The following is a 108,444-nucleotide window of genomic DNA, read 5'->3' as shown; positions in this document are numbered from 1 at the left end:
TGCTCTCACCGCTGTACATGACGCAGATCTACGATCGCGTCCTGAGTTCCCGCAGCGTGCCCACGTTAATGGCTTTGACCCTTGGCGTCAGCCTTTGCTATGGCCTGTACACGCTGCTGGAGGCGCTGCGCTCTCGCATTTTGGTGCAAGCGGGATTGGCGCTGGATCGGCTGCTGACGGAGCCCGTGCTGAAAGAGAGCTTTGCAGGCGCAGCGCGGCTGGGTGGGGCGCGTCATGCGGGCCATGTGCGCGACGTCGCCACCGTTCGGCAGTACCTGACCGGCAACGGCTTGTTTGCGTTCTTCGATGCGCCGTGGGGCCTTCTTTTCTTAGTCATCATTTTCATCGTCCACTGGGCGCTGGGCTTGGTGGCGCTGGCGGGCATGGCGCTGCTCGTCGGGCTGGCGGTCTGGGACCACGTTCGTACCCGGCCGCTGCTGATGCAGTCGGCCGAGCAGGCACGCGAGAGCGGGCGGCGGCTTGACGCCGCGCTGCGCAACGCAGAAGTCGTTCGTGCGCTGGGCATGGCCGACGCCATTGCAACGCGCTGGCACAGGGGCCACCAGGGATCGCTTGTGGCGCAGGCTCAGGCGAGCAACAGCGGTGGCACGGCCTTGGCGCTGACCAAGGGCGCTCGGCAGTTGCTTCAATCCTTGATGCTGGCCGTAGGCGCCTATCTGGTGATTGCCGACAACCTGAGCCCCGGTGTCATGCTGGCGGCCACCATCCTCTTGGGTAAGGCCACGGCGCCCGTTGAATTGGCAATCGGTGGGTGGAAACAATTGGTCGAAGCCAAGGCTGCATACGGTCGCCTGGACAAGCTGCTGAAGGACAGCCATGCCCGCGCAGAACCCATGCCGATGCCCGAACCACAGGGCGCGCTGCAAGTCTCGAGTCTGGTATTTGCGGCGGGGACAGAGCGGCCTCCCATCCTGTCCGGAATCAGTTTCGAGCTGGAGCCGGGCGAGTGCATGGCTGTGATCGGTCCGAGCGGCTCCGGCAAGTCGAGCTTGCTCCGACTCTTGCTGGGCATCTGGGCACCAAGCTCAGGCATGGTCCGCCTGGACGGCTTTGACGTGGCCCAGTGGCCATCGGAGCGTTTGGGGCCCTGGCTTGGCTACCTGCCTCAAGATGTCGAATTGTTTGAAGGGACGGTGGCTGAAAACATCGCACGGCTGGGAGTTGCGGCCGGCTGTGCTGACGCAGTGATCGCTGCTGCGCGTGCGGCAGGTGTCCACGAACGCGTTCAGCAAATGCCTCAGGGCTACGACACCCAAATCGGGCCTGCGGGCCAATCGCTTTCGGGTGGGCAGCGGCAATTGCTCGGCTTGGCCCGGGCGCTGTTCGGAAAGCCGCGACTGCTGATGCTCGACGAGCCCAATTCGAATCTGGATGCGCAGGGCGAAGCGGCCTTGGTGGAGGCCCTCGCTCAAGCCAAACAGCAAGGCACGACCGTCATCTACGTGACGCACAAGCCGTCCTTGCTGTCTGCGGCGGACAAGGTCCTGGTTCTGGATACCGGCCGTGTCAAGGCCTTCGGTCCGCGCGACACCGTGCTGAACCCCGGCGCCTTGGCAAAGATGACCCGGCCGCTGCAGGCCGTTCAGGGTGCTTGAGTTCGGGAGATTTGGAAACATGAGCTTGGATATCGCTGCACAGGATCCCTTTGCGATGGGCGCGCAGATTGGGCGCTGGGGCGCCTGGGCGGTCTGCGGCTTGCTCAGCGTGGCTGCGGTTTGGCTTGCTGTCGCTCCGCTCAATGCGGCAGCGATCGTGGCGGCCCAGGTAAAGGTTGAAACCTACCGCAAGTCCGTTCAGCACCTTGAAGGCGGGCAGGTGCAGGCGGTGCTGGTCAAGGCTGGGGATCAAGTGGTCGAAGGGCAGCCCCTGCTGAGGCTTAGCGCCGTGGCGGCCGATTCTTCGGTGCAGGCATTAGTGGATCAGCTGAATGCCGAGCGCGCGCGTCATGCCCGGGCGCTGGCTGAGCGAGCTGGGCGCGAGCAACTGGTGTTTCCTGCGGATTCGATTGGTGCGAGCAAGGCTAGCGCGTCGTTGGCTGCGCAACTGGACGCCGAGCGTCAGGTTTTCCAGGCACGCCAGCGCCAACTCAATGGGCAAGTGGCGTCCTTGCGCAGGCAGGCTGACCAGGTTCGCGCTGAGCTTGGCGCTTTGCAGGATCAACTCAAGTCTGGGCAGTTCAGTCGCAAGCTGATTGCCGACGAGTTGGACATTCATCGGGATTTGCTCAAGCGCGAGTTCATCCAGCAGACGCGGGTCATGGAAACAGAGCGCTCGCTGGCTGAGCGAGACGAGCGTCTCGCCTCAGGCAGAGCCGAAGAGGCCAAGGCCGGCCAGAAACTCAGCGATCTGGACCTGAAGATCGCCGGGGTGCGCGATGACTATTTGCGCCGCGCTAGTGACGAAGCATCCGATGCGAGTCGTCGCATCACCGAGTTGGAAGAGCGGTTGCGGCCTTTGCAAGATGCCTTGGCCCGACAGATCGTTCGGGCGCCAGCGGCTGGCGAGGTTGTCGACTTGCGTGTGCATGGGACAGGGGCTGTGGTGGCGCCGCGCGAAACCCTGATGGAAATCGTGCCATCGGCCACGTCCCTGGTACTTGAGGGCAAGCTGCGTCCGGAGGATGTCGCCGACGTCGAAGTCGGGCAGCCAGTGAACATCCAGTTGACGGCGTTTCGTCAGCGCAGCAGCAGGATGGTGACTGGCACGGTGCGGTATGTGTCGGCGGATGCGACGACGGACCCGAGCGCCAATGGCTCGATACCGTATTTCCTTATCCGAGTGGTCGCGGACGCGCAGGATGCGCAGCGGCTGCCCCGAGCGCTGACGGCGGGAATGCCCGCTGTGTTGTATGTGCAGACCAAGGCCAGAACAGCCTTGGAATACTTGTTGCAGCCGTTTACCGATGCGATGAATGCAGCGATGCGAGAGCGGTGAGGGCAATTCTGATCGCAGGGGACAAAATTCCCTGCCGTAAGTGTGCCGGTTCGAGTCCGGCCCCGGGACCTTTTGAATCGGGGCTTGGCTGCAGTGTCCAAGCGAGGGCCAGGCCAATTCGCTGCTATTCCCTGATCCGTTCATCAGGGAATAGGCATGGCGGAGTGAGCGCTGGCTCGAAATTCGCTTGGAAAGACAATGCCGCTGCCCGCTGAATTTCCTAAATACCCAGAAAATTGCGTGTTATCAGGGGCATGGTGGCTGAGACGGGTTCGCAGTGGACTCGTTCCGCCGCCAACAGTATGCAAACCCCCGTGGCGCAAGCCACGGGGGTTTTGTTGTTTCAGGGGCTCAGACCCAAGCGCTGCCATTGCGCTTGCAGCGCCAGCCCTTCTGCATCGCGCAAAGCCGCCTCGCGCAGCAAGGCCAGCGTGGCCGCGGCATCGGTACGGCCATGGACCTGAGCGGCCGCCTGCATCAGCCTGTCGAAGCGGCTGTTGCCCCGCGCTTGCGTGTCGCCATAGCCCTTGACCAGGCGCTGGCAGCGCAGCAGTTCCACTGCCAGGTCTGGATGCGCCGGCAGGGCCTGCTCCACACTTGCCAGCCAGCCTTGCAGATGAGCCTGGACCTCGGCGTGGCGGCGCAGGCCGCGCCGCCAGCGGCGCAGGCTGGCCAGCAGGCGCAACTGCAGATGACCCGCGAGTTCCTGGCTCTGGATACGCCGGCCGCGGTCCAGGCGGCGCGCCAGCCAGGCCCTGAGCCGGGGCCTGCGGTCCAGCCAGTCGGCCAAGCCGCGCGGCAGCGTGGCCAATGCTTCCTCCAGACGTGGATGGAAATACTCCTGCGCGCCCACGATGGCATCGGCGGCACCACCGATCTCGCGGCGTAGCCTGGCGCTGCGCTCGCCGCGACATTTGAGCTCGGCCACGCGTATGACGTCGTCGTAACTCATCGCCACGGCAATCCAGCGTGCCGCTTCGATGCTCAGCATGCAGGCGGGGTCGCTGCGGTCCCGCGCGCTCAGCCGCCCGACGCGGTCCAGGTACTCCTGGCCATAGGCGATGTCCTGCCAGTCGACCACGCGCGCCAGCCCCTCGCCCAACCAGGGCCAGGCGGGCGCCGGAAACTCGCGGCGGATGCGCTCCAGCAGCGGCTGCAGCGCCGGCGCGGCCGCCTGCTGCGGCAATGGGCGTGGCGCGGTTTGCATAGTCTCGGCAGCTGGCATGGTGGCCGGGTCGGCCTCGCGTGCCAGCGCGGCGGCGGCACGCAATGCCGCCAGACTGGGTTGCACGCCCACGCCACTGCGCTGCACCACGGCCTCGAAGTCGTCCTGCGTGAATGGCAGCCTGCCGGAGCCCGCCAATGCGCCGAACAGGCTGGCCGAGATCATGCTGCCCTGCTGCTGGGCCAGGGCCTGCATATCGGCAATGATGCTGCGGCAGGCCTGGCCCCGCACCTGGGCCAGCACCGCGGCGCCGTCGGCCATGCCGTTGCCCGGCACCATTTTTTCCTGCACCGCATAGACGCGATGGCTGCTGGCAATCAAGGTGGTGCGATCGGGTGTCACCAGGCCGCGCTCGACGGCACGGCCAGCCTCCATCAGCTCGGCGGCGATGAGCACGTCCACCTCGCCGGGCACCGGCATCAGTGCCAGCACCGGCTGCCGGCCCGGCGTGGGCGAAACCAGCTCGATGTAGTAGATGGTGGCACCGGTACGCTGGGCCACGCCCGCCACGGACGTGGCCTGCGCGGTCCAGCCGGCATGCTCGGCCAGCTCGACGATCCAGTCCACCAGCACCGCACCACCCTGGCCGCCCAGGGCCAGCACGGCAAGCTGGATGCGTTGAGGTTTTGCTGTGCTCATGCCTCCAGCTCCTCCAGCGGGTAGAGCGCGCGCGCGGCGCGGGCACGCCACTGGCGCGCCTGCAGCCAGCGCAGCAGGCGCCGCACTACACGGGCGCGCCATTGCTCGATGACCCCGGGGTTCTGCACCTGATGCAGCTTGTAGAAAGAGGGGCAGAGCACCGCAGCATCGGCCACCTCGCCGCAATGGCCGCAGGCCACGCAATGCTCGTCGACATGGGCCACGGGGTCGGGCTTGAGCGCGTCGCCGCTGGGCGCGAGCGTCAGGCTGGGGCAGCCGGAGATGCGCATGCAGGCATGGTCACCCGTGCACACGGCGGCGTCCACGCCGAAGCGCTCCTTCAGCATCCGCTGCCCGGCCTGCAGGGCGGCCTTGCGGCGGGGCTTCTCGCGGCGCTGGCGATTCAGCATGCACTCGCTTTGCGCAATGATGACCTTGGGTCCCTTGAACGAGGTGGTGAGCGCATCCCGCAGGGCGGCACGCATAGTGCTGACGTCGTAGGTGTGCGTCAGCGTGCGCACCCATTCAACGCCCACACCGCGCACCGCTTGCTCGATCGGGTGCAGTGTGGAGCGTTGAGGATGCGGGCTGCGCGACGAGGGCAGGTCCTGCCCGCCGGTGGCCGAGGTGTAGTTGTTGTCGACCAGCACAAAAACGTTGTCGTGCCGGTTGAAGACCGCGTGCGCAATGCCTGAGGTGAGGCCGTTGTGCCAGAAACCGCCGTCGCCCATGAAGGCGATGGCGCGCCGCTTGGCGCCCAGCTGTGGTCCGGCGGCAAAGGCCGAGGCGCTGGCCGCACCCAGGCCATAGCCCATGGTGGTGGCGCCCAGATTGAAGGGCGGCAGGATGGAGAACAGATGGCAGCCGATGTCGGCCGACACATGGTGCGCACCGATCTGCTGCTCCAGCAGCTTGAGCGAGGAGAAGATGGGCCGCTCCGGGCAGCCCACGCACAGGCCGGGCGGGCGCGGCGGCAGGCTTGGCGCGGGCAGGGCGGAGGCGGGCCTGGGCAGAGCCACGGGCTGAGGCTTGGCAAGCGCGGCCGCATGGTACTGCTGCACAAAGCCGCGCAGGCCCTGGCGCAAGGCGGCAACGGTGTAGTCGCCGCCCTTGGGCAGCAGGTCCTTGCCGTGCACCGCGCAGGCCAGGCCGCCGCGGCGCAGGATGGTGTGGATGTGTTGCTCGTGATAGTCGGGCTGGCCTTCCTCCACCACCAGCACCGCGCGCTTGCCGCTGCAAAAGCGCAGCACCTCGTCCTCCAGCAGCGGGTAGGCCACATTCAGGATGTACAGCGGTACGCGGCTGGTGCCGAACAGCTCCGCCAGATCCAGCAGTTCGAGCGCACGCAGCGTGTTGTTGTAGAGCCCGCCCAGCATGATGATGCCCATATGTTCCAGCTCGCCGGGCACGAACTCGTTGAGCTCATGCTCGCGGATGTACTGCAGCGCCGCGGGCCAGCGTTGCTCCAGTTTTTCTCGCTCATGCAGGAAGGACGCGGGCGGCAGCACGATGCGGTCCAGCTCCCGGCGTGGCTGCTCCAGGGCCTGCTTCAGGCTGAAGGCCGGGCGACGGTTCTCGCGCGTGGTGAAGTGGCCGCGCAGATGGCAGGAGCGTATGCGCAGCTCCAGCATCACCGGCGTGTGGCTGGCCTCCGAGAGCGCGAAGCCGTCGTGCACCGCCTTGACGATGGCCGGCAGATGCGGGCGCGGGTCCAGCAGCCAGAGCTGCGACTTCATCGCGAAGGCATGGCTGCGCTCCTGCATGATGGAGCTGCCCTCGCCATAGTCCTCGCCGACGATGATCAGCGCGCCACCGGTGACGCCGCCCGAGGCCAGATTGGCCAGCGCGTCGCTGGCCACATTGGTACCCACGGTGGACTTCCAGGTGACGGCGCCGCGCACGGGGTAGTTCACCGAGGCGGCCAGGGCCGCTGCGGCCGTCGCCTCGCTGGCGGCGGGCTCGAAATACACGCCCAGCTCCTGCAGGATGGGCTGGGCGTCGGCCAGCACATCCATCAGGTGCGAGATCGGCGAGCCCTGGTAGCCGGTCACATAGCCCACGCCGGCCTCCAGCAGCGCCTTGGTGACGGCCAGGATGCCTTCACCATAGAACTCGCTGCCGGCCGGCACCCGCAGCTGCTGGACTTCGCGCGCAAAGGAACGTTCTGCCATGGGATCCGCTCAGAACGGCAGGCTGGCCTTGACGAACAGCTGCCTGCCCTCGGGGCGGTTGCGCACGCTGAATTCCTGTTGCAGCTTGAGCGTCAGCAGCGTGCCCTTGCCGTCGAAGTAGCGCAGCGAGGGGCCGATGGCGACGGCGCGGGCCTTGCCCGGCGCGGCGGCCGCGCCGCTGTCGGCGCTGGTTTGCAGGAACACATGGCCGCCCACGCCCGCAGCCCAGCCATTGCCAAAGCCCCAGCCCAGGGCGTAGTCGGCATGCAGGGCGCGGCCCGAGGTGGTCTGGGTGGCCTTGTTCTTGAGGTTGATGTCCAGCATGAGCTTGGCGTCGGCATTGAAGCCGGCCGGGTCGATCTGGCTGATGGCCAGGATGGGCTGGATGGCCCAGTAGTTCCGGCCCAGGCTGGACGGGTCGCTGCTGCTGTAGCGGCCGGTGGGCGCCACGATATCGACGGCCGCCACATAGTGCAGGCTGGGCGAGGCATGAAAGCCCAGCGCCGGACCAAAGCTGATGTCGCCCAGGCCCGTGCTGCTCCAGCTCGCGCCGGCGGCCTTGAACTTCACGTTCAGCAGGGGCAACACGGCGTGCCAGGCCAGATCGCCACCGAGCAGCTTTTCCTTGGTGACCCAGATGAGGCGCGGCGCCAGCACCGCCACGTCCACCCCGAAGTCGGGAATCGCGATCTGATGGCCCGCGTTGTCGCGCACCTTGTCGTACTTCAGCAGGCCGCCGTAGAGCAGGGCGTGGACGCCCGGAGGCGGCAGTGCGCCGGAGAGATAGTTTTCCAGGCCGTCCGGGTAGACGCCCAGGCCACCGCCCTCGGTGGCATCGGCGCTGGCGCACAGCAGGGCCAGGCTCAGGGCACTGATCAGTCGGGAATAGCGGTTCATGCGGGTCTCCAGGAAGAATGCGTCAGGGCAGCAGCGCCAGTACGCGCAGCGGCGAGCCGGAGCCGTTCTTGATCTTGAGCGGCGCGGCAATCACCAGCGCGCCGGTCGGCGGCAAGCGGTTGAGATTGGTGAGGCACTGCAGGCCGAAGCGGTTCGCCCCGTGCATCAGCGCGTGGCAGGGGTAGGGCATGGGCCAGGCATAGGACTGGCCGGCATCGGTGTTGATGGTCTCCACGCCAAAGCCGCGCACGCCGCGCGCCACCAGCCACTCCACGGCCGCCTGGGTAGGGCCGGGCGTGTGGGCGCCGTCCTCGCGCAGGTTCACGAAGGCGGCCGGGTCGCTGATGCGCTTGCTCCAGTCGCTGCGCAGCAGCAGCCAGGCGCCGGCCGGGATGCGGCCGTATTGCGACTCCCAGGTTTCAAGGTAATCCACCGTCAGCAGCCAGTCGGGGTTGGCCGCCACCTCGCGGCTGGCATCCACCACGCAGGCCGGGCCGATGAACTGGCGCACGTCAATCGTGTCCACGCTGTTGTTCGGCTGATCCTTGCCGGTGATCCAGTGCACCGGCGCATCGAAATGCGTGCCGGTGTGCTCGCCGCAGGAGAAGTTGTTCCAGTACCAGCCGGGGCCTTGCTCGTCGTACTGGCAGATGCGTTCCTGCTTGAAGGCCCAGACCTGACCGAATTGCGGCGGCAGCACCAGGGCAGGGAAGTCGCTTGAAAGTGTCTGGGTCAGATCGACGATGCGCAGCGCGCCGCTGGCGAGGTCTTGTGCGAACTGAGTGAGTGAGTGGCTCATGCTTGTCTCCTTGCTGGTTCGTTTTGATCAGACGGCGCCGAGGCTCTGGGCGACATGGAAGCCCGAGCCGCCGCCTAGACCGGGGCCGGGGTGGGTGGAGGCGCCGATATGCCAGAGGTGCTTGACGGGCGTGGCGTGGTTGCGCGTGGCGCGCAGCGGCCGCCACAGAAAGCTCTGGTCCAGGCTGCAGTCGCCGCCATAGGGATCGCCGCCGACCAGGTTCATGTTCAGTCGTTCCAGATCGGCCGGCGAGAGCACGGCGCGGCCGATGATGCTGGCGCGCAGATTCGGCACATGGCGGGCGATCCGGGCGATGGCGCGATCGGCGTAGGCCTCGCGCAGCGCTGGCGTCCAGCCCTGGCCGGCCTGCAGCGCGATCTCACCAGCGGCGTCGCCCAGCGGTTCGCGCGGGCATTCGGGCAACTGCACCCAGAGGATGTGCCGGCCCGCCGGCGCGCGGCTGGGATCCAATGCGGTGGGCTGGGCCACGCAGATGGTGGGTTCGGCCGGCAGCAGGCCGCGTTCGGCCTCGTTGACCGCGCGCGACACCGCCGCCGCGCCGCCACTCAGATGCAGGTAGGCCACGCGGCCCAGCGCCGCGTCTGGCCATTGCGGGGCTTCGGAGAGCGCCAGATGGATCTGCATATTGCCCTTGCCATAGCGCCACTGCTGGGCCTGGCGACCCAGCGCAGCTGGCAGCAGCGCTGGGTCGAGCAGGCGGCCGTAGAGCTGGGTGGGCGTGACATTGCAGATCACCTCGCCGGCGTGCAGTTCGCGCCCATCGGCCAGACGCACGCCCACGGCGCGGCCGCGCTGCACCAGCACGCGCTCGACGTCGGCACAGGTTTCCAGCGCGCCGCCGGCCTCGCGGATCAGGCGCTCGAAGGCCAGCACGGTGTTGGCATTGCCGCCTTGCACCATGGGCATGCCCACGGCTTCCAGCGTGAAGGCCACCACCTGCGCCATCAGCGCCGAGAGCGGCGCGTCCGGCCCCAGGCCGCAGTGCAGCACCCAGGGTGCGAGCAGGGCGGCCGCCAGCTCGGAGCCGAACTGCTGCGCCAGCCAGGGGCGCGCCGGCACCAGGGCCTGGCCGAAAAATTCGCTCAGCGCCCGGCTGCCCTGCTTCCAGGCGATGCCGGCCAGCGTCTTGCCGGTGGCGTAACGCCAAAGTTCATTGCCCAGCAGCGAGAACAGCAGCGGTGCCTGCGCGCCGATCTCGCCCATGGCGGCGGCGAAGGCCGCGCCGTCGCCGGGGCAGGCCGCATCCAGGCGCGCCAGATTGGTAGCGCGCGAGGTCGATAGCACCAGGCTGCGACCATCCGGCAGGAGCACGCCGGTGGGGCTGTCGGTGTTGCAGTACTGCATGCCGGCGGCGTGCAGGGCCTGGCCCAGCCGGGCATAGGCCGGGCCGACCATGAAGAGCGGATGGGCGGTGGACAGGGTGTCGTGACTAAAGCCCGGCAGGGTCAGCGCGTCGGTGCGTATGCAGCCGCCCAGCACCGCTTCGCGTTCCAGCACCAACACCTTGCGTCCGCTGCGCGCCAGCAGCGCGGCGCAGACCAGCGAGTTGATGCCGCTGCCGACGATCAGCGCGTCCACGCTGGCAGCCTTGCTGCTCATGCCTGCTCCAGTCGCGCAAAGGCGCCGGCGTGGAACACCAGCGGCGTGTCCTGCCGGGCCGCGTGCTGCACGACGCGGCCGATGAACAGGGTGTGGTCGCCGGTCTCGATGGCGTCGCGGCCGGCACACACGAACCAGGCCAGGCTGCCCCTGATCAACGGCGCCAGCGCGGCCGCGGCGTCTTCGTGCAGCGCCACGCCCTCGAACTTGTCGGGCAGCGCCGGGTTGGCGAAGCGCATGGCCAGCTCGTGCTGGCCATGCGCCAGCACATTGATGGCGAAGTGCGAGGCGCTGCGGAAGGCACGCAGATTGGGCGAGCGGTTCGCCAGGCTCCACAGCAGCAGCGGCGGCTCCAGTGACAGCGAGGCAAAGGAGTTCACCGTCAGGCCGACCGGCCGCCCGTCCGGCGCGCGGGTGGTGACCACGGTGACGCCGGTCGGGTAGCAGCCCAGCGTGCGGCGCAGCTGGCGTGCCGCATCGTCGAGCATGGGCTTGGCGGCCGGTGGCGCTGCCACCGCCGTCACGCTGCCGCTCCGGCCATGCTGCTCTCCATGTGCCGGGCGATCAGCGCCTGGCACGCGCCGGCGTCGGTCCACCAGGGGAAATAGTTGGGCGGGTGGTTGAAGTTGTTGGCGATCTCGCTGGCCAGGCTGGGGCATTGGCCGGCTGCGCCCAGCAGGGTCAGAATGTGCTCGGGCGGCGGCGTCAGCAAGCTATTGGTCCAGCGCACCACATGCTGGGCGTAGTCCCAGAAGCGCTCGAAGCTGGCGTTCATCCAGGCCTCGTCGAAGGCGCCGTCGCCGCGCGCCACGATGCTGCTGTGCGCGACCTTGAAGGCCTTGGTCGCGTTGTTGGAGCCCTGCCCGGTGATGGGGTCGTTGACGCAGACCGCGTCGCCCAGGCCCATCACGATGCGGCCGGAGGGCAGGCGCCCGACCGGGCGGCGTATGGTGGGCGCGAAGCGGCCGGCCAGGATGCCCATCTCGTCCGTCAGTTCCACATGGCGACAGCGCTCGGCTTCCCAGGGTAGAAAGGTCTCCAGGATGGAGACGCTTTGCTGCAGATGCTGCTCGGGAGTCCTGACCCCGGCCCAGCAATCCATGGCGCCGCCGGGCACCCCTTCGAACACCATGATCTCGCAGGGGCCGCTGGTGCTGAGCGCCGGAAAGACGAAGTACTCGCCCACGCCGGGGATGAGGTTGAAGCACACGCGCGAGAACGGCGTGCGCGGCGTCATGCCCTTCACATAAGTCAGGGCCAGCGCGCGCATCGGCTGGTCGAAGGCGCTGCGCACCGGGTCGCGTTCGAACAGCCGGACGATCTCGCCCTTGCCGGCCGAGACCACCGTGAGCTCGTTGCGCTCGGCCAACTCTTCCAGATCAGCGATGCCGGCGTCCTTGAGCAGCAGCTTGCCGCCACGCTGCACGAACAGGTCCATCCAGCCCGGCATCTTGACGCGCTGGTCCACCGCCTGCGCATAGCGCGTCAAAGGCGCGGCCCAGTCGATCAGCTTGGCGCCGGGCTGCCCAGGGTGGGGCACGGTCAGGCCTATGCCCTGCACCGGCGGGCACAGATGCTCCCATTGGTTGAGACCGAAGTCGCGTTCGATCTGCAGTGCGGCATCGAACATGCACTGGCTGGACATCACCCGGCCCTTGCGTATGTCGTCGGGGCTGCGGTTGCTCAGCAAGGTGACCTCGTCGCCGCGGGCTTGCAGGGCCAGGGCGAGGGGCAGGCCGGACTGGCCGGCGCCCACGATGGCGATCTTTCTAGCGCTCATGCTGCTTGTCTCCTGTGGTTGTCGTTTCGGCGGCCTGGCATCAGTCCATCAGCTTGGGAATGGCCGGCAGGTTCTGCTCCGGGCCCATGGCCGAATAGCCGCCGTCCACCGCGTAGTCGGCGCCGGTGACGAAGCTGGCGTGCTCGGAGCACAGAAAGGCCACCACCTCGGCCACCTCGGCCGGGTCGGCGACGCGGCCCAGCAGGTGGTAGGGCGCGGCCACGCGGTCGGTCTTGGCGCGGTCACCGCCGCTCAGCTCGTTCATCAGGCGGCACCAGGTCCAGCCCGGCGAGACCGAGTTCACGCGGATGCGATCGGCCGCCAGGTCCATCGCCATATTGCGGGTCAGCTGCACCAGCGCGGCCTTGCTGACCGGGTAGAGCCAGCGGCCGGTCTGCGCCACCTTGGATGAGATGCTGGTGAAATTGACGACGGCGCCGCCGCCACGCTGTTTCATGGAGGCGTGCACCGCACGTGTGGCCATCACCGCGCTGATGAGGTTGACATCCAGTGCGGCCTGCCATTCGGCGCGTGGTGACGCGATGCCGTTATCCAGATAGCTGCACGCCAGATTCACCAGCAGGTCCACGCCGCCGAACCTTTGCTGCACGGCGGCAACGCACTCGGCCAGCTGGCTGTCGTTCGTGATGTCGCAGGCCAGCGCCAGGCGCTGCTCGGGGGCTTGCGCCGCAACGCGCTCGGCGCCCGCGGCGTCGATGTCAAGCACGGCCACCTTGGCGCCATAGGCGCTCAGCCGTTCGACCACGGCGGCACCCATCAAGGTGGCGCCGCCGGTGACAAGGGCCACTTTTCCAGACAATCCCTGCATCTGTCTCTCCTGTTGAGCGATGCATGCATGGTCCGGTGCGGGGCGTGCCGCGCACTATCCGGGCGGCGCAGGCTTTATCCGTTCAGCGCAAGAAAGCGCAGCGGCACTGAGGTTGCTCATCTGGCGCGGCCGCGGCCGACTCATTACATTGAGCTGCGTCATGAACCCATTCACACCCCCCGCCACAAGCCCCGCCTGCGCGCCGACCGGATCGGCCGCGCAGGCCTTGGCACAGGCCTGGCAGGGGGCACAGCGGCGCCGCACCCTGTTCGCCACCAGCGACCGCGATTGCGCGCAGGCCACGGTGGCGCGGGTGTTTCGTCCTCACCGGCTGGAGCCCGAGCGCGGTGCCAGGCTGGCGGCGCAGATGCAGCACCTGGATGCCGGTTTGCTGGGCATCAGCCAGCTCAGCTACGGCGCCGAGGTGGACATCCAACCGGGGCCGCTGGAGCGCTTCTATCTGCTGCAGCTGCCCATCGTTGGCTCGGCCCGCATCGCCACCGCGGGCCAGGAATTCCGCTCCGACCCGGGCTGTGCCAGCCTGGTGTCGCCGGGCGCCGACCTGCGCATGCACTGGGACGCGCGCAATGTCCAGCTCTGCGTGCGCATCGAGGCCGAGGTGTTGCGCCGCTTTGTTGCGGCCTGGACGGGGCAGGCCGTGCAGCAGCTGCCGCAGTTCCTGCCGCAGCTGCATCTGGACGAACAGCCGCTGCTGCAGGACCTCTTGCTGACGCTGATTCAGGTGGCCGATCACGGCGCCGTGGCCGAGCTGCCATCGGCGCAGCTGCAGTACCGGCTGCTGGCCCTGCTGCTGGGCAAGCTGCCGCACGATGCCAGCGAGTTGCTGGGGGGCAGCTGCCCGCCGGTGGCGCCGCGCAGCGTGCGCCTGGTGGAGGAGTATCTGCTGGCGCATTGCGCCGAGCCGCTGACGCCCGAGCAGCTGGCGGCGCTGGCGGGGGTGAGCGTGCGCAGCCTGTTCCTGGGCTTCCAGCGCTACCGTGGCGTCAGCCCCATGCGCATGCTGCGCGAGGTGCGGCTGCGCAAGGTGCGTGCCGAGCTGCTCAATGCCGCGTCGGGTACGCGCGTCACCGATCTGGCCCTGCGCTGGGGCTTCTGCCACCTGGGCCGCTTCGGCCAGGACTATCAGCGCGCCTTCGGCGAATCGCCCAGCCAGACGCTGCGCGCGACCGCCGCCTGAACCTCGCTACAGTGGGGCACCACTGATGAAGGAGCAGGGCCGCGATGTACAACCCGCCACAATTTCGTATGCAGGACCTGGCGCTGGCGCGCCAGCTCATTGACGAACACCCGCTGGCCTTGCTGATAGGCCCGGATGCCGACGGACGCAGCTTTGCCTCGCATCTGCCGCTGAGCTGGGGCGAAGATGCCGCGGGCGGCTGGTGGCTGGAGGGCCATATGGCGCGCGCCAATCCACAGCATGCCTGGCTGGCGGCGCAGCCGGAGCTGCTAGTGGTATTCAGCGGGCCCGGCGGCTATGTGTCGCCGCGCCATTACGACGGCGCGCTCAATGTGCCCACCTGGAACTACCTGGCCCTGCATGTGCGCGGCCGGCTGGAGCTGGTGGATGAGGCGCTCGCCAAGGATCGCTTGCTCAAGCGCCTGATCGCCCAGCACGAACCCGGCTACGCGGCGCAGTGGATGGGCCTGCCCGAGGACTTCCAGCACAAGCTGCTGGGCGCCATCGTGGGCTTTCGCATCCATGTGCAGGGCTGGGAGGCCAAGGCCAAGCTGAGCCAGAACCGCAGCGTGGCGGAGCGCGCCCGGCTGCGCGAGAGCTATACGCAGCAGGGGCACGAGGGTGCCCAGCTGCTGCGCTGGATGGACCGGCTGGGCCTCTGAGGCCTACATGCCGGCGTAGTTCGGCCCGCCGCCGCCCTCGGGCGTGACCCAGACGATGTTCTGGGTCGGGTCCTTGATGTCGCATGTCTTGCAATGCACACAGTTCTGCGCATTGATCTGCAGGCGGTCGCTGCCGTCGTCGTTCTTGACGAACTCGTACACCCCGGCCGGGCAGTAGCGGCTCTCGGGGCCGGCGTACTTGGCGAGGTTGATGGCCACCGGCACCGAGGCGTCCTTGAGCGTCAGGTGCGCCGGCTGGTTCTCCTCATGGTTGGTGTTGGAGATGAACACCGACGAGAGGCGGTCGAAGCTCAGCTTGCCGTCCGGCTTCGGATAGTCGATCTTGGGACACTCGGCCGCCGGGCGCAGCGCCAGGTGGTCGGGTTTGCTGTTGTGCAGGGTCCAGGGCGGCACTTTCACGCCCAGCTTGGGCAGCAGCCATTGCTCGATGCCGGTCATCAGATTGCCGACCAGCTTGCCGTACTTGAACCAGAGCTTGAAGTTCTTGGTCGCTTGCAGCTCGGTGTGCAGCCAGCTCTTTTCAAAGGCCGCGGGGTAGGCGCTGAGCTCGTCCTGGGCTCGACCGGCCTGCAGCGCATCGAAGGCGGCCTCGGCGGCGAGCATGCCGGTCTTGATGGCGGCATGGCTGCCCTTGATGCGCGAGGCGTTCAGATAGCCGGCGTCGCAGCCCACCAGGGCGCCGCCCGGGAACACCTGCTTGGGCAGGGCCTGCAGGCCGCCGTTGTTGATGGCGCGGGCGCCGTAGCCGATGCGCTTGCCGCCTTCGATGTGGCGGCGCACGTCGGGGTGGGTCTTCCAGCGCTGCATTTCCTCGAAGGGGCTCATCCAGGGGTTCTCGTAGTTGAGCCCCAGCACAAAGCCCAGCGTGACCTTGTTGCCTTCCAGGTGGTAGAGGAAGCCGCCGCCGAAGCTCTCGTCCACGATTGGCCAGCCGGCGGTGTGCAGCACATGGCCGGGCCTGGCCTTGTCGGCCGGGATTTCCCAGAGTTCCTTGATGCCGATGGCCCAGCTCTGGGCATCGCGCCCGGCGTCGAGCTGGTACTTGGCGATCAGCTGCTTGCCCAGGTGGCCGCGCGCACCTTCGGCAAACACGGTGTACTTGCCCAGCAGCTCCATGCCCAGCTGGAAGCTGTCGTTGGGCTTGCCATCCTTGCCAACGCCCAGATTGCCGGTGGCCACACCGCGCACCGCGCCCTTGTCGTCGTACAGCACTTCCGCCGCGGTGAAGCCGGGGAAGATCTCCACGCCCAGGGCTTCGGCCTGCTCGCCCAGCCATTTGGTCAGCGCACCCAGCGAGATGACGTAATTGCCCTCGTTGTGGAAGCACTCGGGGATCAGCCATTGCGGCGTGCTGCGCGAGCCGGTCTCGCTGAGGAAGAGGATGTCGTCGCCGGTCACTGCCTGCTTCAGCGGCGCGCCCAGCTCCTGCCAGTTCGGGAACAGCTCCGTCAGCGCGATCGGGTCCATCACCGCGCCCGAGAGGATGTGGGCGCCGGGTTCCGAGCCCTTTTCCAGCACCACCACCGAGACTTCCTTGGAGCGCTCGGCGGCCAGCTGCTTCAGGCGTATCGCCGTGGCCAGCCCGGCGGGGCCGGCGCCGACGATCACCACGTCGTATTCCATGCTTTCGCGTGGGCCGTATTCGGCGAGCAGATCGGAAGAGCTCATGGGAAATCCTTGGATTTTTTTGAGGGAGAACGCGGTGCCGGCATTTACCGGTTTGCGGCGGATTCTACGGGGCTGTATTTCAAATAGAACGATCGTGCTATTTTTGCCTAGAGTTCGCGGTCTAGGCTGTCTGCTTGGAGACGCCTTGCGGGGGGGCGATTGCGCCGCCCGCGCGGCGGTGTGCCGGGGGGCTTGCGTGCTATCGTTCCCAGCAAAGCATCAAAGGAAAAGACATGAGCTACAGCATCGATCTCGCGGGCCGCGTGGCCCTGGTGACGGGCGCTTCCAGCGGCCTGGGCGCGCAGTTTGCCAAGACGCTGGCCCAGGCGGGTGCGGGCGTGGTGCTGGCGGGCCGGCGCGTCGAGCGTCTCAAGACCTTGCGCGCCGAGATCGAGGCGGGTGGCGGCGACGCCCATGTGGTGGCGCTGGACGTCACCGATCTGGACAGCATCAAGTCCGCCGTGGCGCATGCCGAGACCGAGATGGGCACGATAGACATCCTGGTCAACAACTCCGGGGTTAGCACCACGCAGAAGCTCACCGACGTGAGTCCCAACGACTACGACTTCGTGATGGACACGAATGTGCGCGGCGCCTTCTTCGTGGCGCAGGAGGTCGGCAAGCGCATGCTGGCGCGCGCGCGCGGCGCGGCGCCGGGCACCTTCACCGGCGGGCGCATCGTCAATATCGCGTCGATGGCGGGCCTGCGCGTGCTCAGCCAGATCGGCGTGTACTCGATGAGCAAGGCCGCGGTGATCCACATGACGCGCGCGATGGCGCTGGAATGGGGCAAGTACGGCATCAATGTGAATGCGATCTGCCCGGGCTATATCGATACCGAGATCAACCACCATCATTGGGGCAGCGAGCAGGGCAAGAAGCTGGTGGAACTGCTGCCGCGCAAGCGTGTCGGCCATCCGCGCGACCTCGACACCACCCTGATGATGCTGTGCGCCAACGAGAGCCATTTCATCAACGGCGCCGTCATTCAGGCCGACGACGGCTTCGGAGTCTGAGCGCATGTCCTTGCGAATCTTGAGCGCGCTGGAAGCGCGCGTGCTGGCCGTGCTGGTGGAGAAGCAGCACACCGTGCCGGACAGCTATCCGCTCTCGCTCAACGCGCTGACCCTGGGCTGCAACCAGAAGACCGCGCGCGAGCCGGTCATGAACGCCGCGGAATCGGAGGTGCTGCAGGCGCTGGACGAGCTGCGCGGCATGAGCCTGGTGAACAATGTGAGCGGCAGCCGCGTGCTGCGCTACGAGCACAATCTGCGCCGCGTGCTGGGCGTGCCCGGCCAGGCCGAGGCGCTGCTGACGCTGCTGATGCTGCGCGGCCCGCAGACCTCGGCCGAGCTGCGCGCCAACACCGAACGCCTGCACCGCTTTGCCGATATCTCCTCGGTCGATGGTTTTCTGGAGGAGCTGGCGGAACGCCAGCCGCCGCTGGTGTGCAAGCTGGCGCGTGCGCCGGGGGCGCGCGAGCAGCGCTGGGCCCATCTGCTGTGCGGCGAGCCGGCCCAGGTCGAACCGGGCACCGGCGTGGCGCCGCGGCGCGGAGACGATGACGAGCTGCAGCAGCTGCGTGAAGAGCAGAAGGCCTTGCGCGCCGAGCTCGACGGACTCAAGGCCCTGGTGGCGCGCATGGCGGGCGAGCTGGGCATAGCGACCTGAGGCTGCCGGCGCCGGCACTGAGGCCGGCGCGCTCTCTCAGACCATCAGCGCAGGCTGTAGCTCAGGCTCACGAAGGCACTGCGCCCCTTGGGATCCGTGTAGGTCGGGTCGTAAGTGGCCAGGAAGTAGTAGGCCTGGTTGGAGAAGGGCGGGGCGGTGTTGAGCAGGTTCAGCACGCCGGCCCGCAGCTTCAGCTGCTTGTTCACGTTCCAGCTGCCGGTCAGGTCCCATAGCGAGTAGGCAGCTACCTTGCGCGAGGGCAGCAGCGTGTCGCTGGAGGGATCGTAGGTGGTGTTCTGGTCGGTGTAGCCGGAGGAGTACTGGTTGCTCAGGGTCAGGCCGAAGGGGCCGAGGTCCCAGCCCAGGTTCAAGCGGTGGCGCCATTTCTGCACCACCTGGTCGTTCAGGAACAGGCCCAGATTGCTGCGGTAGGGCTCCTTGGGGCCGAACTGGCGGTCGTAGTGCAGGACCAGCGTGCCCGAGAGGCCGGCGCTGAAGCGGCCGAATTCACCCTTGGCGCTGCGCCAGTCGACGCCCAGGTCCAGGCCGTCGGTCTTGAGCACACCCTGGTTTTCCTTTTGCAGCAGGATGTTGCTGATGAAGCCATCGGCGTCGCGCTGGATATAGCTGCCGTTGTACTTCTCGGGGCTGTCCACGATGATCTGCTCGCCCAGCGTGCTGATCACGTCGGTCTTGCGGATATTCCAGTAGTCGACGCTGAAGCTCAGCTCGCGCGCCGGCTCGAAGATCAGGCCCAGGCTGAACTGGCGCGACTTCTCGGGCTTCAGCTTCGGGTTGGAGCGGCGTTCGACGGCCCATTGGTCGGTACACAGATCGATCGAACCTTCCTGCTTCACGCATTGCGGGTCGGTCAGGAAGCTCGATGCCGAGCCGAAGGTGGTGGGGCGCTTCAGGTCGGCCAGCGAGGGCGCGCGAAAGCCCGTGCCCACCGAGCCGCGCAGCAGCAGCGTCTTCTCGGGCTGCCAGCGCAGGCCCAGCTTGGGATTGGTGGTCGAGCCTACCTCGCTGTAGCGGTCGTAGCGCAGCGCGGCCTGCAGCTCCAGCTCCTTGCTGAACGGGGCGTTCAGCTCGGTGAAGGCCGAGGCCACCTTGCGGCTGTCGTCGGTGGCCTTGAGATCGGCCGCGCCGGTGGCGCCGCGGTCGCCCGCGATATTGTTGGACAGCAGCAGCGCCGAGGGCGTGAAGCTGGTGTTCTCCTTGCGGAACTCGGCGCCCACGGCGATCGCCAGATCGCCACCCGCCAGCGCCATCAGGCTGCGCGAGGCCTTGGCGTCGACCGAGGTGCTCACGCCCCTGGCCTTGCGCGCCTCGTCGTTGATCTTGATGCTGCTGATCAGATCCTTGCCGGCCTGGCCGGACGGGGCCCAGGGATTGATGGTGCCGGCGCGCACGCCGGCGTCGAACTTGTCGAACAGCACATAACCGTCCACATACTTGTCAACGGCGTCGTTCTGGGCACGCGCGATGCCGAAGTCAAGATCCCAGCCGGCAAGGCTGGCGCTGCCACCCAGCACGATGCGCTGCGCATCGCTGCTGACCTCGTTGCTGCGGTTGCCGGCCTCGCTCATGCGATAGCGTATGCCGCTGAACGTGGCGGGCAGGCCAGCCTTGTTCAGCACCGCGCGGTAGGGTTCCGGCAGCAGGGCCACCGGCAGGCTGCGGATGCGCTGCGGGTTGGGGCTGAGCACATAGCGGCTCTCGGCATGCGATTGCACCAGCTCGGCGAACAGCTGCAGGTCTTCGGCTGCCTGGAAGGTGGCGCGGCCGATGAAGCCGATCTTCTGCGCCTCCGGATAGATCTCCGTGTCCTTCATATAGTCGTAGCTGCAAGCCACCGGGCCGCCGGGGCCCGACGGCGCGAACACGGTGGCATCGGTGAGCGTGTTGCAGCCCGGGTTGGCCGGGTTGATGCGGTTGCGCGTGGTGCCGGCGGGCAGCAGGCCGGCGGCGATCAGCGCGTTGCGCTGCGACGAGCTGATGTCGATATTGGCCGGGAAGGTGTTGCTGGACATCAGCGCCGGCAGGGTGCTGGCCAGCGGGCGTTCCTGGATGAATTTGCGCTGGCTGGAGCGCAGCGCGTCGAGCTGCTGCACATCCAGCACGCCGAAGACGTTGAAGCGATCCTGGCTCAGATCGCCAGCGCCGGCGCTGATGCTGGCGGTGCGCTTGCCCGCGCCGCCCTCCTGCGTGCCGCTGGCATAGGCGCCCAGCTCCACGCCCTGGTAGTCCTTGCGGGTGATGAAGTTGATGACGCCGCCGATCGCGTCGGTGCCATAGATCGCGGAGGCACCGTCCTTGAGAACCTCGACGCGCTGGATAGCCCCCGCCGGGATGTTGTTCAGGTCCACGCCGGCGTTGTCGCCGGGCGAGGCGAAGTTGGCCAGGCGGCGCCCGTTCAGCAGCACCAGGGTGCTGGAGACGCCGATGCCGCGCAGATTGGCGCCGTTGAAGCCGCGCTGGCCCGAGGTGCCGTCGGTGATGCTGGCGCCGTCGGACAGCGGCGCGGTGTTGGCGCTAATGCTCTTGAGCAGCTCGGCCGCGGTGGTCACGCCGCTCTTGTCGATGTCCTCGCGCTTGATCAGCTGCACCGGCAGCGAGCCTTCGCCCTCGATGCGCTTGATGCTGGAGCCGGTGATCTCCACGCGTTGCAGTTGTGCCTCCTGCGCATGCAGGGCCTGGCTGGCAATCAGCATCAGGCTGGCTTGCGCGAGGTGCTGAAGTTTGAATCGGGACATGTGAGCCTCGGTGGTCGTGATGGGTAGGGGAGTAGCTGGGGGCGACTCTAGAAGTGGCTGCGCGCACTTGCCTATGGGGTTTGGGTGGGGCGGTCGCTTCGGCATAAATCGAGGTCGCATGCGTGTAAACCGCCCGGCAGGCCTGGTGAGCGGGCTTGCATGGATGCGACATGCATTTGCCGAAAGCACTGCAGATGCACCCTGCCGCGGCCAAACCCGCTGGGCAGGGCCTGCGCCAACTGCCAAGATCCGGGCCATGACGACGAACACCAAGACCTATTTGCGCCAGGCGCTGCACGCCGCCGCCGCGCTGCTGTGCGCCGCCACGCTGGGCGCCGCGCAGGCCCAGACCGCCATCGTGATTGGCGGCGCACTCAAGTTCGACAACGACGCGGTGTGGAAGCGCATCGTCGACGAAGCCGGTGGCCCGGGTGCGCGCTTTGCGGTGCTGGCCACCGCGTCGGGCAATCCCGCGCGCGCCGCCGAGCAGATCATCACGGCGCTGCAGCGCCATGGGGCGCTCGCCGAAGCGATTCCGGTGGCGCCCAAGCTCAAGGGTGTGGACCTGCACAAGCAGCTGCATGATCCGGCGCTGATCGAACGCGTGGCCACGGCCCAGGGCATCTTCTTCTCGGGCGGTGCCCAGGAGCTGATCGTCGACACCTTGCAGCCGCGAGGTCAGCCCACCGAGATGCTGAAGGCGATCTGGCGTGTCTACCGAGCCGGCGGCGTGGTGGCGGGCACCAGCGCCGGTGCGGCCATCATGAGCGAGCAGATGTTCCGCGACGCGCAGGACAATCTGCAGGTGCTCAAGGGCGCGCTGCGCGAGGGCAAGGAGACCGACCGCGGACTCGGCTTCGTCGGCCCCAAGCTCTTCATCGACCAGCACTTCCTCAAGCGTGGCCGCATCGGCCGCATGCTGCCGATGATGCTGGCCAAGGGCTACAAGCTGGGTCTGGGCGTCGACGAGGACAGCGCCGCGGTGCTGCGCGGCAACGCCTTCGAGGTGATAGGCAGCAAGGGGGTGCTGCTGGTGGATCTGAGCGAAGCCAGCAGCGATGCCGGGCTGGGCGCCTTCAATCTGCGCGGGGCGCGCCTGAGCTATCTGGACCGCGGTGATCGCCATGAGCTGAATACCGGGCTCAGCACGCCCGCGCCGCAAAAGCTGCGCGAAGCGCGCATCGACCCGGCCGCGCCCGACTTCAAGCCCTACTACGACGACGAACCCTTCTACATGGACATGCTGGGCGACAGCACCATCGTGCACGCGATGGCGCATCTGATCGACAGCCCCCATGCCGAGCTGCGCGGGCTGGCGGCGGATAGTCGCGAGCGCGCCGGCAATGCGCGGCCCGAGCTGGGCTTCGAGTTCCGCCTCTACAAGGGCGCGGGCAGCGTGGGATGGGCCACCGGCGCCTTTGGCGGCGAGGACTACACGGTGCTGAACCTGCGCCTGGATGTGACGCCGGTGCGCCTGGCGCCAACGCTCTACGGCCCGCTGCGCGAAGCCGCGCGCTGAACCACCCCTGAGCTCTGAGCCGCCGCGCGCTTGCGGCGTGGCGGAGCCTGCCCTCAAAACGACTGGATTGCAGCGATGAAATCCGTGCTCCACGCACTCCCGGCCTTCAGCGCCGGAACCACCCGCAGCCTGCGCAGCCTGCATTTCGGCCCGGCCGGCGGCGGCGTCGGGAAAAAGAAGGCCTATCTGCAAGCCTCGCTGCATGCCGACGAGGTGCCGGCGATGCTGGTGGCCCAGCATCTGCGGCGTCAGCTGCAGGCTCTGGAGGAGGCCGGCCAGTTGCGCGGCGAGATCGTGCTGGTGCCGATGGCCAACCCGATCGGCCTGGCGCAGGACCTGCAGGGCACGGCCCTGGGCCGCTTCGACCTCAGCACCGGCATCAACTTCAACCGGCACTACAAGTCGCTGACGGCCGCGCTGATCCCCATGCTGGAGACGCAGCTGGGCGCCGATGCGGCCGCCAACACCCTGCTGATACGCCGCGCGGCGCTGCAGCTGCTGCAGGCCTGGGAGCCGGCCACCGAGACCGAGGCGCTCAAGCAGCGTCTGCAATGCCTGGCCATGGATGCCGACATCGTGCTGGACCTGCATTGCGACAACCAGGCCGTGCTGCACCTCTACACCGGCACGCCGCTGGCCGCGCAGGCCACGCCGCTGGCGCGTTATCTGGGTGCCCAGGCCTTGCTGACCAGTGCCAGCTCCGGCGACGATCCCTTTGACGAGACCGTCGCGCGCATCTGGTGGGAGCTGGGCGCCCATTTCGCCGGGCGCTTCCCGGTGCCGCAGGCCTGCTTCGCGGCCACGCTGGAGCTGCGCGGCGAGGCCGAGGTCGAGCATGGGCTGGCGGCGCGCGACGCCAGCGCGCTGATCGAATGGCTGCGCCACGAGGGCCTGGTCGAGGGCACAGCCGCGCCGCAGCCGCCGGCGCTCTGCGCGGCCACGCCGCTGGAGGGGGTGGAGCCGGTCACCGCGCCGCACAGCGGCCTGCTGGTGTTCCTGAAGGCGCCGGGCGAGACGGTGCAGGCGGGCGAGACCATCGCCGAGCTGCTGGACCCGCTCAGCGACCAGAGCACGCCGCTGCGGGCCAGCGTCAGCGGCACGCTGTTCGCCCGCGTGGCCAGGCGCTATGCCACGCGCGGCATGCGCGTGGCCAAGATCGCCGGCAGCCAGGCCTACCGCAGCGGCAAGCTGCTTTCGCTCTGAATCCTCACCCTCGTCATCATCATGAAGCTCAAATTACCGAACACCTTTGCACTGCTGTTCAGCCTGCTGGTGCTGATCGCGCTGGCCACCTGGCTGGTGCCCGGCGGCCAGTTCGACACCCAGCTGGTGGATGGCAAGAAGCTCATCGTGCCGGGCTCCTTCCATGCCGTCGAGGGCCGGCCGCAGGGGCCGGTGGCGCTGATGATGGCGCCGATCAAGGGCTTTGTGGAAGCGGCGCTGATCATCGGCTTCGTGCTCATCGTCGGTGGCGCCTTCGCGGTGTTGCAGAAGACCGAGGCGATCGACGCCATGATCAAGTCGGTGGCCCAGGCCCATACCCGCTCGGCGCTGGTGCGCGCCGCCCTGATCCCGGTGTTCGTCACCCTGTTCTCGCTGGGCGGCGCCACCTTCGGCATGGCCGAGGAGGCGATCCCCTTTGTGCTGATCTTCATTCCGCTGGCGCTGGCGCTCAGGTACGACAGCATCGTCGGCATCGCCATCCCCTTCATCGGTTCGCAGATCGGCTTTGCCTCGGCCTTCCTCAACCCCTTCAACGTCGGTGTGGCGCAGGGCATCGCCGGTGTGCCGCTGTTCTCGGGCATAGGCTATCGCCTGCTGGTCTGGGCGGTGGCCACCACGCTCACCATCGCCTTCCTGATGTGGTACGCCGCACGCGTGCGGCGCCAGCCCGAGCTGAGCCCCTGCTATGAACAGGACCAGCAGCGCCGGCGCGAGCTTGATCTGGCAGGCTTCGAGAACTTCGCCGGCATGCGCGCCCCGCACCGGCTGGTGCTGCTGATCTTCGTGGCCACGCTGGGCTGCATGATCTTCGGCGTGATCCGCTTCAACTGGTACATCGAGGAGATTGCGGCGCTGTTCCTGGTGATGGCCCTGCTGGTCGGGCTGGTGGGCCGCCTGAAGGCGGACGCATGGGTGGCCGCCTTCATGCATGGTGCGCGCGACCTGGTCGGCACCGCGCTGGTGATCGCGCTGGCCAAGGGCACGGTGATCCTGATGCGCGAGGGCCAGATCATCGACACCCTGCTGCACGCGCTGACGCCCTATGTGGCCTCGGCCAGCCCCATCATCGCGGCGCAGAAGATGTTCCTGATCCAGTCGGTGATCAACTTCTTCATCCACTCGGGCACCGGCCAGGCCGCGCTCACCATGCCCATCATGGCGCCGCTGGCCGATCTGGTGGGCGTGAGCCGGCAGACCGCCATCCTGGCCTTCCAGCTCGGCGAACTCACCACGCCGGTGATCCCGACCTCGGGCATCACCGTCGGCGTGCTGGCGCTCGCCGGCGTGCCATGGAGCAAATGGGCGCGCTGGATGCTGCCCCTGCAGCTGGGCTATCTGCTGATGGCGCTGGGACTGCTGGCCGTGCCCTCGCTGATTGGCTGGCATTGAGTACAGTGCGCGCGTGAGCCTGCCGACCCGTCCCTGCGCCGTCCTGCTGCTGCCCGGCTTTTCGATGCTGGCCGCCAGCGGCGTGCTGGATGCCTTGCAGTTCGCCAACGAGCTGCAGAACGAGGTGGCCTATCGGGTCCACCTGGTCTCGCCGGCCGGCGGGCTGGTGGCGGCCGGCAACGGCGGCCTGCTGCAGACCGAGCCGCTGGATGAGCAGCTGCCCTGGCATGCGCTCTTCGTGGTGGCGGGCGAAGGTGCGGCGTTGCCTGCCGGACAGGCGCTGGCCTGGCGCCAGCTCGGCGACGCCGGCTGCGCGCTCGCCGGGGTGGACGGCGGGGCCGCGCTGCTGGCCGCCGCCGGCTTGCTGGACGGCGCGCGCGCCACCGTCGACTGGACCCTGGCCGAGGCGCTGATCAGCGCCCATCCCGGCGTGGTCTGGACCCGCCATGTCTGGGAGATCAGCGGCGCCGAGCCGGCGCTGCGCCTGAGTTGTGCCGGCGGCACGGCCAGCCTGGACCTGATGCTGGCCTGGCTGACGCGGCTGCATGGCGAGCGCCTGGCACAGGAGCTCACGCCCTTGCTAGGGCTGGAGCGCGCGCGCGGGCGCGACGAGCGCCAGCGCGTCTCGGTCTCCGAGCGGCTGGGCGGCGGCAGCCCCAAGCTGGGCGAGGCCCTGGCCTTGATGGAGGCCAACCTCGCCGAACCCCTGCCTACCGAGGAGGTGGCGCGGCTGGTGGGCGTGTCGCGCCGCCAGCTGGAGCGGCTCTTCAAGCAATACCTGGACGCGCTGCCCTCGCGCTACTACGTCGAACTGCGCCTGCAGCGGGCGCGCCGGCTGCTGCAACAATCCAGCCAATCGATTCTGCAGATTGGACTGTCCTGCGGCTTCTCCTCGGGGCCGCATTTTTCCAATGCCTACAAGTCCCTGTTCGGCAATACGCCGCGCGACGAACGCAGCCAAAGGGCGGCGGCCTGGCGCGAGTTGAGCGCCGCGCCCAAGGACAGCACACCATGAACAGCCCAATCGACTTTCTGCTCAGGCCGGTGGCGATGAGCGACCTGCCGGCCCTGGAACGCATTGCCGCGGCCAGCGAGCATGGCATCAGCTCGCTGCCGCACGACCGCGACAAGCTGGCCGAGCGCATCGCGCGCTCGCTGCAGTCCTTTGCCAGCCGCGATGCGGCCAGTGGCGAGGAAACCTATCTGTTCGTGCTCGAGGACTGCCGGCAAGGCCGCGTGGTCGGCACCAGCGGCATCGCCGCCAGCGCCGGCTTTCACGACCGCTTTTACAGCTACCGCAACGAGTTCGTGGTGCATACCTCGGCGGCGCTGGGCGTGAGCCAGCGCGTACATACCCTGCATCTGTGCCACGATCTCACCGGCTACACCTTGCTGACCTCCTTCTACCTGGAGCCGGCCTATGAGCAGGGGCCGGCCGCGCAGCTGCTCTCTCGCGCGCGCCTGCTCTTCATCCAGGCCTGCGCCGAGCGCTTCAACGATCGCATCGCGGCGGAAAGCCCGGGCCTGTCCAACGCGGCCGGCCATTGCCCGTTCTGGGATGCGGTGGGGCGGCGCTTCTTCAATATGGACTACCCGCAGGCCGAGGCCGTGACCGGCGGGCGCAGCAAGGCCTTCATCGCCGACCTGATGCCGCATTCGCCTATCTATGTGCCCTTGCTGCCCGAAGCCGCGCAATGGGCGATCGGGCAGCTGCATCCGGTGGGCGAGCTGCCGTTCTCCATCCTGCTGGACGAGGGTTTCGACGCCGACACCTATGTGGACATCTTCGACGGCGGCCCGACCGTGGAGGCCAGCCTGGCCCTGCTGCGCAGCGTGCGCCATGCGCGCGAGCTGCGCGTGCGCGAGGGCGGCCCGAGCCAAGGCGCGGAGAGCGAGGGGGGAGTCTGGCATCTGCTGGCGACGCGGCAGCGCGAGCGGTTCACCGCGGTGCTGGCGCAGCTGCCTTCGGCCGCGCAAGACCTGGCCCCGGGGCACGAGGCGGCCTTGCGCCTCGGCGCGCTGGCCGGCGCCAGGCTCAGCGCCACGCCGCTGTGGCCGGACGCCGGGAGGGCGGCATGAGCGCGCTGCGGCTGCGCCCCTGGCGCCCGGACAGCGACGCCGCGGTGCTGGTGCAGTGGCGCAACCAGACCGGTGCCAGGGTGGAGCCGGCGCTGGCCGAGGGCGAACAGTGGCTGCTGCTGGCCGACGCCGACGACAGGCCGCAGGCCTGCCTACGCCTGCGTGCACGCCTTGGCCTGAACCTGCCGCGCTACAGCTACCACCTGGGCCGCGCCGTGCATGCGGCGCAGGAGCTGGGCCTGTTTCAATGCCAGGCCACCCTGCTGCTGGGCAACGACCATACCGGCGAGAGTGAGCTGGCCGATCTGGCCTGCGCGCCCGAGCTGCGCGAGCCCGCGGCCGCGCTGGGTCAGCTGATCGAGGCGGCGCTGGCATTGATCGCCGGCCAGCGCGAGGCCTATGGCGAACGGCTGCTGGTGGAACTGGCCGGCCAGCGCGATGCGCAAGGCACATCGCCCTTCTGGCGCGGCCTGGGCGCCTTCTTCTATCCGGGCGATGCCGCCGAGGCCGAGGCGCGCCTGGGCGAGGCCTGGCGCAGCCACCTGGCGGCGCTGCTGCCGCGCCAGACCCTCTATCTGTCCTTCCTGGACGAGGCGGCGCAGGCCGCGGCCGGGCAGGTGGGCAGCGCAGGCCAGGCGGCGCTGGCCGCGCTGCGCGCCCAGGGCTTTGCCGCCAGCAGCCATCTGCGCATCGACGACGGTGGGCCGATCTGGGAGTTGCCGCTGCCTTAGCCGAGCGCCCGCGCGATCTTGTGGCGCGGCACGGTGGTGCGCGGTACCTTGGTGGGGAACCAGCTGCGCACATCCTCGTCCACGCCGATGCCGTGCATGAAGTTGTAGATGGCCTTCTTCAGGCCCTTGCCGAGCAGATCGTGGTCCACGCCAGTCGGGTCGATGAAGCCGACATCGTTCTTCGCAAAGGCGCCCGGCGGCAGCGGGCGCAGCTGCACGCCAAAGGCCGCCGGGTCCATGCCCACCGGTGAGTGCACGGTGCAGGCGAAGCGGTGAAAGAAACCGCTGTGGATGCAGCCGTTCTCGAACAGCTGGCGCACATATTCGAGCGCGTCCACCGTGTCCTGCACCGTCTGCGTCGGGAAGCCGTACATCAGATAGGCATGCACCAGGATGCCGGCGTCGGCAAAGCCCTTGGTGACGCGCGCCACCTGCTCGACCGACACGCCTTTCTTCATCAGCTGCAGCAGCCGGTCCGAGGCCACCTCCAGGCCGCCCGAGATCGCGATGCAGCCGCTCTCGGCGAGCTGCTGGCAGAGCTCGGGCGTGAAGGTTTTTTCGAAGCGGATATTGCCCCACCAGGAGATGCTGGTGCCGCGGCGCTGCAGCTCGGCCGCGAAGGCCTTCAGCGCCTTGGGCGGCGCGGCCTCGTCGACGAGGTGGAAACCGGTCTGACCGGTCTCGGCGACGATGGCCTCGACGCGGTCCACCAGGGTGCTGGCCGAGGCCGCCTCGTAGCGCGAGATGTAGTCGAGGCTCACATCGCAGAAGCTGCACTTCTTCCAGTAGCAGCCATGCGCCACGGTGAGCTTGTTCCAGCGCCCGTCGCTCCACAGCCGGTTCATCGGATTCAGCATGTCCAGCAGCGAGAGGTACTGGCCCAGCGGCAGGCCGTCCCAGGTGGGCGTGCCCACCGCGTCGAAGGGAATGTCGGGCTCGACGAAGTTGATGTACTTCACCGCGCCGTCCTGCCGCACAAAGGTGCGCACCAGGCGCTGCTGCGAGCGCTGGCCCTGCAGATGCTCCAGCAGGGCCAGCAGCGGGCGCTCGCCCGCGTCCAGGGTGATGAAGTCGACGAATTCGAACAGGCGCGGCTCGGCCAGCTCGCGCAGCTCGGTGTTGACGAAGCCGCCGCCCAGCACCAGCTTGATCTCGGGGTGGGCGGCGCGGATGGTCTGGGCGATGCGCAGCGCCGCATACACCGCGCCGGGGAAGGGCACCGACAGCAGCACCAGCTGCGGCGCATGCCGGGCCACCGCTTCCAGCGTCAGCGCGGCGAGCGTCTCGTCGACCAGATTGGGCGGCGCCGCCAGCGCCTCGGCGAGCGGGTCGAAGCTGGGCTGGGCGGTGGCCAGGCGCTCGGCATAGCGCACGAATTCGAAGCGCTCGTCGATCGCCTCGCGCAGCACGTCGGCCAGGTCATTCAGGTAGAGCGTGGCCAGGTGGCGCGCGCGGTCCTGCAGGCCCAGCGCGCCGAAGGCCCAGGCCAGCGGGTCCTCGCCGTCCTCGGCCAGGTAGGCGTCTATGGTCTCGAAGCGCTTGCCCTCAGGCAGGAACTGGCGCGTGTTGATGCGGTGCGCCAGCGTCGGGTCCTGGCCCTGCAAGAAGGCGATGGTGGGCGCAATGGTGGCCAGGTAGCGCTCGAACTGCGCCTCGAAGTTGCGCAGCTGCAGGGTCTGCCGCGCCTCGGGCAGCGCCTGCACGTTGGCGCGCATCGCCTGCAGCCCGGCGCGCGAGAACAGCTTGAGCACCAGGCCCAGGGCCAGGTCTTGCTGCGCGGCCGGCACGCCGCGCGAGCGCAGAAAGCCGGTCAGGTAGGCGGTGGAGGGGTAGGGCGTGTTGAGCTGCGTCATCGGCGGGATGAGCGAGAGCACACGCAGGGAGCTGGCGGACATGGCGGGGCGGGCGGACGACAGGCGCGGGAGCGCAGGCCTTCACTGTAAGGCCAAAGGAAAAGCCCGGCAGACCCAGGGCCTGGCGGGCTCTCAATGCCAAAGCGGCAGGCCTGGCGGCCTGCGTGGCAATTACTTCTTGGCAGCCTTCTTGGCGGGCTTGGCAGCAGGCTTGGCGGCTGCCTTGGCCGGCTTGGCTTCGGCCTTGGCGGCCTTGCGAGCGGCGGCCTTGGGATCCACGGCGGCCTTGAAGCCGGCACCCGGGGTGAACTTGGGCAGCTTGGCAGCAGCGATCTTGATCTTGTCGCCGGTGCTGGGGTTCACGCCGGTGCGAGCGGCACGCGCGTGTTGCTTGAAGGAGCCGAAGCCAGGGATGGAAACGGCGCCGCCCTTTTTCACCGTGGTGACCACGGCGTCCAGCAGGGTCTCGAGGATGCGGCCGGCTTCGGCCTTGGTCAGCTCGTGCTTGGAGGCCAGGTGTTCGATCAGTTCGGTCTTGTTCATTCGAGTATGACAGTTTGGTTGCGCCCGATGTACCGGGCGGGCGTATTGTGGCCGATAAACAGGGGCCTCTGGGCGGGCATGAGGGAAAACATCGATGAACAGGGCCATGTCTTGCCTCGTGCCCGCACGAGGCCTTTGTTCAAGCCAGCAATAGCTTGTGCACCAGATCCGGCGTGGTGGCGGCGCCGTACTTCTTCATCAGCCTGGCGCGGTAGACGTCCACGGTGCGCGGGCTGATGGCGAGTTTCTTGCCGATCAACTTGCTGGTCAGGCCATCGATCAGCAGCGCGGCGATCTCGCGCTCGCGCGCCGTCAGCTCGGCGCGCACGGCCTTGAGCTGGCGCTGCGCCGAGAGGTCCTCGAAGCTCCAGATGCCCTGGGCATGGGGGTTGCGAGGGTCGAGCGTGCGGCCCGAGACATGGCACCAGAACAGCTCGCCGCGCTTGGGGCCGGCCAGCCGCTTCATGATGCGGTCGTCGGCGTACAAGCCTTGGGCGTCCAGACTGGCGACGATGCGCTCGCCGGTGCGTTCGAACTCGGCCGGGCTGGGGTAGAGCAGCTCGAAGCTCTGGCCGATCAGTTGCTCGCGCTCGGCGCCGAACATCGCCAGCAGATGGCGGTTGCAGTCGAGGATCTGGCGCTGCTCCGACAGCACCAGGCCGATCGGTGCGAGGTCGAAGGCGGTGCGGTAGTCCAGCGTCATGCTTGTGTCGCGTCAGAGCAGGGCGTAGGTGGTGGTGGCCTGGGCGGCGAGCTTGCCGTCGGCGCCCAGGATGTCGATCTGCCCGAAGGCCAGGCTCTTGCCGTTGCGCAGCACCTGGGCGTCGATGACGCAATGCGTGCCACTCAAGGGGCGCACAAAGCTGGTCTGCAGCTGCACCGTGGTCATGGGCCGGAACTCGCCCAGCGTGGCCATCATGGCCAGCACCATGGCGGTGTCGGCCGCGGCCATCGCGGCCTGCCCGCACATCACGCCGCCCACATGCACGAATTCGGCCTTGATCGGCAGGCGCAGCCGCACCCGGCCGGGCTCGGCACTCAGCACCTGCAGGCCCATCTGGGCGATCCAGGGCGCGAAGATGCGCGGAATTTCCTGCTGGAGTTCGTCGATTTTCATCAGCCATCAAGGTCTTGCGAGGCCCTCAGCATAGCGCCGCCCTCAGGGGGCGTAGAGCACTTTCATGCTGGCATCGACCTGGCTGGCGTCCAGAAACGCGATCGCGCCCGGGTTGGCCAGCAGCGCGGCGCGCAGCTGCGCCGGGTCGGCGAACTCGCGCGGCGCATGGCCCTTGCCGCTGAACAGCAGGCGCGACCAGGCGGCCTTGACCTGGGCCACGTCGCGCTCCAGCACCCGCGCGTAGAACTCGTCGCGCAGCGCACCGGCGCTGGCCAGCAGCTGTGGCGCGCTGCCGTCGGGCAGGGTGCGTGCCTGCCCCAGGTAGAGCTCGCTCACCTCCTGCCGGCTGAGCCTGGCCAGCGGGCTCCTGGCCGAGCTCACCACCACCGGCTGGCTCACCAGATAGCGGGCCAGGATGCGCTCGATCTGCCCGCTGCTGCGCAGCCGCTCGATGGCGGCGAGCATGTGTTCGGCGCTGCCGTCGACGCGCCCTCCCTTGGGCACGGCGCAACGAAACTCGGCCTTGAACAAGGGCAGCCGCCAAAAGGCGATGTTGTGACCGGGATTGGCGCGCTGGTACCAGCTGACCTCGCGCTGCTCGGCGATTGCATAGGGCACGCGGTTGAGGCTGAGCTTTTGCAGCGAGCGCTCGACGGCGATGGTGTCCTCGCGCCGCAGGCGTCCGTCGGCCACGCGCTCGTCAACGCCGGGGTAGACAAAGCCCAGCACCGTGCCCAGCGTCTGGCCACGCGGTAGCTGCTCGAGGCTGCTCAGGGGCTCGGCGGTCTGGTGGCCCACCAGCACATTTTCCAGCTCCAGCAGCGGGCCGCTCCACAGGTATTGCTCGGGCGTGCGGGTGAACTCCGGGCTCAGGTGGCAGCGCAGGTCGATCTCGCCGGCGGCCGCCGCGGCATCCACGCGCGGGCGTGGCAGCAGCACATGCTGCACCGGCAGGTGCAGTGCCTCGCCGATCGCCTGGGCCAGATCGAAGTCGATGCCAGCCACCAAGGCGCCATCCTTGAAGATCGCATAGGGCGCACCCCAGGCCGGGATCACCGCGATGCGCAGGGCCTTGGGCTCGGCGGCAGCGGCCGGCCCGGCCAGTAGGATGGCGACCAGGCTGATCAGCCTCAGCAGCTTGCTCCGCAGTGTCGGGGGCCAAGCCATGCGGGTCAGAACACGAAGTCGAGCTTGAGCGTCAGCACCCGCACCTGCCCGTCCCATTGCGGGTCGGTATAGCCGCCCAGCGGCGCCGCGAAGGGGTAGCTCACCAGACTGTTGAGGCCCAGCCCGCTCTCGCGCGTGTGGCGCAGGCTCTCGAGCTGGAGTTTCAACGCCATGTTTTCGCGCCAGTCCCAGCGCAGCCCCAGCTGCCAGATGCGGCGATCATTGGGCGACTGCAGATAGCGGTCGAACGCCGCATTCGCCGTTGCCGCCGCGGGCCCGGCCTGGGCATCGGTTTGCAGCCCCAGCGGCGCCTCGGTGAAGCGTTGCTGGCCGATCACCGCATAGGGCGTGACGGCGCCCAGGCGCAGGCTGGCCTGCAGATACCAGGCGCGCACATCGGGGATTAGCAGGCCGTTGGAGCCGCGCCGCATGGCTTCGCCAAGAAGGGCCCAGCGGCCGTTGTCGTAGACCAGGGCGACGGCGTCGCTGCGCACCCCCATGCCTTGCGTGCGGCCGCGCGCGTCCAGCACCGCGGCGCAGTTGCTGCAGCCGGTGTTGCCCGAGCGCAGCTGTTCGAACAGCCGCTCGAACGCCGGTAGCCTTGCGGCGATGCGGTACTGGGCATGGGCCATCCGCAGCGTCCAGTCGCGCCGCGTCCATTTACCGACCAGGGCGGCGGCGCGCTCGGCATCGACGGAGCCGGCCGCCACCTCGACGCGGGCGCGCCCCAGCACTGCTTCCAGGCTCAGCTCGCCCTGCGGTCCGTGCTCGTTCCACAGCGCGTTCACGCCATCCGCATGGGTGATGGGATTGAGCTGGTAGACGGTGTTGACCGGTCGCGCCGCGGTCTGGACATAGCCGATATGGCGGGTGTCCGAGTTCAGGAACACCGGCAACGCGGTGCGCCCGAGCTTGAGCTGCAGCCGTGGCCCGGCGTCCCAGGCGGCATACAGCCATTCGACGCGCGGGCGCAGGCGGTCAGGCACCTCGTCCTTGGCGATCAGCTGCAGCACCGCACGGCCTTCGCCGGGGCTGTCGAGCGTCAGTTGCACGGCCACGAGGCTGTCGCCATCCATGCGCCATTGGCGCAGCGAGGGCGTGGGTGTGCGTGCGTCGGCGCGCACGCCGGCCACCGGGTCGTCGGCACGGTAGGCGCCCAGGGTGCCGAAGCCGTCCAGCTTCAGCCAGGCGGGCAGCTCGGCCGCCGGCGCCACCAGCGGCCGGCCCAGGCACAGCAAGGCGGCAGCCATGGCGAGGCGGCGCGTCATCGGGATTCCTGCGGCATGGCGCGATGGTAAGGCCGAGCGGCGCGCGCGATCTGTTGGCAAGCCGCGGGCAGCTTAGGCGAATCTACGTAACGACTACGTAAAGCCATACGTAGTACGCTCGGCGGCGTTGCGAACACAGCTTGATTGGAGACGGCAATGAACAAGCTTTATCCCAGTGCGGCCGCCGCGCTGGATGGCATCGTCAAGGACGGCCAGTTGCTGGCGGTCGGCGGCTTTGGCCTCTGCGGCATCCCCGAGGCCTTGATCGCAGCGCTGCGTGACAGCGGCGTGAAGGGCCTGACGGTGATATCCAACAATGCCGGCGTGGACGGCTTCGGCCTCGGCCAGCTGCTCGAAACGCGCCAGATCAAGAAGATGATCTCCAGCTATGTGGGCGAGAACAAGGAGTTCGAGCGCCAGTACCTGGCGGGCGAGCTGGAGCTGGAATTCACGCCTCAGGGCACGCTGGCCGAGAAGCTGCGCGCCGGCGGCGCCGGCATCCCGGCCTTCTTCACCCGCACCGGCGTGGGCACCATCGTCGCCGAGGGCAAGGAGCTGCGCGAGTTCGATGGCCATACCTATGTGATGGAGCGCGCGCTCAACCCCGAGGTGGCCCTGGTGAAGGCGCATACCGCCGACAAGAGCGGCAACCTGGTGTTCCGCCGCACCGCGCGCAACTTCAACCCGGCCGCCGCGATGGCCGGCAAGATCACCGTGGTGGAGGTCGAGCACATTGTCGAGACCGGCAGCATAGACCCCGACGCGGTGCATCTGCCCGGCATCTATGTGCATCGCATCGTGCACAACCCGCATCCCGAGAAGCGCATCGAGAAGCGCACGCTCTCTGAAAAGAAGCAAGGAGCCTGATCATGGCCTGGACGCAAGACCAAATGGCGGCACGCGCCGCGCAGGAGCTCGAAGACGGCTTCTATGTGAACCTGGGCATCGGCATCCCCACCTTGGTGGCCAATTTCGTACCCTCGGACAAGGAAGTCTGGCTGCAAAGCGAGAACGGCATGTTGGGCATAGGCCCGTTCCCGACCGAGGACGAGGTCGACGCCGACCTCATCAACGCCGGCAAGCAGACCGTCACCACCATTCCCGGCTCCAGCATTTTCGGCAGCCACGACAGCTTCGCGATGATTCGGGGCGGCAAGATCAACCTCTCCATCCTCGGCGCCATGCAGGTGAGCGAGCAGGGCGATCTGGCCAACTGGATGATCCCCGGCAAGATGGTCAAGGGCATGGGCGGCGCGATGGACCTGGTGGCCGGCGTGAAGCGCGTGATCGTGCTGATGGAGCATGTGGCGCGCAAGAAGGACGGCAGCACCGATCTGAAGATCTTGCCGCAGTGCACCCTGCCGCTCACCGGCGTGGGCGTGGTCAACCGCATCATCACCGACCTAGCGGTGATGGACGTGACCCCCGAGGGGCTCAAGCTCGTCGAGCTGGCCGAGGGCGTCACGCGCGAGGAAGTGCAGGCCAAGACCGGCGTGCCATTGCGCTGATCCCGGCGTTTTGCCATCCCTAGTCTGCAAGGCCTAGACGCTGGCTTGTGCGGCCGGTCCTGACACAAAATCGCGCTCGGCTCATCCACAAGGTGGATGGTGCCGGGTCGGTGGTACAGGGGGGCACAAGATGCAAGCGTTGCTGCAATCCCAGGGCGTTGAGGAGCAGCGCCCGAGCTGGGCGGGTCTGGGGCTGCCGGACTATCGCGGACCCGAACGCCGCCGGCGCGCGCCCGCGCTCGGCCTGCCAGGCGCGCTGTTCTCGCGCGCGCTCGACGAGATCGACCTGGGCCTGCTGCTGGTCAGCGAGAGCGGCCAGCTGCATTACGCCAACCACATGGCGCGCAGCCGCCTGGCCCAGCATGCCTGGTTGTGCCTGCATGACGACTGTCTGAGCGCCAGCCAGGAGGCCGACCAACTGCGCCTGAGGGCGGCGCTGCAGGCCGCCGCGCTGCAGGGCCTCAGGCGGCTCATCACCCTGGGGCAAGGCGCGGCGCGGCTGATGCTGTCGGTGATCCCGATGGCGTTGGGCGACAACCGGCCCGGCGCCCTGGTGCTGCTGGGCAAGCAGCAGCTCTGCGGCGAGCTCTCCATCCATGCCTTTGCGCGCGAACACCGCCTCACCAGCGCCGAGCAGCAGGTGCTGCAGGCCTTGTGCGAGGGCTTGCAGCCGCAGGACATCGCCGCCAGGCACCAGGTTGCCGTTTCCACCATCCGCACCCAGATCGCCAGCCTGCGCGCCAAGACCCAGGCCGAGAGCATCCGCGACCTGGTGGGCTTGGTGGCGATGCTGCCGCCCATGCTGAGTGTGCTGCGCGGCTAGCGACTGAAGCCTCGTACCGCTACAAATCTTCACGCGAGCGACGCAAGAATTCGCGTCGCTATTACTAGACTGCTGGAACTTTTGACAAGGACCAGCATGGCAGACCCAGGTCTTGAGACAAGCCTTCCCATCGGCGCCGCGGCCCTGGCCGCCGGCCTGCTCAGTGCCTGCGGCGGAGGCGGTGGCGGCGACAGCCCAGCGCCCGCACCGTCACCTCCGCCACCAGCTCCGCCACCACCACCCCCCGCCGGCCCGACCGACGCAGACGCTGCGCGCCTGCTTGCCCAGGCTGGCTTTGCCGCCAACGCTGAAGACATCGCGGCGCTCAAGCGCAAGGGCCTGAGCGCCTGGCTGGACGAACAGTTCGCCCTGCCGCGCAGCCAGTCGCACTTTGACTGGATGCTGAGCAAGGGCTATGGCAGCACCGAGTTTCGCAACGGCTTTGCCGGCATGGACGCCAGCCTGTGGCGCAAGCTGATCGGCTCGCCCGACCAGCTGCGCCAGCGTGTGGTGCTGGCGCTCTCCGAGATCTTCGTGGTGTCGATGGCCGGCCTGCCGGTGCCCTGGCGCGCCATGGCGGTGGCCGCCTACGTCGATATGCTGGAGGAGCGCGCCTTTGGCAGCTACCGCGATCTGCTGCAAGGCGTGAGCCTGTCCAACGCCATGGGCGTCTATCTGAATATGCGCGGCAACCAGAAGGAGGACGCCAAAACCGGTCGGGTGCCCGACGAGAACTATGCGCGCGAGGTGATGCAGCTGTTCAGTATCGGCCTGCTGGAGCTGAACCTGGACGGCAGCCCCAAGACCAGCGGCGGCAAGCCCATCGAGACGTATACGCAGAGCAGCATCACCGAGCTGGCACGCGTGTTCACCGGCTGGGAGTTTGACGGCGCCAGCGCCAGCGACCCGGGCTTCATGCGCAAGCCCATGGTGCATCTGGCTGCGCGCTTCTCCGGCGGCGCCAAGAAGGTGCTGAACGTAGACGTGCCGGTCACGGCCGACGGCCCGGCGGCGCTCAAGATCGCCCTGGACACGCTGGCCAACCATGCCAATGTCGGCCCCTTCATAGGTCGGCAGCTGATCCAGCGCCTGGTCTGCTCGCAGCCCAGCCCGGCCTATGTGCAAAGAGTCGCCGCCGTGTTCAACGACAACGGCCAGGGCCAGCGCGGCGACCTCAAGGCCGTCATCAAGGCGATCTTGCTGGACACGGAAGCGCGCAGCCCGGGCACGGGGCCGTCCGTGGGCAAGCTGCGTGAGCCGGTGCAGCGCTTTGTGCAATGGGCGCGCCATGCCAAGCTGAACTCGCCGACGGACTTGTGGAATATCGGCGACCTCTCCAACCCGGCCACGCGGCTGGGGCAGAGCCCGCTGCGCAGCCCCTCGGTGTTCAACTTCTTCCGGCCCGGCTATGTGCCGCCGAATTCGCCGCTGGGTGCCCAGGGCGTGACCGCGCCCGAGTTCCAGCTCTGCAATGAAAGCACGGTGGCCGGCTACCTCAACTTCATGCAGAACGTGATTGCCAACGGGCTGGGCGAGCTCAGGCCCGATTACAGCGCCGATCTGGCCCTGGCCGGCGATGCGCCGGCCCTGGTGGCCCGGCATGCGCTGCTGCTGGCGGGGGATGGGCTGGCCGCGGCCACCCAGGCCAGCATCGTGGCCGCGGTGCAAAGCCTGAGCGCCGGCACCGAGGCCGGCCGACTCGCACGCGTGCATGCCAGCCTCATGCTGGTGATGGCCTGCCCCGAATACCTGATCCAGAAGTGAGCGAACCCTCCATGCACATCAGCAAGCTTGAACAACTGCAGCGCCGCGAGCTGCTGCGGCGCGCCGGCGCACTGGGTCTGGCGGGCGTGGCCGCACCCTGGGCGCTGAACCTGGCCGCCATCGGCGAGGCCGCGGCCCAGGCCGCACCCAGCGACTACAAGGCCCTGGTCTGCGTCTTCCTGTATGGCGGCAACGACCATGGCAACACCCTGGTGCCCTATGACAGCGCCAGCCACAGCGCCTACCAGGCGATACGCCAGACCATTGCCACCCCGCGCGACCAGCTCGCCGCCACGCTGTTGAGCCCCTCGGTGGCGCTGGCCGATGGGCGCCAGATGGCGCTGGCGCCGCAACTTGGCAAGCTCAAACGGATCTTCGATGCCGGCAAGCTCGGCATGCTGCTCAACGTGGGCACGCTGATGCAGCCCACCAGCCTGGCCCAGTACAAGGCGCAAAGCGTGCCGCTACCGCCCAAGCTGTTCTCGCACAACGACCAGCAAAGCGTCTGGCAGGCCTCGCTGCCCGAAGGTGCCACCTCGGGCTGGGGCGGGCGCATGGGCGACCAATTCCTCTCCAGCAATGGCAACGCCACCTTCAGCTGCATCAATGTCTCGGGCAATGCCGTCTTCATGGCCGGTCAGCAGGCGGTGCAGTACCAGATGTCCAGCACCGGCGCGGTGGCCATCAACGGCATCGCCAAGCCCCTGTTCGGCTCGCAGGCCTGCGCTGACGCCTTGCGCAGCCTCATCACCGCGCCGCGCACGCATTGGATGGAGCAGGAGCTCAGCCGGGTGGTGAGCCGCTCGGTGAGCGCCCAGTCCATCGTGGCGGGCGCGCTGGCCAGCCTGCCGGCCCTGGCCACCCCCTTCGACGCCGCCAACGGCCTGGCCATGCAGCTGCACATGGTGGCCAAGCTGATCGCCGCGCGCGCCGGCCTGGGGGCCAAGCGGCAGGTGTTCTTCGTCTCGCTCGGCGGCTTCGATCTGCACGATTTTTTGCCCGACCAGCATCCCGGCCTGCTGGCCAGCGTGGCCGATGCGCTGGCGAGTTTTTACGATGCCACCGTCGAGCTGGGCGTGGCCAATCAGGTCAGCACCTTCACCGCTTCGGACTTCGGCCGCACGCTGACCTCGAATGGCGATGGTTCCGACCATGGCTGGGGCAGCCATCATTTCGTGCTGGGCGGCGCGGTCAAGGGCGGGCGCTTCTGGGGCCAGCTGCCCTCGGTGTCGGTGAACGGGCCCGACGATGTGGGCCAGGGCCGCCTGCTGCCCAGCACCGCGGTGGACCAGCTCGGCGCGACCCTGGCCAGCTGGATGGGGGTGAGCGCCGCCAACTTATCCATGGTGCTGCCGCAGATCGGCAACTACAGCGTGAAAGACCTGGGGATCTTTTAGGATCGAGCCTCCGCCGCTTCGGTCTCGTCCCGTTCATGCAACTGCCCCTGAAGCCGCTCGGCCTGCTGCTGAGCCTTGCGCTACTGGCCTGCGCCAGCAGCCCCCCGCCGCCGCCAGTCGTGCCAGCCATACCAGCCGTGCCGGCCCAACCCGAGGCCGCCAGCGGCTGGCGCGCCAAGCCCGGCTGGGCCAGCCGGCATTTCGCGGTGGCGGCGGCCAATCCGCAGGCGGTGGAAGCGGGCTACCAGATCCTCAAGGCCGGCGGCAATGCGCTCGACGCCGCCATCGCCACCCAGCTGGTGTTGGCCCTGGTGGAGCCGCAGTCCAGCGGCATCGGCGGCGGCGCCTTCCTGATGCTGTGGGATGGGCGGGGCTTGAGCGCCTGGGACGGGCGCGAGACCGCGCCTGCCGCGGTGGATGAGCGTCTCTTCATCCGGCCCGACGGCCGCCCCATGGGCATGGACGAGGCGGTGGTGGGCGGCCGCGCGGTGGGCACACCCGGCGTGCTGGCCATGCTGGAGGCCGCGCATCGCCGGCATGGGCGCCTGCCCTGGGCGCGATTGTTCGAACCCGCCATCGCGCTTTGCGAGCAGGGCTTCGAGGTCGGCGCTCGCCTGCACCTGCTGCTGGGTGGCGCCAGCGGTTTGCGCCGCGATGCGCTGGCGGCACGCTATTTCTTCGACGCCGATGGCAAGCCCTGGCCCCAGGGCCAGCGCCTGCGCAATCCGGCGCTGGCCGAGCTGCTGCGGCGCATCGCCGCCGAGGGCAGCGCGCAGGCCTTTTACCGCGGCAGCGTGGCCCGGGACATGGTGCGCCGGGTGCGCGGCCATGCCAGCAACCCGGGCCTGCTCAGCGAGGCCGATCTGGCCGCCTACCGGCCGGTCGAGCGCCGGCCCATTTGCACAGATTGGCGCAGCGACCCTGGCTGGCGCGTGTGTGGCTTTCCACCGCCGTCCTCAGGCCACCTGACGATGATGCAGATCCTGGGCATGCTGCCGCCCGGCGATGCCGCCCGCGATCTGCAGGACGGGCTGCCGCGCCCGGCCTGGCTGCACCGCTATCTGGAGGCCTCGCGCCTGGCCTATGCCGACCGCGCCCAGTACATTGCCGATCCCGATTTCGTGGCACCACCGGCGGGCGACTGGCTGAGCCTGCTGGACCCCGACTACCTGCGCCAGCGCGCCGCGCTGATCGGCCCGCGCAGCATGGGCCAGGCGCAGGCCGGCACGCCGCGCCAGGCACGCAGCGCCCATGCGCCGCAGGCCGCGCAGGCCGAGCATGGCACCAGCCATATCAGCGTGATCGACGGCGAGGGCCAGGCGGTCGCGTTCACCACCACGGTGGAAGCGGCCTTCGGTGCGCAGATCATGAGCGATGGCGGCACCGGACTGGTGGGCGGCTTCCTGCTCAACAACCAGCTCACCGATTTCGCCATGCTGCCGCGCGATGCCCAGGGCCGGCCGGTGGCGAATCGCGTCGAGCCCGGCAAGCGCCCGCGCTCCAGCATGAGCCCGACCCTGGTGTTCGACCCGCGCGATGGCCGGCTGCTGATGAGCCTGGGCTCACCGGGCGGGCAGGCCATCATCCACTTCGTCGCCAAGACCTTGCTGGCCACGCAGGACTGGGGCATGGATGTGCAGCGCGCCATCAACCTGCCCAATGTGGGCAATTTCAACGGCCCCTCGGTGCTGGAGCGCGGCCTGCTGCCGCCCGCCACGGTGCAGGGCCTGCGCGCGCTGGGTCATCAGGTGATCGAGACCGATTTCCCCAGCGGCCTGCAGGCGATCGAACGCCGTGGCAGCGGCTGGTTCGGCGGCGCCGACCCGCGCCGCGAGGGCATCGTCAAGGGCGACTGAAGGGCAGCCAGGGCTTGCCGGTCAGCTGCGCGCTGATGGCGGCCTTCAGCGGCGGCAGCCGTCCGGCCAGCGTCAGCACGCCGCGCCGCAGCAGGCGCGCGCCCGGGCGCTCGTCGGTGAAGAGCTTCACCACCGCATTGGTGCCCTGGTAGATCGGCCAGGTGGCGCGGCGGTGTTCGGCCGCATAGCGCTGCAGCAGGGCGGCATCACCCGGGTCGGCCGCGCCCTTGAGCAGGGCGGCCAGGGTCTGAACGCCGTAAAGCCCGAAGTTGTAGCCATGCGCGGTGACCGGGTGCATGCCCACCGCGGCATCGCCGATGAGGGCAAAGCGCGGCGCGGCAAAGCGGTGCGCATAGGTGGCCACCAGCGGGTAATGGTGGCGCGGGCCGAGCAGCCGCAGCCGGCCCAGCCGGCCCAGGCTGTGCTCCTGCACCCAGGCCGTGAAGCGTGCCTCGTCCCAGGCCAGCAGCTCCTGCAGCGGCTGGCTGTCCATCGTTAGCACCAGCGAACTCATTCGCCCGTTGAGCGGCAACCAGGCCATGGTGTGGCCATAGTGGAAGCACTCCAGCGCGGTGGCCTGGTGGTCCACCTCGTCATGCGCCATGCGGCAGACGATCACGCCGCGGCCGAAGTCGCGCATCTCGGCGCCTATGCCGGCCAGGCGGCGGGCATTGGAGAAGCGGCTGTCGGCGGCGATCAGCAGCGGCGCCTGGAGCGTCTCGCCGCTCTCCAGCGTGACGCTGGCGGCATCGGCCTGCTGCAGGCTCAGGCTGCGCATGCGTGCCTCGCAGCGCAAGCTGATCAGGCCGGCGCGGCGCTGCGCACCCTGGTAGGCGATGCGGCGCAACCAGTGGTTGGGCACCAGGGCACCCAGCTGCTCAGCATCAGCACCGCCACTGCCGGGATCGAAACCCAGAAAGCTCGGCGCGTTGCCGTCGAACACGTGGGCGCGCTTGAGCGGCGAGATCTGCTCCGGCGGCAGGTCTTGCCAGGCGCCGAGCGCTTGCAGCACCGCCATGCCGCGGTGGGTGAGGGCGATCTCGCGGCCGTCCTCGGCCGGATCGGCAATCTGCGCCAGCGGCGCCTGTTCCAGCACGGTGCTGGCGAGGCCGACATCCGCCAGCGCGGCGGCCATCGAGAGGCCGGCCGGACCGGCGCCGATGATGAGGACTTGGGGCTGTTCTTCGTGCATCCGGCGAGCCTAAACGCTGTAGGCTGGCTGCGCCTTGACGCAGCTCAGTTCTGGCTTGTCGCCGCACAGCGGATTTGCCTGGCTGGGCGGGCGGCTGCAAAGCCCTGGGCGGGTGGCCGCTGCGGCCCGGCTGCGCAGGCCCTCGCTGCGCTCGGGCTCCCCTGTGCTACTCGCGCCTTGTGGCCGGGCGCAGAACTCACTGCGCTCACCTACGGCTCGCTGCGTTCAGACATGCTGCGCCATACCAGAGCTTGAAGCGCGCGAGTACGCGCGCGGCCACAAGGCGCTGCGTTGCTCGGCAGCGCAAAGGGCCTTCGCAACCACCCGCCCAGGGCTTTGCCAACACCGATGCGCGTGTGCGACGAGGCTTCGTGGTAGCTGCCGCGGCGCGATCTGCAGATCCTGGATGTGCTGAGATCGCTGCCTGCGTAGGGCAAAGGAACAAGCGAAGCGGCCGAACACGGCCTGAGCTCGCCACAGACTTACTCGGCGGGCTGTATGCCCATGGCACTGCGGGCATCCCCGTGTATTCACGGGCGACGGGCCGCACATAATGGCCTGCATGCACGCGTCGAATTCGACCTAGCAAGCCCCAATGACCGGCAGCGTCGGGCTCAGCGGTTCAGTTCAACGCTGTTTGTCCGCCGCCGGTTGTTCTGGGCCGCTTGCAATGCGCCGTGCGCCAGCTGAGAAACGCTGACTGATAGGCATCTCAAACGGTCAGTGCTGCAGCGCGGCGTCCTTCAAACACAAAGGAGAATTGTCTTGGGCTTGGTCACAGCGTGCGGAGGGTGCGGCAAGGGAGTCACAGGGGCGTTTACCGGCCTTACGAAGCGCAACGGGAAGTACTTTTGCCCCATGTGTGCGGACAACCCAACTGGGGTTGCAAGATACTACTGCCTCGATTGCAAGACCTACTCGCCCTTTGCCAGAAACAAGGGAAGCGGATGGATCGAATTGATCCTGTACCTCTTCTACGTCGTCCCCGGAGTAATCTATTCCATATGGCGGCGAAGCGGGAACTCGAAAATGTGCCCCACCTGCAAGCAGACATCCCTCATCTCTTCCGAATCAGGTACGCACGTAAAGTGTCCTGACTGTGCTGAGCTGGTGCTCAAAGAGGCCAAGAAGTGCAAGCACTGTGGATGTGCACTTGTTCCGCAATAGCAACGGCAGGGCTCGGGTCAAGTCTTGATTATGCAGACAAGACCTGACCCTCTGTCCGACTCGGCAGGGCCGGAGACCGGGCGTCTTTCTTGTCAGACGCCGCCGGCTTCCGAACGTCGGTCAAAAGCCATGTCACGGGGCAGCAGCCTCAGGGGCTCAGTTGTGCCTGTTCCCCCGAGCTGCCGTCAGGTTTTGCGCAGCGCCAGCAGGCTGGCAACACCCGTGCCGGCGAACAGCAGGCCGGCCCAGACCTCGTAGGGCGCGCCCAGCAAGGTGTAGGCCGAGGCCTCGGAGCAGGAGGCCGTCACCATGAAGACCGAGGGCAGCAGGTTCTCCAGGTCCAGCGCGGTGAGGATGCGGTCGGCCAGGGTCATGTCGCAGGAGACCAGCTTGGCCACCACCTCATGCTGGTAGATGGCGGCCGTGAGCCCGGCCAGGGCCAGCAGGCCGCAGCCCAGCAGGCTGGCCTTGCGCAGCGCGGGCTGGCGCTTGGCCAGCCAGCCCAGGCCGGCGCAGGCGGTCAGCAGCAGGAAGATGCCGCGCTGCATCACGCACCAGGGGCAGGGCTTCACATTGAAGGCATGCTGGGCGATCAGCGCGAAGGCCACCGATCCCAGGCTGGCCAGCGCAATCACGCCGAGCGTGCGGGCCGGCAGTTTCGAGGGCGTCAGGAACATCAGGCGCCTTCGACCAACTCGGCAAGCAGATCAATCTCGACGCAAGCACCCAGCGGGATCTGCGCCACGCCAAAGGCCGCGCGGGCATGCTTGCCGGCCTCGTCACCAAACACCTCGGCCAGCAGCTCGGAGGCGCCATTGGTCACCAGATGGTGTTCGGTGTAGTCGGCCGTGCTGTTGACCAGGCTGGTGAGCTTGACGATGCGCTTGATCTTGTTCAGATCGCCCACGGCGGCATGCAGGGTGCCGATCAGGTCGATCGCCACGGCGCGCGCCGCCAGCTTGCCGGTGGCGGTGTCGGTGTCGCGGCCGAGCTGGCCCACCCAGGGCTTGCCGTCCTGCTTGGCGATATGGCCCGAGAGGAACAGCAGATTGCCGCTGCGCACAAAGGGCACATAGGCGGCCACCGGCACGGCCAGCGGCGGCGGCGTGATGCCAAGGGCGTTCAGGCGGTCATACACATTGTTGCTGGCGGTGGTGGCGCTCATGGCTGGTCGCAGACTCAAAAAGGGGTTAGAACTTTGGCGCGCATCCTACACCGGCAAGCCCTGCCGGCCGCGGCGCGCATGGGGAGTGAAACGCATGCATCGGGCCTGGACGGCGCCGCGTGCCTGGCACGGCGTGCTGCTGATGCTTTCCTGGCTGGGCGGCCTGGCGCTGCTGCAGCAATGCGCGCGTCTGCCGGCGCCGGCCGAGCTGGCGGGCCTACTGCTGCTGGTTGGGCTGGCCCTGGGCCTGGCGCGTCTGCTGCCCGCTTGGCGCTGGGGCCTGATCGCGCTGGCGCTCGCCCTGCTGGCCTTCTTGCAGGGCGCCTGGCGCGCCGAGCAGCGCCTCGCGCTCGATCTGCCCAGCGCCTGGGAGGGGCAGGATCTGCTGCTGCGCGGCCGCATCGCCTCGCTGCCTCAGGCGGTGCAGGGTTATGCCGGCGCGCCCGGTTGGCGCTTTGAGTTCGAGCCGGAGCCTGCGCCAAGCGAGCCACTGCATCTGCCATCGCGCCTGCTGCTGAGCTGGTATGGCGAGGCCGCCGGCCCCGCGCCCGCCGTGCAGGCAGGCGAACGCTGGCAGCTGCCGCTGCGTTTGCGCCGGGTGCACGGCCTGGCCAACCCCTTTGCCTTCGACCATGAGCTCTGGATGTTCGAGCGCGGCCTGCGCGCCACCGGGGTGGTGCGGCAAGGTTCTTCAGCCGCGCAGCGCCTGGCCGCCGCGCCCTGGTGGGCGCTGCTGCGCTGGCGCCAGGCCCTGCGCAGCGCCATCCAGCAGCAGCTCGGGCGCGACGCTGCCGCCAGTGCCGGCGTGCTGGCAGCGCTGAGCCTGGGCGACCAGGCCGCCATAACCCGGCATGAGTGGGAGCTGTTTCGCGACACCTCGGTCGCGCACCTGATGAGCATCTCGGGCCTGCACGTCACCATGTTTGCCTGGCTCGCCGCCGGCCTGGCGGCGCGCCTGTGGCGGCGCAGCGCCTGGCTGTGCCTGCGCCTGCCGGCGCCGCTGGCTGCCACAGCGCTGGGCGTGCTGGCGGCCTGGGCCTATGCGCTGTTTTCCGGCTGGGCCGTGCCCTCGCAGCGCACCGTCTGGATGCTGCTGGTGCTGGCGCTGTTGCGTCTGACCGGCTGGCGCTGGCCCTGGCCGATGTGCCTGCTGGCCTCGGCCTGCGTGGTCACCCTGCTCGATCCCTGGGCCATCGCCCAGCCGGGCTTCTGGCTCTCATTCGCCGCGGTGGGCCTGCTGATGGGTAGCGGCGGCGATACCAACCAGGCCGCGGGGTCAGGTCTTGCCAAGACCTTGCAGCAGAGCTTGCGCCAGGCCCTGCATGGTCAGTGGGTGGCCACGCTGGGCCTGGCGCCGCTGACCCTGCTGTTCTTCCAGCAGCTCTCGCTGGTGGGCCTGCTGGCCAATCTGCTCGCCATCCCGCTGGTGAGCTTTGTGATCACGCCGCTGGCCCTGCTGGGCGCCGCCTCGCCCTGGCTGTGGCAGTTGGACGCCTGGATCGTCAAGGGGCTGCTGGGCTATCTGGAATGGCTGGCGAGCTGGCCCCTGGCGGTATGGCGGGTGCCGGTCGCGCCGGCATGGGCGCAGTTGCTGGGCCTCTTGGGCGGCGCGCTGCTAGTGTTGCCGCTGCCCTGGCGCGCGCGCGGCCTGGGCCTGCTGCTGCTTGTTCCCCTGCTGTGGCCCGCGCCGGCGCGCCCCGGGCCGGGCGAGTTCGAACTGCTGGCGGCCGATATCGGCCAGGGCAATGCGGTGCTGGTGCGCACCGCCGGCCATGCCCTGCTGTACGACGCCGGCCCGCAATATGCCCCGGGCGTCGACGCCGGCCAACGCGTGCTGCTGCCGCTCTTGCGCGCCATCGGGCAGGGGCGGTTGGACCTGTTGCTGCTGAGCCATCGCGACCAGGACCATGTGGGCGGTGCCGGCTCGTTGCTGGCGGGCCTGCCGATCGCCGGGCTGCTCAGCTCGCTGGAGTCTGAACACCCGCTGCTGCAGCAGGGCGGCCCACCCGCGCAGCGCTGCGAGCGCGGCCAGCGCTGGATCTGGGACGGCGTGCAGTTCGAGCTGCTGCATCCCAGCGCCGCGGACTATGGGCAGCAGCCGGCCAAGAGCAATGCGCGCTCCTGCGTGCTGCGCATCAGCACGGCGGGCGGGCGCAGCGCCTTGCTGACCGGCGATATCGAGGCGGCCCAGGAGGCGCTGCTCTTGCAGCGCGAGGGCGCCGCGGGCCTGGCCAGCGAGGTGCTGCTGGTGCCCCACCATGGCAGCAAGACCTCGTCCACCGAGGCCTTCGTCGCCGCGGTGGCGCCGCGGCTGGCTATCGTGCAGGCCGGCTACCGCAACCGTTTTGGCCACCCGGCCCTGCCAAGCCTGGCGCGCTACCAGGCCCAGGGCAGCCAGCTGCTCACCAGCCCCTCATGCGGTGCCTGGGGCTGGCGCAGCCGCGATGGCGCCTGGTGGTGCCAGCGCGAACGCGAGCGGCGCTATTGGCATTGGCGGGATGATGGGCCGGGTCCGAGCGAAGCGGTGGGGCCGGAACTGGAGGTGGGGTATGGGTTCTGACGATTGACCGTGGTGTCAGGAGGCTGCAGTGGGTTATGACGGGCAAACTCCGGGTGCAGCGAGTCCGTCGGACGGACGAAGCGATTGAGGTCAAGTGGAAACCCATGAAGCAACCTAAAGAGTGCGCGTCTCACCATGAACCGGAGGGATTGGCGCGCCATATGCGGCCGGTGCGCGCTGCCTAGTGCTTGAGGCATCCCGCTGGTTGTCGTTGGCGGCGCGGGGCTGATAACTCACGGGCTTTGCGTCGAACTGCCAACCCCCCAAAGGGGGATGGGCAAACAGGACTTCGCCCGCGACATTCGCTGCCGAGTAGCAGTGACGCTCTGATAAACAGTTATCTGATGAGGCCGTGGCATGACAAAGAAACTTGCGAGAGTCCGCGCTGGTGCGCTGCTGGTGCTTGTCGCAGTTGCCGGCGCTTCGATCACCTACGCACAAGGCACAGAAAGCCTTGTCACGGATCCAGAGGGTACGGACACCAAGCCGCTGGTGCCGACGCGGCAGAAGGCCGCGCTGGCCGACTCCGGCGCTGGCGCTTTCTATCGCGAACAGACTCGACTGATTCGAGGCCACCAGGGGCCCAGCGCCCTGGATCATCAACTCTTTGGTGACCGGCTTGACTTGTACACCGGGGCCTTGCACTTCTTCCAAACCGATGTCAGCCTGCCAGGCAACAGCAGCCTTCCGGTCAGCATGGGGCGCCGGCGCGATGCGGGCTGGAGCAGCGGTGTCTATGGCCATTTCGGCGAATGGGAAAGCAATGTTCCCCGGCTGTCTGCCACCTACTCCAGCAAGAACGGCTGGGTGGGTCGCAGCGACAGCGGCGGCCGCTGCAGCAATTTTGGCGTGCCGGCACAGTTCAACGTCAGCCCTGTGGGACCATCCTTCAGTGGCTGGGCCTATTGGAGTGGCGTGTTCCTGCATGCACCCGGCGCCGAAGGTGCGGAGTTGCTCAGTACGCTGAGCGCCGACTCGCAGCCAAGCGATGGCAACAACTATCCGCTGAGCGCTGCTGGCAACTGGAAGCTGCGTTGCCTGGCCAGCATTGCCAATGGGTCCGGCGAGGGCTTTCTTGCCTTGAGCCCCGAAGGCGTCCAGTACCGCTTCGACTGGATGGCCTCGCGCAAGGTGGCGGGGCTGTCGGCAGGACTGCGCGGCGGCATGGAACGCAGCGAATTCTGGTTGATGCCCACCCTGATCACGGATCGCTTCGGCAACACGGTGAGCTATAGCTACGACGCGGCCAACCCCTGGAAGCTGCTGAGGATCGAAGCAAGCGATGGGCGACGGCTCACCATGAGCTATGTACCCGGCAGCGGTGTTGGCGGTGAGCCGGCACAGATCAGCAGCGTCAGCGACGGTACCCGTACCTGGACCTATCAGTACAGCAGCGCGCCAGCGCTCAAGTCCGTCAGTAGGCCTGACGGCAGTCAGTGGCAATTCCAGCTGGAGGGCTTGGACCCCCAGGGCTGGCAAGCGGTGGGCGACACCAATATCTGCGACGACATCCCAGCCTATCCGCCCTCACCGGACTTCACGGGCACCATCACCCACCCGTCCGGGGCGGTAGGCAGGTTTGTCACCCGCTGGGTCAACCATCAGCGCTACAAGACCCCCAATAAGTGCTGGTATGTAGGGCCTGGCGACGCGACCAACCAGGCGCGTTACGACCCGTATCCGCGCACTTGGTGGACACAGTCCCTGGCGGAAAAGCACATCAGCGGCCCCGGACTCGACGCCCAGCGCTGGACCTATGCGTGGCAGGACAACGGCAGCGCCGTAGGCACCAAGCAGGTGCTGGTCACGGATCCGCTCAACCAGGTCACCCGCCATACCTATGGCGCCACCTACAACCTCAACGAGGCGCAGCAGCTTGGCATCGATGAAGGCTGGAATGGCAGCACCGCCCTGCGCAGCACACAGCTGCGCTACCGAGCCACCAACGCCGCGCCATACTATGACTCCTACGGCATCAGCGCACTGAAGAGCAGCAATCCCCTGTCCACGATGCGCCGGCCGGTGGACCGCAAGGAGGTGCTGCAGCAAGGCATCAGCTTCCTCTGGGAGGCCAGCGCCTTCGACACCTTCGCCCGCCCCATCAGCGTCACCCGCTCCAGCAGCCTGGGCTACAGCCGCACCGAGACAAGCAGCTACTTTGACCACAGCGCTCTCTGGGTGCTCGGGCAGATCGCCAACATCAGCTCGGCAGGCTTGGTAATGCTGAGCAACGACTACGACCCGAGCAAGGCCACGCTGAGTGCGACCCGGCGCTTTGGCGTCCTGCAGCACAGCTTCGGCTATCACCCTGACGGCAACCTGGCCAGCCGTACCGACGGCCGGCTCAACAGCACCACCTTTGCCAGCTACAAGCGCGGCGTGCCGCAGAGCGTGCGCTATCCCAACGGCGCCAGTGAGAGTGCCGTCGTCAACGACCTGGCCCAGGTTATCAGCCTGAGCGACGCGGCGGGCTACACCACCGGCTACGGTTACGACGCCATGGGGCGTCTGGCCAGCATCACCCCTCCTTCGGGCTGGGCCGCGTCAAGCCTGACGTTCGAGCCGGTGAGCTTTGAAGAGTTTGGTCTGGCTGCCGGCCATTGGCGGCTAACAGTCAGCCAGGGCAATGCGCGCCATGTCAGCTACTACGATGCCCTATGGCGACCGGTGATGACGCGCAGCTTCGACGCCGCGGATGAGGCCGGCACGCGCAAGGTCAGCGTGACCCAGTACGACGCCCTGGGCCGCATCGCCTACCAAAGCTACCCTCAGCGGGACGCTGCCAGCGTCAACAGTGCCCTGCCTGCCGGCAGGCGCAGCTCGTATGACGCGCTCAACCGCCCCCTGCTGGCGCAGGCGGACAGCGAGTTGGGTGTGCTGAACACGAGCACGCTGTACCTCGGCGGCTTCCTGACGCAAACCACCAACCCGCGCAACAAGGTCAGCACGCAGGGATTTCAGGCCTTTGACAGTCCCGACGAGGCGCGCCTTGCGTCCGTCAGCGCCCCTGCCGGGGTGAGCCTGAGCGTTGCCCGCGACAGCTTTGGCAAGCCCACCGGCATTACACGCAGCGGCAGCTACAACGGACAGGCGCAAAGCCTGACACGCCGCTATGTATACGACACCGGCCAGCGACTTTGCAAAACCGTCGAGCCCGAAATTGGCGCCACCGTGCAGGACTACGACGCCGCCGGCAATCTGGCCTGGCGTGCGCCCGGTCAAAACCTGCCCGGCGCCAACAGCTGCGACACCGCCAGCGTGCCCGCTGCGGCCAAGATCAGCTACACCTACAGCGCGCTGAATCAGCTGCAAAACACCAGCTACGGCGACGGCAGCCCTGGCGTCACGCGCAGCTACACGCCGGACGGCCTGCTCCAAACCGTGGCCAGCAACGGCGCCACCTGGACCTATGGCTACAACAGCCTGCGCCTGCTGAGCAGCGAGACGCTGAACTACGGCGGGCAGAACTACGCGCTGGGTTGGGGCTATGACAGCCTGGGCAACCTGAGCTCGCTCACCTATCCCAACAACAGCAGCGTGGCCTACAGCACCAACGCCTTGGGTCAGGCCAGGGCGGTCAGCGGCTATGCCAGCGCCGTGAGCCACCACCCCAATGGCGCGGTGGCCGGCTACACCCTGGCCAACGGCATCGCCCACAGCCTGAGCCAGAACACACGCGGCCTGCCACTGCTGAACCGCGATGCCGGTGTGCTGCAGGACCTCTATGCCTACGACGCCAATGGCAATGTGTCCAGCATCACCGACCAGCAGGAGGGTGTTTTCAGCCGCACGCTGGGTTATGACGATCTGGACCGGCTCATCAGTGCCAACGCCGCCAATGTCTGGGGCAATGCCAGCTATGGCTATGACGCGCTGGACAATCTGCGCAGCGCCGTGGTGGGCACGCGCAACAGCACGCTCAACATCGACGCCGCCCGCAATCTGCTCAGCAGCGTGGTCACCAACGGCGGCAGCACGCTCTATGGCTACGACGTGCTGGGCAATTTGCGCAGCAAGGGGCAGCAGAGCTTTGGCTTCGACCTTGGCAACCGGCTGACCACCTCCAGCCTGGGCGGCAGCTATGCCTACGACGGTCTGGGCCGTCGCATCAAGGTGCAAAGCAGCGACGGCAGCACGCGCATGCAGGTCTATAGCCAGGCCGGACAGTTGCTCTGGGCTACCAGCAGCGGCGGGCCGCGCCCGGCCAGCAGCACCGCCTATGTGTACCTGGGCGGCAAACAGATCGCGGAAACCAGCAACGGCGTGACCCAGTATGTGCACACCGATGGCCTGGGCAGTCCGGTGGCGCATACCAACAGCAGCGGTGCCATTCTCAATCGCAGCCGCTTTGAGCCCTATGGCTATGTGGCGCAAGGCACCAAGCCCAGCGCTGGCACCAGCGTGATCGGCTTCACCGGCCATGTGCAGGATGCCGAGACGGATCTGGTGTACATGCAGCAGCGCTACTACGACCCGATTGCGGGGAGGTTCTTGAGCGTGGATCCGGTGATGACGGATGCGGCGACTGGGAAGTCGTTTGGGCGGTATCACTACGGCGAGAACAACCCCTACAAATTTGTCGATTCGGATGGACGTGCCCCGCATCTTATTGACGAGGATCGTGGTGGTGTGCGGGCAGGTTCGGCAGACTTGCTGTCCGCAAGGGGATTGGATGGCGGACCGGTTCGGCAGTCGGTACAGACATCACGAGCGAACCTGGTGGAAGCTCGCAATGAACTTTCCCAACGCGCTGCCACTCGCGAAGCGAAACGGTTGGCAGATATTCCGACAAGCCAACAACCGGTGAGTCAAACAAGTGGCCGCGCCCAAGACGGCACCCAAGTTGGGCGTCAGCAGACCTTTGAGGTACCAAAAGCCGGTGGAGGCACAGAGGCAAAATCCGTACAGGTATCTCGCGATCAAGTTGGATCGCACGCCGGAATGCCGCAAATTGAAGCCGGGAAAGTAAAACCCGGCGGGCAAGTGGACTCAGCAGGGCGACCACGCATCCAAAATGAAGGCAAGGTGCGCGTCGATTTCGAACCAAAAAAGAAGCAGGAGTAATTCGATGCCAGCGGAAAAGCACAGTCGCGAGATGCTGCGTAAAAGAAGAACCCACCTACTGGAAGCAGCAACCCTGCAGGACATGCGCTCGCGTTACGGGCCTGAACTTGCGGCGATAGTAAGCAAGGCAACAGGGACAGAACTATCCGTGGATGCCTTTGACCACAACGCGGCAACACCAAGCTGTTTCGAATGGCCCGTCAAAGTGGAGGACGCTCCAGGACTGGCACTTGCCTATGTAGGGCGTGCAAAAGCTAAACAGCTGTTGGAGTGCCTCGCACTGCGACTTAGGGCGGTTCGTGGGCGACTTGGCTTCCACGACAAACGATACTTCGGACTGAGCAGTGTCATTGACGTGCCGTTGTGTTCACTGCTTTTGATTGCAGAAGCAGCCAATGATTCGCCAATCCTATACCTGGAGTACCCGCAGGGCGCAATCCTCGTTGACTACTACCAGTCGCCCGGGAGCGAACCATACAGTGTGATGATTCAAGGCACAGCGCTTGTCTCGGTAGCAAGAGAATGTTTTGAGCACGCCATTAGGCCTCTGAAATCGCCCACATAACTACTGCGGCAACTTGAATCGCACGGGGCCTGCGGACTGGTGGTCAACATCGGCGCGGTGGTCATGACCATGCTTCGACCGTACCAGGGGCGCCCCGACGCGCGCGGACGCCGGTTCATGGCCGGTTTCCCCGGCGCCTTTACCGACAAACTACTGGGTTGACGGGTCAAAGAGCTCTGCTGAATTCTCAGGCGACAAGTCTGTCGCCGAGCACATCTTTCACTCCGTCAGCTATGTTGCCGTGGCGGTGCTGATCTGCGCGCCGCTCTTTGCCTGGCTGATGCAGCAACCTATCGAGCGCATGGGCGCGCTCAATATCGCCATCTCGGTGATCGCGGTGTGCTGGAACATGCTTGTCACGCGCGCAGGACCGGCTGCTTGCCCGCTGGCGACAGGAGAAGACCTGGTGGGTGCGCATCGCCCACGCGGCCGCCTTCGAGGGCGGCCTCACCATCGCCGCGGTCACGCTGGCCACGTGGTGGCTGCACATCAGCTACTGGCATGTCTTCTTGCTGGACGCGGTGATCTTGCTGTTCTTCATGCCCTACGCTGTGGTCTACAACTGGGCTTACGACATGGTGCGCGCAAGGTGGCTGCACCGAGCGGCGTGACCCGGATGCGTCGCCGAGGCGGTGCAGCATGAAGCTCATTCTGCCGCTCCTGATGTGATAGGCGAATGTGTTACTGGCGCGCCCGCCGCCCGCCAGGCCGCCAGCGTGCGCCCCAGCTCGATCACCGCCATCGCGTAGTAGCTGGACCAGTTGTAGCGCGTCAGGGCATAAAAATTCTCGCTGCCGGCCACATAGCTGGGCGCCGCGTCGCCGTTCTGCAGCTCGATCACCGCCAGCAGGCCGGCATGGGCCTGGCCGGCCTCGGCCAGGCGGGCACCCTGTTCGGCCAGTTGCGCGGCCGTGAAGCTGGGCTTGATGTCGGGCGCCAGCAGGGTGGCGCGCGCCGCGGTGTCGACCGGCAGCGCGATCTCGAAATGCGTAGTCAAACCGCGCTGCCAGCCGTGATTGGCGAGGAAGTTGGCCACCGAGCCGATCGCGTCCTCGGGGCTGGCGATCAGGTCGATGTGGCCGCTGGCATCGAAGTCCACCGCATGGCGGTTCCAGCTGCCGGGCATGAACTGGCCATAGCCCAGCGCGCCGGCATAGGAGCCCTTCACGCCCAGCGGGTCCAGGCCCTCGCGCTGGCACAGCAGCAGGAACTGCCGCAGTTCCTCGCGGAAGAATTCGCTGCGGTCCTTGCGGCCGGGCGGGAAATCGAAGCTCAGGGTGGCGAGCGCGTCGATGACGCGAAAGCCGCCCATGATCTGGCCGTAAAAGGTCTCCACGCCGATGATGCCGGCGACGATCTCGGCCGGCACGCCATAGCGCTCCTCGGCGCGCGCCAGGGCCGCCTCATGCTGCTGCCAGAAGGCCAGGCCGGCGGCCAGGCGACGCGGCTCGACGAAGCGGGCGCGGTAGGCCGCCCAGTCCTTGGCCGTGCCCACCGGCGGCGGCATGATGAGCTGCTGCACGCGGGGCTGGCGCTGCGCCTGGGCCAGCAGGCGGCGCAGCGCGGCGGGCTCGTAACCCAGCTCTTGCGCATGCTGCTCGGCAAAGCGCATCACATCGGCGCGCTCGCCATAGGCTTGCGGTGCGGCGGCTTTGGCATGTTTGGCGGCATGCTTGCGCACCGGCTTGGCCTGGGCCGCTTGGGCAGTCAGGCAGGTGGCGAGCAGAAGGGAGGAAAAAAGTGCAAGGCGTGGGCGCAAGGCGAGGCTACTTTCGGTTCGGATGCTGGCGAAGTTGGCGGCGCAGCGGTGCCGCCGCGCGGGCGAATTCTCGCTGCCATTGGCGGCGCGCCAGCGCGCCGGCCTGGGCGCTGCCCGCCGCATAGCGGCTGCGCTCCAGCTCCAGCAGCAGCTCGGCCAGGGGCGCGGCCGCACTGCCATGCCTGGCCCTCAGCAGCTCGGCCCATTGGCGCAGGCCCTGGTGGGTCTGGGCGGCAATGCCCAGGCGCGCGAGTTGCTGCATCAGCCATTGGCGCTGGCGCGACCAGGCGTCGTGCGGGCGCGCCTGCCAGCTGGCCCACAGCCCCCCGGCCGCGGCGGCCAGTGCGATCAGGCCGGCGCTGAGCTGGCCCAGGGCGCTCCAGTCGGGCGCGCTCCAACCCAGGCGCTTGAGCAGGTCGAACTGGTCGCTGCGCGCATAGCCCAGCACGGCCTGCTGCCAGCGGTTGTTGACGGTTTCCCAGGCGCGCCGCATCTGCAGCCAGAGGGCGGGGTTGACCTGGCCGAGCGCGCCGGCCAGCGGCCCCGGCGCCGGGCGCAGCGCCTGGCCGCCGCGGATGCGCTCGGGCGCCACCGCGGCGGTGGGGTCGGCGCGCAACCAGCCGCGGCCGGCCACCCAGTATTCGGCCCAGGCATGGGCCTGGCTGTTGCGCACCACCAGATAGCCGTCCTGCAGCTCGGCGTCGGCGCCCTGGAAGCCGGTCACGACCCGCGCCGGCACGCCCATGGCCCGCATCAGCACCACAAAGGCGGAGGCGAAATGCTCGCAAAAACCCAGGCGCCGGTCGAACCAGAACTCGTCCACCAGGTGCGGGCTGGTCTCGCCGTAGCGGCCCGGCGCGAGTGTGTAGATGTACTCCTCGCTGCGTACATGGGCCAGCACCGCATCCGCCAGGGCAACGGGCAGGCGGGCCGGGTCCAGGCCGGCGAAGCGCGGCTGGCGGCGCAGCTCGCTGGCCCAGCCAAGGCTGCGCGGGTTGTGGCCGGGCGGCAGTTCCAAGTAGGGCTGCAGGCCCAGGTCGGCTTGCAGCGGGCCGACGCGGTAGTCCAGGTAGGCGCTGGCCTGCAGGCGCAGGCGTTCGGTGATGGGGCGCGGCGCCTGCCATTGCAGCTCCGGGCCGCGCCGCAGGCTCAGCTCGCCCGCCTGCAGCTCGCTGCCCGGCGCTTCGGGGCTCATCTCCAGCAGCGGCACCACCGCCAGCCGCAGCGGCTCCAGCGTGAGCTCGTAGCGCAGGCGCGGGCCGGCCACCTCGGGCTGGGCGACGCTGCTTCGGCCTAACTGGCTGAATGCATCGCCGGCCGGGCGCGCGCGCCAGGTCCGGCCGTCGAACTGCGTCAGCACCGGGCCGCGAAAGTACAGCGCCCAGGGCGGTGGCAGTGCTGCGCCGGGCTCGAAGCGCAGCCGCAGCGCGATGCTGTCGTCGTTGGCCAGCTCGGCCACGCCGCCGAACTCCATCTGGTTGGACAGGCCGGTGCGGCCGGTGGCTTCGCTGGGCACGCCCCAGAGCGGCGCGATGCGCGGGAACAGCAGGTACAGCGCCACCATCAGGGGCAGGCCCCACAAGGTGTTGCGCGCGGCGTGGCGCGCCGCCAGGCGCAGGTGCGGTTGGCCCACCGGCATCTGCGCCAGGATCAGCGCGGCCAGCAGGCCCCAGACGGTGGCCAGGGTCCACAGCGCGGTGAGCAGGGACTGCGAGTAGAGGAACTGCGTCAGCACAAGGAAGAAGCCGAGGAAGAACACCACGAAGGCATCGCGGCGCGCGCGCAGCTCCATGGTCTTGAGCGCCATCAGCATCACCAGCATGGTCAGCCCGGGTTCGCGGCCCACCAGCCGGTGGTGCGTCAGCAGGGTCAGGCCCATCACCAGCAGCAGCGCCGCCAGCAGCGTCCAGCGCCCCGGCAGCGCCGCGCTGCGCCAGGCCAGCAGGCCGCGCCACAGCAGCACCAGGGCGGTGATGGCGCTGCTCCACAACGGCAGATGCTCGGCATGCGGCGCCACCGCCGCGGCGATCACCGCCAGCAGGAAGAGGGTGTCGCGCGCCTCGCGCGGCAGCGGCTTCATGCGCGCTCCTTGGCGCGCGCCAGCAGTTCCAGGCAGGCCTGGCGGTGCGCTGCTCCGCTGGCGGGCCCGAGGGTCTCGCCGCCCAGGCGCAGGCCATAGGGCAGGGCTAGCGCGTCGGCGCGCAGCACCCAGGCGCACAGGCGCGACAGCCGCGCCTCCCAGGCCAGGCCCTGGGTCTGGCCCAGCTCCAGCCAGAGCTCGTGGCCGCGCGGGCTGCGCGTGTCGCGCACCCAGAGCTGGGCATCGGCGTCACCGGCCTGGGCGGCCTTCTTCCAGAGAATCTGGCGCGGCGAGTCGCCGCGGCGGTAGCCGCGCACCTCGTCCAGGTCCTGCCCGGGCAGGGGCGCGAGCGGCATGGCGCGCTGCGGGTCCGCCGCACCACTGCCGGCCGGCAGCGGCGGGCAGGGCTGCTCGGGCGCGGGGTAGACCCAGACCTGGCTGGCCGGCCGCCACACGCTCCAGGCGCCGAACAGGCCGAAGGGGAAGCGCGTCTCGATGCGCAGCGTGGGCAGCGCATGCAGGCCGCGCCGCGGCATCGGCAGGCGCAGCTGCAGCTGGCTGTGGCCCTGCGCGGGCACGTCGGTCCAGGCGCGCTGTTCGGCGCGCTGCTCGGCGGCGCGCAGCCCGATGCCGTAGCGCGCCGCGCCGGCGTTGTGCAGGCGGATCTGCAGGCCGGCCTCGGCGCCAGCGAACAGCGGCGCGGGGGCGCGCAGGTCAAGGCTTAGGCCGCGCAGATTCGCATGCGTCACATGCATCGAGACAAAGCCCGCGCCGGTGAGCAAAAAGGTCAGCAGATAGCCCAGGCTGAGCTGCTCGTTGATGGAGGCCAGCAAGAGCAGCAGCAGGGTGGCGCAGAAGAACAGGCCCGGGCGGCTGGGCAGGATGTAGATATTGCGCTGGACCATCAGATGGGTGTCGCTGGGCGGGTGGCGCAGCGACCACCAGGCCTGGAAGCGCTGGCGCGGCTTGCTCAGCATGGCACCGTCAGGGGATGGGCAGCGCTTCGATCATGGCGCGCACCTGCTCGCGCGCGCCGCGCCCGCTGCTGGCGCGCGGCGTGAGGCGGTGCGCGATGGTCTGCGGCAGGATCGCCTGCACGTCCTCGGGCGAGACATAGTCGCGCCCGCTCAGCAAGGCCTTGGCGCGCGCGGCGCGCAGCACCGCCAGGCCGGCGCGCGGGCTCAGGCCCTCGGTGAACCATTGGCCGGACCGGGTGGCGGCGAGCAGGGCCTGCAGATAGTCCAGCAGCGCATCGGCGGCATGCACCTGCAGCACCGCCTGCTGTGCCGCCAGCACCTGGGCCGGCGTCATCACCGCTTGCAGCGCGCGGATCGCGGCGCGGCTGTCCTGGCCCTGCAGCAGTTCGCGCTCCGAGGCGCGGTCGGGGTAGCCCAGGCTGATGCACATCAGGAAGCGGTCCAGCTGCGATTCGGGCAGCGGGTAGGTGCCCAGCTGCTCGCTGGGGTTCTGTGTGGCGATCACGAAGAAGGGTTGGGGCAGGGCATGGCTGGTGCCGTCGGCGCTGACCTGGAACTCCTCCATCGCCTCCAGCAGCGCGCTCTGCGTCTTCGGGCCGGCGCGGTTGATCTCGTCGGCCAGCAAGACCTGTGCGAATACCGGACCGGGATGGAAGCGGAATTGACCGCCGTTTTCCTTTTCGTAAATGCTCACGCCCAGCAGGTCGGAGGGCATCAGGTCGGCGGTGAACTGCACGCGCGAGAACTGCAGGCCCATCGAGCGCGCCAGCGTATGCGCCAGCGTGGTTTTGCCCACCCCCGGCATGTCCTCGATCAACAAATGTCCACCGGCAATCAAACAGGCCACGCAGTCGGCCACCTGCGCCGATTTGCCTTTGATGATCGTGCTAATCTGGTGCTGCAATGCCTGGAGTTGGTGCGCCAGCGCGGACTGCGAGTCTCGTTGCGTCATGCGGCGCACCTTAACCCAAAACTCAGAAGTACGAGGTTTTCGCCCGCATGTCCACCGCCTATCTCAGCCACCCTGATTGCCGCCGTCACGACATGGGCGCCGGCCACCCGGAATGCCCGCAGCGCCTGGACGCGATCGAGGACTGGCTGATCGCCCACGGCCTTGACGTGGCCCTGGCCAGGCACGACGCACCGCAGGCGCGCATCAGCGATGTGGAGCTCGCGCACACCCATGGTTATGTGGCGGAGCTCCGCGACACGCTGGAGACCCTGGCCGCCAGTGGCGAGACGCGCGCCGTCGACCCCGACACCATCGCCAACCCCTATACCTGGGCCGCGGCGCTGCGCGCCGCCGGCGCCGCCGTGCGCGCCACCGATCTGGTGCTAGACCGCCAGGCCGAGAACGCGTTTTGCGCGGTGCGCCCGCCCGGCCACCATGCCACGCGCGACCAGAGCATGGGTTTTTGTTTCTTCAACAATGTGGCGATCGCGGCGCGCCATGCGCTGGATGTGCGCGGCCTCAAGCGCGTGGCGGTGGTGGACTTCGACGTCCACCATGGCAACGGCACCGAGGACATCCTGGCCGGCGACGAACGCGTGCTGATGGTGAGCATCTTCCAGCATCCGCTCTATCCCTTCTCGGGGGCGGTTCCCAAGGGCGAGAACATGGTCAACCTGCCCATCCCACCCTATACGCGCGGCGCCGAGGTGCGCGAAATGATAGAGGCCCAGTGGATGCCGGCGCTGGAGCGTTTCCGGCCCGAGATGATCTTCATCTCGGCCGGCTTCGATGCGCACCGCGAGGACGATCTCGGCCAGCTTGGCCTGGTGGAGGCCGATTACGAATGGATCACCATGCGGGTGAAGGACATGGCCGAGCGCCATGCCCAGGGCCGCATCGTCTCGGTGCTGGAGGGCGGCTACCATCTCGGGGCCCTGGCGCGCAGCGTCGGCGTCCATTTGCGGGTGCTGGCTGGCGTCTGAACTCCGAGTCGACGAATTGAATCAGACCTTCAGTTTTGAAGAGCTGCAGGCCCTGCTGGCCTCGCTGCTCAGCCCCTCCGCACTTGCCGAACTGGGCCTGTTGCTGGCCTGCATGGGCCTGGCCTGGCTGATCGTCTGGCGCCTCAAACAGCGCGTGCAGCAGCGCGCCCGCTCGGTGCTGCTGGGCAGTCATGTGGTGGACGGCGTGCTGTTCCCGGTGCTGGCGCTCTTGCTGGCCCTGGGCGCGCGACGCGCCATCCCGCTGTTAGGCCTGAAGCTGGCGGTGTTCAAGCTCATCATCCCGGTGCTGACCTCGCTGGTGGTGATTCGCCTGATCGCGCGCGTGCTGCGCGCCGCCTTGCCCGGCTCGGGCTGGATCCGGCTGCTCGAGCGCAGCGTTTCCTGGCTGGCCTGGGGCGGCTCGATCCTGTGGATCGTCGGCGTGCTGCCGATGGTGATGGACGAGCTGGACGATGTGCGCTGGAAGGTCGGCGCCACCCAGGTTTCGCTGCGCGCCATGATCGAGGGCGGCCTCACCGCGGCCTTTGTGCTGGTGCTGGCGCTGTGGATCTCCTCGGCCATCGAGCAGCGCCTCTTGCGCAACACCAGCGTCGACCTGTCGATGCGCAAGATCGCCGCCAACCTGACGCGCGCGCTGCTGATGTTCATCGGCCTGCTGGTGGCGTTGACCGCCGCCGGCATCGACCTCACCGCCCTGGGCGTGCTGGGCGGTGCCTTGGGCGTGGGCATAGGCTTCGGCCTGCAGAAGCTGGCCGCCAACTATGTGTCGGGTTTCGTGATCCTGGCCGAGCGCTCGCTGCGCATCGGCGACATGGTCAAGGTGGACAACTTCGAGGGCCGCATCAGCGACATCAAGACCCGCTACACGGTGATACGCGCGCTCAACGGCCGCGAGGCCATCATCCCCAACGAGACCCTGATCACGCAGCGGGTGGAGAACTCATCGCTGGCCGACCCGCAGGTGCTGCTCGGCACCACCGTGCAGGTGGCCTATGGTTGCGACGTCGCGGCGGTGATGGCGCAGCTGGCCGAGGTGGTGGGCAAGGTGCCGCGCGTGTTGACGCAGCCCGGGCCGGCGGTGCACCTCAGCAACTTTGCCGCCGACGGGCTGGAGCTGAGCGTGATGTTCTGGATTGCCGATCCCGAGAACGGGCAGGGCGGCGTGCGCTCCGATGTGAATCTGGCCATACTGCGCTGCCTGAATGCGCTGGGGGTAGAGATTCCCTACCCCCAGCGGGTTGTGCATCAGGTCCAGCCGCCTGCCACTCAGAGCGCGGCTCAGAGCGCCAGTTGACCGGCGCGGTAGCTGCGCCGCCAATGCCAGGTCAGCCCGGCAGCGCCCAGCAACAGCGCGCCGCTCAGGGCGCCCGGCCCATTGAGCCCGAACAAGGCCCAGCAGGCCGCGCCCGCGCCGGCATACAGCGCCGGCAACTTCTCATACCAGTAGGCTGAAATCCACATCCCTCACATCCCTCGACTGTTGCGATTCGTCGTGGATGCTGGCGCTGGCCGCTTGGGCTCATGGTTGGTGTCGCCGCATCCATGGGATGGATCTTCGCTTCTAGGGGCTTGCCAAGCCCATCCCCCTAGAGTAGGAGAAGCCCCCCCGCGATCATGGGGGGCTGGGAGGTCAAGCCGGCAAGCGGGCGAGCGCCTCAGGCCGCGTTGACGGGGATCCCCACCGGCTTGCCGCCGGCAATGCGCTGCTGCCATTCGGCCGGGCCGGTGATGTGGGCGCTGGTGCCGCCGGCGTCCACCGCCACGGTGACGGGCATGTCGACCACGTCGAACTCGTAGATCGCTTCCATGCCCAGGTCGGCAAAGCCCACCACCGGCGCGGCCTTGATCGCCTTGCTGACCAGATAGGCGGCGCCGCCCACCGCCATCAGGTAGGCGCTCTGGTTGTCCTTGATCGCGTCGATGGCGATCTGGCCGCGCTCGGCCTTGCCCACCATGGCGATCAGGCCGGTCTGTTCGAGCATCATGCGGGTGAACTTGTCCATGCGGGTCGCGGTGGTCGGGCCGGCCGGGCCCACCACCTCGTCGCGCACCGGATCGACCGGTCCCACGTAATAGATCACGCGGTTGGTGAAGTCCACCGGCAGCTTTTCGCCCTTGGCGAGCATGTCCTGGATGCGCTTGTGCGCGGCGTCGCGGCCGGTCAGCATCTTGCCGTTCAGCAGCAGGGTGTCGCCGGGCTTCCAGCTCGCCACCTCGGCCTTGGTGAGGGTGTTCAGATCAACGCGACGGCTCTTGTTGTAGTCGGGTGCCCAATGCACATCGGGCCACAGATCCAGGCTGGGCGGCGTCAAGTAGCTGGGGCCCGAACCGTCGAGCACGAAATGCGCGTGGCGGGTGGCCGCGCAGTTGGGGATCATCGCGATCGGCTTGGACGCTGCATGAGTCGGGTAGGTCTTGATCTTGACGTCCAGCACCGTGGTCAGACCGCCCAGGCCCTGCGCGCCTATGCCCAAGGCGTTGACCTTCTCGTAGAGCTCGATACGCAGTTCTTCGAGCTTGTTCTGCGGGCCGCGTGCCAGCAGCTCGTACATATCGATGTCGTCCATCAGGGCTTCCTTGGCCAGCAGCGCGGCCTTCTCGGCCGTGCCACCCACGCCTATGCCCAGCATGCCCGGCGGGCACCAGCCAGCGCCCATGGTGGGCACGGTCTTGAGCACCCAGTCGACGATGTTGTCGCTCGGGTTGAGCATATAGACCTTGCTCTTGTTCTCCGAGCCGCCGCCCTTGGCCGCGACGATCACGTCCACCTTGTTGCCGGGCACCACCTCCATGAAGACCACCGCGGGCGTGTTGTCCTTGGTGTTCTTGCGCTCGAAGATCGGGTCCGAGAGCACCGAGGCGCGCAGCTTGTTGTCGGGATGGTTGTAGGCACGGCGCACACCCTCGTCGATCGCATCCTGGATCGAGCCGGGGAAGTCGCCCCAGCGCACGTCCATGCCGATCTTCAGGAACACGTTGACGATGCCGGTGTCCTGGCAGATCGGGCGGCGCCCCTCGGCGCACATGCGGCTGTTGGTGAGGATCTGCGCGATCGCATCCTTGGCCGCCGCGCTCTGCTCGCGCTCGTAGGCGCGCGCCAGATGCTGGATGTAGTCGGCGGGGTGGTAGTAGCTGATGTACTGCAGGGCGGCGCTAACGCTGTCGACCAGATCGTTGTAGCGGATGGTGGTACTCATGGGGCGTTCCGGGAGGGAGGTGTTGAAGCTCGGCTCAGTGTACGAGGCGCAGCTGACTCAATGCTTGTCGTCCGGCGCGTGGTGGGCCAGCAGCCGGTCGGTCATCGCGATCGCCATCGCCGAGAGCAGGAAGGCGATGTGGATCAGGGTCTGCCACAGCAGCGTCTTCTCGGCGTAGTTGTCGGCGTTGATGAAGGTCTTGAGCAGGTGGATGGACGAGATGCCGATGATGGCGGTGGCCAGCTTGACCTTGAGCACCGAGGCGTTCACATGGCTGAGCCATTCGGGCTGGTCGGGATGGCCCTCGAGGTTCATGCGCGAGACAAAGGTCTCGTAGCCGCCCACGATCACCATGATGAGCAGGTTGGAGATCATCACCACGTCGATCAGGCCCAGCACCACCAGCATGATGATGGTTTCGTTGAGCTTGAGCGGGCCGGCGTCGGCCTTGTAGCCGATGCTCTTGACCAGCATCTCGAGCGCGGCGCTGTTGCCGAAGGCGGCCTCGATGAGGTGCACCAGCTCGGTCCAGAACTGGAACACGTAGACGGCTTGAGCCAGGATCAGGCCCAGGTAGAGCGGCAGCTGCAACCAGCGGCTGCCGAAGATCAGTTTGGGCAGCAGGCCGAGCTTGGGATTGGTTTGGCTTTGGGAACTCATTGGTAACTCTCGTGGCTGTTGGCGGCGGATTCTAGTGAGAGCATGTGACTGTCACTGCGGTGACGGCAGAATGTCTTCTACAAGAGTAAGCGGTTCGTCAGATGCGGGCCGCACAGTAGCGCCCAGCGCTTTATTTCAATTCTGAGACCAGGAGAGAGACACCATGAGCAATTCACCCGCAACGCTGTATCTGCCCTCGGAGGCCGCGGCGAAGACGGCCCATGTCTCGGGCATGGCGGCCTATGAGGCCCTGGTCCAGGAGGCAGCAAGCGATTACGAAGGCTATTGGGGGCGGCTGGCGCGCGAGTTCCTGAGCTGGAAGACGCCCTTCACCAAGGTGCTCAACGACAGCGAGGCGCCGTTCTTCAAGTGGTTCGAGGACGGCACGCTGAACGTCTCGTACAACTGCCTGGACCGCAATATCGAGGCGGGCAAGGGTGACAAAACCGCCATCATCTTCGAGGCCGATGGCGGCGAGGTCAGCAAGGTCACTTACAGCGAGCTGCTCGCCAAGGTGTCGCAACTGGCGAATGCGCTGAAGGCGCGCGGCGTGAAGAAGGGCGACCGCGTCGTCATCTACATGCCCATGTCGGTGGAGGGCGTGGCCGCCATGCAGGCCTGCGCCCGCATCGGCGCGACGCATTCGGTGGTGTTCGGCGGCTTCTCGGCGCAGAGCCTGCGCGACCGCGTCCAGGACGCCGGCGCGGTGATGGTGATCACCGCCGACGAGCAGGTGCGCGGCGGCAAGCAACTGCCGCTCAAGGCCATCGTCGACGAGGCCCTGGCCGACAACGCCTGCCCCTCGCTCAAGGACGTGATCGTCTATCAGCGCACCGGCGGCAAGATCGACTGGGTGCAGGGCCGCGACCTGTGGCTGCACGACCTCATCCAGGGGCAGGCCAGCAGCTGCGAGCCCGAATGGGTGGGGGCCGAGCATCCGCTCTTCCTGCTCTACACCTCGGGTTCCACCGGCAAGCCCAAGGGCGTACAGCACAGCACCGGCGGCTACCTGCTGCATGCGGCGCTGACCACCAAATGGACCTTCGACCTGAAGGACGACGACGTGTTCTGGTGCACCGCCGACATCGGCTGGGTCACCGGCCATACCTACATCAGCTACGGCCCGCTGGCGCTGGGCGGCACCGAGATCGTGTTCGAGGGCGTGCCCACCTACCCGGACGCCGGCCGCTTCTGGAACATGATCCAGAAGCACAAGGTCAGCATCTTCTACACCGCGCCCACCGCGATCCGCTCGCTCATCAAGGCGGCCGAGAGCAACGAGGCCGTGCATCCGAAGAACTACGACCTGAGCTCGCTGCGCATCCTCGGTTCGGTGGGCGAGCCCATCAATCCGGCCGCCTGGGAGTGGTACCACCAGCATATCGGTGGCGGCCGCTGCCCCATCGTCGACACCTTCTGGCAGACCGAGACCGGCGGCCACATGATCACGCCGCTGCCGGGCGCCACGCCGCTGGTGCCGGGCTCCTGCACCTTGCCCTTCCCGGGCATCACCGCCGCCATCGTCGACGAACTGGGCAATGACGTGCCCAACGGCCAGGGTGGCATCCTGGTGGTGAAGAAGCCCTGGCCCTCGATGATCCGCACCATCTGGGGCGACCCCGAGCGCTTCAAGAAGAGCTACTACCCCAGCGAGCTCAAGGGCTACTACCTGGCCGGTGACGGCGCGATCCGCGACGAGAAGACCGGCTACTTCACCATCACCGGCCGCATTGACGATGTGCTGAACGTGAGCGGCCACCGCATGGGCACGATGGAAATCGAATCGGCCCTGGTCAGCTGCACCGAGCTGGTGGCCGAGGCCGCGGTGGTGGGGCGCCCCGACGACACCACCGGCGAAGCGATCTGCGCCTTCGTGGTGCTGAAACGCCCGCGCCCCACCGGCGACGAGGCCAAGGCGATTGCCAAGCAGCTGCGCGACCATGTGGCCAAGGAGATCGGCCCGATCGCCAAGCCCAAGGACATCCGCTTTGGCGACAACCTTCCCAAGACGCGCAGTGGCAAGATCATGCGCCGCCTGCTGCGCTCGGTGGCCAAGGGCGAGAGCGTCACGCAGGACACCAGCACGCTGGAGAATCCCGCCATTCTTGAGCAGTTGGGCCAAGCTTATTGACCCACCCCCTACCGGCTGCGCCGGCCCCCTCAAGGGGGCACTCACGGCTGACCGGCAAAGCCGGATCAGCGTGAGTTGCTGGAAGTGCAAAGGCCCGCTGACGCGGGCCTTTTGCTATGGAGCAGGGGCGCTTACTTCACCGTCAGAACCCAGGCGGCCAATTTTTTGGCTTCATCGGGGCTGACTTGCGTGTTGGCGGGCATGGGCACCGGGCCCCAGACGCCCGAGCCGCCCTTGATGATCTTGTCGGCCAGCTTGGCGGCGGCGTCCTTGTCCTTGGCGTACTTGGCGGCCACGTCCTTGTAGGCGGGGCCGACAACCTTTTTGTCCAGCGCATGGCAGGCCATGCAGTTCTTCTTTTGTGCCAGTTCGGCATTGGCGAAGGCGGCGGGTGCGGCCAGGGTGGCGGCGACGGCGGCCAGGGCGATCAGGGTCGACTTCATAGCGTCCTTTCGGGGGTCATGCACGAGGAAGGGTAACTAACTCTCGCGCCGGCTCGACCAAACTGCTCTACAGTCCCGTCAAGCAAGCTGCTGAAATGATTGTAGAGGCGCGTTCCCGCGCCATCACGTCAACAGGGCTTCGCGCGTGCGAAAGGAGTTGTCAATGTGGTTCTTAGCCATCGGCCTGCTGCTATTGCTGCTCAAGCTCACAGCGGTGGCGCCCGTGGTCGACTGGAGCTGGCTCGTCGTGCTGGCGCCTTTCGGCCTGGCCATGGCCTGGTGGGCCTGGGCCGACTCGCATGGCTACACGCAGAAGAAGGTGATGGAGCGCATGGACGAGAAGAAGGCCGCGCGCCGCGAGAAGGCGCTCGAAGCGCTGGGGCAGGGCGAGAAGCAGCGCCGCCGGCGCTGACCGCAAGACCTGACCCCAGGCGCCTTGTACCTACCTACTTACTCAAACCGGTCCAGCACCGCGCCGGAACTGGCGCTGGAGGCGTTCTTGGCGAACTTGGCCAGCACGCCGCGGGTGTAGCGCGGCGCGGGCTTCACCCAGGCGGCGCGGCGCTCGGCCAGTTCGGCGGCGTCCACATGCAGTTCCAGCAGCAACTGGTGCGCATCGATGGTGATGCGGTCACCCTCATGCACCAGCGCGATCACGCCGCCCTCATAGGCCTCGGGCGCCACATGGCCGACCACCATGCCCCAGGTGCCGCCCGAGAAGCGTCCGTCGGTGATCAGGCCCACGCTCTCACCCAGGCCCTGACCGATCAGGGCGCCGGTGGGCGCCAGCATCTCGGGCATGCCGGGGCCGCCCTTGGGGCCCAGATAGCGCAGCACCATCACGTCGCCGGCGACGATCTTGCCGGCCATGATGGCGGCCAGTGCCGATTGCTCGTCGTCGAACACGCGCGCCGGGCCGGTGATGACGGGGTTCTTTAGCCCGGTGATCTTGGCCACGCAGCCCTCGGGCGAAAGATTGCCCTTCAGGATGGCCAGGTGGCCCTCGGCGTAGATCGGCTTGGTCACCGGGCGTATCACGTCCTGGTCGGCGCGCAGCTCGGGCAGCTCGGCGAGGTTCTCGGCCACGGTCTTGCCGGTGATGGTGATGGCGTCGCCATGCAGCAGGCCGTGTTTGAGCAGCTCCTTCATCACCGCCGGGATGCCCCCCGCATGGTGCAGGTCGATGGCCAGGTAACGCCCGCTGGGCTTGAGGTCGCACAGCACCGGGGTGCGGCGGCGCACACGCTCGAAGTCGTCGATCGTCCAGTCCACTTCGGCCGCATGGGCGATCGCCAGGAAGTGCAGCACCGCATTGGTGGAGCCGCCGGTGGCCATGATCACCGCCACCGCGTTCTCGATCGCGTGCTTGGTGACGATGTCGCGCGGCTTCAGGTCCTGCTTGACGGCCTCGACCAGCACCGCCGCGGCCTTCTTCACGTTCTCCACCACCTCGTCTTCCACGTTCGCCATGGTGGAGGAATAGGGCAGGCTCATGCCCAGCGCCTCGAAGGCCGAGCTCATGGTGTTGGCGGTATACATGCCGCCGCAGGAGCCGCTGCCGGGGATGGCGCGGCGCTCGATCTGGCAGAAGTCTTCCTCGCTCATCTTGCCGGCGCTGTACTGGCCCACCGCCTCGAACACGCTGACGATGTTGAGGTCCTGGCCCTTGTACTTGCCGGGCAGGATGGTGCCGCCGTAGACATAGAGCGCAGGCACATTGGCGCGCAACATGCCCATCATGCCGCCGGGCATGTTCTTGTCGCAGCCGCCTATCACCAGCACGCCGTCCATCCACTGGCCGCCCACGCAGGTTTCAACGCAGTCGGAGATCACCTCGCGCGACACCAGGCTGTACTTCATGCCCTCGGTGCCCATCGCCATGCCGTCGGAGATGGTGGGCGTGCCGAAGACCTGCGGATTCGCGCCGGCCTCTTTGAGGCCGATGACGGCCGCATCGGCCAACTTCTGCAGGCCCGAGTTGCAGGGCGTGATGGTGGAGTGACCGTTGGCCACGCCGATCATGGGCTTGCCGAAGTCGCTCTCCTGGTAGCCCATGCCGTAGTACATGGAGCGATTAGGCGCGCGGGCCACGCCTTCGGTGATGTTCTTGGAACGGCGGTTGTAGCTCATGGTGCGTGGAGGGCGGTTAAGGGGAGGTGGGCGCAGTATGCAAGCGTGCTGCCATCTGGTCCAATATATGTTTAACGCAGCTTTGATTCGATTGGTGTATCAATGATCGAGAACCGCAGTCTGCGGCAATTCCTGGTGCTGGCGCAGGAGCTGCACTACGGCCGTGCAGCGGCGGCCCTGCACATGACGCAGCCGCCGCTCAGCATGGCGATCCAGAAGCTGGAGCAGAGCCTGGGCGTGGCGCTGTTCGAGCGCAACCGGCGCTCGGTGGCGCTGAGCCCAGCCGGCGCCGCCCTGCTGCCGGTGGCGAGTAGGCTGCTGGCCGAGGTCGAGCAACTGCCCGCGCTGCTGCAAGCGGCGGCAGCGGGCCTGCATGGGCGCCTGCGCCTGGGCTTCGTGTCAACCGTCGGCTATGGCGAGCTGCCGCAATGGTTGCGCGGCTTCCGCGCCGCGCATGCGGGCATTGCGCTGGCCCTGCGCGAGGCCACGCTGGACGTGCAGCTGCATCATTTCGAGCGCGGCGATCTGGATGCCGGTTTCGTGATCCACCCGCCCGGCGCCGCGCCGGCCGGCTTCGAGGCCCTGCGCATCAGCGTCGAGCCCATGGTGCTGGCCCTGCCCGAGAGCCTGGTGCTGCCCAGGGCGCCGGCGGCGGCGCTGGCGCTGCTGCTGGGCGAACCCTTGGTGATCTTCCCGCGCGAGATCGCACCCGCGCTGTACGACGCGCTGCTGAGCTTTTACCGCGGCCATGGCGCCACGCCGCAGATCGCGCAGGAGGCGATCCAGATGCAGACCATCGTCAATCTGGTGTCGGCCGGCATGGGGGTGGCCTGGGTGCCGGAGGGCCTGAGCGCGCTGCAACGGCCGGGGGTGCGCTACCAGCGGCTGCAGGCGCAGGTGCCGGCCTGCGAGACCAGCCTGATCTGGCGCGCCGGCGCCAGCCCGGTGGTGGCGCGCTTTGTCGAGCATGTGCGGGCGGCGCTGGCGCAAGTGCCGAAAGCCAGGGCTGGCAAGCGTGTGGGCGCTGTGCACAATGCGCACACCTCGGGGCCGTCAACCAAGCTTGCAAGGCGGCGTTGAACCCAGACCCTCTAGCTCTCACACCCAAGCCCTCATGCCCAAACACCGTGTTCTGTGCCTGGCCTCACTCTTGCTGGCTACCGCCCTGTCCGCCCAAGCGGCGGTGTTCAAGGATACTCAGCTGCAGTCGGTCTGGGAGGGCGGCAAGGCGGAGGAACTCGACAAGCTGGCGCAGGCGCGCCTGCGCACCAACCCGGCCGACAGCCAGGCCGCCGCGGCGCTGGCGCTGAGCGCGCTGGACGCGGGCGACGGCGCCCGGCTCGATGCGGCCGCCAGGACCATGCAGCAATGCGTCGAACGCCAGCCCAAGGACGCGCACTGCCACTATGCGCTGGGCCAGTTGCTCGGTTCGCAGGCCATGGGCGCCAGCATGTTCAAGGCCATGAGCCTGGCCGGCAAGATCAAGGATGCCTTCAGCAAGGCCTTCGAGCTGGAGCCCGGCTCCTTCGAGATGCGCAGCGCCTTGCAGCAGTTCTATCTGATGGCGCCCGGCGTGGCCGGCGGCAGCGTCAGCAAGGCCAGGGAGCTGGCCCAGGATCTGCGGGACATGCCCGAGCACGCCAAACTGATGCGCGCACGCGTGGCCCAGCATGAGGACAACTATGCCGAGGCCGAACGCGAGCTGGCGAGCCTCAAGCCCGGCAAGGACCTGGGCCTGCAGACCGAATGGCGCGAGGCCTGGGCGGCGCAGGGTCACCAGTACCTGCGCGACAAGCAATACGCCAAGGCCAAGGCCTGGTTCGAGCAGTTGCAGCGCGAGCAGCCGCAGCACGCCGTGGCGGGCTATGGCCTCGGCCGCGTGGCCACCGAAACCGGCCAGCTCGACGAGGCGATCCGCCAGTTCGAGCGTGCCCGCGGTCTGGAGGGCGCCGAGGCCCTGCCTTTCGACCATCGCCTCGGCGTGGTCTGGCAGATGAAGGGCGACAAGGTCCAGGCCAAGGCCCTGCTGGAGCGCTTTGTTGCCAACAAGAAGGCCAACCCGCGCAATCTGGAAGACGCCAGGAAACGCCTGGCCGAGCTGGGCTAAGGTGGCCCTGATGGTGAAAGCGCTGCGCCTGCTTGTTTGTGCGAGCCTGTTGGCCTGGCAGGGCGCCCAGGCCCTGGTGTTCAGCGACGGGCCCTGGCAGGCCCTGCTGGATGCCGGCCGCAGCGAGGAGATGGAACGCCAGGCCCAGGCGCGCCTGCGCGAGCAGCCGCAGGACCTGCAGGCGGGCGCAGCCTTCGCGCTCTCGCAGATGACGCTGGCGGACCGCAAACGCGTGGATGCTGCCGCGCGCCAGATGCAGGACTGCGTGGACCAGCATCCCGAGGAGGCCCTGTGCCATTACGCCCTCGCCTCGGTGATGACCATGCAGGCGCGCAACGGCGGCGCCATGAAGATCATCAGCCTGGCCGGACCGATCAGAAAGCATTTGCAGCGCGCGCTGGAGCTCAGGCCCGATTTCATCGAGGCGCGCAGCAGCCTGCACCAGTACTACCTGCTGGTGCCGGCCTTTGCCGGCGGCGGTGCGGGCAAGGCGCGTGAACTGGAAGAGCAGGTGCGCGCCAGCCAGCCCGAGTTCGCCAAGCTGATGCGCGCTCGCCTGGCCGGCAGCGAAAAGAACTGGGCGCAGGCCGAGAAGGAGCTGCTGAGCGTGCGCATCGCCGCCGACCCCAGTCTGCTGAATGAATGGCGGCTGGTGTGGGGCGCCATCGGCAAGGAATGGCTGGACCAGCGTCAATACGCCAAGGCCATCGCCGGCTTCGAGCGTCTGCTGAAGGAGCAGCCACGCCAGGCCCTGGGCGCCTATGGCCTGGCGCGCATCTACCATGCCCAGGAGCGCTTTGACGAGGCTGTCAAACAGTACGAGCGCGCCAAGGAGATGGACGGGGCCGAGGACTTCCCGCTCGACCACCGCCTGGGCATCAGCCTGCAGGCCATGGGCGACAAGGCGGGGGCCCGCGCGGCCTTCGAACGCTACCTGCAGCACCGCCGCGCCAGCCCCAGCAATGTCGAGGACTGCCGCAGGCGCCTGAAGGAGATGGGCCCCGTATGATGCGCGCCAGTTCTCATCCAGAGGAAGTCGTCGCATGTGGGTCCATCCCCAGTTCAATCCGGTCGCGCTGCAACTAGGCCCCGTGGCCATTCATTGGTACGGCATCACCTACCTGGCCGCATTCGGCATGTTTCTATGGCTGGCGAATCTGCGCGTGGCGCAGCCGGCGCATGCCGCGCGCGGTTGGGCCAAGCGCGATGTCGATGATCTGCTGTTCTTCGGCGTGCTGGGCGTGGTGCTGGGTGGGCGTCTGGGCTATGTGCTGTTCTACAAGCCGACCTACTACCTGGCCAATCTGGGCGAGGTGTTCGCAGTCTGGAAGGGCGGCATGGCCTTTCATGGTGGCCTGCTGGGCGTGATCCTGGCGATGGCGCTGTTTGCGCGCCTGCGCGGGCGCAGCTTCTTCGAGGTCACCGACCTGATCGCCCCCTGTGTGCCCACCGGCCTGGCGGCCGGGCGCGTGGGCAACTTCATCAACGGCGAGCTGTGGGGCCGCGCGGCCGACCCCAGCCTGCCCTGGGCGATGGTGTTCCCGCAGTCGGGCTCGGCCCTGCCGCGCCATCCCTCGCAGATCTACCAGTTCCTCGGCGAGGGCCTGCTGCTGGCCCTGCTGCTGTGGCTGTATGCGCACAAGCCGCGCCTGACCGGCCAGGTCTCGGGCATGTTCCTGATCGGCTACGGCATGCTGCGCTTTGCCGCCGAGTTCTTCCGCGAACCCGACGATTTCCTGGGCCTGCGGGCGCTGAACCTGAGTCAGGGACAATGGCTGTCTTTGCCGATGATTGCGGCAGGGCTGTTGATTTGGTGGTGGGCCAGCCGTCGGCGCCCCGCCTGAGACTTTTCCCATGCGTCAGATATTTTTCGATACCGAAACCACCGGTCTGCGTGCCGAGGCGGGCGACCGCATCATCGAGGTCGGCTGCGTCGAGATGGTGAACCGCCAGCTCACCGGCAACAACCTGCACCTCTACATCAACCCCGAGCGCGCGAGCGACGAGGAGGCGGTGCGCATCCACGGCCTGACCGATGAATTCCTGGCCGACAAGCCGGTGTTCGCCAGCGTGGCCGAGGAGTTGCTGGAGTTTCTGCGCGGCGCCGAACTGGTGATCCACAACGCCGGCTTCGACATCGGCTTCATGAACGCCGAACTGCGCCGGCTGGGCCAGCCGCCCATCACCGACATTGTCGGCGGCGTGCGCGACACCTTGCTGATGGCGCGCGACCTGTTCCCCGGCAAGGCGAACTCGCTGGACGCGCTGTGCAAGCGCCTGGAGGTCGACAACTCCGGCCGCACCCTGCACGGCGCCTTGTTGGACGCCGAGCTGCTGGCCGAGGTCTATATCCGCCTGACGCGCGGCCAGGATTCGCTGGTGATGGACGAGGGCGGCGGCCATGCCGGCGGCGGCAATGCCGACTCCCAGTTCGAGGCCATCGACTTCAGCCGCTTCCAGCTGCCGGTGCTGGCCGCCAGCGCCGCCGAGCTGGAGGCCCACCAGAGCCTGCTGGCGGATCTCGACAAGGCCAGTGGCGGAAAAAGAATCTGGCAAGAGGCTTGATAGAGCCGCAAATGTCGTGGCATAATCGTGGGCTTCCCGGTTGACGAATTAACGGCGCAGGCTTTTGATTCGTTCGGCAACAGGACCGGGCGGTTAGCTCAGCGGTAGAGCACTGCCTTCACACGGCAGGGGTCGCAGGTTCGAACCCTGCACCGCCCACCAGAATTCAGAGATCGGCAACCGTATCGATTTCGCTTCTGACCTTGTTGCACGAAGCCCCCAGATACCGGGCGGTTAGCTCAGCGGTAGAGCACTGCCTTCACACGGCAGGGGTCGCAGGTTCGAACCCTGCACCGCCCACCACGTCATTGGACGCAGCAAAAAAACAGCACCCTCGGGTGCTGTTTTGCTTTGTGCCGGACGAAGAAAGGGCCCGCAGCGCGGGCCCTGCCTCATTCACTCAATTGGCCATCAAGCGGCCACGGCCTCGACGGCGGCGGCCGGCGCCACCTTCTTCGCGGCGGGGCGCGCCGGCTTGGCCTTGACGGCCGGCTTGCTGGCGGGCTTGGCGGCCGCCTTCACCGGCTTGGCGGCGGGCTTCAGCGCTGCCTTCACGGCGGGACGGGCCGGGCGCACCGCGCGCTTGGCGGCCTTCTTCGGCGGCTGCACCGCCTTCACCAGATTGTCGGCACCGGCGGCGGCCTTGCCGGCCACGGCCAGCAGGGCCAGGGCGGTGGGCAGGCTCAGGCGCGAAGCGGTTTGCAGTCCGTTGGCCAGCAACTCGTTGTCCACACCCTTGGCCAGCTTGGCGGCCTTGCTCAGTTGGGCGGCGGCGGTGTGCGCACCGAAGTCGATGGCCTGGCTGCTGCGCTCGGCCACTTGCTCGACGCCCTTGGCGACCCAGCCGGTCAGGCTTGCGATGCGGGGGCTCACGGCCGTGTTGGCCAAGGCGCCGTCCAGCTTGCCGATAACGCGCTGGCTGCCCAGGCGGTAGGCCAGCACGAACTGCTTGGCGGCGATGCGGCAATGCTCGACGGTGTTGAGGGTGACGCGGGTCAGGGTGGGGTTGCGCATAAGGTGGCCTCGCTGTGCTTGGTTGATCGAGTGTTTCGCCTGCAGTATGGGCGGCGAGTTCTAGAGAGCGATACCCAAGCGGGGCGCAATTCCTAGTGTGAGCGCTCCAAAACGCCGTCCCGCCTGTTCCCTAGGGCAAACACCCGCTGGCGGAAACTGACTGCCACCTGGCGGGCCCAGACATCGCTGCCCGCGGGCCGAGTCGCGACCATGCGAGCACCCCAAGCCGCTGGAGCCCGCGATGTATTTTCAGCAGATCAGCACCTCGGTCATCGACGATGAGTCGCTGCCCTGGCTGCCCTTCACGCCCTATTCGGACGGCGTGCAGCTGAAGGTGTTTCGCGTCGATCCGGTGCGTGGCGAAATGATCGTGCTGCTGCGCGCGCCGGCCGGTCTGAACCTGCCGCGCCACCAGCACTCGGGCGCGCTGATCGTCTACACGGTCAGCGGCCGCTGGAAGTACCGCGAGCACGACTGGATTGCCGGCCCCGGCAGCGTCGTGTTCGAGACCGCCGCTGCCGTCCACACGCCCGAGGCGCTGGGCAACACGGGCGAGACCCTCACCTTCAACGTCATTGCCGGCGACCTGTCCTTTCTTGACGAGCAGGGCCAGGTGCTCGCGGTCGAGAACTGGAAGACGGTGATGCAACGCTACCTCGGCTATTGCGCGCGCGCCGGTGTCGAACCGATGGACATCAGTGCCTGCCACTGAAGGCCATGGCTTTTTCTTCTTACTCCTCCTCCCATCCACAAAAAAGTCCAGGAGACAAACCGATGAATCGTCCAGCCCAGATGCGCGCGAGCGCGATCGGCCTTGCCGCGGCGGCACTGCTCGCCAGTGGCGCATCGCAAGCCTTTGAAATCGACACCGGCAATCCCGACCTGGCGCTGCGCTGGGACACCACGCTGCGCTACAACCTGGGTACCCGGGTTGAGAAACAGGATGCTGCCATCCTTGGCAATCCCAACCAGGACGATGGCGATCGCAACTTCGCCAAGGGCAAGCTGGTGGCCAACCGGCTCGATCTGCTGAGCGAGGCCGACCTGGTGTGGAACAAGCGCTTCGGCGCGCGCCTGAGCGCCGCCGGTTGGTACGACGCCGCCTACCGCAGCCTGGATGGCAATTTCGCCGCCACGGCCAACACCCTGGCGGGCGGCAAGCCGGCAGCCGGCGCGCTCTCGCCCTATGCCAACCGCTTTGCCAAGGGCGCCTCGGGTGAGTTCCTGGACGCCTTTGTATTCGCCAACGTCGATGCCGGCGACATGCCGCTGACGCTGCGCGCCGGCCGCCACACCGTCTACTGGGGCGAGAGCCTGCTGGGTGGTGGCGCCATCCATGGCATCTCCTACGGCCAGTATTCGCTGGATCTGTGGAAGGCCCTGGCCACGCCCGGCATCGAGATCAAGGAGCTGTTCCGGCCGCGCAACTCGCTCAGCGCCCAGCTGGTGGCCACGCCCGAGCTGACCCTGGCGGCGCAGACCTTTTTCGATTGGGAGTCTGCGCGCTATCCCGAGTCAGGCACCTACCTGACCGTCAACGACGGCCTGCTCAAGGGCGGCGACACCCTGGTGGTGGGCCCCAACCAGCGCATGCTGCAGGGCGCCGTCGGCACGCCCAAGAAGAACGGGGACTGGGGCCTGATGGCGCGCTGGAGCCCCGAGTGGCTGGACGGCACGGCCGGCCTCTACCTGCGCCGCACCGCTGACATCCAGCCGCAGCTGAGCGTGGCGCCGGCGGTGGCCGCCTTGCCGGCCGCCACCTGTGGCGCGCTCGGCTTCACGGCCCTGGCGGCGAGCACCTGCTATGTGAACCCGGCCGCCGCCGCGGTGCCGCAGATCATGGCCGGGCAGATCGGCCAGTACCGCGCCTACTACGGCCGCGACATCGACATCCTGGGACTCAGCCTGTCGCGCAATATCGCCGGCGTGAGCGTCGGCGCCGAGCTGAGCTACCGCCGCAATATGCCGCTGCAGAGCGCGCCGGTGACCCTGCTGCCGGCCAAGATCGCCAACCCGGCCGCCGGCCAACTCGCCACCACGGCGGTGGGCGACGATGCGCCGGGGGCGCGCGGCAACACCGTACATGGCGTGCTGGCGCTGATTGGCTCCCTGCCCAAGACGGCGCTGTTCGACAGCGCGATCTGGCAGGCCGAGGCCGTCTACAACAGCTGGACCAAGGTGACACAGAACGCCGCCGTCTTCAAGGGTGGCGCGGCTTACGCGTCCAACCCGGCCAATATCGACGCGGCCACCAAGAACTTTGTCGGTCTGGGCATCAACTTCGCGCCCACCTGGTACCAGGTCTTGCCCAGCGTGGACCTGACCATGCCGCTGTCCTGGTCGGCTGGCATCAAGGGCAACTCGGCGGTGGTATCGGGCGGCAACAAGGGCTCGGGCTCCTTCTCGCTGGGTCTGGCCGCCGACATGCAGGGCAAATACAACCTGGCGCTGCGCTATGTGGGCTTCTATGGCGACTACAGCCAGCTTGCCAACGGCGCCATGAATGTGGCCAACGGCACGCCGGCCCTGCTGTCCGACCGCGGCCATGTGCTGCTGACCTTCAAGACCACCTTCTAAGGAACGAGACATGAGCAAGAAGAAGACCCATCTGCATCTGATCGCCGGCGCCGTGCTGGCCATGACCGCCCTGCAGGCGCAGGCCGCGGTGAGCGCCGAGGAGGCCAAGAAGCTCGGTACCAGCCTCACGCCCATGGGCGCCGAGATGGCCGGCAATGCCGACAAGAGCATTCCCGACTACAGCGGCGGTCTCACCACGCTGCCGGCCGGCTACCAAAAGGGCTCGGGCCTGCGCCCCGACCCCTTCGCGGCCGACAAGCCCCTGTACTCGATCAAGGCCGGTGATGCCGCCAAGTACGAGGCCAAGCTGACCGCGGGCGCCAAGGAGTTGCTCAAGCGCTATCCCGGCATGCGCATCGACGTCTATCCCTCGCACCGCAGCGCCGCCTTTCCCAAATACGTGCTCGACAACACCGTCAAGAACGCCAGCTCGGTGAAGACCACCGACGGCGGCCTGGGCGTGGAGGGCACCTACGCCGGCATTCCCTTCCCCATCCCCAAGACCGGGCAGGAGGTGATGTGGAACCATCTGCTGCGCTTCAACGGCCACAGCTACTACACCCAGTACGACTCGATCAACGTCGACTCCTCGGGCAAGGCCGTGCTGGCCACCAGCGGCCAGATCAATGTCGAGTACCCCTACTACGACCCCAAGCGCAGCGCGGTGTCGGCCGACAGCGACGTCTACTTCCGCACCAAGGTGGCCTACACCGCACCGGCGCGCCGGGCCGGCGAGGGCGTGCTGGCGCAGGACTACATCAACCCGATGAAGAACAACCGCAAGGCCTGGCAGTACCTGCCGGGGCAGCGCCGCGTCAAGCTCGCACCCGACATCGCCTACGACACGCCCAACCCCGGCGCCGCCGGTGCCTCGACCTATGACGACGCCTGGGTCTTCAACGGCGCGCTGGACCGCTACGACTGGAAGTTATTGGGCAAGCGCGAGATGCTGGTGCCCTACAACAACTACAAGCTCACCTACGCGGCCGACCCCTATGCCGCCACCACGCCGGGGCATCTGAACCCTGACCATGTGCGCTGGGAGCTGCACCGCGTCTGGGTGGTCGAGGCCACGCTCAAGGAAGGCAAGCGCCACATCTACGCCAAGCGCAACTTCTACATCGACGAGGACAGCTGGTTCGCGATCGCCTCTGACCAGTACGACGCGCGCGGCCAGCTCTACCGCTCCGGCTTCGCCTTCATGACCCCCGGCTACGACCTGCCCAGCCCCTCGGCCTCGGCCCAGGTGTTCTACGACTTCGTCGGCGGTGGCTACAACGTCTCCGGCCTGCTGGGTGCCTACAAGGTGGGCATGAAGTTCATCGACGCGCTGCCCGCGGGGCAATGGTCCAGCGAGGCGCTGGCCGGCGCCGGCATCCGCTGATGGTTTCGGGGCGCGGCCGGTGTCTCCTTCCTGAAATACCTACCTTGCCGGTCGCGCCCCACCTTTTCTACGCCATGAACATCAAGCACAAGCTCATCCTGGTCGCCTGTCTGCTGGCCCTGCAGCCCGCCGCCCAGGCCGACCCGCTGGCGCGCCCGGCGCGCCCCACGGCGCTGCTGAGCCAGCGCCTCGTCACCGCGATCGCTGCGGCCGGCCCGCAGCGTCTGGTTGCGGTGGGCCAGCGCGGCCATATCGCCTATTCCGACGATGGCGGCCAGGCCTGGACCCAGGCGCGCGTGCCGGTGGCCTCCGATCTCACCGCGCTGCAGTTCGTCGATGCGAAGCAGGGCTGGGCGGTGGGTCACGACGGCGTGGTGCTGGCCAGCCAGGACGGCGGCGCCAGTTGGAGCCTCAAGCTCGATGGCCGCCAGGCCAACAAGCTCTTGCTCGAGCACCTGCAGTCCCTGCCGGCCTCCGAGGCGCGCGAACGCCTGCTGGTCGAGGCCCAGCGCAATGCCGAGGCCGGGCCCGACAAGCCCTTTCTCGATCTCTTTTTCAGCAGCGCCAGCGAAGGCTTTGTGGTCGGTGCCTACAACCTGATCCTGCACACCGCCGATGCTGGCAAGACCTGGACCCCCTGGTTCGAGCGCACCGACAACCCGCGCCTGCTCAACCTCTACGCCATCCGCCCGCATGGCGGCAGCCTCTACATCGCCGGCGAGTCGGGGCTGATGCTCAGACTCGATGCCAAGGCGCAGCGTTTCGTGGCGCTGGACGCCGGCTACAAGGGCAGCTTCTTCGGCCTGCTCGATGCAGGCGAGCATTTGATCGGCCATGGCATGCGTGGCAACGCCCGCGCCAGCAGCGACGGCGGCAAGAGCTGGAAGCCGCTCGCCACCGGCCTGGCCGCCAGCATCACCGCTTCGGTGCGCGGCAAGGACGGCGCGATCTGGCTGGCAGACCAGAGCGGCGCGGTGGCCGTGAGCCGCGATGGCGGCGCCAGCTTCAGGCGCGCAAGCCTGCCCGAAACCCTGCCGCTGGCGGCCCTGGCCACCACGCCCACCCGGCTGCTGCTGGGCGGCGCACGCGGCCTGCGCAGCCTGCCGCTGCCGAAAGACTGAGCGCAATGGCCATCTCCTCCACCTCCACCGAAATGCCGGTCATCCATGACCTGGCCGACTTCCCGCGCCATTCGGGCAACTGGCTCGAGCGCCTGGTGTTCAACCGCCGCCGCAGCATGCTGCTGCTGTGTGCACTGGCAACGCTCGTGCTTGGCTTCATGTGTTCGAAGGTGGCGCTGAACGCCAGCTTCGAGAAGATGATCCCCACCGGTCATCCCTATATCCAGAACTTTCTGCAGCACCGCCAGGAGCTGCGCGGCATGGGCAACCAACTGCGCATCGTGGTCGAGAACCCCGGCCTGGGCAATGGCACGGTGTTCGACGCCAAGTATCTGGACGCGCTCAAGCAGCTCAACGACGAGCTGTTCCTGAGCGCCGGCGTGGACCGCGCCTGGGTCAAGTCGATCTGGATGCCGGCGGTGCGCTGGACCGAGGTGACCGAGGAGGGCTTCAACGGTGGCGCGGTGATGCCCGATGGCTTCGACGGCTCGCCCGCCAGCATCGAGCGGCTGCGCCTGAACGTCTCGCGCGCCAACCTGGTCGGCAGCCTGGTGTCCAACGACCTGAAAAGCAGCGCCATCGTGCTGCCCTTGCTGGAGCGCCGGCCCGACGGCAGCCGCATCAACTACTGGCAGCTGGGCCACGACCTGGACCAGTTGCGCGCCAAGTACGAGGCCCAGGGGCTCAAGGTCCACATCATCGGTTTTGCCAAGATCGTGGCCGACCTGCTCGACGGCCTCTTGCAGGTGGCGCTGTACTTCGGCATCGCCATCGTCGTGGCCGGGCTGCTGCTCTACGGCTACACGCGCTGCATGCGCTCCACCGCCCTGGTGCTGGCCTGCTCGCTAATCGCGGTGGTCTGGCAGATCGGCCTGCTGGCGCTGTTCGGCCTGGAGCTGGACCCCTATTCGATGCTGGTGCCCTTTCTGGTGTTCGCCATCGGCGTGAGCCATGGCGCGCAAAAGATGAACGGCATCATGCAGGACATCGCGCGCGGCACGCACCGCCTGGTGGCTGCGCGCTACACCTTCCGCCGCCTCTTCCTGGCCGGCGTCACCGCGCTGCTGGCCGATGCGGTGGGCTTTGCGGTGCTGGTGCTGATCCCGATTCCGGTGATACGCGAGCTGGCCATCACCGCGAGCATCGGTGTGGCGGTGCTGGTGTTCACCAATCTGCTGCTGCTGCCGGTGCTCTTGAGCTTTGTGGGCGTCGGTGCGCGCGCGGCGCGCCGCACGCTGGAGCTGGAGCAGCGCCAGCTCGCCGGCCACCGCGGCCTGTGGGTCTGGCTCGATCACTTCGCGGCGCGCCGCAGCTGGGCCGCCACCACCGTGCTGGCGGCGCTGGCGCTGGGTGTGGGCGGTTTCGTACTGAGCCAGCGCCTGCAGATCGGCGACCTCGACCCCGGCGCGCCCGAGCTGCGCGCGCAGTCGCGCTACAACCGCGACAACGCCTATGTGAGCGGGCATTACGCGCTTTCCAGCGATGTGTTCGCGGTGATCGTGAAGACGCCGCCCGAGGGCTGCCTCAAGTACGAGACCCTCGAGCTGGTGGACCAGCTCGCCTGGGAGCTGCAGCAGCTGCCCCAGGTGCGCATGACCCTGGGCCTGCAGGACGTGGTGCGCCAGATCACCGCCGGCAGCTTCGAGGGCAACCCCAAGTGGCTCACCATCAGCCGCAACCAGGACGTGCTGAACTACGGCGCCCAGCAGGCCTCGGTGAACAACCCCGATATGTTCAACACCGAATGCTCGGTGATGCCGCTGGTGGCCTTCCTGTCCGACCACAAGGCCGCCACGCTGTCGAGCGCGCTGGCCACGGTGGAGCGCTTCATCGCCGAACATCCCACCGACCCGGCCCGGCTGCAGCTGCTGCCGGTGGCCGGCGGCGCCGGCATCGAGGCCGCCACCAACATCGTCGTGAAGCAGGCCAACACCACCATGCTGCTCTACGTCTACGCGGCGGTGATCGCGCTGTGCCTGATCACCTTCCGCAGCTGGCGCGCCACCGTGGTGGCGGTGCTGCCCCTGGTGCTGACTTCCATCCTCTGCGAGGCCCTGATGGTGTGGCTGGGCATGGGCGTGAAGGTGGCCACGCTGCCGGTGATCGCGCTGGGCGTGGGCATAGGCGTGGACTACGCGCTCTACCTGCTCTCGGTGCAACTGGCCGGTCAGCGCCGCGGGCTCACGCTGGCCGAGGCCTATGGCGACGCCGTGCTGTTCACCGGCCGTGTGGTCGCGCTGGTGGGTGTGACGCTGGCCGCCGGCGTTATCACCTGGGCCTTCTCGCCGATCAAGTTCCAGGCCGATATGGGCGTGCTGCTGACCTTTATGTTCGTCTGGAACATGGTCGGCGCCCTGGTGCTGATCCCGGCGCTCTCGCATTTCCTTCTGAACGATCAACACATCCGCAAGAAAGCCGCTTGAAAAAATGAACGGACTCATGATGCAGCAGCCGCTGCTGATCTCATCCCTGCTGCGCCATGCCGAGCGGCATCACGCCGAGCAGGAAATCGTCAGCCGCCGCTGCGAGGGCGACATCCATCGCTACCGCTTCGAGGACCTGGCCGCGCGCGCGCGCCGCCTCGCCAAGGCCCTGCGGGCCCTGGGCGTGGAGGAGGGTGCACGCGTCGGCACGCTGGCCTGGAATACCTACCGCCATATGGAGCTGTACTACGCGGTCTCGGGCAGCGGCGCGGTGCTGCACACCCTGAATCCGCGTCTGCATCCCGAGCAGCTGGCCTGGATCGCCGCCCATGCCGAGGACCAGGTGCTGTGCTTCGACCTCAGCTTCCTGCCGCTGGTCGAGGCGGTGGCCGCCCAGTTGCCGGGCGTCAAGAGTTTCGTGCTGATGAGCGATCGCGCCCATATGCCGGTGGACTGCAGGGTAGCGAACCTGCTTTGCTACGAGGAACTGGTCGAGGCACAGGATGATGATTACCAATGGCCCGAGTTCGACGAGAACCGCGCCTCCGGTCTGTGCTACACCAGCGGCACCACGGGCAATCCCAAGGGCGTGCTCTACAGCCATCGCTCCACCGTGCTGCACACCTATGCCGCGGCGCTGCCCGACGCGCTGAACTGCTCGGCACGCGACGTCATCCTGCCGGTGGTGCCGATGTTCCACGTCAACGCCTGGGGCCTGCCCTATGTGGCCTGCATGGTGGGCGCCAAGCTGGTGTTCCCCGGCCCGGGCCTGGATGGCAAGAGCCTGCACGAGTTGTTCGAGGCCGAGCGCGTCACCGTCTCGGCCGGCGTGCCGACGGTCTGGCAGGGGCTGCTGGCCCATGTGGAGGCCCAGGGCCTCGCCTTCAGCAGCATGCGCCGCACCGTCATCGGCGGCTCCTCCTGCCCACCGGCGATGCTGCGCGCCTTCCAGGAAAAGTACGCGGTCGAGGTGCTGCATGCCTGGGGCATGACCGAGCTGAGCCCGCTGGGCACGGTCTGCACCCTCAAGCCGGCGCAGCAGCAGCTGGATGCCGAGCAACGCTATGCGGTGCAGGCCAAGCAGGGTCGTGCCATCTTCGGCGTGGACATGAAGGTGGTGGGCGAGGACGGTGCCGAGCTGCCCTGGGACGGCAAGAGCAGCGGCGAGCTGCTGGTGCGCGGCCCCTGGGTGATCGCCGAATACCTGAAGGGCGAAGGTGGCGACCCCTTGCAGCAGGGCTGGTTCCCCACCGGCGACGTGGCCCATATCGACGCGGCTGGTTTCATGCAGATCACCGACCGCGCCAAGGACGTGATCAAGAGCGGCGGCGAGTGGATCGGCTCGATCGACCTGGAGAACATCGCCATGTCGCATCCGGCCGTGGCTATGGCCGCCTGCATCGCCGCCAGGCATGCCAAGTGGGACGAGCGCCCGCTGCTGATCGTGGTGAAGAAGCCCGGAGCCTTGCTCAGCAAGCAGGAGCTGCTGCAGCACTACGAGGGCCGCATCGCCAAATGGTGGACGCCCGACGACGTGCTCTTCGTCGACGCGATTCCGCTCGGCGCCACCGGCAAGATGCAAAAGAACAAGCTGCGCGAGCAGTTCCAGGATCACCTGCTGCAAGGAGCAAGGGTATGAAGACAAGCATAGGCCTGAGCCTGAGCGCGCTGCTGCTGGCGCAAGCGCAGGCGGCCACCCTCAGCGGCACGGTGACGAGTGAGGGCAAGCCCCTGGCCGGCGCCATGGTCACCGCCATCGACGCCAGGCAGGAGCGTCGCGACACTGCCTACACCGACGAGCAGGGCCGCTATGCGCTGACGCTGGACTTCAGCGGCAAGATCAGCCTGCGTGCCCGCGCGCCCTATTACAAGGACGAGAGCCTGACGCTGGAACTGCCGGCCGGGCAGGGTGACATCAAGCAGGTGTTCGCGCTGGCGCGCCACGGCGTGGCGGCCGAACTCTCGGCCAGCCTGAGCGCCTCGGCCCAGCTCACCAAGTTGCCCTGGCAGAGCGTGGACAGCCGCTCGGCTTTCATCAGCCAGTGCAACTACTGCCACCAGATGGGCAATGAGCTGACGCGCGCACCCAAGGACCAGAAGGCCTGGGCCGAGACCGTCAAACGCATGGAGGGCTATTTCGGCATGCTCACGCCCAGGGAGGCCAGGGACATCACCAAGGTGCTGGCCAAGGGCTTTGACGGCAAGCCGGTGGATGCCGTGCAGACCCACCTGTTCCATGCCGCCCTGCCCAAGGCCAAGGTGAAGGAATGGGTGGTGGGCGACGGCATGAGCTTCATCCACGATGCCGACGTCGGCGAGGACGAGAAGCTCTACGGCGTGGACGAGGGCCACGACGTGATCTGGGAGCTTGACCGCGCCAGCGGCAAGGTCAGCGAGCACAAGCTGCCCGATATCGACTTGCCCAAGGGTGGCGTGTTCGCAGGCGTGCAACTGCCGATCGGCGTGTTCACCGGCAAGCATGGGCCGCATTCGATGGCCCAGGCCAAGGACGGGCGCTTCTGGTTCACCAACGCGCTCTCGTCCAGCCTGGGTTCCTTCGACCCGGTCAGCAAGGCGATCAAGATTTACGAGATGGGCCGCACCCACCTCTATCCGCACACCGTGCGCATCGACAGGGAAGGCATCGTCTGGTTCACCATTGTGGCCTCCAACGAGGTGGGCCGCTTCGATCCCAAGACCGAGAAGTTCACCATCCTCTCGCTGCCGCACAACGGCTTCTGGCGCGGCGTATCGGACATCTTCTTCCCCTATGTGCTGAAAATCGCGAGCTGGTTCCCCGAGAAGAACCTGCAGATGGGCGTGTCGCACCACCGCTGGGCCAACCAGGGTCGCGAGGCCTTTGCCTTCCCCTATGGCATCGACGTCAACCCGGTCGACGGCTCGATCTGGTACGCCAAGCTCTACGCCCACAAGATCGGCCGCATCGACCCCAAGACCCTGCAGGTGCAGGAGTTCGACACGCCGCTGAAGGGTCCGCGCCGGCTGCGTTTCGACGCCAGCGGCAATCTCTGGATCCCGGCCTTCGACGAATCGGGCGTGATGAAGTTCGACACCCGCAGCAAGACCTTCGAGACCTACAAGCTGCCGCTGCTGGCGCACAACGAGTACGAGGTGCCCTATGCGCTGGCCGTGCATCCCAAGACCCAGGAGGTCTGGATCACCTCGAATATGTCGGACCGCATGTTCCGCTTCGACCCCAAGGCCAAGCAGTTCGCCAGCTACCCGATGCCGACGCGGGTGACCTGGCTGCGCGATCTGGTGTTCGCCAAGGACGGCGGCATCTGCTCATCCTCGTCGAACCTGCCGGCCTATGGCATCGAGGGCGGCCGCGCCTCCTTCATCTGCCTCTATCCGGACGCCGGCAACTAAGCAGGAGCTTCTCATGGACTTCCAAGAATTCCTCGTCTACCTCGTCATCACGGTGCTGATGAATCCGCTGCTGCTGGTGCTGGGCCTGCCCTTCATCCTGCTGGGCAAGCTGTTCCACCACTTCGGCGCGCTCTGGTTCAGGGACGGGCCACGCTTCGCGCTGGCCTGCGGCATCGCCGCTCTGGGCATCGCGCCGGCCTACGACGAGCACCGCATGCCCACGCCCATCTACACCTGGCTGATGGGCTGGGACATCGCGGGCGAAGCCAGCCAGCTGAGCCTCGCCGCCATGCTGGTCTCGTTTGGCATCACCTGGGCCATCGTCTGGGCCAAGGCGCGCAAGCTGGCCCAAAAGAAACATTGATCGACAGGGAGACGCGCATGAACGACCGACAAGACATGGCGGCCCTGCAACTGGCCGAGCTGTTCGCCCGCCAGCAGCAGGCTTTTCTGAAGCACACCAAGCCCAGCGCGGCCGAGCGCCGCGAGCATCTGAAGGCGCTCAAGCGCCAGCTAAGCCGCTACCAGGACCTGCTCTGCGCAGCGATCGCGCAGGACTTCGGCCAGCGCGCGCCGGCCGAGACCAAGATGCTGGACCTCTTGACCACCACGCTGGAGGCCAACCACGCCATCACCCACCTGGGGCGCTGGATGAAGGCCAGCCGCCGCTGGCCCGAACTGCTGTTCGCCAGCAACAGCCTCAAGGTCGAATACCAGCCCAAGGGCGTGGTGGGCGTGATCGCGACCTGGAACTTCCCGGTCTACCTCTCCTTGGGCCCGCTGGTGACCGCGCTGGCCGCCGGCAACCGCGTCATGATCAAGATGCCCGAGACCACGCCGGCCACCAATGCCACGCTCAAGGCCATGCTGGCCGAGGTGTTCGACGAGGACCATGTGGCGCTGATCGGCGCCGAACTGGCCGACCCGAATGCCTTCAGCGCGCTGCCCTTCAATCACATCGTCTTCACCGGCTCGCCCGCGGTGGGCAAGCTGGTGATGGCGCAGGCGGCGCAAAACCTGACCCCGGTGACGCTGGAGCTGGGCGGCAAGTCGCCGGCGGTGCTGCTGAACGATTACTCGATCGCCGACGCCGCCTACCGCATCGCGCATGGCAAGGGCGTCAACTGCGGCCAGGTCTGCGTGGCGCCCGACTATGCCCTGGTGCCGCGCGCCAAGGTCGGCGCCTTTGTGGCCGAGCTGAAGAAGAGCTTTGCCGCGCTCTACAAGGGCCGCACCGCCGGCAGCAGCGACTACACCGCGATCGCCACCGATCGCCACGCCGCGCGCATCCGCGGCCTGCTCGACGATGCCCGCGCCAAGGGCGCGAGCATCGAAATCTGCGGGAGTTTGGATGGCCAGGGCCGCCAGCAGCCCTTGCACATCGTCACCGGCGTCACACCCGAGATGGCGCTGATGCGCGAGGAGATCTTCGGCCCCATCCTGCCCATCGTGCCCTACGACAGCCTGGACGAGGCGATCGAATACATCCAGCAGCGCCCGCGGCCGCTGGCCCTCTATGCCTTCAGCCACGATGCCCGCGCGCGCGGCGAGCTGCTGGCGCGCACCCACTCGGGCGGCGTCACCATCAACGACTGGGCCTGGCATGTGGTGAACCACGACGCGCCCTTCGGCGGCGTGGGCAATTCGGGCATGGGCAACTACCACGGCGAGGAGGGCTTCCGCGAACTCTCGCATGCGCGCACCGTGTTCAAGCGCCACCGCTTCTTCCCGATCTCGCTGTTCTATCCGCCCTACGGCAACATCGTCCAGCACCTCTCGCTGGCGCTGTTCCTGGGGCATGGCGACAAGGCGGTGAAGAAGCCGTTCTGACGCGCGACGCCCTTGGCACATCCACCGCCCAACACAGCAATGACTGCTCCGTGCGGCTGCAGCCGCACGCCGGTCGGCAGCAAAGCCGCGCCCAGGGGATTTCCCGGGGCAGGCGGAAACTGACAGGCTCGTGGCAGCTCGGGAGCATGCCGATCCGGCCGAGGGCGGCCATCATGCGAGCGAGTTTTTTTTTCGTTCCTCCCAACCAAGGACATGCGCATGAAGACCGCGACGACAGCCGGTGCCTGGTGGCGCTTATGCGCCGAGCCGCTGGTTCAGTTCCTGCTGGCCGGCGCGTTGCTGTTCGCCTCGCATGCCTGGTTGCAGGCCTGGCGCGACCCGCAGGCCATTGTGATGGGCGAACAGGACCTCGAGCGTCTGCGCGCCATGGCGCGCAAGCAATGGGGACGCGAACCCGATGCGGCGCAGCTGGACGCCTTGCTGCAGGCGCAGCTGCGCGAGGAAGTGCTCTACCGCGAGGCGCTGGCTCAAGGCCTGGACCGCGACGATGTGGTGATACGCCGGCGCCTGGCGCAGAAGATGGAGTTCCTGGCCCAGGGCGATGCTCCGCAGCCGGACGATGCGCAGTTGCGTGCCTGGTATGACGCGCATCTGCAGCGCTATGACGATGCCACGCGCTGGACGCTTGAGCAACGCGCCGTCGAAGGCCGCGTTGCCGGCCCCGCGCGCCTGGACCAGGCCGATGCGGCGCGCATCACGGCCGAGCTTGGCGCCGAGGTCGCCGCGCGCGTGGCCACACTGGCGCCCGACACCTGGTCCGAAGCGATCGCCTCACCCCTGGGGCGCCACAGCGTGCGCGTGCTGGCGGTGCAGCCGCCCAGCTTCGAGGCGCTGCACGAGCAACTGCGGCTCGATTGGGTCGAGGCGCGTCAACGCGAGGCGCGCGATGCCGCCTATGCGCGTCTGCGCGAGCGCTACCGCATCACCCTACCGCCGCCGTCCCCGCAGCAAATGGCCGGCTTCTAGCCATGCGGCGCTGGCTTGCCTTGCTGTTGCTGATGTGCCTGGCCGGCGTGGCATGGGCGCATGAGACCCTGCCCGCCGCGCTGACCCTGCTGGAGCGAGACCCAGGCCGATGGGACATCGTGCTGCGCATTCCCGCCACACAGGGCATTCCGCCGCCCCTGCAGCCGCGCCTGCCGGCACATTGCGTGGCCTTGCCGGCGGCTGCGGAGCGTCAGTTGCCGGCGGCGCGCCAGCTTCAATGGCAAGGCGTGGCCTGCAGCCTGGGGCCCGGCGACAAGGTAGCGGTCGATGGCCTGGCGGCCACCCAGATCGACCTGTTGCTGCGCGTCGTGCCTGCCGATGGCCGCGTGCTCAGCCAGCTGCTGCGTCCACGCACGCCGGCCTGGATGCTGCCCGCGCGGGCGCAGGCGGCGCCGCCCGCGCGTGCCTATTTCGGCCTCGGCGTCGAGCACATTCTGGGCGGCACCGATCACCTGCTGTTCGTGCTTTCGCTGCTGCTGCTGGTGCGACGCGCCCTGCCGCTGCTGCGCACCGTCACCGCCTTCACGCTGGCGCACAGCCTCACGCTGGCGGCCGCGGCCCTGGGCTGGGTGCAGGTGCCGGGCGCGCCGGTGGAGGCCGCGATCGCCCTGTCCATCGTGTTCGTGGCGCGCGAGTTGCTGCGCCCGGCGCCCGGCCTGGCGGCGCGGCGGCCCTGGCTGGTGGCGCTGACCTTCGGGCTCTTGCATGGCCTTGGCTTTGCCGGCGCGCTCGCCGAGCTGGGACTGCCCGCGGGCGAAATCCCGCTCGCGCTGGCGCTGTTCAACCTGGGCGTCGAGGCCGGGCAGCTGCTGTTCCTGGCCGCGGTGCTGCTGGCCTGGCTGCTGCTGATGCGGGCTCGCAAGACCTGGCCCCGCTGGGCCGCTCGCGTGCCGGCCTATGTGCTGGGCGCGGTCTCGAGCTGCTGGCTGCTGCAGCGCCTGGCGCTACTTTGATGCTGATGGAGTGATGTTGCGATGAAGATGCGGAAAATCCTGGGCTACGGTGCCTTGACCCTGTTGGCGCTGGCCGCGCTGGGGGCCTGGAAAATCACTCAGCGCGAACCCCAGCCGCTGCCGCGCGGACCCTTGCTGCCGCCGGCGCAGGCCGCACAGCTGCCGCCGCCCAACCCCGAGCGCAACGCCTATTTCGGCGAGACTCATCTGCACACCAGCTATTCGATGGATGCCAATCTGTTCGGCACCCGCAACGATCCGCGCACCGCCTACCGCTTTGCCAAGGGCGAGGAGGTTGAAATCCCGGAAACCGGCCTGCGCCAGCGCCTGCGCGCGCCGCTGGACTTTGCCGCCGTCACCGACCATGCCGAGGGCCTGGGCCTGTACGCCCAGTGCAACACGCCCGGCAGCAGCGGCTACTGGAGCATCGACTGCGTGGGCATGCGCAACCAGATCCTGTTGGTGTTTCCGCGCCTGTTCAAGGCGAACATCCAGAGCGGGCCCGAACGGGCACATTACCCGGCCGCCGGTTGTGGCGCCGATGGGCGTGCCTGCATCACGGCCGCGCGCGATGTCTGGCGCGATACCCAGAACGCCGCCAACGAGCATTACCAGCCGGGCCGCTTCACCACCCTGATCGGCTTCGAGTACAGCCCCACGCTGGCCGACGGCGGCATGATCCACCGCAATGTGCTGTTCCGCGGCCACCAGGTGCCCGACAACGTGTTCGGTGCCGGCGATGGCTTTGCCGAGGATCTGTTGCGCTGGCTGGACGTGCAGTGCAAGCCGCCGGCCTGCGCGGCGCTGTCGATCCCGCACAACCCGAATTTCTCCTGGGGCCTGATGTTCGGCGATCGCAATGCCGATGCCAGCCCCATCACGCCCGAGGCCCTGAAGCTGCGTGCGCGCTACGAAACCCTGGTGGAGGTATTCCAGGCCAAGGGCAGCAGCGAATGCGCGGCCGGCCTGTCGGTCAACGACGAGCAATGCGGCTTCGAGAACTTCTGGCCGGTCTGCACGCCCGAGCAGGCCAGGATAGACGCGAAGACCGGCCAGCATGCCGCGCATTGCGTGGCCGAGACCGACCTGGTGCGTGGCGTGTTGAAGAAGGGCCTGCAGTTGCAGCGTCAGCTTGGATTCAACCCCTACCGCTTTGGTTTTGTGGGCGCCACCGACAACCACAACGGCACGCCCGGCGATACCGACGAGGCGAGCTACAAGGGCCATGGCGGCAGCAACGATGGTGCGCCCGAACAGCGCCTGGGCTTCAGTTCGACGCCGGTCACCAAGACCCTGGGCATCAAGGGGCCCGAGTTCAACCCAGGCGGCCTGGCCGGGGTATGGGCCGAGCAGAACACGCGTGAGGCCATCTTCGACGCGCTGCAGCGCCGCGAGACCTGGGGCACCAGCGGCACACGCCTGCGCGCGCGCCTGTTCGGCGGCTTCGCGCTGCCGGCCGGGCTGGCGCAGCGGCCCGATCGCATCCGCACTGCGTACGCGACCGGCGTGCCCATGGGCGGTGAGCTCGGTGCGCCCGGCAGCGCAGGCGCAGCCCCGCGCTTCTTCGCCTGGGCCCAGCGCGACCTCAACTCGGCGCCGCTGCAGAAGCTGCAGATCGTCAAGGGCTGGCTGAAGGCCGACGGCAGCACGGCCGAGCGCGTCTGGGACGTGGCCTGCTCGGACGGGCTGAAGCCCGATGCGCGCACAGGGCGCTGCCCCTCCAATGGCGCCAGCCTTGACCTGAGCAACTGCCAGCCCAGCAGCGGGCAGGGCGCCGCCGAGCTGGCGGCCGACTGGGTCGATCCCGATTTCAAGCCCGAGCAACAGGCCTTCTACTACCTGCGCGTGCTGGAGAACCCGGTGTGCCGTTACAGCCAGCGCGATGCCTTGGCCACGGGCAAGCCGCATCCGGCTGGTTTTTCGCCCACCATCCAGGAGCGCGCCTGGACCTCGCCGATCTGGTACGGCAGCAAGTAAGCGGAGTTCCCATGCAGATTCTCAGAACCCCGGCAGAGCGCTTCGAAGGCCTGCCCGATTACGACTTCGCACCGCATTGGCACCAGCTCACGCCGCAACTGCGCCTGCACTATGTGGACGAGGGGCCGCGCGCGGGCAAGCCGGTGCTGATGCTGCATGGCGAGCCGAGCTGGTCCTATCTCTACCGTCACATGATCAAGCCGGTGGCCGCCGCCGGCCTGCGCGTACTGGCGCCGGATCTGATCGGCTTCGGCAAGTCCGACAAGCCGGCCGCGCGCAGCGACTACAGCTACGAGGGCCAGGTGGCCTGGCTGCGCCATTGGCTGGAGGCCCTGGACCTGCGCGACATCACCCTGGTGTGCCAGGACTGGGGTTCGCTGATCGGGCTGCGCCTGCTGGCCGAATGCCCCGAGCGCTTCGAGCGCGTGCTGATGGGCAATGGCGGACTGCCCACCCACGCCATGACGATCAGCCGTGTCTTCAAGCTCTGGCGCGCCTTCTCGCGCTGGAGCCCCTGGTTCCCGATCGGCCGCATCCTGCAATACGGCAGCAAGCGCAAGCTCACGCGGGGCGAGCTCGCCGCCTACGAGGCGCCGTTTCCCGACGCGCGCTACAAGGCCGCCGCGCGCATCTACCCGTCGCTGGTGCCGGTGGCCGGCTTCAATGCGCGCGGCAGCGCCGACAACGAACGTGCCTGGAAGGTGCTGGAGCAATGGCACAAGCCCTTTGTGCTGTGCTTCAGCGATGGCGACCCCATCACCCGCGGCGGCGACCACGAATTCCTGCGCCGCGTGCCCGGCACCCGAGGCCAGCCGCATTGCACCCTGCATGGCGGCCACTTCATGCAGGAGGACGATGCGGCGCGTTTCGCCCGACTGATCGTGGCTTGCTGCCATCTGGATACCCAGGGCAATCCCGCGCCCGTCGGGAATTGACTGGCAGCTGGCGGCCCGCAACCGTGCCAGTCCTGAGGCCGCCACCCATCATCACGGCATCTTCTTCTCCGCATCAGGAATCGCCATGAAAGCCGTGGTCTGCCAGAACAAGCAACTCTCCCTCGTCGACCTGCCCGAGCCCAAGCCCGAGCAGGGGCAGCTGCTGGTCAAGGTGCTGCGCTGCGGCATCTGCGGCTCCGACCTGCATGTGCGCCAGCATTGCGACCATTGGGGCCAGATCATGGGTCGCAGCGGCTACCGCCAGCTCACCAGCAGCGCGCAGCCGGTGGTGTTCGGCCATGAGTTCAGCGCCGAGGTGCTGGACCAGGGGCCGGGCGGCAAGAAGACTGGCTTCAAGCCCGGCACCAAGGTGGTGGCCTTGCCCTTTCTGCGCGTCGGCAAGGAGATCGACGCGATCGGGCTTTCCGAGCGCGTCACCGGCGCCTATGCCGAGCGCGTGCTGGTGCAGGAATCGATGACGCTGGCGATCCCGAACGGCCTGGACCCGGCCGTGGCGGCGCTCACCGAGCCGATGTCGGTGGCCTGGCACGCGATTCGCCGCGGCGAGGTCAAGAACAAGGACGTGGCCATCGTGATCGGCTGCGGCCCGGTGGGCCTGGCCACCATCTGCCTGCTCAAGGCCAAGGGCGTCAGGCATGTGGTGGCGGCCGACTTTTCTGCCGGCCGGCGCGCGCTGGCCAAGCGCTGCGGCGCCGACGTGGTGGTGGACCCGGCCGCCGAGTCGCCCTATGCGAACTGGCAGGAATGGGGCTGCATCGGCGACCTGCCGGGCATGCTGGAGCTGGCCCTGGGCACGCGCGAGCAGCTCGGCAAATTGCCCCTGATCCCCTGGTGGCATAGCTGGCGCCTGGCCGAGGCGCTGGGTGCCCTGCCCAAGCGCCCGATCATTTTTGAATGCGTGGGTGCACCGGGCGTGCTGCAAAGCGTCATCAACGGCGCGCCGCAGTTCGCGCGCATCGTGGTGGTGGGCGTGTGCATGCAGGCCGACCAGATCGAGCCCGCGGTGGCCATCAACAAGGAGGTCGACCTGCGCTTCGTGCTGGGCTACTCGCCGCTGGAGTTCCGCGACACCCTGCACATGATGGCCGAGGGCAAGGTGGATTGCGCGCCGCTGATCACCGGCGAGGTGGGCCTGGGCGGCGTCGACGCGGCCTTCAAGGCCCTGGGCGATCCGAACCGCCATGCCAAGATCCTGGTCGACCCGGCCAGCATCTTAACCACGCCGGCCTGAGCCAGTTCAAGGGGCCGCCGACGTGCGCGGCCGCTGCTGGTATTCGCTGGGCGTGATGCCGATGACGCGCCGGAACGAGCGGCTGAAATTGGCCGAGTCGCTGAAGCCCAGCTGCAAGGCCACCTGGGTGACGGTGGCGCCCGGCTCGCCCAGCAGCTCGCAGGCGAGCTCGAATCGCACCTGTTCGGCCAGGCTGCGGAACTGCAGGTTTTCCTTCTTCAGATAGCGGTCTATGGTGCGCGGCGAGACATGGATGCGCTGCGCCAGATCCTCCAGCGTCACCAGGCGGCCGGGCGTCTCGCGCAGCAGCATGCGCACATAGTCGCCCCAGCCGGCCTCGCCCATGGGCGGGCGCTGGCCCAACGCGGCGCAGCGCGCGTCGACCTCGCGCACCACATGGTCGTCGGCCATCGCCAGCGGCCGGTCCAGCAGGTCGGCGCCCATCAGCACGCGCACGCCGGGCAGGGCCTGGGCGTCGAAATGAAAGCGCGCCGGCCCCAATGCGAGGTAGCGCTGGGCGTGCGGTGGCGGCGGCATCGAGAGGTAGATGTCGTAGGCCGGCTCCTGGCCGCCCAGCATTAGGTGGATCTGGTTCTGGTGCGCCACCGCCAGCGCCTCGTAATAGAAGCGCAGCGTTTCCAGCGGCATCGCGGTGAGCGGCGTGTAGACGGCCTCGCCGATGCCACCGCCGATGCGCCGGTAGCGCAGCGAGAAGGTCTCGATCATCAGGTGGTAGTGGCGCGCCACCAGCTGCATGGCCTCTCCCCAGCTGCGGCAGCTGAGCATGCCGAAGCCCAGCAGCTCATGCGAATTCATCTTCACCAGCCGACCCAGCTCCAGGCCCAGGTCGGTACGCCCGGTGAGCTGGCGTGCCGAGCTCACGATGCCCTCGATCTCACTGGGCAGCAGGGTGGCGCCGCGCTGCGTGAGTCGCTCTGGCTCGATGCCGGCCATGCGCAGCAGCTGGACCATGTCAGCGCCCTGTTCACGCAACAGGTCCAGCAAGAGCACGAAGTAGCGCACCGGCACCCGGCGCGGCTGGGCCGGGTGGGGGCGGGTGGGCGGGGGCTGCGCGCTCATCGGGGCAGGGCGGTCAAGGGTGCTGGCACGCGTCGATGCTAGCCAGGCCGGCGCCAGCCTGTCCATGCAGGATTGCCGGGGGCGGGTGCATGTGCCACAGCAGGCTGCGGGAATTCCCTGGACTGGCAGGAATTGACTGGCAGCTGACGGCGCCTGCACATGCCGCGGCGCGCGTCCTTGCTCATCATCGCAGGCACAAGTTTTGGAGTTAGTGCCCATGCCCCAGTTCGAGACCCGCCGCCTCAGCATCAATGGCGTCACGCTCAACCTCGTCGACCAGGGGCGCGGTGAGCCGGTGTTGCTGGTGCATGGCTTTCCCGACGACCACGAGGTCTGGCGCGGCCAGATCCCGGCCCTGCTGCAGGCGGGCTACCGCGTCATCGCGCCCGATATGCGCGGCTGCGGCGAGTCCGAGGCGCCGGCCGGGGTGCGCCCCTACAAGCTCGACCGGCTGGTGGGCGATCTGATCGCCCTGCTGGACGCGCTGGGCCTGCCCAGGGTCAGGCTGGTGGGGCATGACTGGGGCGCGGTGATCGCCTGGACCCTGGCGATCCGCCATCCGCAGCGGGTGCACAACTATGTGGCGCTGTCGGTGGGGCACCCCAGCGCCTATGCGCGCGCACCGCTGCAGCAGAAGCTGATGGGTTGGTACATCCTGATGTTTCAATTGCGCGGCTTTGCCGAGTGGTTGATGACGCGCCGCGACTGGCGCTGGATGCGTGGTTTCACCGGCCAGCATGCCGAGCTCAAGCACTGGACCCGCAAGCTCGCGCGTCCCGGGCGCCTGAGCAGCGCCGTCGCCTGGTACCGCGCCAACCTGGCCCTGATCCTGCCGCTGGCCCAGGCCAAGCCGCCCATGCCGGTGCTGGGCCTGTGGAGCGACGGCGACGCCTATCTCTGTGAGGCGCAGATGCGCGATACCGAGCAATGGGTCACCGGGCCCTGGCGCTATGAACGCCTGAACGGCGCCTCGCACTGGCTGCAGCTGGACCAGCCCGAGCGCGTCAACCGCCTGATCCTGGACGAGTTCCAACGCCACCCCCTGAACGCCTGAAAGCGCCACCCCATCATGTTGAGTACCCGCTACCGTTTCGAACTCATTCTGGCCCTGGTCTTTGCCCTGCTGTGGGGCGGCGTCTGGCTCTGGCAGAACCCGCATCGGCCGATCAAGCCGGCCGAGGCCGAGCAGTTCATCGCCGACACCGAGAAGCTGCCGTTCCCGCCCGAGGAACGCGCCGAGATGCGCCAGGCCCTGCGCGCCTGGATGGCGGCCGACGACGGCAAGCCCGTCTACATGCTCAATCTGATGCGCAACTACCCGGAGCTGCGCCGTTACCAGGGCTCGCTGGCGACGAACCAATTCACGCCGGCGCAGAGCAACGCACATTACGAGGACGCCGTGGCCCCGCTGCTGCTCAAGGTGGGCGGCTATCCCCTCTATGCGGGCCAGGCCCAGGGCAAGAACCTGCTGGTGCATGAGGCCGGGCTGGACGACTGGAGCCGCGTCATCGTGGTGCGCTACCCCAGCCGCCGCGCCTTCATGGAGCTGGTCACCGACCCGGCTTACCGCACCATTGCGCCCTACAAGCTGATGGCGCTGAAGGTGCTGCTCGCGCCCACCGGCTTCCAGCTGGCGATTCCCGAGCTGAGCTGGCTGCTGGGGGCGCTGCTGAGCATCGTCTGGCTGCTGGCGGCCTGGCGCCGCGCCGTGCGGGCCTGAGGCGCAGCCGCCATGTTTCAACGGCAAGTGGTGGTGATCACCGGAGGCTCGAGCGGGCTCGGCCCGGCGCTGGCCAGGCGCTTTGTGGCCGCCGGCGCGAAGCTGGCCCTGCTGGCGCGAGATGCGCAGAAGCTGGCCAAGGTGCGCGCCGAGCTGCTGGCCTGCGCGCCGCCCGGGGCCAGCGTCGAGACCTTCGTTTGCGATGTCGGTGATGAGGCGGCCTGCCGCGTCACGATGCAGGCGATTGCCGCCAGTCTGGGCGCGCCGGATGTGCTGATCAACTCGGCCGGCATCGTCGCCGAGGGCTACTTCCAGCATTCGGACATGGCGACGCAGCGCCGCATCTTCGAGACCAACTACTTCGGTGCCGTCAACATCACGCTGGCGGCCATGCCCTTCTTCAGCGCCAGGGGCAGCGGGCGCATCGTCAACATCGCCTCGCTGGCCGGGCGCCTGCCCACCTTCGGACTGACGGCCTACGGCCCCTCCAAGTTTGCCCTGGTGGGCTTCAGCGAAGGGCTGCGTCTGGAGCTCAAGCCGCGCGGCGTGCGCGTGCAGCTGGCCTGCCCGGGCGAGTTCCTCACCCCCATGGCCACTGCCCTGGAGGCCACCCGCAGCGCGGAAAACCGGCAGATGAACCAGGCGGTGCCGGTGATGTCGCTGGATGCGGTGGCGGACGGCGTGTTCGCCGGCATTGCCGCGGACCGCTTCATGATCGTGCCGGGCCGCATCGCCCGCGCGCTGGACGCCCTGCACCGGCTGGCGCCCGGCCTGCTGCGCTGGCTGCTGGACCTGCGGCTGCGGCAGGTCTATGTCGGTCCGCGGCAGCCCTGATGCGCCTGCAACATCCCAGACCCCATGAGCCACCCAAGCCGCTTTATCCACCACGCCGTCGAATTTTCCTACTACTCGGGCAAGACCCGCAGCTACCTGCTGCACAAGGGCATTCCCTTCGAGGAACGTAACCCCAAGGCCTGGGGCTATCTGCTGACCCTGCCCATCAAGGTTGGCGCCGCCGTCGTGCCGGTGCTGCAAACCCCGGAGGGCAGCTGGCTGCAGGACACAAGCTGCATCATCGACGCGATGGAGCAGCGCTTCCCCCAGCGTCCCATGCTGCCGGCCGGTCCGGTGCAGCGTCTGGCCGCCTACCTGTTCGAGTTGTGGGGCGACGAGTTCCTGCTCATGATGGCCATGCACACGCGCTGGAACCGGCCCGAGCACCATGACTGGTATGCGGCCCATGCCGGTGCGGTGCTGCTGCCGGGTTGGCCGTCGCCCATGCAGCGCTGGCTGGGTGGGCGCATCGGCAGTCAGATGAGCGGGTTCGCGGCGACGCTGGGCTTTGACGCGACGCAGCGCGAGCGACTCGACCGCTTCACGCAGATTCAGCTCGATGCCTTGGACGCGCATTTCGCGCGGCATGCCTTCCTGTTCGGTGGCCGGCCATCGCTGGGCGATTTCGGGCTGATAGGCCCGCTGTTTGCTCATGTCGGCCGTGACCCGCTGTCGCGGCGCGACCTGATCGACCCACGCCCTGCGCTGAAGGCCTGGATTGCGCGCATGTTCGACCCCGCCAGCGCCGTGGACGGCGAGTTCCTCGCCGACGATAGCCTGCCCGAGACCCTGCTGCCGGCCTTGCGCTCGATCTTCGACGAGATGCTGCCCTTCATCGCCGCCTGCGGCCAGGCACTGGGCAGCAATCGCAAGACCGCCGCTGGGCGCACGCTGCGCTTCTTCGACCGGGTCGAGTTCCCGCTTGCCGGCGGGCTGCACCGGCGCTCGGCCGCCAGCTACCCGGTCTGGATGGCTCAGCGCCTGCTCGATGCGCTGGCGAGCTGGCCGGAGGCCGAACAGCGCGTCGCGCGCGCCTGGCTGGCGCAGGTCGGCGGCGAGCAGTTGCTGGCCCTGAAGCTGCCGCGCATGGCCCGGCAGGGCCTGGCTGCGCGCGTCCTCACCCCGGCCGGCGCCGGCCGGCACGCAGGCTGATGCCGCCCGGCATCGACCGATTCGAAACCCAAGGAAGACAAGAGCATGAACCGACTCTCCTCGACCCTGCTGACGCGGCTGCACCCGGGCAAGCTGCGCCTGGCCGGCCGCCTGACGGCGGGTTTTGGCCTGGTACTGCTGTTGCTGCTGCTCACCATGGCGGCGGGCCTGATGGGCATGCAGCGCATGAGCCAGCAGACGCGCGAGATCGTCGAGGTCTCGGGCCGGCGCGGCGATGTGGCGCAGGCCATGATGGCGGCGGCCAATGACACGGCGGTGGCGCTCTATGGCTTTCTGCTGGTGGGCGACGACGAGCAGGATGCGAAGGCGCAGACGGCGCTGTTCGAGGCCGCGCTGCAGCGCTACGAGCGGGCCGCGGCGGAGCTCAAGCCGCTGGTGGGCGCCCAGCCAGACGCCGCCACCGCCCAGCTGCTGAAGACGCTGGAGGAGGCCGGCTCGCCGGCCCGTACCATGGCGCGCAATGTGGTGCGCATGGCGGGCATGGGCGGCAATGCCGGTGCCGCTTTCAATGCCATGAACCCGCGCGTGGCCATCGACGAATGGCGCGCCGCCATCGTCAAGCTGCTGGCCCATGAGGCCGAGGCCGCGGCGGCCAGCGCGGTCGGTGCCCAGACCAGCTACGAGGCGGCGCGCGGCGTGCTGGCCCTGACGACGTTGCTGGGCCTGCTGGTGGGCGGTGCGGCCGCCTGGCTGATCCTGCGCAGCGTGGCCGGCCCCTTGAAGCAGGCCGTCGGCGAGGCACAGCGCATCGCCACCGGCGATCTCAGCCGCGCCATCGACGGCGGCCGGCGCGACGAGACCGGCGAGCTGCTGGCCGCGCTGGCTGCGATGCAGGAGCAGCTGCGTGGGCTGGTCGGAACGATACGCAGCTCCACCGACAGCATCGCGCACGCCAGCGCCGAGATCGCGCATGGCAACCTGGACCTGAGCCAGCGCACCGAGCGCACCGCGGGCGAGTTGCAGCGCGCCGCCGGCGCCACCGGCGCCCTGAGCCAGACGGTGCGCGGCGCCACCGCCGCGGCCGGCCAGGCCGACGCATTGGCGCGCCAGGCCGAGCAGGTGGCCCAGCGCGGCGGCCGGGCGGTGGGCGAGGTGGTGCAGACCATGGGCGAGATCGACCGCAGCGCGCGCCAGATCGGCGACATCACCGGCGTGATCGACTCGATCGCCTTCCAGACCAATATCCTGGCGCTGAACGCCGCGGTGGAGGCCGCGCGTGCCGGCGAGCAGGGGCGCGGCTTTGCCGTGGTGGCCTCCGAGGTGCGGGCGCTGGCGCAGCGCTCGGCCGATGCGGCCAAGCAGATCAAGACCCTGATCCAGGGCTCGGGCGAGCGCGTCGAGGCCGGCGCACGCCAGGTGCAGCTGGCCGGCAGCACCATGCAGGACATCGTCGGCAGCGTGCTGCAGCTGGGCGGCGCGCTGCAGGAGGTGACGCGCAGTGGCAGCGCGCAAAACGAGGGCATCGCCCAGCTGGAGGCGATGGTGGCCGAGCTCGACCAGATGACGCAGAGCAACGCGGCCCTGGTGGAGCAGGGCGCCGCCGCCGCCGAGAGTCTGAGCCAGCAGGCCGCGGCGCTGGCGCAGACGGTGGCGGTGTTCCGGCTCTAGGACCCGGCCTGCTTGTTCGCGCGCTGCTGCTGCTGGTACTCGCTGGGCGACTGGCCCAGCACGCGGCGGAAGGCGCGGCTGAAGTTGGCGCCGTCGCTGAAGCCCAGTTGCAGCGCCACCTGCACCACGCTGGCGCCGGGCTCCCGCAGCAGCTCGCAGGCGCGCTCGAAGCGCAGTTGCTGCGAGAGCTCGCGGAAGTTGAGGTTCTCCTTCTTCAGATAGCGGTCCAGGGTGCGCACCGACAGCTTGACGCGGCGCGCCAGATCCTCCAGCGTGAGCTGTTCGCCCTGCGCCTCGCGCAGCATCATGGTGACGTAGTCGCCCCAGCCGCCCGCGCTGCCCGCGCTGTGCCGTGGGCGCTGCGCCAGCGCGGCACAGCGCGCGTCGATCTCGCGCAGCACGCGCTCGTCGCCCATCGGCAGGCTGCGGTCCAGCAGTTCAGCGTCCATCACTGCATGGACGCCCGGCACCGCCTGCGCATCGAAGTGAAAGCGCACCGGCGCGAGCCGTTCGTATCGACGTAAATGTGCGGGTGCCGGCATGGCAAGGTGGATGTCGTAGGCCACCGGCCCTAGCATCAGCTGGACCTGGTTCTGGTGCGCCAGCGCCAGGGCCTCGTAGTAAAAGCGCAGCGTCTCCAGCGGCATCGCCAAGGCCGGTGTGTAGACGATGTCGCCGCGCCCGGGCGAACGCTCGTAGCGCAGCGTGAAGGTCTCGGTCATCAGGTGGTAATGCCGCGCCGCCAGACGCATCGCCTCGTCGAAGCTGCGCGCCGAGAGCATGCCGTAACCCAGCAGGTCGTGCGAGTTCATCTTGATCAGCCGGCCCATCTCGAAGCCCAGATCGCTGCGGCCGGTGAGGCGGCGTACGCTTGCGATGAAGGCCTCGACCTCGGCGGGCGAGAGCGTGGCATCGCGCTGCTCGAAGCGCTGCGCCTCGATGCCGGCCATGCGCAGCAGGGCGGCCTGGTCCATGCCCTGGCTGCGCAGGGCATCGCAGAGCAGGGCGAAATAGCGGACCGGAACGCGGCGTTGGCTGCTGGCTTGCATATGGCCCCATGCTAGCCAGCGCGGGCCGGCCGCGTCTACAAGAGCAAACGCGCAAGCCAGCTGACAATGCGCCCATGCTGCCCGATCCCGCCCTGCTGCGTGCCTGCCTTGCCCGGGCGCGCCAGCCGCTGCCGCAGGGCTGCTTGCGCCTGCGCCTGGCTGCGCTCAAGCTGGGCTGGATCGCTCCGGCGCGCGCCGAGGCCTTGCTGCGCGCCTGGCCGGATTTGCGTGCGACGCCCGGCGCCTTGGCCTGGTGGCCGGATGGCGCCGATGCGGGCGCGCGTTCCGCCTGCATCCAGGCGGTGGCCGAGCGCCTCGCCGCCGCCGGCCTGATCGGCGGTTGGCGCAACGAGGCCTATGCCTGCGAGGCGCCCGTTGACGATCCGCTGCGGCTGCGGGGCGCCGAGCTGTTCCGCCTGGAGCGCGCTGCCTTCCGCTTCTTCGGCCTGATGAGCCGCGCCGTGCATATCAACGCGCGCTGGCCCGATGGCCGCATCCTGTGCGGGCGGCGGGCCCTGACCAAGGCCACCGACCCGGGCGCGCTGGACAACCTGGCCGCCGGCGGCCTGCGGGCCGGCGAGGGCTTGCTGGACTGCGCCAGGCGCGAGCTGTGGGAGGAGGCCGGCGTGCCGCCAGAGCTGACGCGACAGTTGCGCGCCTGCGGCGCGCTGCGCAGCACGCGCGTGGAGCCCGAGGGCCTGCACGACGAGATCCTGCATGTCTTCGAGCTGCAGCTGCCGGCCGACTTCTCGCCGCGCAACCAGGACGGCGAGGTGAGCGAGTTCCTGGCGCTGGACGCCGGTGAGCTGCAGGCGCGGCTGGCGGCCGGCGAGTTCAGCCCCGACGCGGCCAGTGCCATTGCCTACGGAATGCTTGGTGCTAACAGCTCCTAGACGAGCAGAAAGCTGAGCCGCCCCTCGCCGGTGCCGGGCACCTGCAGCACCAGGTCGGTGCGGCCGCTGTTCTGCAGCAGCAGGGCGGCAAGTTTGTCAAAGGGCTGGGCGGTGAGGCGCGCGGCGCTCATGCTGGGCTGGTCGGTAACGCTGCGCTTGCGCAGCACCGACGCCGCGGCGCGCATGAAGCGCGAGGCATGCTCGACCATCTTGCCGCTGGGTTGGCTTTGCGCCATCGCCAGCTGGATTTCGGCCACGCTGCTGCCCGCGGCCAGGCCGCCGATCAGGCAGCAGCTGTGCAGGTCCAGCACGCCCAGGGCATAGACGCCGTTGCGACCGGTGCTGCTGTAGAGCGCGATCAGCTGCGGCAGCTGGCGCGCCGGGGCGTCGGCCAGATCATTGCGGCGCAGGTCGAAGCCGCGCGTGCCCAGATGCGCGAACAGCTGCTGTTGCATCTGAGCGATCGATTCGAGTGCGGCGGGGCCCTTCCTGGCTTCGGCGTCGGCGGCAGGACGGCCGGCCGGTGCGGCCTTGCGCGCCTGTTGCAGGGTCCGTCCCACGACCTCGCGCAGCGCCAGGTCATTGAATGGCTTGTTGAGCACAAAGGCCGCACCATTGCTGCGCGCCTCAACGAGGCGCTCGTCATTCGTCTCGGTGGTCACGAAACCCACCGCCACCTCGGTATGGCCGGTCTGGCGCAGCGCCTGCAGCATCTCGATGCCAGAGACGCCGGGCATATGCCAGTCGGACAGCACCAGGTCGGGCCGGAAACTGTCGACCTTGTCGAGCGCATCGGCGCCGTCGTCGGCGGTGAGGATTTGCAGCGGGCCGAGCTCGGAGCTTTCCAGCACCTGTCGGATGATGGCCTGGATGGCCCGGCTGTCGTCGACGATCAGTACGCGGCGGGCATCGCCCGCGGGAATGCTCGGTGGCATGGGAACTCCTGCTCCTTGATGGCAGCATGGTCGAGACGGCGGATCTGCCGTCTTCGTGGGCTCCCTGGACCTCACTGGCCGGCTGTTGGGCCGGCGTGGATCGATGTTTTTGGCTGGCGTACTGCTTGTCTCGCTGGACCCCGAGTGTCTTGTGCGCTGAGCGCCCCGGTGCTAGGAAAAGCCCTTGCTATTGACCGCAATTTGATCCAGTCGTGACTTTGTGCGAGTTTGCGGCTCCCGCTGTGGTGCATTGGTGACAATCGGGCCATGGAACAAGTCGATGCGGTGGTGGTGGGTGCCGGCGTGGTGGGCCTGGCGGTGGCGCGCGCACTCGCGCGCCAGGGTCTGGAAACCCTGGTGCTGGAGCGCGAGAACGCGATCGGTCAGGGGGTGAGCTCGCGCAATAGCGAGGTCATCCATGCCGGGCTGTACTACCCGCCGGGTTCGCTCAAGGCCAGGCTTTGCGTGCGCGGCAAGCAACTGCTCTACGAGTTCTGCACCAGCCACCAGGTGGCGCACCGGCGCTGCGGCAAGCTGGTGGTGGCCACCGATCCGGCGCAGCTGGCCGGGCTGCGCGCCCTGCAGGCCAAGGCCGCGGGCAATGGCGTGCACGATCTGCAATGGCTTGGCGCCGCCGAGGCACAGACCCTCGAGCCGCAGCTGCGCTGCGAGGCCGCGCTGCTCTCGCCCTCCACCGGCATCGTCGACAGTCATGGCCTGATGCTGGCCCTGCAGGGCGAGTTGGAGCGCCATGGCGGTGCCGTGGGGCTGGCTTCCGAGGTGCGAGCAATCCGCCCCAGCCCCGAGGGTCAGGTCTTGAGCGTGGCGATGCCCGGGGGCGAGCAGATGGATTTGTGCGCGCGCCTGGTGGTGAATGCCGCCGGGCTCTGGGCACCCTGGCTGGCGACGCGTACAGCTGGCTTGGCTGGCCTGCAAGGCCAGCCGAGCGCGCATTACAGCAAGGGCTGCTATTTCAGCCTGCAGGGCCGGGCGCCGTTCGCGCACCTGGTCTATCCGCTGCCGCAGGACGCCTGGCTGGGCGTGCACCTGACGCTGGACCTGGGCGGGCAGGCCCGCTTCGGGCCGGATGCGCAGTGGCTGGAGGGGGTGGCGACGCCGGATCAGCTGGACTATGCGGTGGCGGCGGAACGCGCCGATGGCTTTTATGCCGATGTGCGCCGCTACTGGCCGGGCCTGCCCGACGGGGCGCTGCAGCCCGCCTACAGCGGCGTAAGGCCCAAGATCCATGGCCCGGGCGAGGCTGCGCCGGACTTCCGCATCGACGGCCCGGCCCAGCATGGCGTGGCTGGTCTGGTGAATCTGCTGGGCATCGAATCGCCGGGGCTGACGAGCGCGCTGGCGATCGCCGAGGAGGTGCTGGCGCGTCTGGGGCTTGCTACAGCCTAGTCCCGCTGCTGCCACTGCCCGTCGATGAGCAGCTGGTGCGGGCGGAACTTGCTCTTGTAGGCCATCTTGGGGCTCTCGGCGATCCAGTAGCCCAGGTAGAGGTGCGAGAGGCGCAGCTGGCGCGCCTGCTCGATCTGCCACAGCACGTTGTAGCTGCCGTAGCTCATGCCCTCCTCGGGCTCGTAGAAGGTGTAGACGGCCGACAGCCCGTCGGCCAGGATGTCCAGGATGGACACCATCTTCAGCTGGCTGCTGCCATCGGGCTGCGGCTCGCGGAACTCCACCAGGCGCGAGTTGATGCGGCTTTGCAGCAGGAACTGGGTGTATTGGTCGACGCTGTCGTGGTCCATGCCGCCGCCGCTGTGGCGGCCGGCCTGGTAGCGCAGATAGAGCTGGTAATGCTCCTCGCTATAGCCCAGCCGCATCACGCGCGCCTGCAGGCCCTGGTGCTGCTTCCAGGCACGGCGCTGGCTGCGCGTGGGCGTGAACGCCGCCACCGGGATGCGCATCGCCACACAGGCCTTGCAGCCGTCGCAATAGGGCCGGTAGGTGAACATGCCGCTGCGGCGAAAGCCCGCCGCCACCAGGCCCGAATAGGCATCCGCATGGATCAGATGGCTGGGCGTGGCCACCTGCGAGCGTGCCTGCCGCTGCGGCAGGTAGCTGCAGGGGTAGGGCGCCGTGGCATAAAACTGCAGCTCGGCCAGCGGAAGTTCTTTGGGATGCGTCACGAAGAAGGTGGCGTTGGCTCGGGTTCGGTATTGCCGGGCTCCAGCAGGGCCCACAGCCCAGGATGATAGGTCCAATCGCTGGGGGCCGGTTCGCCCACCGCCCGCGCCAGATGCGCCTCGAAGGCTGCACGCGGCACTGCTGCCGCACCCAGCGAAGCGAGATGGCGGGTGTTCTGCTGGCAGTCGATCCAGGCAATGCCATGCCGGCGGCACAGGCACACCAGCGCGGCCAGCGCGATCTTGGAGGCATCGCTGCGCCGCGTGAACATCGACTCGCCGTAGAACATGCGGCCCAGGTTCACGCCGTAGAGGCCGCCGGCCAGCTCACCGTCCATCCAGGTCTCGACGCTGTGCACCACGCCTTCGGCAGCCAGGCGCGCATAGGCGGCCTGCATCTCGGGCAGTATCCAGGTGCCGGACTGGCCCTCGCGCGGCGCGCCGGCGCAGGCGCGCAGCACCTCGGGCGTGGCCGTGTCGACGCGGATCTCGCAGCCCGGCGTGGCGCGAAAACGCGCGATCGTCTTGCGCAGCGAGCGCGCGAGCTTGAAGTTGCGGGTCTGCAGCACCATGCGCGGGTCGGTGCTCCACCACAGTATGGGCTGGCCCTCGGAATACCAGGGGAAGATGCCGCGCGCATAGGCGGCGCGCAGGCGCGCCGGGCTGAGGTCGCCGCCGGCGGCCAGCAGGCCGGGGGCGTCGGAGTTGGGCCCCAGCGCCAGGTGGGTGGGCGGGAAGAAGGCCGGGTCGCGGTCATCAAGCCAGGGAATCATCGGCTTCATGGTAGCGTGCTCGCCCATGACAACGATCATCCTCTACGGCATACCCAATTGCGACACCGTCAAGCGCGCGCGCGCCTGGCTGCATGAGCAAGGCCTGGACTACCAGTTTCACGATTTCAAGAAGGCCGGCGTGCCCGCCGCCGAGCTGGCGCGCTGGCAGCGCGAGCTCGGCTGGGAGCGGGTGCTGAACCGCGCCGGCACCAGCTGGCGCAAGCTCGACGAGGCGGCCAAGGCCGCGGTGGTGGATGGCGCCAGCGCCGCCGCGCTGATTCAGGCCCAGCCCAGCCTGGTCAAGCGGCCGGTGGTGCAATGGGCCGACGGCCGCCTGAGCCTGGGTTTCTCGCCCGAGCTGTTTGCCAGCCACGCCTGAGCGCACTGCGGTGGTGCGCTTGATGCACCAGGAGTGAGCGCGCGGCCTCGCGCTGGTGCGCGAGCGGTTCTGTGGGCTTGCCCCAGTCTGGGCACTCTTCTTGCTGTCTTGGTGCATTCCGTGTCAGGTCGGTGCGCCGACCCCGCAGCAAGCAAGCAATAGAGGACCCGCAATGGAGAACTTCAAGCAGGGCGCCGATGCGCTCTTCATCCTGCTCGGCGCCATCATGGTGCTGGCCATGCACGCCGGCTTCGCCTTTCTGGAGCTGGGCACGGTGCGCAAGAAGAACCAGGTGAATGCGCTGGTGAAGATCCTGGTGGACTTCGCGGTCTCCACCGTGGCCTATTTCCTGGTGGGCTACACGGTCGCCTATGGCACGCATTTCTTCACCGGCGCCGAGGCGCTGGCGGCCAAGAACGGCTACGAGCTGGTGAAGTTCTTCTTTCTCCTGACCTTCGCCGCGGCGATTCCCGCCATCGTCTCCGGCGGCATCGCCGAGCGCGCGCGCTTCGGCCCGCAACTGATGGCCACCGCGGTGATCGTGGGCCTGATCTACCCGCTCTTCGAGGGCGTGGCCTGGAACCAGGCCTTCGGCTTCCAGGCCTGGCTCAAGGCCAGCTTTGGCGCCGAGTTCCATGATTTCGCCGGCTCGGTGGTGGTGCACGCGGTGGGCGGCTGGATAGCCCTGGCGGCGGTGCTGCTGCTGGGGCCGCGCTACAACCGCTACCGCAAGGACGGCGCCATCAGTGCCCACCCGCCCTCCAGCATCCCCTTTCTGGCGCTGGGTGCCTGGGTGCTGGCGGTGGGCTGGTTCGGCTTCAATGTGATGAGCGCCCAGACTCTGGACAAGCTCAGCGGCCTGGTGGCGGTGAACTCGCTGATGGCGATGGTGGGCGGCACGCTGGCGGCGGTGCTGCTGGGCCGCAACGACCCCGGCTTTGCCTACAACGGCCCGCTCGCCGGCCTGGTGGCGGTGTGCGCCGGCTCCGACCTGATGCACCCGATCGGAGCCCTGCTGGTGGGCGGCGTGGCCGGCGCCATCTTCGTGAGCCTGTTCACCCTCACGCAGAACCGCTGGAAGATCGACGACGTGCTGGGCGTCTGGCCCCTGCACGGCCTGTGCGGCGCCTGGGGCGGCATCGCCTGCGGTATCTTCGGCCAGCCGGCCCTGGGCGGCATCGGCGGCGTGAGCCTGTGGTCGCAGCTGCTGGGCACCCTGGCCGGCGTGAGCTGGGCGCTGGCCGGCGGCTTTACCGTCTACGGCCTGCTGCGCCAGCTGACCGGGCTGCGCCTGAGCCAGGAAGAGGAATTCGACGGCGCCGACCTCAGTATCCACAAGATCGGCGCGACCCCCGATCGCGAGGTCAGCTGGTAAGCTGCCGGCCTTGTTATCCAAGGCAGTTGCTCCATGTTCACAGGCATCGTCCAGGGCGTCGCCAGCGTCGCCGCCATCACCGACCGGCCCGGTCTGCGCAGCTTCACGCTGCAGTTCCCGCCCGGCTTCTGTGCCGGCCTGGAGATCGGTGCCAGCGTCGCCTGCGACGGTGTCTGCCTGACCGTCACCGCCCTGCACGAGGGCGCGGAGCGCGCCGACTTCGATGTGATGCAGCAAAGCCTGGCGCTCACCAGCCTGGGCGGCCTGCAGCCGGGCAGCCGGCTGAACGTGGAGCGCGCCGCCCGCGACGGCGCCGAGATCGGCGGCCACCCGCTCTCCGGCCATGTCGACTTCATGGGCGAGATCGCCGAGATTCGCCGCCCCGAGAACAACCATGTGCTGCGCATCGCGGTGCCGGCGCAATGGATGCGCTACATCTTCGCCAAGGGCTATATCGCCATCAACGGCGCCAGCCTGACGGTGGCGGAAGCAGACCGCCAGGCCGGTTGGTTCGAGGTCTGGCTGATCCCAGAGACCCTGCGCATGACCACCTTTGGCGAGAAGGCCGTGGGGTCAGGTCTGAACATCGAGATCGAGCGCCAGACCCAGGTCTTCGTGGACACCGTGCGCGAGGCCATTGAGGAGCGCCTGGGCCCGCTGCTGCCGGCGCTGGAGCAGCTGCTGGCGCAGCAGGGCCAGAGCCTGCTGGACGTGGCGCCGCCACGCGTCGAAAAGCGCTGAAACCCGCGTGCAGTTTTGTGCGGCCTGGTGGGCCGCGGCATGCTAGCCTGGGCGCTGTCAGGATGTCCTGACGTCCGCGAGGAAGGGCCGAACCATGCGATTGAGCGTCAGACACCGATTGATGCTGGGCTTTGGCGTGATGCTGCTGCTGCTGGCCGTGGTGGCCGGCGTGGGGCAGCAACAGCTGGCCAATATCCAGCACTTCAACACCGAGCTGGACGAGCGCGCCTTCCGGCTCTCGCTCGCCTCCGACTGGGCCACCCAGGTCAAGATCGCGGTGGCCAGCAAGGCGCCGGTGCCAGGTCTTGAGATCGAGCCGGTGAAAAAGCTCGGCACGCTCATCCAAGCGGAGGCCGAGAAGCGCGTGCTGACGGCGGCGCTGAGTTCGCATGGCGCCAGCCCGGAGGCGCACCGCGATGCGGTGGACCAGCTGGCGGGCAAGCTGGTGGCGCTGCAGATTGCCGACAGCGGCCAGCTGCAGGCCGCGCTGACGCGCGCCGTCACGCTCAACTGGACCGTGCTGGCGTTGGGCGCGGTGCTGGGCATCGTGATCGCGATCCGGCTCTCCAACGGCATCCTGCGGCCGATCGCGCGTGCCGGCCTGGTGGCAGAACGCATTGCCTCGGGCGACCTTTCTAGCAGCATCGATGGCCAGGGAGATGACGAAGTGGGCGCGCTGCTGGTCTCGCTGGGACGCATGCAGGACAACCTGGCCAAGCTGGTAGCGAATGTGCGCCAGGGCTCCGAGGGCGTGGCCACCGCCTCGGCCGAAATCGCCCAGGGCAATCACGACCTCTCGGCGCGCACCGAGCAGCAGGCCAGCTCGCTGGAGCAGACGGCCTCCAGCATGGAGGAGCTGGGCTCCACGGTGAAGCAAAACGCCGACAGCGCGCGCCAGGCCAACCAGCTGGCGCTGAACGCCTCCACGGTGGCCGAGCAGGGCGGGGCGGTGGTGGGCGAGGTGGTCGAGACCATGAAGGAGATCAACGATTCCTCGCGCAGGATTTCCGACATCATCGGCGTGATCGACGGCATCGC

At 68.1% G+C, this 108,444-nt stretch carries 90 protein-coding genes, 2 tRNA genes and 1 pseudogene (1 of these 93 only partly in view); 59 read left to right on the top strand and 34 right to left on the bottom strand.

The features are described 5' to 3' along the window. Both WG898_RS20745 and WG898_RS20740 read left to right on the top strand, forming a co-directional pair. Positions 1-1,616: type I secretion system permease/ATPase (locus tag WG898_RS20745; RefSeq protein WP_339604675.1), on the top strand; the 1,616-nt coding region annotated here is incomplete at its 5' end. Positions 1,617-1,635: 19 nt separating this feature from the next. Continuing rightward, positions 1,636-2,955 (top strand): HlyD family type I secretion periplasmic adaptor subunit, encoded by a 1,320-nt coding sequence (locus tag WG898_RS20740; RefSeq protein ID WP_339604674.1) that lies wholly within the window; start codon positions 1,636-1,638, stop codon positions 2,953-2,955. A gap of 343 nt (positions 2,956-3,298) precedes the next feature. Here the strand turns inward: WG898_RS20740 and WG898_RS20735 are convergent, their stop codons facing one another. From WG898_RS20735 to WG898_RS20700, 8 genes are read right to left on the bottom strand one after another with little or no spacing between them, the layout of a single operon-like run. Beyond that, complete coding sequence (locus tag WG898_RS20735) at positions 3,299-4,819, bottom strand: indolepyruvate oxidoreductase subunit beta family protein (protein ID WP_339604673.1); 1,521 nt, start codon at positions 4,817-4,819, stop codon at positions 3,299-3,301. Next, positions 4,816-6,990, bottom strand: a complete 2,175-nt coding sequence (locus WG898_RS20730) for a thiamine pyrophosphate-dependent enzyme (protein ID WP_339604672.1) — start codon at positions 6,988-6,990, stop codon at positions 4,816-4,818. Before WG898_RS20730 ends, WG898_RS20735 begins: the two co-directional genes overlap by 4 nt. 9 nt (positions 6,991-6,999) lie before the next feature. After that, positions 7,000-7,887: a SphA family protein gene (locus WG898_RS20725; protein ID WP_339604671.1), complete on the bottom strand. Its 888-nt coding sequence runs from the start codon at positions 7,885-7,887 to the stop codon at positions 7,000-7,002. 22 nt (positions 7,888-7,909) lie between these two features. After that, positions 7,910-8,686 (bottom strand): cyclase family protein, encoded by a 777-nt coding sequence (locus tag WG898_RS20720; protein ID WP_339604670.1) that lies wholly within the window; start codon positions 8,684-8,686, stop codon positions 7,910-7,912. A gap of 27 nt (positions 8,687-8,713) precedes the next feature. Then, positions 8,714-10,306: a phytoene desaturase family protein gene (locus WG898_RS20715; protein ID WP_339604669.1), complete on the bottom strand. Its 1,593-nt coding sequence runs from the start codon at positions 10,304-10,306 to the stop codon at positions 8,714-8,716. After that, positions 10,303-10,830, bottom strand: coding sequence for a flavin reductase family protein (locus WG898_RS20710; RefSeq protein ID WP_339604668.1), 528 nt, complete (start codon positions 10,828-10,830; stop codon positions 10,303-10,305). Before WG898_RS20710 ends, WG898_RS20715 begins: the two co-directional genes overlap by 4 nt. Continuing rightward, the gene (locus WG898_RS20705) at positions 10,827-12,086 is read right to left on the bottom strand and encodes a styrene monooxygenase/indole monooxygenase family protein (RefSeq protein ID WP_339604667.1); all 1,260 of its coding nucleotides are present in this window, start codon (positions 12,084-12,086) and stop codon (positions 10,827-10,829) included. The genes WG898_RS20710 and WG898_RS20705 overlap by 4 nt, the downstream gene beginning before the upstream one ends. A 40-nt stretch (positions 12,087-12,126) precedes the next feature. Further along, positions 12,127-12,915 (bottom strand): SDR family oxidoreductase, encoded by a 789-nt coding sequence (locus tag WG898_RS20700; RefSeq protein ID WP_339604666.1) that lies wholly within the window; start codon positions 12,913-12,915, stop codon positions 12,127-12,129. Between the two features lie 160 nt (positions 12,916-13,075). On the opposite strand from WG898_RS20700, the gene WG898_RS20695 reads away from it, so the two are divergent. Both WG898_RS20695 and WG898_RS20690 read left to right on the top strand, forming a co-directional pair. Next, entirely contained in the window at positions 13,076-14,113 is a 1,038-nt protein-coding gene (locus tag WG898_RS20695) for an AraC family transcriptional regulator (protein WP_339604665.1), read from the top strand. Positions 14,114-14,157: 44 nt separating this feature from the next. Continuing rightward, positions 14,158-14,775, top strand: coding sequence for an FMN-binding negative transcriptional regulator (locus WG898_RS20690; RefSeq protein ID WP_339604664.1), 618 nt, complete (start codon positions 14,158-14,160; stop codon positions 14,773-14,775). 3 nt (positions 14,776-14,778) lie between these two features. Here WG898_RS20690 and WG898_RS20685 read toward each other — a convergent pair whose 3' ends face one another. Further along, positions 14,779-16,464, bottom strand: a complete 1,686-nt coding sequence (locus tag WG898_RS20685) for an electron transfer flavoprotein-ubiquinone oxidoreductase (RefSeq protein WP_339604663.1) — start codon at positions 16,462-16,464, stop codon at positions 14,779-14,781. Positions 16,465-16,697: 233 nt separating this feature from the next. On the opposite strand from WG898_RS20685, the gene WG898_RS20680 reads away from it, so the two are divergent. Together WG898_RS20680 and WG898_RS20675 are read left to right on the top strand one after the other, a co-directional pair. Further along, positions 16,698-17,480: an SDR family oxidoreductase gene (locus tag WG898_RS20680; protein WP_339604662.1), complete on the top strand. Its 783-nt coding sequence runs from the start codon at positions 16,698-16,700 to the stop codon at positions 17,478-17,480. 4 nt (positions 17,481-17,484) lie between these two features. Next, positions 17,485-18,135: a YceH family protein gene (locus tag WG898_RS20675; RefSeq protein ID WP_339604661.1), complete on the top strand. Its 651-nt coding sequence runs from the start codon at positions 17,485-17,487 to the stop codon at positions 18,133-18,135. A gap of 44 nt (positions 18,136-18,179) precedes the next feature. Here the strand turns inward: WG898_RS20675 and WG898_RS20670 are convergent, their stop codons facing one another. Then, positions 18,180-20,891 carry a TonB-dependent receptor gene (locus WG898_RS20670; protein WP_339604660.1) on the bottom strand — a complete coding sequence of 904 codons (2,712 nt, stop codon included), beginning with the start codon at positions 20,889-20,891 and terminating at the stop codon, positions 18,180-18,182. A 256-nt stretch (positions 20,892-21,147) separates the two neighbouring features. On the opposite strand from WG898_RS20670, the gene WG898_RS20665 reads away from it, so the two are divergent. The 6 genes from WG898_RS20665 to WG898_RS20640 all read left to right on the top strand — a co-directional run bounded on the left by WG898_RS20665 (position 21,148) and on the right by WG898_RS20640 (position 27,833). Next, positions 21,148-22,410, top strand: coding sequence for a cyanophycinase (locus WG898_RS20665; RefSeq protein ID WP_339604659.1), 1,263 nt, complete (start codon positions 21,148-21,150; stop codon positions 22,408-22,410). Between the two features lie 75 nt (positions 22,411-22,485). Further along, on the top strand, positions 22,486-23,613 hold the full coding sequence (locus WG898_RS20660; RefSeq protein WP_339604658.1) for a succinylglutamate desuccinylase/aspartoacylase family protein: 1,128 nt from the start codon (positions 22,486-22,488) through the stop codon (positions 23,611-23,613). Positions 23,614-23,634: 21 nt separating this feature from the next. Beyond that, a complete protein-coding gene (locus tag WG898_RS20655) occupies positions 23,635-25,023 on the top strand; it encodes a YfcC family protein (protein WP_339604657.1) in 1,389 nt (462 codons plus the stop codon). Positions 25,024-25,036: 13 nt separating this feature from the next. Continuing rightward, positions 25,037-26,038 (top strand): GlxA family transcriptional regulator, encoded by a 1,002-nt coding sequence (locus tag WG898_RS20650; protein ID WP_339604656.1) that lies wholly within the window; start codon positions 25,037-25,039, stop codon positions 26,036-26,038. Next, positions 26,035-27,102 carry an arginine N-succinyltransferase gene (astA, locus tag WG898_RS20645; RefSeq protein ID WP_339604655.1) on the top strand — a complete coding sequence of 356 codons (1,068 nt, stop codon included), beginning with the start codon at positions 26,035-26,037 and terminating at the stop codon, positions 27,100-27,102. The genes WG898_RS20650 and astA overlap by 4 nt, the downstream gene beginning before the upstream one ends. Further along, on the top strand, positions 27,099-27,833 hold the full coding sequence (locus WG898_RS20640) for an arginine N-succinyltransferase (protein WP_339604654.1): 735 nt from the start codon (positions 27,099-27,101) through the stop codon (positions 27,831-27,833). The genes astA and WG898_RS20640 overlap by 4 nt, the downstream gene beginning before the upstream one ends. On the opposite strand, the gene WG898_RS20635 is transcribed toward WG898_RS20640, so the two are convergent. The 6 genes from WG898_RS20635 to WG898_RS20610 form a co-directional block, all read right to left on the bottom strand. Then, complete coding sequence (locus WG898_RS20635) at positions 27,830-29,728, bottom strand: B12-binding domain-containing radical SAM protein (protein WP_339604653.1); 1,899 nt, start codon at positions 29,726-29,728, stop codon at positions 27,830-27,832. The genes WG898_RS20640 and WG898_RS20635 overlap by 4 nt on opposite strands. Before the next feature lie 129 nt (positions 29,729-29,857). Next, complete coding sequence (locus tag WG898_RS20630) at positions 29,858-30,229, bottom strand: HU family DNA-binding protein (RefSeq protein WP_285232701.1); 372 nt, start codon at positions 30,227-30,229, stop codon at positions 29,858-29,860. 139 nt (positions 30,230-30,368) lie between these two features. Then, a complete protein-coding gene (locus WG898_RS20625; protein WP_339604652.1) occupies positions 30,369-30,932 on the bottom strand; it encodes a LuxR C-terminal-related transcriptional regulator in 564 nt (187 codons plus the stop codon). Positions 30,933-30,944: 12 nt separating this feature from the next. Continuing rightward, the gene (locus tag WG898_RS20620) at positions 30,945-31,346 is read right to left on the bottom strand and encodes a PaaI family thioesterase (RefSeq protein WP_339604651.1); all 402 of its coding nucleotides are present in this window, start codon (positions 31,344-31,346) and stop codon (positions 30,945-30,947) included. Positions 31,347-31,388: 42 nt separating this feature from the next. Further along, a complete protein-coding gene (locus WG898_RS20615; protein WP_339604650.1) occupies positions 31,389-32,513 on the bottom strand; it encodes a substrate-binding periplasmic protein in 1,125 nt (374 codons plus the stop codon). Between the two features lie 5 nt (positions 32,514-32,518). Beyond that, positions 32,519-33,781 carry a hypothetical protein gene (locus tag WG898_RS20610; protein ID WP_339604649.1) on the bottom strand — a complete coding sequence of 421 codons (1,263 nt, stop codon included), beginning with the start codon at positions 33,779-33,781 and terminating at the stop codon, positions 32,519-32,521. A 156-nt stretch (positions 33,782-33,937) separates the two neighbouring features. Here WG898_RS20610 and WG898_RS20605 point away from each other — a divergent pair, with 156 nt between their 5' ends. From WG898_RS20605 to WG898_RS20580, 6 genes are all read left to right on the top strand, one after another. Beyond that, the gene (locus WG898_RS20605) at positions 33,938-34,648 is read left to right on the top strand and encodes a CoA transferase subunit A (protein ID WP_339604648.1); all 711 of its coding nucleotides are present in this window, start codon (positions 33,938-33,940) and stop codon (positions 34,646-34,648) included. A 2-nt stretch (positions 34,649-34,650) separates the two neighbouring features. After that, on the top strand, positions 34,651-35,289 hold the full coding sequence (locus WG898_RS20600) for a CoA transferase subunit B (protein WP_339604647.1): 639 nt from the start codon (positions 34,651-34,653) through the stop codon (positions 35,287-35,289). A 130-nt stretch (positions 35,290-35,419) separates the two neighbouring features. After that, a complete protein-coding gene (locus tag WG898_RS20595) occupies positions 35,420-36,112 on the top strand; it encodes a helix-turn-helix transcriptional regulator (RefSeq protein ID WP_339604646.1) in 693 nt (230 codons plus the stop codon). Between the two features lie 96 nt (positions 36,113-36,208). Next, positions 36,209-37,876, top strand: a complete 1,668-nt coding sequence (locus WG898_RS20590) for a DUF1800 domain-containing protein (protein ID WP_339604645.1) — start codon at positions 36,209-36,211, stop codon at positions 37,874-37,876. Positions 37,877-37,887: 11 nt separating this feature from the next. Next, positions 37,888-39,273: a DUF1501 domain-containing protein gene (locus tag WG898_RS20585; RefSeq protein ID WP_339604644.1), complete on the top strand. Its 1,386-nt coding sequence runs from the start codon at positions 37,888-37,890 to the stop codon at positions 39,271-39,273. Between the two features lie 35 nt (positions 39,274-39,308). Next, complete coding sequence (locus tag WG898_RS20580) at positions 39,309-41,129, top strand: gamma-glutamyltransferase family protein (RefSeq protein ID WP_339604643.1); 1,821 nt, start codon at positions 39,309-39,311, stop codon at positions 41,127-41,129. Here WG898_RS20580 and ubiM read toward each other — a convergent pair. The 3 genes from ubiM to WG898_RS20565 form a co-directional block, all read right to left on the bottom strand. Further along, a complete protein-coding gene (gene ubiM / locus WG898_RS20575; RefSeq protein WP_339604642.1) occupies positions 41,116-42,321 on the bottom strand; it encodes a 5-demethoxyubiquinol-8 5-hydroxylase UbiM in 1,206 nt (401 codons plus the stop codon). The two genes, WG898_RS20580 and ubiM, sit on opposite strands and share 14 nt — an antisense overlap. A 1,352-nt stretch (positions 42,322-43,673) precedes the next feature. Next, positions 43,674-44,165: a disulfide bond formation protein B gene (locus WG898_RS20570; RefSeq protein WP_339604641.1), complete on the bottom strand. Its 492-nt coding sequence runs from the start codon at positions 44,163-44,165 to the stop codon at positions 43,674-43,676. Continuing rightward, the gene (locus WG898_RS20565) at positions 44,165-44,653 is read right to left on the bottom strand and encodes a RidA family protein (protein WP_339604640.1); all 489 of its coding nucleotides are present in this window, start codon (positions 44,651-44,653) and stop codon (positions 44,165-44,167) included. The genes WG898_RS20570 and WG898_RS20565 overlap by 1 nt, the downstream gene beginning before the upstream one ends. A 94-nt stretch (positions 44,654-44,747) precedes the next feature. Between WG898_RS20565 and WG898_RS20560 the strand changes: the two genes are divergently transcribed. From WG898_RS20560 to WG898_RS20545, 5 genes and pseudogenes are all read left to right on the top strand, one after another. After that, entirely contained in the window at positions 44,748-47,213 is a 2,466-nt protein-coding gene (locus WG898_RS20560) for a DNA internalization-related competence protein ComEC/Rec2 (protein ID WP_339604639.1), read from the top strand. Positions 47,214-47,852: 639 nt separating this feature from the next. After that, positions 47,853-52,277 (top strand): RHS repeat domain-containing protein, encoded by a 4,425-nt coding sequence (locus tag WG898_RS20555; RefSeq protein ID WP_339604638.1) that lies wholly within the window; start codon positions 47,853-47,855, stop codon positions 52,275-52,277. Positions 52,278-52,281: 4 nt separating this feature from the next. Next, entirely contained in the window at positions 52,282-52,842 is a 561-nt protein-coding gene (locus WG898_RS20550; protein WP_339604637.1) for a hypothetical protein, read from the top strand. A 241-nt stretch (positions 52,843-53,083) separates the two neighbouring features. Beyond that, positions 53,084-53,137, top strand: a pseudogene (locus WG898_RS25325) (hypothetical protein); the annotation flags it as partial. A 58-nt stretch (positions 53,138-53,195) separates the two neighbouring features. Continuing rightward, entirely contained in the window at positions 53,196-53,453 is a 258-nt protein-coding gene (locus tag WG898_RS20545; protein ID WP_339604636.1) for a PACE efflux transporter, read from the top strand. A 35-nt stretch (positions 53,454-53,488) separates the two neighbouring features. On the opposite strand, the gene mltB is transcribed toward WG898_RS20545, so the two are convergent. The 4 genes from mltB to WG898_RS20525 are packed head-to-tail and all read right to left on the bottom strand — an operon-like array spanning position 53,489 to position 58,610. Further along, positions 53,489-54,601: a lytic murein transglycosylase B gene (gene mltB / locus WG898_RS20540; RefSeq protein WP_339604635.1), complete on the bottom strand. Its 1,113-nt coding sequence runs from the start codon at positions 54,599-54,601 to the stop codon at positions 53,489-53,491. A gap of 7 nt (positions 54,602-54,608) precedes the next feature. Next, entirely contained in the window at positions 54,609-56,681 is a 2,073-nt protein-coding gene (locus tag WG898_RS20535) for a transglutaminase TgpA family protein (RefSeq protein WP_339604634.1), read from the bottom strand. After that, a complete protein-coding gene (locus WG898_RS20530) occupies positions 56,678-57,658 on the bottom strand; it encodes a DUF58 domain-containing protein (protein WP_339604633.1) in 981 nt (326 codons plus the stop codon). Before WG898_RS20530 ends, WG898_RS20535 begins: the two co-directional genes overlap by 4 nt. A 7-nt stretch (positions 57,659-57,665) precedes the next feature. Beyond that, complete coding sequence (locus WG898_RS20525; RefSeq protein ID WP_339604632.1) at positions 57,666-58,610, bottom strand: AAA family ATPase; 945 nt, start codon at positions 58,608-58,610, stop codon at positions 57,666-57,668. 47 nt (positions 58,611-58,657) lie between these two features. Here WG898_RS20525 and WG898_RS20520 point away from each other — a divergent pair, with 47 nt between their 5' ends. Together WG898_RS20520 and WG898_RS20515 are read left to right on the top strand one after the other, a co-directional pair. Beyond that, positions 58,658-59,593, top strand: a complete 936-nt coding sequence (locus tag WG898_RS20520) for a histone deacetylase family protein (RefSeq protein WP_339604631.1) — start codon at positions 58,658-58,660, stop codon at positions 59,591-59,593. A 16-nt stretch (positions 59,594-59,609) separates the two neighbouring features. Next, entirely contained in the window at positions 59,610-60,908 is a 1,299-nt protein-coding gene (locus WG898_RS20515; protein ID WP_339604630.1) for a mechanosensitive ion channel family protein, read from the top strand. Here the strand turns inward: WG898_RS20515 and WG898_RS20510 are convergent. The 3 genes from WG898_RS20510 to WG898_RS20500 all read right to left on the bottom strand — a co-directional run bounded on the left by WG898_RS20510 (position 60,893) and on the right by WG898_RS20500 (position 63,471). Beyond that, a complete protein-coding gene (locus WG898_RS20510; RefSeq protein ID WP_339604629.1) occupies positions 60,893-61,075 on the bottom strand; it encodes a hypothetical protein in 183 nt (60 codons plus the stop codon). The genes WG898_RS20515 and WG898_RS20510 overlap by 16 nt on opposite strands. Before the next feature lie 194 nt (positions 61,076-61,269). Next, a complete protein-coding gene (locus tag WG898_RS20505) occupies positions 61,270-62,811 on the bottom strand; it encodes a fumarate hydratase (RefSeq protein ID WP_339604628.1) in 1,542 nt (513 codons plus the stop codon). 57 nt (positions 62,812-62,868) lie between these two features. Then, positions 62,869-63,471, bottom strand: coding sequence for a TIGR00645 family protein (locus WG898_RS20500; RefSeq protein ID WP_339604627.1), 603 nt, complete (start codon positions 63,469-63,471; stop codon positions 62,869-62,871). A 163-nt stretch (positions 63,472-63,634) separates the two neighbouring features. Between WG898_RS20500 and acs the strand changes: the two genes are divergently transcribed. Beyond that, the gene (acs, locus tag WG898_RS20495; RefSeq protein WP_339604626.1) at positions 63,635-65,602 is read left to right on the top strand and encodes an acetate--CoA ligase; all 1,968 of its coding nucleotides are present in this window, start codon (positions 63,635-63,637) and stop codon (positions 65,600-65,602) included. A gap of 131 nt (positions 65,603-65,733) precedes the next feature. On the opposite strand, the gene WG898_RS20490 is transcribed toward acs, so the two are convergent. Next, the gene (locus WG898_RS20490; protein WP_339604625.1) at positions 65,734-66,045 is read right to left on the bottom strand and encodes a c-type cytochrome; all 312 of its coding nucleotides are present in this window, start codon (positions 66,043-66,045) and stop codon (positions 65,734-65,736) included. A gap of 163 nt (positions 66,046-66,208) precedes the next feature. Between WG898_RS20490 and WG898_RS20485 the strand changes: the two genes are divergently transcribed. After that, positions 66,209-66,457, top strand: coding sequence for a TIGR04438 family Trp-rich protein (locus WG898_RS20485; RefSeq protein WP_339604624.1), 249 nt, complete (start codon positions 66,209-66,211; stop codon positions 66,455-66,457). Positions 66,458-66,495: 38 nt separating this feature from the next. On the opposite strand, the gene ilvD is transcribed toward WG898_RS20485, so the two are convergent. Continuing rightward, positions 66,496-68,175 (bottom strand): dihydroxy-acid dehydratase, encoded by a 1,680-nt coding sequence (gene ilvD / locus WG898_RS20480; RefSeq protein ID WP_339604623.1) that lies wholly within the window; start codon positions 68,173-68,175, stop codon positions 66,496-66,498. 102 nt (positions 68,176-68,277) lie between these two features. Between ilvD and WG898_RS20475 the strand changes: the two genes are divergently transcribed. The 7 genes from WG898_RS20475 (at position 68,278) to WG898_RS20445 (ending at position 73,150) form a co-directional block, all read left to right on the top strand. Continuing rightward, positions 68,278-69,255, top strand: a complete 978-nt coding sequence (locus WG898_RS20475; protein ID WP_339604622.1) for a LysR family transcriptional regulator — start codon at positions 68,278-68,280, stop codon at positions 69,253-69,255. Between the two features lie 34 nt (positions 69,256-69,289). Then, complete coding sequence (locus WG898_RS20470; protein ID WP_339604621.1) at positions 69,290-70,282, top strand: tetratricopeptide repeat protein; 993 nt, start codon at positions 69,290-69,292, stop codon at positions 70,280-70,282. A 10-nt stretch (positions 70,283-70,292) separates the two neighbouring features. Beyond that, entirely contained in the window at positions 70,293-71,291 is a 999-nt protein-coding gene (locus tag WG898_RS20465; RefSeq protein ID WP_339604620.1) for a tetratricopeptide repeat protein, read from the top strand. 34 nt (positions 71,292-71,325) lie between these two features. Then, positions 71,326-72,126 (top strand): prolipoprotein diacylglyceryl transferase, encoded by an 801-nt coding sequence (gene lgt, locus WG898_RS20460; protein ID WP_339604619.1) that lies wholly within the window; start codon positions 71,326-71,328, stop codon positions 72,124-72,126. Positions 72,127-72,136: 10 nt separating this feature from the next. Then, a complete protein-coding gene (gene dnaQ / locus WG898_RS20455; RefSeq protein ID WP_339604618.1) occupies positions 72,137-72,847 on the top strand; it encodes a DNA polymerase III subunit epsilon in 711 nt (236 codons plus the stop codon). 87 nt (positions 72,848-72,934) lie between these two features. Further along, positions 72,935-73,009, top strand: a tRNA-Val gene (locus WG898_RS20450). A 66-nt stretch (positions 73,010-73,075) separates the two neighbouring features. Next, positions 73,076-73,150, top strand: a tRNA-Val gene (locus tag WG898_RS20445). Positions 73,151-73,258: 108 nt separating this feature from the next. On the opposite strand, the gene WG898_RS20440 is transcribed toward WG898_RS20445, so the two are convergent. Continuing rightward, a complete protein-coding gene (locus WG898_RS20440; RefSeq protein ID WP_339604617.1) occupies positions 73,259-73,861 on the bottom strand; it encodes a hypothetical protein in 603 nt (200 codons plus the stop codon). A 241-nt stretch (positions 73,862-74,102) separates the two neighbouring features. Here WG898_RS20440 and WG898_RS20435 point away from each other — a divergent pair, with 241 nt between their 5' ends. The 14 genes from WG898_RS20435 (at position 74,103) to WG898_RS20370 (ending at position 92,711) form a co-directional block, all read left to right on the top strand. Beyond that, positions 74,103-74,573, top strand: coding sequence for a 2,4'-dihydroxyacetophenone dioxygenase family protein (locus WG898_RS20435; RefSeq protein WP_339604616.1), 471 nt, complete (start codon positions 74,103-74,105; stop codon positions 74,571-74,573). Between the two features lie 62 nt (positions 74,574-74,635). Next, positions 74,636-76,438 carry a DUF1302 domain-containing protein gene (locus WG898_RS20430; RefSeq protein ID WP_444718977.1) on the top strand — a complete coding sequence of 601 codons (1,803 nt, stop codon included), beginning with the start codon at positions 74,636-74,638 and terminating at the stop codon, positions 76,436-76,438. Between the two features lie 10 nt (positions 76,439-76,448). Then, entirely contained in the window at positions 76,449-77,822 is a 1,374-nt protein-coding gene (locus tag WG898_RS20425; RefSeq protein ID WP_339604614.1) for a DUF1329 domain-containing protein, read from the top strand. A 74-nt stretch (positions 77,823-77,896) separates the two neighbouring features. Further along, complete coding sequence (locus WG898_RS20420; RefSeq protein ID WP_339604613.1) at positions 77,897-78,943, top strand: WD40/YVTN/BNR-like repeat-containing protein; 1,047 nt, start codon at positions 77,897-77,899, stop codon at positions 78,941-78,943. Positions 78,944-78,948: 5 nt separating this feature from the next. Further along, on the top strand, positions 78,949-81,366 hold the full coding sequence (locus WG898_RS20415) for an efflux RND transporter permease subunit (RefSeq protein WP_339604612.1): 2,418 nt from the start codon (positions 78,949-78,951) through the stop codon (positions 81,364-81,366). A gap of 4 nt (positions 81,367-81,370) precedes the next feature. Next, positions 81,371-83,005 carry a 3-(methylthio)propionyl-CoA ligase gene (locus WG898_RS20410; protein WP_339604611.1) on the top strand — a complete coding sequence of 545 codons (1,635 nt, stop codon included), beginning with the start codon at positions 81,371-81,373 and terminating at the stop codon, positions 83,003-83,005. Then, entirely contained in the window at positions 83,002-84,756 is a 1,755-nt protein-coding gene (locus tag WG898_RS20405; RefSeq protein WP_339604610.1) for a carboxypeptidase regulatory-like domain-containing protein, read from the top strand. The genes WG898_RS20410 and WG898_RS20405 overlap by 4 nt, the downstream gene beginning before the upstream one ends. Before the next feature lie 13 nt (positions 84,757-84,769). Further along, positions 84,770-85,120, top strand: coding sequence for a hypothetical protein (locus WG898_RS20400; protein WP_339604609.1), 351 nt, complete (start codon positions 84,770-84,772; stop codon positions 85,118-85,120). Positions 85,121-85,137: 17 nt separating this feature from the next. Continuing rightward, entirely contained in the window at positions 85,138-86,586 is a 1,449-nt protein-coding gene (locus WG898_RS20395) for a coniferyl aldehyde dehydrogenase (RefSeq protein ID WP_339604608.1), read from the top strand. A 219-nt stretch (positions 86,587-86,805) separates the two neighbouring features. Next, positions 86,806-87,573 (top strand): peptidylprolyl isomerase, encoded by a 768-nt coding sequence (locus WG898_RS20390; RefSeq protein WP_339604607.1) that lies wholly within the window; start codon positions 86,806-86,808, stop codon positions 87,571-87,573. Positions 87,574-87,575: 2 nt separating this feature from the next. Continuing rightward, entirely contained in the window at positions 87,576-88,547 is a 972-nt protein-coding gene (locus WG898_RS20385; RefSeq protein ID WP_339604606.1) for a HupE/UreJ family protein, read from the top strand. A gap of 21 nt (positions 88,548-88,568) precedes the next feature. Beyond that, complete coding sequence (locus WG898_RS20380; protein WP_339604605.1) at positions 88,569-90,524, top strand: DUF3604 domain-containing protein; 1,956 nt, start codon at positions 88,569-88,571, stop codon at positions 90,522-90,524. An 11-nt stretch (positions 90,525-90,535) separates the two neighbouring features. Beyond that, entirely contained in the window at positions 90,536-91,459 is a 924-nt protein-coding gene (locus tag WG898_RS20375; RefSeq protein ID WP_339604604.1) for a haloalkane dehalogenase, read from the top strand. An 85-nt stretch (positions 91,460-91,544) separates the two neighbouring features. Further along, the gene (locus WG898_RS20370) at positions 91,545-92,711 is read left to right on the top strand and encodes a zinc-binding dehydrogenase (RefSeq protein ID WP_339604603.1); all 1,167 of its coding nucleotides are present in this window, start codon (positions 91,545-91,547) and stop codon (positions 92,709-92,711) included. Between the two features lie 6 nt (positions 92,712-92,717). On the opposite strand, the gene WG898_RS20365 is transcribed toward WG898_RS20370, so the two are convergent. Continuing rightward, entirely contained in the window at positions 92,718-93,791 is a 1,074-nt protein-coding gene (locus tag WG898_RS20365) for a helix-turn-helix domain-containing protein (protein ID WP_339604602.1), read from the bottom strand. A gap of 217 nt (positions 93,792-94,008) precedes the next feature. Between WG898_RS20365 and WG898_RS20360 the strand changes: the two genes are divergently transcribed. The 5 genes from WG898_RS20360 to WG898_RS20340 are packed head-to-tail and all read left to right on the top strand — an operon-like array spanning position 94,009 to position 99,126. Beyond that, positions 94,009-94,845, top strand: a complete 837-nt coding sequence (locus tag WG898_RS20360; protein WP_339604601.1) for an alpha/beta fold hydrolase — start codon at positions 94,009-94,011, stop codon at positions 94,843-94,845. Between the two features lie 15 nt (positions 94,846-94,860). Further along, on the top strand, positions 94,861-95,511 hold the full coding sequence (locus tag WG898_RS20355; protein WP_339604600.1) for a DUF1330 domain-containing protein: 651 nt from the start codon (positions 94,861-94,863) through the stop codon (positions 95,509-95,511). Positions 95,512-95,523: 12 nt separating this feature from the next. Beyond that, entirely contained in the window at positions 95,524-96,345 is an 822-nt protein-coding gene (locus WG898_RS20350; RefSeq protein ID WP_339604599.1) for an SDR family NAD(P)-dependent oxidoreductase, read from the top strand. A gap of 24 nt (positions 96,346-96,369) precedes the next feature. Next, positions 96,370-97,497 carry a glutathione S-transferase family protein gene (locus tag WG898_RS20345; RefSeq protein ID WP_339604598.1) on the top strand — a complete coding sequence of 376 codons (1,128 nt, stop codon included), beginning with the start codon at positions 96,370-96,372 and terminating at the stop codon, positions 97,495-97,497. Between the two features lie 45 nt (positions 97,498-97,542). Further along, positions 97,543-99,126, top strand: a complete 1,584-nt coding sequence (locus WG898_RS20340; protein WP_339604597.1) for a methyl-accepting chemotaxis protein — start codon at positions 97,543-97,545, stop codon at positions 99,124-99,126. On the opposite strand, the gene WG898_RS20335 is transcribed toward WG898_RS20340, so the two are convergent. Next, positions 99,123-100,175 (bottom strand): helix-turn-helix domain-containing protein, encoded by a 1,053-nt coding sequence (locus WG898_RS20335; protein WP_339604596.1) that lies wholly within the window; start codon positions 100,173-100,175, stop codon positions 99,123-99,125. The genes WG898_RS20340 and WG898_RS20335 overlap by 4 nt on opposite strands. A 74-nt stretch (positions 100,176-100,249) precedes the next feature. Here WG898_RS20335 and WG898_RS20330 point away from each other — a divergent pair, with 74 nt between their 5' ends. Continuing rightward, positions 100,250-101,068 carry an NUDIX hydrolase gene (locus tag WG898_RS20330; protein WP_339604595.1) on the top strand — a complete coding sequence of 273 codons (819 nt, stop codon included), beginning with the start codon at positions 100,250-100,252 and terminating at the stop codon, positions 101,066-101,068. On the opposite strand, the gene WG898_RS20325 is transcribed toward WG898_RS20330, so the two are convergent. Then, on the bottom strand, positions 101,065-102,003 hold the full coding sequence (locus tag WG898_RS20325; RefSeq protein ID WP_339604594.1) for a response regulator: 939 nt from the start codon (positions 102,001-102,003) through the stop codon (positions 101,065-101,067). The two genes, WG898_RS20330 and WG898_RS20325, sit on opposite strands and share 4 nt — an antisense overlap. 267 nt (positions 102,004-102,270) lie before the next feature. On the opposite strand from WG898_RS20325, the gene WG898_RS20320 reads away from it, so the two are divergent. Further along, positions 102,271-103,410 carry an NAD(P)/FAD-dependent oxidoreductase gene (locus WG898_RS20320; protein WP_339604593.1) on the top strand — a complete coding sequence of 380 codons (1,140 nt, stop codon included), beginning with the start codon at positions 102,271-102,273 and terminating at the stop codon, positions 103,408-103,410. Here the strand turns inward: WG898_RS20320 and WG898_RS20315 are convergent. Next, positions 103,407-104,141, bottom strand: a complete 735-nt coding sequence (locus tag WG898_RS20315) for an arginyltransferase (RefSeq protein ID WP_339604592.1) — start codon at positions 104,139-104,141, stop codon at positions 103,407-103,409. The genes WG898_RS20320 and WG898_RS20315 overlap by 4 nt on opposite strands. Further along, positions 104,138-104,911, bottom strand: coding sequence for a leucyl/phenylalanyl-tRNA--protein transferase (aat, locus tag WG898_RS20310; protein ID WP_444718981.1), 774 nt, complete (start codon positions 104,909-104,911; stop codon positions 104,138-104,140). Before aat ends, WG898_RS20315 begins: the two co-directional genes overlap by 4 nt. 25 nt (positions 104,912-104,936) lie before the next feature. Between aat and WG898_RS20305 the strand changes: the two genes are divergently transcribed. From WG898_RS20305 to WG898_RS20290, 4 genes are all read left to right on the top strand, one after another. Beyond that, the gene (locus WG898_RS20305; protein ID WP_339604590.1) at positions 104,937-105,290 is read left to right on the top strand and encodes an ArsC family reductase; all 354 of its coding nucleotides are present in this window, start codon (positions 104,937-104,939) and stop codon (positions 105,288-105,290) included. Between the two features lie 172 nt (positions 105,291-105,462). Continuing rightward, complete coding sequence (locus WG898_RS20300; protein WP_339604589.1) at positions 105,463-106,665, top strand: ammonium transporter; 1,203 nt, start codon at positions 105,463-105,465, stop codon at positions 106,663-106,665. 33 nt (positions 106,666-106,698) lie between these two features. Next, positions 106,699-107,406: a riboflavin synthase subunit alpha gene (locus WG898_RS20295; protein WP_339604588.1), complete on the top strand. Its 708-nt coding sequence runs from the start codon at positions 106,699-106,701 to the stop codon at positions 107,404-107,406. 100 nt (positions 107,407-107,506) lie between these two features. Beyond that, positions 107,507-108,444: the 5' portion of a methyl-accepting chemotaxis protein gene (locus WG898_RS20290; RefSeq protein ID WP_444718976.1), read on the top strand. It continues 448 nt past the right edge of the window; only the first 938 of its 1,386 coding nucleotides appear in the window; its start codon is at positions 107,507-107,509; the stop codon falls past the right edge of the window.

Source organism: Paucibacter soli, assembly GCF_037482845.1.
Taxonomy (GTDB): Bacteria; Pseudomonadota; Gammaproteobacteria; order Burkholderiales; family Burkholderiaceae_C; genus Paucibacter_B; species Paucibacter_B soli.
The sequence above is the reverse complement of the archived record's forward strand: the minus strand, read 5'-3'. Positions and strand labels throughout refer to the sequence as shown.

Excerpts from the sequence above, each read along its gene's own strand:
- WG898_RS20615 (WP_339604650.1), bottom strand. The coding sequence starts at position 32,513 with ATGGCTTGGCCCCCGACACTGCGGAGCAAGCTGCTGAGGCTGATCAGC.
- ubiM (WP_339604642.1), bottom strand. The coding sequence starts at position 42,321 with ATGCACGAAGAACAGCCCCAAGTCCTCATCATCGGCGCCGGTCCGGCC.
- WG898_RS20610 (WP_339604649.1), bottom strand. The coding sequence starts at position 33,781 with ATGACGCGCCGCCTCGCCATGGCTGCCGCCTTGCTGTGCCTGGGCCGG.
- WG898_RS20320 (WP_339604593.1), top strand. The coding sequence starts at position 102,271 with ATGGAACAAGTCGATGCGGTGGTGGTGGGTGCCGGCGTGGTGGGCCTG.
- WG898_RS20510 (WP_339604629.1), bottom strand. The coding sequence starts at position 61,075 with ATGTGGATTTCAGCCTACTGGTATGAGAAGTTGCCGGCGCTGTATGCC.
- WG898_RS20690 (WP_339604664.1), top strand. The coding sequence starts at position 14,158 with ATGTACAACCCGCCACAATTTCGTATGCAGGACCTGGCGCTGGCGCGC.
- WG898_RS20410 (WP_339604611.1), top strand. The coding sequence starts at position 81,371 with ATGAACGGACTCATGATGCAGCAGCCGCTGCTGATCTCATCCCTGCTG.
- WG898_RS20720 (WP_339604670.1), bottom strand. The coding sequence starts at position 8,686 with ATGAGCCACTCACTCACTCAGTTCGCACAAGACCTCGCCAGCGGCGCG.
- astA (WP_339604655.1), top strand. The coding sequence starts at position 26,035 with ATGAACAGCCCAATCGACTTTCTGCTCAGGCCGGTGGCGATGAGCGAC.
- WG898_RS20735 (WP_339604673.1), bottom strand. The coding sequence starts at position 4,819 with ATGAGCACAGCAAAACCTCAACGCATCCAGCTTGCCGTGCTGGCCCTG.
- WG898_RS20385 (WP_339604606.1), top strand. The coding sequence starts at position 87,576 with ATGCGGCGCTGGCTTGCCTTGCTGTTGCTGATGTGCCTGGCCGGCGTG.
- aat (WP_444718981.1), bottom strand. The coding sequence starts at position 104,911 with ATGATTCCCTGGCTTGATGACCGCGACCCGGCCTTCTTCCCGCCCACC.
- WG898_RS20660 (WP_339604658.1), top strand. The coding sequence starts at position 22,486 with ATGAAATCCGTGCTCCACGCACTCCCGGCCTTCAGCGCCGGAACCACC.
- WG898_RS20340 (WP_339604597.1), top strand. The coding sequence starts at position 97,543 with ATGAACCGACTCTCCTCGACCCTGCTGACGCGGCTGCACCCGGGCAAG.
- WG898_RS20705 (WP_339604667.1), bottom strand. The coding sequence starts at position 12,086 with ATGAGCGCTAGAAAGATCGCCATCGTGGGCGCCGGCCAGTCCGGCCTG.
- WG898_RS20360 (WP_339604601.1), top strand. The coding sequence starts at position 94,009 with ATGCCCCAGTTCGAGACCCGCCGCCTCAGCATCAATGGCGTCACGCTC.
- WG898_RS20535 (WP_339604634.1), bottom strand. The coding sequence starts at position 56,681 with ATGAAGCCGCTGCCGCGCGAGGCGCGCGACACCCTCTTCCTGCTGGCG.
- WG898_RS20600 (WP_339604647.1), top strand. The coding sequence starts at position 34,651 with ATGGCCTGGACGCAAGACCAAATGGCGGCACGCGCCGCGCAGGAGCTC.
- WG898_RS20405 (WP_339604610.1), top strand. The coding sequence starts at position 83,002 with ATGAAGACAAGCATAGGCCTGAGCCTGAGCGCGCTGCTGCTGGCGCAA.
- WG898_RS20475 (WP_339604622.1), top strand. The coding sequence starts at position 68,278 with ATGATCGAGAACCGCAGTCTGCGGCAATTCCTGGTGCTGGCGCAGGAG.
- WG898_RS20570 (WP_339604641.1), bottom strand. The coding sequence starts at position 44,165 with ATGTTCCTGACGCCCTCGAAACTGCCGGCCCGCACGCTCGGCGTGATT.
- WG898_RS20715 (WP_339604669.1), bottom strand. The coding sequence starts at position 10,306 with ATGAGCAGCAAGGCTGCCAGCGTGGACGCGCTGATCGTCGGCAGCGGC.
- WG898_RS20605 (WP_339604648.1), top strand. The coding sequence starts at position 33,938 with ATGAACAAGCTTTATCCCAGTGCGGCCGCCGCGCTGGATGGCATCGTC.
- WG898_RS20530 (WP_339604633.1), bottom strand. The coding sequence starts at position 57,658 with ATGCTGAGCAAGCCGCGCCAGCGCTTCCAGGCCTGGTGGTCGCTGCGC.
- WG898_RS20580 (WP_339604643.1), top strand. The coding sequence starts at position 39,309 with ATGCAACTGCCCCTGAAGCCGCTCGGCCTGCTGCTGAGCCTTGCGCTA.
- WG898_RS20485 (WP_339604624.1), top strand. The coding sequence starts at position 66,209 with ATGTGGTTCTTAGCCATCGGCCTGCTGCTATTGCTGCTCAAGCTCACA.
- WG898_RS20630 (WP_285232701.1), bottom strand. The coding sequence starts at position 30,229 with ATGAACAAGACCGAACTGATCGAACACCTGGCCTCCAAGCACGAGCTG.
- WG898_RS20350 (WP_339604599.1), top strand. The coding sequence starts at position 95,524 with ATGTTTCAACGGCAAGTGGTGGTGATCACCGGAGGCTCGAGCGGGCTC.
- WG898_RS20420 (WP_339604613.1), top strand. The coding sequence starts at position 77,897 with ATGAACATCAAGCACAAGCTCATCCTGGTCGCCTGTCTGCTGGCCCTG.
- WG898_RS20565 (WP_339604640.1), bottom strand. The coding sequence starts at position 44,653 with ATGAGCGCCACCACCGCCAGCAACAATGTGTATGACCGCCTGAACGCC.
- WG898_RS20730 (WP_339604672.1), bottom strand. The coding sequence starts at position 6,990 with ATGGCAGAACGTTCCTTTGCGCGCGAAGTCCAGCAGCTGCGGGTGCCG.
- WG898_RS20685 (WP_339604663.1), bottom strand. The coding sequence starts at position 16,464 with ATGAGCTCTTCCGATCTGCTCGCCGAATACGGCCCACGCGAAAGCATG.
- WG898_RS20640 (WP_339604654.1), top strand. The coding sequence starts at position 27,099 with ATGAGCGCGCTGCGGCTGCGCCCCTGGCGCCCGGACAGCGACGCCGCG.
- WG898_RS20700 (WP_339604666.1), bottom strand. The coding sequence starts at position 12,915 with ATGCAGGGATTGTCTGGAAAAGTGGCCCTTGTCACCGGCGGCGCCACC.
- WG898_RS20305 (WP_339604590.1), top strand. The coding sequence starts at position 104,937 with ATGACAACGATCATCCTCTACGGCATACCCAATTGCGACACCGTCAAG.
- WG898_RS20665 (WP_339604659.1), top strand. The coding sequence starts at position 21,148 with ATGACGACGAACACCAAGACCTATTTGCGCCAGGCGCTGCACGCCGCC.
- WG898_RS20590 (WP_339604645.1), top strand. The coding sequence starts at position 36,209 with ATGGCAGACCCAGGTCTTGAGACAAGCCTTCCCATCGGCGCCGCGGCC.
- WG898_RS20670 (WP_339604660.1), bottom strand. The coding sequence starts at position 20,891 with ATGTCCCGATTCAAACTTCAGCACCTCGCGCAAGCCAGCCTGATGCTG.
- WG898_RS20375 (WP_339604604.1), top strand. The coding sequence starts at position 90,536 with ATGCAGATTCTCAGAACCCCGGCAGAGCGCTTCGAAGGCCTGCCCGAT.
- WG898_RS20525 (WP_339604632.1), bottom strand. The coding sequence starts at position 58,610 with ATGACGCAACGAGACTCGCAGTCCGCGCTGGCGCACCAACTCCAGGCA.
- WG898_RS20550 (WP_339604637.1), top strand. The coding sequence starts at position 52,282 with ATGCCAGCGGAAAAGCACAGTCGCGAGATGCTGCGTAAAAGAAGAACC.
- WG898_RS20295 (WP_339604588.1), top strand. The coding sequence starts at position 106,699 with ATGTTCACAGGCATCGTCCAGGGCGTCGCCAGCGTCGCCGCCATCACC.
- WG898_RS20300 (WP_339604589.1), top strand. The coding sequence starts at position 105,463 with ATGGAGAACTTCAAGCAGGGCGCCGATGCGCTCTTCATCCTGCTCGGC.
- WG898_RS20330 (WP_339604595.1), top strand. The coding sequence starts at position 100,250 with ATGCTGCCCGATCCCGCCCTGCTGCGTGCCTGCCTTGCCCGGGCGCGC.
- WG898_RS20655 (WP_339604657.1), top strand. The coding sequence starts at position 23,635 with ATGAAGCTCAAATTACCGAACACCTTTGCACTGCTGTTCAGCCTGCTG.
- WG898_RS20500 (WP_339604627.1), bottom strand. The coding sequence starts at position 63,471 with ATGAGTTCCCAAAGCCAAACCAATCCCAAGCTCGGCCTGCTGCCCAAA.
- WG898_RS20365 (WP_339604602.1), bottom strand. The coding sequence starts at position 93,791 with ATGAGCGCGCAGCCCCCGCCCACCCGCCCCCACCCGGCCCAGCCGCGC.
- WG898_RS20435 (WP_339604616.1), top strand. The coding sequence starts at position 74,103 with ATGTATTTTCAGCAGATCAGCACCTCGGTCATCGACGATGAGTCGCTG.
- WG898_RS20740 (WP_339604674.1), top strand. The coding sequence starts at position 1,636 with ATGAGCTTGGATATCGCTGCACAGGATCCCTTTGCGATGGGCGCGCAG.
- lgt (WP_339604619.1), top strand. The coding sequence starts at position 71,326 with ATGTGGGTCCATCCCCAGTTCAATCCGGTCGCGCTGCAACTAGGCCCC.
- WG898_RS20675 (WP_339604661.1), top strand. The coding sequence starts at position 17,485 with ATGTCCTTGCGAATCTTGAGCGCGCTGGAAGCGCGCGTGCTGGCCGTG.
- WG898_RS20520 (WP_339604631.1), top strand. The coding sequence starts at position 58,658 with ATGTCCACCGCCTATCTCAGCCACCCTGATTGCCGCCGTCACGACATG.
- dnaQ (WP_339604618.1), top strand. The coding sequence starts at position 72,137 with ATGCGTCAGATATTTTTCGATACCGAAACCACCGGTCTGCGTGCCGAG.
- WG898_RS20725 (WP_339604671.1), bottom strand. The coding sequence starts at position 7,887 with ATGAACCGCTATTCCCGACTGATCAGTGCCCTGAGCCTGGCCCTGCTG.
- WG898_RS20325 (WP_339604594.1), bottom strand. The coding sequence starts at position 102,003 with ATGCCACCGAGCATTCCCGCGGGCGATGCCCGCCGCGTACTGATCGTC.
- WG898_RS20620 (WP_339604651.1), bottom strand. The coding sequence starts at position 31,346 with ATGAAAATCGACGAACTCCAGCAGGAAATTCCGCGCATCTTCGCGCCC.
- WG898_RS20415 (WP_339604612.1), top strand. The coding sequence starts at position 78,949 with ATGGCCATCTCCTCCACCTCCACCGAAATGCCGGTCATCCATGACCTG.
- WG898_RS20560 (WP_339604639.1), top strand. The coding sequence starts at position 44,748 with ATGCATCGGGCCTGGACGGCGCCGCGTGCCTGGCACGGCGTGCTGCTG.
- WG898_RS20465 (WP_339604620.1), top strand. The coding sequence starts at position 70,293 with ATGGTGAAAGCGCTGCGCCTGCTTGTTTGTGCGAGCCTGTTGGCCTGG.
- WG898_RS20440 (WP_339604617.1), bottom strand. The coding sequence starts at position 73,861 with ATGCGCAACCCCACCCTGACCCGCGTCACCCTCAACACCGTCGAGCAT.
- WG898_RS20355 (WP_339604600.1), top strand. The coding sequence starts at position 94,861 with ATGTTGAGTACCCGCTACCGTTTCGAACTCATTCTGGCCCTGGTCTTT.
- WG898_RS20370 (WP_339604603.1), top strand. The coding sequence starts at position 91,545 with ATGAAAGCCGTGGTCTGCCAGAACAAGCAACTCTCCCTCGTCGACCTG.
- WG898_RS20345 (WP_339604598.1), top strand. The coding sequence starts at position 96,370 with ATGAGCCACCCAAGCCGCTTTATCCACCACGCCGTCGAATTTTCCTAC.
- WG898_RS20695 (WP_339604665.1), top strand. The coding sequence starts at position 13,076 with ATGAACCCATTCACACCCCCCGCCACAAGCCCCGCCTGCGCGCCGACC.
- WG898_RS20380 (WP_339604605.1), top strand. The coding sequence starts at position 88,569 with ATGAAGATGCGGAAAATCCTGGGCTACGGTGCCTTGACCCTGTTGGCG.
- ilvD (WP_339604623.1), bottom strand. The coding sequence starts at position 68,175 with ATGAGCTACAACCGCCGTTCCAAGAACATCACCGAAGGCGTGGCCCGC.
- WG898_RS20490 (WP_339604625.1), bottom strand. The coding sequence starts at position 66,045 with ATGAAGTCGACCCTGATCGCCCTGGCCGCCGTCGCCGCCACCCTGGCC.
- WG898_RS20505 (WP_339604628.1), bottom strand. The coding sequence starts at position 62,811 with ATGAGTACCACCATCCGCTACAACGATCTGGTCGACAGCGTTAGCGCC.
- WG898_RS20430 (WP_444718977.1), top strand. The coding sequence starts at position 74,636 with ATGAATCGTCCAGCCCAGATGCGCGCGAGCGCGATCGGCCTTGCCGCG.
- WG898_RS20585 (WP_339604644.1), top strand. The coding sequence starts at position 37,888 with ATGCACATCAGCAAGCTTGAACAACTGCAGCGCCGCGAGCTGCTGCGG.
- WG898_RS20390 (WP_339604607.1), top strand. The coding sequence starts at position 86,806 with ATGAAGACCGCGACGACAGCCGGTGCCTGGTGGCGCTTATGCGCCGAG.
- acs (WP_339604626.1), top strand. The coding sequence starts at position 63,635 with ATGAGCAATTCACCCGCAACGCTGTATCTGCCCTCGGAGGCCGCGGCG.
- WG898_RS20425 (WP_339604614.1), top strand. The coding sequence starts at position 76,449 with ATGAGCAAGAAGAAGACCCATCTGCATCTGATCGCCGGCGCCGTGCTG.
- WG898_RS20625 (WP_339604652.1), bottom strand. The coding sequence starts at position 30,932 with ATGACGCTGGACTACCGCACCGCCTTCGACCTCGCACCGATCGGCCTG.
- WG898_RS20680 (WP_339604662.1), top strand. The coding sequence starts at position 16,698 with ATGAGCTACAGCATCGATCTCGCGGGCCGCGTGGCCCTGGTGACGGGC.
- WG898_RS20470 (WP_339604621.1), top strand. The coding sequence starts at position 69,290 with ATGCCCAAACACCGTGTTCTGTGCCTGGCCTCACTCTTGCTGGCTACC.
- WG898_RS20595 (WP_339604646.1), top strand. The coding sequence starts at position 35,420 with ATGCAAGCGTTGCTGCAATCCCAGGGCGTTGAGGAGCAGCGCCCGAGC.
- WG898_RS20395 (WP_339604608.1), top strand. The coding sequence starts at position 85,138 with ATGAACGACCGACAAGACATGGCGGCCCTGCAACTGGCCGAGCTGTTC.
- WG898_RS20335 (WP_339604596.1), bottom strand. The coding sequence starts at position 100,175 with ATGCAAGCCAGCAGCCAACGCCGCGTTCCGGTCCGCTATTTCGCCCTG.
- WG898_RS20400 (WP_339604609.1), top strand. The coding sequence starts at position 84,770 with ATGGACTTCCAAGAATTCCTCGTCTACCTCGTCATCACGGTGCTGATG.
- WG898_RS20635 (WP_339604653.1), bottom strand. The coding sequence starts at position 29,728 with ATGTCCGCCAGCTCCCTGCGTGTGCTCTCGCTCATCCCGCCGATGACG.